Raw genomic sequence first — 82,097 nt, 5'->3', positions numbered from 1 at the left:
GGAACGACTTCTCACCGTCTACGGCATCGGATACAAGCTCGTATGAAAAGCCTCCTCGTCCGGTTCTTCCTGTTCTCCCTGGTGATCGCGGCCTGCTCGATCGCGGTCACGGCGTGGCTCGCGAGCCAGGCGACCACCGGCGCGATCCGGCAGGAGCAGGGAGACGCGCTGCGCACCGACGCGGAGATCTACGACAAGCTGCTCGGCATCGCTGCCACGCACAAGACCTGGGTCGAGGCCGAGTCCGATGTGGATGGTCTGGCGCGCGAGTACGGCCGTCGGCTCGCGCTGACCGACCGCGGGGGCAAGACGCTGATCGACACCGGCACTGCGGGCTCGCCGCCGTTGCCGCTCACCCCCAAGGTCTCGATCGACCCGCTCAACGTCGACGTGGTGCTCAAAGCGGGCGCCACGAGCAAGATCGACCCTCGCGCGGTCGGACCGTTCGTGCTCACCGACGAAGAGCACGACAAGCTGGACAACACCGCCCAGCGTGTTCTCGAGTGCGTGAAGCAGCAGAACGTGACCATCGTGGAAGCCCCCAACCGCAGGCCTCGAGTGTCGACCGACGAGCCGGGGCGAGAGGAGCGTTGGGACGAGAAGACCTGTCCGGCGGGCAACGCGCTCCGTCTGTTGACGAAGACGGAGCTGGACGCCTACGCCGAACTCCTGGAGCTGTGGAAGGGGTGCATTAGCCGCCTTCCGGGGCAGTGGCCGCTCGACTCGAAGGCGAGTCAGTTCACACTGGACTGGGAAGTCCTGATGACCAGGCACTCGGAACCACCGGTCGCCGAGTGCCTGGAAAGCGCGCGCAAGGAGCAGCTGCGGCCGTTCGTGGCCGAGTACGCGCACCTGTACATCACCGAACCGACCTCCGGCGCGCCTCAGGCGATCGACCTGTCGACGACCGGCACCCAGCAGATCACGTTGATGGCATTGGGGATTCTCGCGATTGCCGGCTTCGCGTCCTGGGTCACGGCGACGCAGCTCGTGCGGCCGATCCGCGCGCTCACCGCCGCCACCAAACGCACGGCCGAGGGCGATCGCACCGCACGGGTGGACGGCGGCGCGGGCGAAATCGGCGAGCTGGCCAAGTCGTTCAACGCCATGTCCGAGAAGCTCGCCGAGACCGAACGCCAGCGGCAGGCCATGGTCAGCGACGTCGCGCACGAGCTGCGCACGCCGTTGGGCAACATCACCGGCTGGCTGGAGGCGACGCAGGACGGGCTGGCCGAACCGGACCCGCACCTGATCGACATGCTGCTGGAGGAATCCCTTCTCCTGCAACGACTCGTGGACGACCTGCACGACCTCGCCCAGGCCGACGCCGGCACGCTCAGGCTCCACCCCGAACCGATCGCGCTCGACGACGTCGTGGACCAGGTCGTCAACGCGCAGCAGAACCGCGAGATCCTGCTGCGCGCGGAGACCACGCCGGTGCACCTCAGCGCGGATCCGGTGCGGCTGCGGCAGGCACTCGGCAACCTCGTCGCGAACGCCGTGCGCTACACACCGCCGGGTGGCGAGGTCGTCGTGAAGCTGTTCCAGTGGAAAGACAAGGCGATCCTGGAGGTCACGGACACCGGCACCGGCATCGCGCCCGAGGACCTGCCGCACGTGTTCGACAGGTTCTGGCGCGCGGACAAGTCCCGCAGCCGCCGCACGGGTGGCAGCGGGCTCGGGCTCGCGATCACGCGGCACCTGGTGGAGGCGCACGGCGGCACGGTGTCGGTGACGAGCACGCTCGGCGAGGGCTCGACGTTCCGGATCAGCCTGCCGGCATGAGGCCCAGCAGGTCCACGTTGATCATTGCGGCCGCCTGGGCTCCCTGCGCGGCAGCTACGATCACGATGGCCGTCGGGTCCGTGACGTTGCCCGCCGCGTAGACGCCGGGCACGCTCGTGCGGCCCTTGGCGTCCGTGCGCACGAACGGACCTGCCATTGTCTCTACGGTTTCGGCACCCAACGCGAGCAGGAACTCGTCGCGCGGTTTGACCGGTGCGGAGTACACGAGCGCGTCGGCCGGGATGCGGTCCGAGCCGGAGATCACCGCGACCAGCCGGTCGTCCTCGACCTCGATGCCGTCGGCACGTGGGTGACGTCGTCCGACCACTGCCGGACCAGCTTCACCTTCATCTCCTCGCCGAACACCGCGAGCTTCTGGTCGCGGACCTCGTAGCCGTGGCAGTACGGGCAGCCGAAGACGTCGCGGCCCCAGCGTTCGCGCAGGTCGTCCGGCACCTCGTCGACCATGCCGGTCGCGAACAGCAGACGCTGGGCGTGCACCGTGCGCTCGGCCAGTTCGACGGCGAACCCGTCGCCGGTCCTGGTCACGCCGCGCACGTTGTCGTTGACGATCTCTCCGCCGTAGCCCTCGACCTCGGCCCGTCCGTGCTTGAGCAGGTCCAACGGCGAGAGGCCGTCGCGAGAGCCTGGCGCCGCTGAAACGCTGGGCCGCCGCGAATCTACCGAGGAAATCCGCCGCGATCGCACCGCGCACACGCTTCGGCAGGCCTGTCGAGTGCCGCGAGTCGCTGTTACGAAAGCAGACTGGATCTGATCTGCGAGAGGCATGGCTGCCCGTGGTGGAGATGAAGCCGCCTGCGTTCACCGGCGGGATCGTCGTTCACCCGGAACGGTGATCCCTCCGACGTCATGTCCTGAGGTCGTGGAACCTGCCACGCTCGTGGGTTCCGCGGAGAAGTTGGCCCAGTTCGCGGGAACTTCAGCAGGTGTCCAAGGCGGCCATGCTGGACGACGATGTCGCTGGTCCTGCCGATCTCGCCGATCGTGAGGAGTGTGTTGGCGCGGAAGGGAATGTCACCGAACGCGGTCCCTCTCCAGGGCGTGGGGCGTTGTCGGCCGCACTGACGGCGCCGGTGAACGTGAGCGTCCCGTAGACAGAGGCAGCGGCAGCGAAGCACTCCACGGACGCTCATCCACACGACGGCAGCAACCGGCTCACAACGGGGAAGCCGATCGACGTCACGCGCACGGTGTGGGACTTCGTGACCGCGGCGGCAGCCGATTGGAGTTGGCGAGTCATCGTGATCTCTGAGCATGGACGACCAGAGGTTGAGCAGCAAAGCCCGTTCCATCAGGTGACCGCAGGCCACACCGAGCACCAGGCGGCCAACAGTGCCGTTGTCAGACCATCGACGCGTCTCCGTCCTGCTCTGATGCCGGCACTCGGGCGTTTCGAGGACACCGTGCTCGTGACCTTGCCCGATGTTCACCGATGACAACAACGGCGAGGGACGGTCGCCGTCATCTCAGGGCAGGTCTCCTGTCCCGCGACGGCGTTCGGGTGGGCCAGGTCTCCAAGCGACGCGGCCGGTTTCGAGGTATCGCCGGAGGAAGCCTGCCACCGGGCAGAACTGCGTCTTGAGCGAGCCAACTCCCAACGGGCGCCAGCGTCAGCGGCGTGTGGACGTTCCGGTCGAAGTTCACAGCCGATCTCAGGCAAGTGCCGATGCCCGTGGTCCGGTTCGACCACCAAAGAGGACAACCAACCGGGCGATGTCTCAGCTGGATGGCGCGGCGCGCAGGCTCAAGGCGAATCCGTTCAGGAACTTTACCGGGTCGCGGCGACGCAGCCGCGGATAAAGTTTTTCAATGGCACGCCGGACATGAATTAGCACACCTATGGACATTCATCCCAGGCGCAAGAAGCACTATACTGCCGAGACAGTATCCACCCTGACGAGAATGCCCGACAGATTAGAGGCCTCCTAAATGAAGGCAACCAGGTTGAAAAAAATCTCATCAATTACCTCGCTGGCCATACTGCTACTTTCAGTTGCATTTACGCCGACCGCTTCGGCCGCATCGTGCCGCGAAAAATTCTACACTCAATTTTACACAAAGATGTGCGGCACGAAAGAAGTGACAAATCACTACGGAGTCGCCGAGCATGCCGGCGCATGGAACGTTGTGGAGAGGTACTACATCGCGCCAAATAAAGAAATTTGGCACATCTGGGTGGAGGCATTTGGAAAAGAGATCGTCAAGAGTCGGAATCTTGAGATGCCAGGCGACGGCAGGGCCGACAACATCGTCGAGGCGTACGGCAGCCTCGAGGCTCGACGACTCGTTGTCAACGTCTACGGTAGTGGACATTGGTGCACGGAGTATCGCGCATACCAGAATACGGGATATTGGAACGGCTGGAGAAAGTGTTGAGAACTGAGTTCCCTTTCCTGCCGGCTGTAATGCCAGTTGGGCGCCAGTAGCAGGTCACATAATTGAGGCCTCGGGGTAGTTAAATCAACATCCCTACCGGCAATAGATAATCTTTCTCGGAATGTCGCAGGGCTTGCGCATGCCTTGACCTGCGACATTCCCGCCGGACATACCGCAATCCCGAAAGCGACATGGGCACCGCTGCTCCACTCCCGCTTACGTGAGTCACGGCCAGTGAATCCGCAGGTCGAATCCTCAAGCAAAGGCTCAAACACCATTCGCTTCTCGTGTTCCGATGTTCTATCGATTCAAGAAAGTGGTGTGGCTGACTGGTGGCAGTGTGCACGCGGTGTGCCATGCGATTCGTGTCGGCAACCTGCCGGTGGCGCGGTGGCGTGGTCGAGCATGGATTACGACTGGCGCGATTCGACACCTGGCATACGCCCGGTCCGGGCGTGTGATCCGACGAACGAGATCTTCGAGCGGGTTACCGCTGAACTCGACGAGTGCGCGGGATCGCCGGATGACTAGCTGATGCACCAGGTCCGCAACCACGGTCTGAGCGGGTAGTTGTCGACCAGCGGCGAGTATCCAGAGTGGACCGGAGAGTTCCGGGCCGCTCAGGAGTTGGCCGCGCGGGCCTGCGCGGAGTACCCGGTTCAGCGGGAGCGCCTGGAGTGGGATTTCCGCAATCGCAGTTACGAGCCTGAGAGTGCGTGAGGCCTGTTGCCCGAGTACGCGCGCCGTGCGGAGCTCGACGCGTCGGAGGAACGGCGCGACCGTGGCACGAGGTCGGGTGAGCGGCCATGACCGGGATCGAGTTGTCTCCGCCGCTCTTGCTGGCGGGGCTGGTCGCCGTGGTGGCGCCGTGGATCTGCTGGCGGTTGTCGGTGCGGCGGGCGAGTAAGGCGGCTGAGCCGGCCCGTGCTGGTGTGAGACTGCTGTCGCTGACGGGCCGGGTGCGTGTCGGCGCGGAGTTGATCGCTGATGTTCAGTGGCTGGTGCTGACTTACCCAGGCGCGTCGGGGTGGGGTCGTCTGGCGGCCTTGTTGGTGCCCGCGTTGCCGGCGTCTTGCGTGCTTGTCCGGGCGCTCACGGTGACGGCTACGAGTGATCATCTTCAGGGTCGAGGCCAGCGTGGATGACGATCTTGAAAGTTCAAGCATTGAACTCGCCCGAAAGTCCTAGATGGACAGTTTGTCGACGACGAAAAACCTGTTGTCCAGTAACGGAAAACTCATCCCGTGATTGCGGCCGCGGCGAGGTGTGTTCGAGGCCTTGAGGCGATGGTGCCCGGCGCGGTCGGTGATCGCGTCTCGGGTGCGTTCCGCCCCTGTGACACAGCCCGCTTGAGCTGGTTTCTGACCAGGGGTGTCGGGCGGTGGATCGCCAAGGGTTGGCGGTGGGTGTCGTACTTGGATCTGAAGGCCGACGCGCGTGCCCGGTGGGCCACGGCGGGGTCTTCCTCTGCAGGGCGCTTGTCGGCACGGCGTCCTGCACGGCGCTTCTGGTCCTCCTGGCAATCGTGGAGACCGTCCGGCTATGCCAGCGGTGGCTTACGGCCGCCTACGTCGTCAGGGACGCTTTGAGGGCCGCTGTGAGCGCGGCGTGGCCGTGGGTGCCTGCGCTGACTGCGGCGGGTTGGTCGGCGCGGCCGTGGTAGCGGCCTGACAGAACTGTAGTTGGTTGACACCACTGGCGGCCCCCCGAACTGGAGAACAACGCCGCACGGGACAGACGTTGCGAGTTCCGCTGGGGGTACAGCACCAGGAGTGCACGCCCGCAGTCACAAACATCGTCGTCGAGACGTCGTTTGACGACGGTGCGACGTGGCGGGAGATGACCGTGGCCGACGACATCGCCGAGGTCGTGCACCAGCCCAGCGCGCAACTCGCCTCGTTGCGGGTCAAGACCACCGATGCTGCCGGCAACACCAGCGAGGTGACGATCATTCGCGCCTACCGGGTCGCGAGCCGATCCGTGCATCCGCGGGTCGCGGCACCGCGACCCGCGGATGCACAACGCCTCGTGCCGATCGGCAGGTGTCGACCTCAGCTGCTGCGCAGGAAACGGTCTAGGACGCGCACGCCGAACTTCAGAGCGTCGACGGGCACGCGCTCGTCCACGCCGTGGAAGAGCCCGGAGAAGTCCAGGTCCGGTGGCAGCTTCAGCGGCGAGAAGCCGAAGTTGCGGATGCCGAGCTGCTGGAACGACTTCGCATCCGTGCCGCCGGAAAGCATGTACGGCAGGACACGCGCGCCGGAGTCCTCGGCGATGATCGACGCGGTCATGGCGTCCACCAGGGCGCCGTCGAACGTCGTCTCCACCGCTGGTGCGCCGAGCCATTCCCGCTCCACATCGGGCCCGAGCAGCTCGGCCAGCTCGCGGTCGAACGCTTCCTCGCGACCCGGCAGGATCCGGCAGTCCACAGTGGCCTCAGCGGTCGACGGGATGACGTTCGCCTTGTACCCGGCGGAGAGCATGGTCGGGTTCGCCGTGTCGCGCAGCGTCGCGCCGATCATCCGCGACAGCGCGCCGAGCTTGCCGATCGAGCCCTCGATGTCGTCGTCGGGGAACTCGAGGCCGGTGATCTCGCTTACACCGTCGAGGAACTCGCGCACCGACGGGCGGATGATCAACGGCCACTGGTGCTGGTCGAGCTTGGTGACGGCGGCGGCGAGCTTCGCGACCGCGTTGTCGCGGTGAATCATGCTGCCGTGCCCCGCGGTGCCCTTCACCCGCAGCTTGAGCCAGCGGATGCCCTTCTCGGCCGTCTCCACCAGGTACGCGCGGACGTCGTCCTTGAGCGTGATCGAGAAGCCGCCGACCTCGCTGATCGCCTCGGTGACACCCTCGAACAGCTCGGGCCGGTTCTCCACCAGCCACTGCGACCCGAACATGGCGCCGGCTTCCTCGTCGGCGAGGAACGCGAACACGATGTCGCGCGGCGGCACGACGTTGTCCCGCTTGAAGTGCCTGGCCACCGCGAGCGACATGCCGACCATGTCCTTCATGTCGACCGCGCCACGCCCCCACACGTACCCGTCCTGCACCGCACCGGAGAACGGGTGCACGGACCACTCCGACGCGTCCGCCGGCACCACGTCGAGGTGCCCGTGCACGAGCAACGCACCGCGACTTGGGTCAGCGCCCCGCAACCGCGCGACCACGTTGCCGCGACCCTTCGCACCCGACTCGACATAAGTGGTCTCGTAACCGACGTCTTCAAGCTTCTCCGCCACCCACTCCGCGGCCTCGCGCTCCCCCACCAGCGTCGCGGGATCACCGGTGTTGGTGGTGTCGATCCTGATCAGCTCGCTGACCAGCGTGACGACCTCGTCCTGCGCTCGCTCCAGCCCTGTGCTCACCGAGTTCCTCTTCACCGAAAGTGGGCGCGGATTCCATCCGAGTAGATGAATTCACACCGCGCCCATAGCCGAGATGTGACGCCGGATACGGCACCGTCGCCCCGACCACGAAGTATCGAGACAAGACAGACGATGCATCCAAATCTGAACCTGGGTCGTATACCGGCCCGAACATGGTTCTCCGGTGCCCGCCCTGCGACACCTTTGGGCACGTCGTTTCACTACGACTTGTCTGCGGAACTGGTGATTGGTGCACTAGCGCAAGAGAACGAAACTCGATGGAGGCGTTGTACGGCGTCACCGAAACCGGACGAGGTGACCACCCTGTGCTCCGCTACCAGTGGCCCCGGTCTGGTAAACGACCGCACATCAACCAGAGTTCAACTGGTCAGGCAGAACAGCGGGATGCAAATTCACCCCGCACATCCTGTGTTTGCCAATACCGAACCATCCCCAATCTACCTGTCAGCGGTCGCGCCCCTTCACCTTCACGTCGAGTGGATATGTCATACGGATCAGGGGTGCTTTCTGTCATTCCCGGGGTTCCGAAATACTTCTGGCATTTCGTCTTGACCTAGGGTTGACGCCAGGAGGATGGCCCGCCGGAAGTGACTGTCAGATTTGCCGACGTCGACAAATCCCCGATGTCGCAAGAAAAGGACATTCTGCATGAGCAAGATCTGGTTCATCACTGGCGCATCCCGCGGTCTTGGCCGCACGTGGGCCGTCGCCGCGTTGCAACGAGGTGACAAGGTAGCTGCCGCGGTGCGCAACCCTGCCGTGGTCAAGGATCTGGTCGACACCTACGGCGACGCGTTCCTGCCAGTTCGGTTGGATGTCACCGACCGGGTCGCCGCCTTCAACGCGGTCCAACAGGCGCATGCCCACTTCGGACGGCTTGACGTCGTGATGAACAACGCCGGCTATGCTCACTGGGGATTTCTCGAGGAAATCACAGAGTCTGAGGTGCGAGCCCAGTTCGACGTGAACCTGTTCGGCGCGCTCTGGGTCAGCCAGGCGGCGATCCCGCTGATGCGCCGGCAGGGCTCCGGCCACATCGTGCAGATCTCCAGTGTCGGCGGCGTGACGGCCTTTCCCACCCTTGGCGCCTACAACGCGTCGAAGTGGGCATTGGAGGGCTTTACCGAAGCTCTGGCTCAGGAGGTCGAGGCTTTCGGAATCAGGACCACGGTGATCGAACCTGGCGGCTATGCGACCGAGGGAAGCGTCACATCAGCCGTGCACTCCGAACATCTACCCGCCTACCAAACCATGCGCGACGACTGGGCAGCCGCTCTGGCCGAAGCGGGGCAGACAATGTCCGATCCGGCCGTCACCACGGCGGCGGTGTTCGCGGCGATCGACGCCGAGCAGCCGCCCCGGCGGCTACTGCTGTCCGGCAGCGCGTTCGACATCGTGCAGGGTGTGTACGCCGAGCGGTTGAAGACGTGGGCGGACTGGGAAACCGTGTCGCGCTCGGCCTGAAGCCGAGCAGCGCACGGGACCATCACGCCCGTCCTGTCGGCGAGCGTTGAAACCGGCGGTTTGGTCACCTACCCGCACCTGCTCGACCCCGCCTTCCACGCGCGTCCGAGCGCTTGTCCACCAGGTCGAACTCGCCGGACCACACTTCGTCCAGAGACGACACGAGACGGGTCGCCGCGGTGAAACAGGGCGTGGAAGGCCACCCCACCTGGAACGCGTCCGTGCCGGGCTTGACCTGGTAGAGCGAGATTTCAGCGAAGTGATGGCTGTCAGCGACACTCACCGGATGCACTAGTCTCAAGTGGACTGTGCGCGGGGCGGCGGCCGTCCGTGAGCATCGGCCCAACGAACGACCCCGAAGGCACGACCGCGAGGAGAGCCCATGGCCACCGGCAAGATCCTGACCATTGTGACGAACGCAGGCGAGTACGAGGCGGTCGGTTACCGCACCGGGCTGTGGCTCGGCGAGCTCACCCACTTCTTCGACTACGTCACAGGGCACGGATTCACGGTCGACATCGCCAGTCCTCAGGGCGGACACGTCCCGATCGACCCGGAAAGCCTCTCCCCCACCGTGCTCGCCGACCTGGGTACCGGCGAGCGCTATCGCGACCGCAAGTTCATGGACCTGCTGAAGAACACCGAGAAAGCGAGTGAGGCGGACGTAGAGGACTACGACGCGATCTACTTCACCGGCGGGCACGGGGTGATGTTCGACTTCCGTGCGGACGACCTCGGAGTGCTGACCGCGAAGTTCCACGAGAGCGGACGGATCGTGGCGTCGGTGTGCCACGGTGCCGCAGGCCTGCTCAACGTCCCCCTGAGCAACGGTGCTCCCCTGGTCGAGGGCAAGAACCTGACCGGCTTCTCATGGCGAGAGGAAGAGCTCGCCCAACGAGCCGACGCAGTTCCGTTCAGTCTGCAGGACGAGTTGAAGGCGCTCGGTGCCCACTACAGCACCGCCGACAAGCCGTTCACGACCTATGTCGTCGAAGACGGTCGCCTGATCACAGGCCAGAACCCCGGCAGCGCCCGCGCGGTGGCCGAAGCCGTCATCAGGGCTCTGCAGGCCCAATAGTGTGCCGATGATCGGCGGCCGCCGTATCGTTCCCGTCACCCGTCATGTTTGGACCTGAGCGCTGCGGACGCGCATAGTTCTGACAAGTGGTTGCTGGGACTGCGTTTCCGGCTGCGTCCACCAGTAATGGTCAGGTGGACGCGCCCTCTGCGTACAGAACGTCGCCCAGCGCGGTGACCGGCCGGAATGTGGTCGCGCAGAGGACCATCCTCACGCCGCGCGATCCAGTTGCGGGCGTCCAGCGTCGCGCGGCGGCGGGGTGATCGGGCAACGTGCGAGACCAGGCTGTGCACACGACCTCCGGCAGGGCGGCCTGGTCGAGCAGGTCGGTCTGTTCACCCGACAACGCCAGATCCGCCACTGCCACCGCGGCGTCTCACCAGCAGGGCTGCTGCGTTCCTCCACGACGTCTTCAGACCCGATCGGACGGAGTCGTGGCTTGCCGACAAGTCATTGCCCACCGGCGCCATGCTGCCGGGGCCGCGATCACGATCGCGGCCCCGGCAGCCCCGATCTCCTCTCAGATCTGCGCCGGAAGTGCTCGCGGCCTCCGAACGTGTCGAGGCGCTTCGGTGATCAAGCTTTCACATCTGTCCACTAAGGACTTCGCTGCCATCTCAGCTTGCTTCCGGCTGGAGTACGCTTCTATGAGCGGGCTGATGCAGACCGTCGGGACGACAGGATTCGAACTGGGATCGCCTTGGCCCAGTCACGGGTCACGACCAACCGGTCTGCGAAACACGTTTTTCAGCGTCACTCGGCTCCAGTGACACTCGTTCCAGCACCTTGACCACCTGGCAACTGCGTTGGCGCAAACGCCACGACTGAGCGTTCGCAGGCGGTCCGAACGTGGTCAGCGGTTCCTGATGTCGACCATGATCAGGACAGACGCTGCCGACGAACCACCGTTCAAAGACGTCGGCCGATCGTCGGCACCAGCTTCCGCAACTCGCGGCCGAAGTCGATCCACTGATCTTCCTCGCCTGGTTGCACGACGTCGTAGGAGCTGTCCAGAAATTCCGCTACGTCCTCGGCGCCGGCACTGAGGACGGCGAACCCGGTCGGCGCGTTCAGCTCGACCAGGACGCGACCGGCGACTTGCGCAGGATGCGTCATACGTGACGATGACAGCAGGGCCACGTGGAGGTGTGATGCCGTCGATCTTGTTGGATGGCATCACATCCGTATCCAGAATTCACCATCCGGCAGCGGAGCTCGCCGCAGCGCTCTGAAGTGAGCAGGAGAGCCCGACCAACCAGTTCACGGTCGAGTCCACTTTCTTGCCATTGATCTCGCCTTCCTCGTTCGCGCTGGACTCGATCGACGCGACGAAGCACAGGATCGAGCGCAGCCACGCGGTGACGTCCTCAGCGGAGTGGAGATGCACCACGGCGTCCGACGCCGGGAGAGTGGACGCCATGCGGCGCAAGGAGCTCCCAACTTCGCGGAGGCACTGTGACTCGCCCGCGGCAAGTACCCAGTCGGGCTCGTCACGGCCGAGTTCACCCTTCAGAACAGCCATGATCCTCGGGTCGTCGAGGAGTTCTGTGGGCACGCCCACCTCCTGGCCTGATCTCGTCGTGACCAAGTCGTACGACCTGCCGCGACGTTCGATCAGGTTCAGCAATCCCGCGACATAGCCGTTCAGCACTTCGACCTCGTACCTGCTGAAGACACCGACCTGACCAGACTCGCCGCACCGGTCCCAACAGATCATCAGGCGTCCCTCCAGCCCCGAACCAGGAGTCGTGCGACCAAGTAGACCCCGCCGGAGCAGCAATGGTCCTCGCGACAGCACCTGAGGACATAATTCGTTGCACTCGGATACATTTACAGAAACGCTGGACACCGCAGAACTGCGACAGCAGCGCATACGCCACACCGGTTTCTCGCCTCCTCCGGGGCAACCACTTGAACCAGAGCAGATTTCGCTCAGCAAATGTTCAATTTTCTACAATGCGCACACAAAGGACGCGTTCACGTCGGACTCAGTTCACCCCTCAAGCCGCTCACGCCACGGACCGTAATTACCACATTTCATCAGACACATTTTGAAGCCGCCAGGAAGAATTACGAAGAAGAGATGATTCCCGTGGCGCCCACATTCGCGACCACAGGAGAAGTTCATGACAGCGGTGTCGAGAACGTTCCGAGCTCGCCGATGGTCGCCCTCATCGTCTCTGGAGGACTGGCAGAAAGATGAGCTCGGCAACGAGCGCCCAGCCACACGACGGCAGCAGCTCGTCCACCGTTCACTCACCGATGAACGGCACGGCAAGGTGCGGTACCGCGACATCAGCCGAATGGAGCTGGTCGTTCGTTCAGGCGTCCGAGTAAGGACAGTTCGAAGTCGGACAGCACAAAGGGTTCCGTCAGATGACCGCCTGCCGGGCACAGGGGCAGACAGGCAGCAGCGCTGTATTCGGTCCATCAGTGCGCCACGATTCCAGCCCGCTGCCCACGCTTGCGCGCCGCGAGCACCTCTGGTACGACTTGGCGGAGTCGCACGGCTTGCGCGCATTGCCGACGATTGTGTTATACCGCGACGGTCGGCCGGCTCGCCGCTTCGCCGGCGCGATTTCTGCAGAGGATCTCGCGGAGGCGGCGGACGATCTCGCTGCGACCGACATGCAGGAGGAGTACGACGCCTGGATGGTGGAGACAAGCGAAGCTGGTTCACCACACATCGGCACGCACGGCTGAACCAGCCCTAAACTCTCCTCCTGGGTCGGAGTCACGGAGTCTGCCCGGCCGCTCCGCGAGAAGCGGCAGGCCCCGAGTGGGAACGATCAGCCTGCCGTGAAGGCGAGTACCGCGTCTGCGAACCGCTCTGGTTCCTCAAGGTGTCCGAAGTGGCCGCTTTCGGTGAGTTCAGCCAGCAACGCAACGGGCAGCTCGCTGCGCAGTTCGTCCACCCATCGTGGCGGGCTGATGAAGTCATGCCTGCCCGAGATGATCAGTGTGCGAGTGCCGATCTTGTGAAGTTCAGCCCGGACGTCCCAGTCGTAGTGCCGCCGATCCGGGTCGAACGTCAGATCGGCCCTCAGCGACCCCAGCTCCGCGACGGTGTGCCGGTAGTCGGCGAAGTAGAGCGGCAGCACATCGTTCAAGTACGCCGAAGCGGCCTCCTGATCAGGAAAGACGAGTCCGTGTGCCGCCTGTGCGCGAAAAACACGTGCCGCCTCCACCACTTCTTCCCGGTCGTGCCAGCGGGCAACCTTTGCCTCGACCTGGCGTCCCGACTCTTCGAAGAGCACCGAGCCGAACACGGGAGCCCCGCTGTACAGAATGAGGCCCTCGAGAACCTCGGGCGCGTCGAGCGCGAGCTGCAGGCCCACGCAACCACCATGAGAGTGCCCGAGGAAGAAGTACCGCTCCACACCAAGATGTTCGGCCAGCTTGCCGGAAAAGGCCGCGTAGCGCTCCATGCTGTACGCGCCACCTGGCAACAGACCGCTGCGTCCGGTGCCGATCGGATCGAGGTAGACCATCGTCAGTCGCTGCTCGAGCGGCGGGACCCTGAGATAGCCGGAACGGATACCAGGTCCGCCGGAGTGAGCGATGCAGATCGGTCCGGAGCCAGCGACTTCGAATGCCTGCGTCACACCGTCGATCACGATCGTGTGCTGCCCCTGCCTCAACGTCACGCTTCTTCCTTCCTCGCAACAATCCGCCCACCATCCCGCAGAACCCGGAGAAGCAGCCCGGTCTCCCGAGCTATTCGCCTGCAAGGGCCGTGATCACTGCCCCGCCGTCCGGATGTGCTCTGCGAACTCGACGTCAGCGCCGGGGATGGATATCTCCGGCACGGCCCGTCCGACGAGCTGCGAGGCCGTCCATGCTCACTACGGACTCGCGCTGAAGCCGTGCCCCCGAGGACAACGGTGATCACGTGCGCAACGACACCTGCGGACATCCGGACCACGACGAGCGCAGGACGGATGGCACCGATCCCGCAAGCGCGACAAGGACAGTCGCGCATTGCCCGACCCACCCTGGATCCGAGGTTCCAGCGGTGCGTGCGGATCAGACCGGTCTCGGGCTTCAAGGTCTGACGTGACAGCGTCATGGCAACACAGGAAACCGCGGAACAACGACGCAGACCAATCTTGGTCGTTGACTCCGCTACCAGAGGCTATGTCACGACCAGGGTGGGCACGCCGCGAGCGCGGCTACCTGCCAGGACCACAAACCATTACCTACCAACATATCCGGACCAGGACAGATAGATTCGATTTCCCGAGATCACCTACCGAAGGCACCAAAGGGTACAAGTTCGTGATAATCGGCACCTCTCCCCTGACACTCGTTGCACCTGGCCTTCCTCGAAAGCCAGCATCACAGATGCATTGCCATCGTTCCGAACAGCGCAGTGACAGGTCGGCCTCGCATCGACCGTTAGAGAAGAAGAAGTGTTCACATGCCAAGAATTCACGCACGTCGCACACTGACCGCGCTGGCCGTGCTGACCGGCGCCCTCACGACGACGCTCGTCCAGCCCGCTGCCGCGGCAGAGCCCTGGCAGGTCCGAGCCTGCTCTGGCGCGAACATCGACGTCTGGTACCAGGTGCAGAGCGGCGGCCCCGGGACCCTAGTCCCCAAGGGGAGCTGCCGGATCATTTACAAGACCAAGCCCTCGGGTTCCAACAGGAGCCGCATCGAGATCTGGGTCGCGAACGGCAACCTGATCGACACGGTTGCCGTCTACATCAACAGGGGAGTCGACATCAGGGTGTGGGGCAGCGGCAACGCCGAGGACGCCTCCTACAGCATCAGTTACGGCGAGGCGTAGTAACAACTCACGCCAGTTCCTTCCGCAGCCGCTTGCTGCGGCTGCGGAAGGAGAGTCCGACCAGCTGGATCCCGCACGACGAGAAGAAGGCCATGAGCGAGTTCATCGGCGGGGCCTGACAGCTGATTCACAGGCGACTTGAAGTGCCTGTCCGGCCCGCGTCTTCGATTCGGTCACTCGCGCAGGAGTCCAGTTCGGACAGAACCTCCGATGCCGTGATCGGGTCGGCCGAGGCGGTCGCGCAGCCGTTCCGCGGGAGTGACAGGATCCCTTGCCACTGGCGGGATAGCAGAATTCAGCGGCCTCAGAAAAGGTGTCGATGGCTCCAGCCACGACGCCGGGATCGAGGGAGGCGACGAGCGCACCACCGCAGGGAACAGACTGGTGCTCCAGAACTCCAGGCCGCAGTCCTGCGACTCTCCCGGACTCAACCTCCCTGTTGATGAGGCCGAGGACCTGTCCGCCGCACAGGGCAGCCACGGTACTTCTGTAGCCGGGCCAGGAGGCCTCGCCCGGCGCAAAGAGGTACACCAAGCGTTCCAGTTGCGGGGACGGCTGCAGGATCTCGAAGTCGGCAGACACCTCCTCCAGACATCGAGGCTGTCGTGGAGATCGACCGAGTGCGCCCGAGAAGCCGCCTGAAGCGCGCGTGGAGATGTGACAGCACATACTCAACACGAAACTCAGATGAAGTTGCCACGACGTCTCCGATGCCAGAGAACGGAGGAGGTGACAGTTTTCGCGAGGTGCCCGTGGTCACCCATCCGGCAATGCGATCAGCACTGGCCGAAGTGGACCGAGCAGCCGCCGGTGAGGCAGCCGTCGAATTCAGTATCGACAACGAAGAAAAAGCGAAACTGATGCGCAGAAATTAAATGATCGAGCAGGTTGGCATTTTGACCGCAAACCCGCTCGATCATCGAGAACTGAAAAGTCTCCCTCTAGTGGATTTCGCAGTACGGAGAGTTCGACTCGTCCAGCTTCACGAAGATCTTGGGACCGTCGCCTCCTCGCCTCACCTCACCACACAGGTGCTTGAAGGTGTTGTGACCCCAGAGGTCGAACTTGTAGTCCTGCGCCGAGATGGGCCTGCGGTTTCCCCAGAATCGGCAAGTGTTCACAGGCACCGACACGCTCCATCCCGTATCGGCCCGACCAACGATCATGTAGAGCGCGTCGACGTCGACTTTCGAGTTGTTGCAAACCGTCCAACGATCAATATCGGCTGACGCTGTTGCATTCGACGAGATTGCAGTCGAGGCCAGCAACACCCCTACAGCGCCAATGATTGCACTGGCACGCCTGATAGCCATCTTCACCTTCACCATGCAAGTTGTCTATTTTTCGAAGTCGGCGCTTGATCCGCATACTAACTTCCTGCGAACAGGTGGCGTTTTGCCGATATTCGGCGTTTCGTGCTCCGCCTGAGATCCGTACCGCACTCGCACTGCAGTCAAGCACCCTGGGTTCCACGCAGGCGAGTCCAGATTGCCGAGATCGCATCGCGACGCTTCAACTCACCATCATGGTCATTCTGCCACCCGCGTTGTCAACGAACTGTCGACATTGCGTCAACTGAACACGTGTCAGCACATCGGCCGGGATGGTTGTGCGCAGTCATGATCATGGACGACTAGGACCGGGCACCGCTGGAGCACAAGCAGCACGTGGGCGTTATAGAAGAACATCCGTGCGTTCGAAGCGCCCGACCAGATCGGCCGCTTCGAACGCGCCATTGGCCCGTCGCGAAGCCGCTGACCACAGCCGCTTACGCGACGACGGCTGACAGCCGACGGTCGGTCGCACCGTGCACGATCATATGGCCGCCTGCGTAGCTACTTCTCCATGTACAGATCTGTGAGCCGTCCATCTCAAGGGATGTCCTTGATGCCTCCGAGCCCGTAAGCCATCGTCACAGTCGCAGGTGGACCAGAACCTTCAGGCCGGTAGACCAGCCCGCCGGCGTGACGCCGCACTCGGCCGGGTTCTGCACATCAAAATTGATCATCGCCTGCCCCTTCCAGAGGTGATGTTGCGTCGAACTGTGCGGACCTCCACGTCGTCCGCGTGCAGCAGCCGACCGTCGCTCGCGCGCATCTGCAGCGGTGCGACGGTTTGCCGTCGCGGGCGTCGACGAGGCCGAGCCGCTCCTCTCCATCGCCGAAGAGCTGGTTCTCATCCAACTGGCGCAGCGCGACGAGAACCAGACGCAGTTCACAGCCTTTGTCCGTCGGTTCCTACTCCACCAATGTGGACAGGCGGGTGATCAGGATGTCCTTGGCACAGCCAAGACTCCCGTCAACTGTGAGACCAACACCGCAGAGCTGGCTCAAAGGCACAACCACAGTTCGCCGAAGTGGCGCCGGCAGGTCGCGCATGCGACAAACGTCGCGGCCGAGAGTCGTCATCCGACCCTCGCCAGTGGTTCCTCCGAACGGTCTACTTGAGTAGATACCTGCTGTAGGAGGCCCGGTGATCCGCGTGCTGATCGTCGACGACAACCCGCGGGTGCAGGACGCCATGCGGATGTTCCTGTCGGCGCATCAGGAGTTCGAGGTCGTCGGAGAGGCCGGGAACGCGGACACCGCCGTGCGGCTCGCCTCGGAGACCGCACCTGGTGTCGCGCTCGTCGACATCATGTTGCCCACCGAGACGGACGGGCTGTCGCTACTCCGCGTTCTGGCGGAGCAGCATGGCATCCCGGTCGTGGCCATGAGTCTCGACAGTGGTTGCGCTTCCAACGCGCTGCAGGCAGGCGCCTGCGCTTTCCTCCCCAAGGACGGCCGCTCGGAACGGCTGATCGACGCGTTGCTCGCCGCACCCGCGAAGGGTGGTCAATGATGTCACGTGAGCGAGGTCGGACCCGATCGGGACAGCTCACGGCGACGAACGTTTTCATGAGGCCTCAAGGCGCGATTTCCTCCCCCCGCAGGCCAGCGATACTCCCGGATTGACTCCCGGTGCCTGGTCTTACCGAGTCCGACCACGCCCTGCTCGACCTCACGAAGGCGGAACTCCGAGGATTCGCGAACGGCGCCGTTCGCGAACCTGAGCCGGAACGGCACCGCATCACGCTGCGATCCTCCAGAGAAGAGTGGAACGGTCCGCTAACCCGCGCTACAGGTGAACCAATCTCCAGCCTGCCGCTGCGGTACTTCGCAATAGCTGGTCAATGCGTACTTGAATCCGCCGCCCACCAGCGGATTATACCAGTTGATCTGAACCTTGCCTACCCACCAAAGCTCAGGCAGCACATTCCTGCAACCATGACCGACCTCGGCGTACGAGGACTGGACGTGCTGGCCCTTCTCGTTGTTACCGATGATGATGACGTGCCATAGCGAATTGGTGGGCTTGTCCAGCGAACACGCCGTCACGTGCTGGCCGTTCACACCCGCCGATGCGGTCACAACACCGGAAAACAAGAGTCCGAGAAGAATGGAAGCCACTGCGCTGATCGCTGCGAAATATCGAAGCACGATCCCACTCCAAATAGATGCGTTAAAGGGAACCCCCCAGAAGATCTCAAGGTTCAGCTCCTGAGCGACGGCGTCAAGCCCAGCAGCTCACCACTGATCACGGGTGCAGAAAAAGGGACATCTTTGAGCACATCCAAACCCAGCCAAAATCTCCTCAAGCTGAGTTTCCATCGCATCGATGCCGTGTTGACCGAGTAATGCCCTCTTCTTCTCAGGCGACTTCAGAGGAGGCGCCTCGGAATCGATCATCTGCGATGAAGTGGGCCGCGGTGTCGTCGGATCATGGCGCGCCGACCATCGGCGACACCGGATTCCACAGCCCAGCAGGGCGTTCCTTAATGTCCTTTTTCGAACCCGAAGATTTGAATCCCTGAGGGAGGATCAGTGCTCTCACCAGCCCGCGCTCGCCCACAGAAGTCCTGTGCACACGCCCTTGTCCTGTTCGAATTTCCGGAAGCGCAGAGAAGATGTGGCCGCAGTGCAGGCCTGGGGAGAGGTTGAGTAGTTTGAGAGATAGATCTGCGAGTGCGTTAGGTGTGACGACGCATCTGCCGAACACACCGGACGTGCCGGTGTATTCGCACCGACTTCTCCGACCAGGAGGCCTGGGAACGGGTGAAGGCCGGAATCAGTTGGGTGACCCCGGACGAGTACGAGGCCAGCGTGACCTACGTCGACGACCCGGCGTTCGCGGGTTTGACGGTCACCAGTCTGCTGGAGTCCGGTCCGGACCGCCCCAGGCACGCGCTGATGCTGGTTGTCGACGAGACCACGATTCAGTCTCCTGGGCACCCGATCCTCGTCGTGGATCTCGGTTCGGAGCCTGACCCAGCTAACGACTGGCCGGGCGAGCCCGCTGGCCGGTCGTTCCGCGCCGTCCCTCACACCATTCAGGAGATCGAAAACAACCTCTCGATCGCCGACATGGATTGGGAGGAGTTCGCCGATGGTGTCGACGACGACGGTGTACGCCGGGAAAGCTTTCTCTACGGCCGCGTCGAGGACCTGACTGTCGACCAGGCGACTGAATAGTCGCCTGCGCAGGCAGACTCGGCTCTGTCTCCTGACCTGCTCAGGCCGTCAAGACGGCGCGGCCACGTCTTGTGGTGCTGGCCAACCCAGGTGCCGTCAGGGGTGGTCGCGGACCAGATGAGGGCGACTTCGCTGTGCAGGAGCAGGCGTCCGTAGTCGTGGGTGCACTCGACGACCCAGCGGCGTGGCAGCAGGACGAAGCCGGTGGCGCCGGGCGGGCGGTCACGACGGTGATCCTCAATGTCGCGGAACGTCTTGGCCCAGCCGACGAGTTCGCCACTGCAGACCCGCCGACGTGAGTGCAAGTCAGGCGGAGCCAGAAGAGCAGCTCGCGGGCGAGGTCGCGGTCGGTCATGCTCGCCGGCACGATCATCATCCGCAGCGGCAGGCCGCCCAAGTCGACCAAGACCACGCGCTTGCGACCGTTGATCTTCTTGGCGGCGTCGAAGCCACGGCTGGCCCCCGCCACGGTCTCCGCGGCTTCGACCGACTGAGAGTCGATCACGACGGTGACCGCGCGAGCGGCATAGCCGCGGGCCGGGCGGATCCTGGCGCGCAACTCCTCGGTGATGCGGGCCAGCACATCGGCTGCGGCCCAGCGGCTGCAGAAGCCGTGCACGGTCTGCCGCGGTGGACAATCCTACGGCAAGGACCTCCCTTGGCTCCGTTGTCAACGGTGTAGTGGATGGCGTCCACGACTGGCCGCCGATCATGGGCCTCGGGGCATCCACCGCGGGCGGTGCGGTAGGAAGGGACCGGCTGCAGAGATTCAATCAGCGCCCTTTCGGCGTCGGCGGTGTCGGACGGGCAGCGGCGCCGGCAGCTGTGCACCGGTACGCGTGCCATCACGTGCTTTCTCTCCACTGCAACTGATCGAGCGCATACTGACGCGCGCGACAACGGCGTTAGCATCGCCGTGCCAGGAGCATTGTGTTGTGCGGCGCGATGGGACTAGCGGTGGCCGCGACTCGGTGACATGGTGCTCGCAGGATGGTCGCGAACAAAGACGGATCCAGTCGTCGTCAGGCATCCATGTGTAGTTCGGCTCGATGGTCGCGGTCATCAACCCACTGTTCTGGGTCAGGTTGCGCCGGAACTGGGCGCGCTCGTAGCCCACCAGTTCGTCAAGCTCAGGGCACAGCCCATAGCCCTCGCCTCGTGTCCAGATCAGCGATGTGCCGTGCTGCGCCGCCAGCAAGGCGCGCAGATAGATCAGCCCGCATTGGGCCTGGGGACAACGACATCTTCGTGGCGGAGGCCAGCTGTGCGGTACCCAGCGCGGATGGCCGAGCCCCCCATCAGCGCCATCCGCACCTGTTCCCCGCAGACGTGTTCGGGCAACCCGCAGCGCACGACGATCACTCGCCACGTAGCAGCTTGGCCGGGCCCTAATCCAGACTGGTATTGCCCGTGTCGACTGCGCTCTCCAGCCAGTCCACCGCCGCCTGCACCCGCGCCGCGCCCGGACGCACCGTAGTCGCCTCGTCCTCAGTGAACCGCTACCCGCGTGTGGCCGGCACCGCCCGGCCGTTCGTCGCGACGAACACACTGCACGCGCCGACGAGCTCTATGCTCCCGTGCGTGCTCGACGCGGCGCAGCTCCGGCGTGCGCTGTGCGTGGCCCGCCGGGAGCGGTCGATCAGGGCGCGGTTGACCGCATGCCGGGTGGTCGTGTCCCGTCATCGTCCGAGACCGACCTCCGGACGATGCAGGAGGTCGGTCGTGATCACCGCCCCAAACTCGTCGTCAGCGGCCAGATCGTGAATGGCTTCTACCTTCTCCTGAAGCGGCTTGGGGTGTCGACCTGCCAGCCCACCAGGAGCTTCGCGGCGTCGGAGGTCCACCTGCGTTGCCGGTCCGCTCGTCCGACGGTGAACGCTTGATCGTCGCCCACCGGTCCTTGCCCACCGCCACCGACGCGAGGATGCGATATACGCCGTAGGACACCCGCCACGCCGATGCTCCTCGGGCCACTGTGGAGCGACCCACCTGTGCTTCTCCACGGTCTGTGCCGCAGGCCGATGTCATCGGCGAACCGATCCAGTGACTCCCCGACGGTGAACAACTGCTCCTCCGATCCTGGATGGGCACCACCGGCCCGCCGCGTCGGTTCGATCTCCAACGCGACCTCACCGTCCGGAACTACGCCCGGCTGGCCACCCCTGCCAGATCACGAGCCGCCACCAGCTCGGCATAACACTGCACGCTGACATGTCCGATTGTGCGCGCCACTACCGGCACCTCCACTCACCCAGACGTCCGCGAAGCCACTGCACCAAGCGTTTGATCCGTTACGCGACGGCCAGTGTGCTCGCGGACGCCCACTCCTCGTCATCGGGTAACGGCTCGGCGAACGCTTTCCGCTCACGCCGCGACCGCGTCCAGCACCGAGAAGAACAGAAAACCGCGTCCGCACGGCGCTCCACCCCTGGCGACCAGGTCTGCCCGCACTGTGGACACGCTCGCCGCTCTGTGACCCCGGTACGCGGACAGCGGCCACCGCCAATGCCGCGCACGGCGCGCCAGCGAGCAATACACCGGGAGCGAGCGCACCCCCAGCCCCAACAACTTCCCGCACGTCGCACAACCCGCAGCTGAGCGCCATCCGAGCCCACGACGCGCAACGCCGTCCCACCCGACGTCGACCGCCGTCCCCGACGGGTACCACCACGCCGCCTACCAGCCACACCGCCACGCTAGAAGTGTCACCAGTCCCCGGTGACCACCACCAGGGCGACCCAGCACAACCACGTTCAGGAGAACCGTGTTCTCCAGCTCCTCAATCCACGACCTCTGAGCAGCATCAACTCTCAGAACACGTTGGCGAGCTATCACTTCCGTGGACGAGTCGCGCCATCGCCGTGATGGTTCTGCCACGCAGGGGACATGTCGTCCCGCAGGCACATGCGTCACATGACGTAGGGCGCATGGGCCGGGAGTCCCCGGCCACGGCTCCGGCAGAACCCGACACAGTCACGTTGCAACGCCGATGAACCACGACAGGTGAACAGGGATAGTTGTCACTACCAAGGCACACCGGAAAGCGGAGAACACAGATGACCAAGCACAGGTCTTCCCTCATCGAAGCTGACGCCTGCTCGAGCAGTGACGTCGTGCTCGACGGACATCGAGTCACCGTCACCCGGATCGACTCCGACCTCCTGCCGGGAGTCGAACCGCAGAGGATCCACGGTATCGGTGTGGTCGTGTTCGCCGGTGACGACGAGATGGTCGTCATGCAGATCGCCCGAGATGTCGAGGTCCCGGCCGAAACGGTCGGCGACACGATCCTGAACATGGAAGGCGCCGCGCGTTGTGAGGCATGGGAGCAGGACCGCCTCATCATGGGTGACCTCCACCTCGCCCAGCTCGTCCGGGTGGACTGGCGGGACCGCACGGCAGCCCCGGTCTACCTCCCGATCTACGCCGGTGTGGTCGACTCCGCCCACCCCTTCGAGGACAGCACGCTCTTCGTGACCTACCAGGAGTACGTCGATGTCGTCGGCTTCGGCACGAAGGCCAACCGTCAGCAGCTCATCACCGATGCGAAGGCCGCGATCGCCGAGACCGCTCAGCCCCAGTTCACCCGGTAGGGAAAAGGCGGTTCTCTCAACACGAGAACGCCACTCGGTTCACCGCGCTGTCGAGGTCGAGTCGATGACGAGGCCTTCCCTGACCGCCCACAGAGCCGCTTGAGTGCGTGAGACGAACCCGAGCTTGGAAAGCACGTTGCTGACGTGGGTACGGGCCGTGCGTTCGCTGATGACCAGAGTCGTCGCGATGTCGCGATTGGACTGTCCTCGAGCGACCAGAACCAGGATCTCACGCTCCCGAGGTGTGAGCGTGCTGCTCGTCCGCGCGGGACTGACCAGTGTTCGCGTGAGCGTTCTGGCGATGGCGGGATCCAGGTGGACCTGCCCTTTGTGTGCAGCGCGAACCGCGGCACAGACCTGGTCCGCATCTGTGTCCTTGAGCAGGTAGCCGGACGCACCGGCCTCCAGAGCGAGGTGAACCCGCTCGGCCTCGCTGAAGGACGTGAGAGCGACAACTTCCACCTGTGGGTACAGCTGCTTGATCACCCTCGTCGCGCCGATTCCGTCCAGCCGAGGCATCAGCAGATCCATCAACACCACCTCGGGCAGGTCGTCCTGCGCGGCGCGAACAGCGAGCTCGTCCACTGCGGCCTGGCCGTCAGCGGCCTCACCGACCACCTCGATGTCGTCGATCAGCTCGAAGAACGCCTGCATGCCGCGCCGAACCACGATGTGGTCGTCGACCAAGAAGACCCGGATCGCATCCATTGTCGTCACTCCTGACTGCCGTGGTCTGCCGGGACTGTCACTCGCACGGTGGTCGACCTGTCCGGGCTGCTGTCGACCTCCAGTTCGCCGCCGATGTGCTGAATGCGCTCAAGCATTCCAGTCAGCCCCATCCCGCCGCCGGCGCGCACTTCCCCCGGATCGAACCCGTTGCCGTCGTCCTCGATCTCGATCTGGACGTTGCCCGGCACTTCCCCGATGAGGATGCGGATCCGGCTGGGGTTCGCGTGTTTGATGCTGTTGTGCACCGCCTCCTGGACCACCCGGAACAGCTCCGCCTCGGTGCTCTCCCCCAGCGGCAGCCTGTACTCAGGAACCTCGACGTCGATCGCCACACCCTCACGTGAAGAGATCGCCGCCGACTGCTTGCGGATCGCCTCCGCCAGACCGTCCTCCCGCAGAGCGTGCGGACGCAGCTGGAACAACGACGCTCGCATCTCCAGAAGCGCCCCCTGTGTGAGGGAGCGGAGTTCCCTGACACCCTTGGCCACTCGCCCGGATTCGTCACAGCCTTCGCTCTTCAACGCGAGCTCCACCGCGCGGGTGTGCAGGGTCATCGAGAACAAGGCCTGCGACACGGAGTCATGCAGCTCACGTGCCAGCCTTGTGCGCTCCTCGAGGATCGCGACCTGGGAGGCTTCGTCGATCATCTCCATCACCGCCGCAACGCCGAGCTGCTCCTCGCCTGCCACGGCGGTCATCACCATCTGAGCGGACGCCGCCCCCACCGAACCCGCCAAGACCGCTTCGACGTGTCTCAGCAGAGCGGAGTTCGCGTCCTCAGCGGACTCCGGGTCGGCACCGACGGAGGCGAACGCGCTGTCCGCGATACCGACGCCGAGCGATCTGGCCACGACCTGGTGCAGCTCCCTGACGGAGACGACCCGTCGGCGCAACAACGTCAGCTCGGACGGCTCATCGAGCGCGTCGACGAACTGCACGGCCTGAGCCTCCTCACGCGGACTCTGCTTGTCCAGCAAGGAGACCACCACGAAACAACCGATGTTGACGAGCGCACTCCAGAACATCCCGTGGCTGATGTTGTCCATCCCGGTGATGCCGAGAAGGTGCTCCGGCCGCAGTGCCCGAATCCCGAACGGACCTTCGTCCAGCAGACCGCGCGGCAGCCAGCCCACCGCCGCGAAACTGGGTACCAGCAGCGTGTAGCCCCAGACAGCGAACCCACCGACGAGACCGGTCAGAACGCCTTTGCGAGTACCGCCTTTCCAGAACAGTCCTCCGAGGATCGCGGGTGCGAACTGGGCGACCGCGGCGAAGGAGATCAGACCCATCGTCGCGAGTGCCGCGCTACTGCCCGCCAACCGGAAGTAGGTGTAGCCGAGCAGCATGACCACCACGATCGCCGCACGCCGCGAGAACATGACGAGCTCCGCGAAGTCACCGCGATAGTTGCTCCTCAGCAGGGCCGGTACCAAAAGCGAGTTGGAGACCATGGTGGACAGCGCCACCGTCTCCACGATGATCATCCCGGTCGCCGCGCTCAGGCCGCCGATGAACACCAGCAGCGTCAACAGGTTCAGCCCGGCGGCCATCGGCACGGTCAGCACGTAGGTGTCGGCGTTGCTCTCCGGTCCGAACCGCAGCAGACCGGCCGCGGCGATCGGCAGCACGAACACACTGATGATCAGCATGTACAGCGGCGTCATCCACATGGCCTGCCTGACGTGCCGCACGTCGACGTTCTCGACGACGCCCACTTGCCACTGCCGCGGCAGCAGAATGATCGCGAACATCGACAACACGGTGAGCCAGATCCATGTACCCGAAGAGTCGCCCAATCCGAACAGCTGGTCCAGGCCGGCTTCCTCCGCTTTGGCGAAGAGGTCCCCGAACCCGCCGTAGAGGCCCCAGGTCACCGTCGCGCCGGCGGCTACGAAGGCGACCAGCTTCACGACCGATTCGAACGCGATCGCCGTCACCATGCCCTCATGACGTTCTGTCGCGTCCAGATGCCTGGTGCCGAACAGGATGGTGAACCCTGCCAGCAGCAAAGCCACGTACAGCGCGGTGTCGTGCAACAGCGGCACGGAGCTCACCGCTGCCTCCTGGGTCTCCTCCCGGCCGCGGCTGATGATCTCGAACGTCGTGGAGACAGCCTTGAGCTGCAGTGCGATGTACGGGATCACACCCACGACCGCGATCACGGCGACCAAACCGCCGAGCGCCACGCTCTTGCCGTAGCGAGCCGAGATGAAATCTGCCAGCGACGTTATGTGCTGGCGCTGACAGACGTGGATGATCCGGCGGAGTACCAGCCACCCGAGGGCGAGCATGATCGTCGGCCCGAGATAGATCGGCAGGAAGCCGATGCCGGTCTCAGCTGCCCGCCCCACACTGCCGTAGTACGTCCAGGACGTCGCATAGACCGAAAGCGACAACGCGTAGATGGTTCCCCTGCCTACGACGCTACGACCAGATCTCGCACGCCGGTCGCCATAGGACGCAATGGCGAACAGTGCTCCCAAATACGCCGCTGATACACCGATGACAACCCACGTGTTCAGCATCGTGGATCACTTGTACGCTCGGACGAGCAGCGCCACGACGACGATGATCGCGAGCCACGCGGTGAACACGAGGACCATCGCTACAGGCAGTCCGGCGAGGACGCCCTCCCTGTCGATCAGGTTCAACGCAGGTGGCAGCAGCAACAGGGAGCCGAGCACGGCCACCACCGTTGTCAGGCCTGTGAACCGAGCATCAGCACGCTGCATATGACACCACCTGGGGGCTCGTCCGCCGATCCCAGCCAGGTTAGGTCTGAGCGAGCCCGTGAACCGGCCCGCACCGGCTACTGCTCACGAAAAATCCTTCAAACGCGCACGACGGCACCTTGACACCGCGAACACCGGTCCGAGCGGCACCACGCTTGGACCGGTGTCCCACACGTCCTGCGGCCGCCGCCCGTCAGCGGCTGTCTGCCGCGGAATGCCGTCCCGCCGACCGGCAACCGAACCAGCCGCATCCCGTGTCGCCGAGGTCTCAGGCGTCAGACACGGGCGTATTATCCAAGCTCCACAGAATGGACGCTGAACATGGTCTCAAGCCCGCCGCTGCGCGCGCCGCACCACCTGTCTCAGCAACTGCGTGCAGAAGTGACCAGCTTCGTCGGAAGAAGATCCGAGCTGGCCGAGATTCGTATTCTCCTGGCGACGGCACGGTTGCTGACACTGGTCGGCCCCGCTGGCGTCGGCAAGACCAGAGTCGCCCTGAGGTCGGCTCACCAGACGTCACGTGCGTTCCCCGACGGTGCCTGCTTCGTGGAGCTGGACAGGGTACGTGACCCCGCCCTTCTCGGCATGACCGTAGGCGCCGATCTCGGCCTGCGAGATCTGCCGGTCGATCCCCAGAGCCAGATCCTCGACTTCCTGCGCGACAAATCGATGTTGCTGGTTCTCGACAACTGTGAACACATGGTCACGGCCTGCGCGGCGATGATCACGAACTTGCTCGTCCACGCGCCCGGTGTCCGCGTGATCGCCACGAGCAGACAGGTGCTCGGTGTTGCAGGTGAACACCTTCTGCACATCTCCCCGCTGCCGGTTCCACCCGACGGGACAGAGTTCGAAAGTGACGCGGTCACACTTCTGAACCATCGCATCTCCGCACTCGACGAGAAGATCGACCTCGGTCGTGCCGGAAGGCTCGCGCTGGCGGGCATCTGCCGCAGGCTCGACGGTGTACCGCTCGCGATCGAACTGGCCGCGACGTGGTTCCGCGTCCTGGCGCCTCAGGAGGTGCTCGAAAGCCTGGAGGAGCAGTTCCGGTTGCTCAACCTGGTGTCCCAGGCACGACCGCCGAGACAGCGAACGCTGTCAGCCGCCCTGGACTGGAGTTACGACCTCTGCAGTGCGGCCGAGAAGGCGACGTGGGCCAGGTTGTCGGTGTTCAGCGGCGGCCTGACTCTCGCGGGGGCCGACGAGGTCGGCGTGCCGGACGAGCTCTCCACCGAGCACGGTGCACTCGAACTGGTCGCCGGCTTGGTCGACAAATCGATCCTGGCCCGAGACGAGAACCGTTCGATCGCGCGGTACAGGATGCTGGAGACGGTGCGCGAGTACGGCTTGGCGAGGCTCGCGGAGTCCGGCGACGCGACAGACGCACACGTACGCCATCGCAACCACTTCCTCCGCCTCGCCGTCGAGCTTCACCCGCTCTGGGCGGGTTCGAGGCAGGTGGAGGCGGCCACCACCACGCGCCGCGAGCTCGCGAACTTCCGCGCAGCACTGTCATTCAGCCTGACCGACACCGAAGATCCACTGGCTGCCGCACGTCTCGCCGTGTCCTTGGGGCCGTTCTGGACGACCTCCGGTCACTTCGGTGAGGCCCGGCTCTGGATCGAACGCCTGCTCGAAAACCGTCCGCTTCCGGATGACGTGCGGTTGGAGGCGCTGTTCATCCTCACGTTCTCACTCGTCGCGCTCGGAGAGCACCAGACGGCCGCGGATCGGGCTGCCGAGGCTCTGGCCGTGTCGAGCAGCCTGCACGACGACTACCTCCAGGCGGTCGCCCTTCTGTGTGCGGGCGGCGCCGCGTTCGTCGGTGACGATCTTGCTCGCGCCGACCTGAGCTACACCACCGCCGAAGAGCTGCTGCACCGATCGGGCCGGACCGATCTCAAGATCCTCATGTGCTATGCGGCCCACTCCATGGCGGTGGCGTTCGCAGGAGACGCCGCCCGCGCGGCGCGGCTGGCACGGCGGTGCGTCGCGATCGCGGACGAGCTGGGCGAACAGTGGACCAAGAGCTACGCCCTGTACGGCTTGGCGGTGGCGGAGTGGCGAGAGGGACACGCCGCCGAAGCCACTCGCCTCACCCGTGAATGCGTAGAGATCAAGCACAGGTTCAACGACGTCATCGGACTCGCGATGCCCGTCGAACTCCTCGCCTGGATCTCCTCCTCGACGGGTGATGGTGAACGCGCCGCTCGTCTGCTGGGCGCGGCGAGCCAGATCTGGCGGTACGGCGGCGGCAAGCCGATGCTGAACTCGCAGAACTGGTCGGTCCCCCACGCCAGGTGCGTCGAGGAGACCAAACAGATCCTCGGCGTCCTGCGGTATCAAACGATCTTCACCGAAGGTCAGGACCTGAGCCCTGACGTGGACGCGGCGGTCGCGCTCGTGCTCGGTCGCGACCGAGACCCCTCATCTCTGGACGAGGAGGAGCCGTCCGCTCAGAGGGACGTGCTCACCAGACGCGAACTCGAGATCGCCGAACTGGTGGCCGACGGCGCGAGCAACAAGGCGATCGCCTCCCGGCTGGTGATCTCACCTCGGACCGTGTCGACGCACCTCCAGAACATCATGGGCAAGCTGGGGTTCAACTCCCGCACCCAGATCGCGACGTGGATCACCCACCTGCGAAACCAGTGAGTCCCACGAGATCGGGACCTGGGTTTCACCGGCGCGGCGCGGACGAGCAAGGCCGGCGGACCCCGGCCCCGAACACTTCACGAAGCCCAGGTCCGTACCTGTGGGACTACTCCGCCGGAGTCACGTTCCGGGCGAACGCGGCACCCACGAGCCTCATCGAGGCTGGTCCACCTGGGTTGAGCAGCACGTCGACGCCGCGTTCCACCAGCAGGTCGGCCAACTCCGTCGCGGTCACCTCGCGCCAGTGCTCGGTGCGCACCCGATCCTGGTGCAACGGCGCGGTCGTGACCAGCAGCGACGGCACGTCGTCGGGTGAGGGCGCCACGACCGGAGTCTCCTGCTCGTCCAGCGCGACCGAGAACAACGACTCCCTGATCACCGAGAACAGCCCGTCGCTGTCGATCTCACCACGCGCGACCAGGTGCAGTGTGGCGTCCACCGGATCGGTCGGCGAACCCGGCGTGAGCGGCTGGTAGTCCGGGTTCGGGTGAAAGCGGCTCAGCTCTCCGTCCGCAGCAGCCAACCAGCCGCCGACGATGGCCGTAACCGGCACCCCGTCGTCGGGGTTCTCCGGCGCCCAGCCCGGATCGACCAGAAACGCCCACCGGTCCTCCGTCTGTGCGTCAGGGGTGAATCCCTGAGCGGCCGGCTCTCGGACGCCGTCACGGTCTGGCGTGTTCATGTCGTACCCCTTACATCGTCATCGTCATCGTCGGGGAGCGCGTCGACCGTCCCTGCATGGAGTGTCCGCGTACGACCGCCATTCAGCGGTTCAGTACACAATGGATGGTCTCCCGCCGGCCTCGCGAGCGGAGCGCCGCCTGTTCTTCCTTGGTGGATCCAGGATCTCCTCACGTCGGGTCCCCTGGCGGAGAGGGCTGGTCGACATCCATGCGGGAGTTCGGCCGTCCGTCGTCCTGCGGCCCGGAATCGGCTGGGGCGGGCGGCGGCGCAACCTGAGCCCGGCGCCCGCCCCTGCGAGCTTCGCCGCCTCTGGTGATGGTGATCCGGGCCAGCCTCGCCAACACGTCCTCGCGCACCCCGTCCTCGACCTGGTTCTCGCCCACAAAAAGTCTCGTGTTCCTGACCCCCTCCCCGTCCAACACGAAATACAGGTACGGCGGCAACTCGGTCACCGATCGCCCGGTCCTCGCGGTCAGCTCGGCCAGCACCGCGTTGCGCAGCCAGTCCCGCACTGCCGGAGCGCGCCCATAGGCACCAGGTCCCGAGGTCGTCACCGTCACACGCCAGTCGACCGACTCGCCCTCCGTGTTCCGGTCGATCACATTCAGCATTGCCGACACGAGCGCCTGCATCTCGGTCCGGAACTCAACAGGTGCTACCAGCACCACACCCCGTTGCCAGCCAGCCGGCACCAGGACCTGCCAACCCGCACCCTGCCGTGCCACGAACATCGTCGCGGGCACGTCCGTCGCCACGGCCCACACCGATCTGGGTGCCTCCGCCCGCGCCTCGGTCACCGACAGTCGGACCATTCTGTCGAACCGCTCACGCGCTTCGCCGTCGCCACCGACCTCCGTCGTCAAGGCGGCCATCGACAGGTGCGGGGGCAACTCGCCGACCGGAGTGCCTCTCTCAGCCGCAAGCCCGACCAGCAGGGTGGTCCGCAGCCACGCGTACACGCGCGCCGCACGGCTCCGTCCGCCCGGGCCGAACGCGACGACACCGATCTGCCAGCGCCCGGCCCCGCTCGCACCCTCCTGAGCGGGCAAACCCATGACGAAGGCGACCAACTCGGCAACGACGGCTGCCTGCTCGCCGCCGACCTCCATGTCACCCGCTGTCCAGTCGCGGGGCAACCGCACATCCCATGTGGTCGGCGACGACCGCTCGATCCTCACTCCCGCGGGCTCGGCCGAAGGAAGGGACTGATCTCGGACGTCCCGCCGGCCCTCTGCGTCCCGCCGGCCCTCTGCGTCCTGCCGATCCTCTGCGTCCGCCGGTCGGACCGGTAGTGGCTGCGCCTCACGCTGCGCCGGCATCGGATCGGTCGGCAGCTGCTCTTCCTGGTTCGAACGCGAGTACCAGGTAGGCCGCGGTGGTCGAGCGGCCGTGGAGGGCAGTCCGATTTCGACACCCTCCACTGCTCCGGACAGCCGAATTCCCACCATCCGAGGAGACACCTCGTCGACGAGATCCCCAGCGAGTCCCTCACCGGACAACACATCGTCCCCCACATTGGCGGGTTCCTGGTGTACACGCACGACCAGATGCGGCGGCAACTCGCTGTCAGGCGCCAACACCTGCCGGAGCACGAACCTCGACCAGTCGGCCGCGTCGTCCGCCCGCTGCCAGCCGCCCGGCCCGTATCCCGTGAAGTGGACAGTCCAGACGATCGGCCTGCCGTCCGCAGTCAACGCGGGCAAAGTAGCGACATAACCGAGAAAGTGCTGAAACGTCTCGGCAAAGTCGGGGGTGAGGTCGGGCCGCCACAGCTCGGGACGGGCCTCTCGGGGCACCAGCAAGTACCACGTCCCCTCGGATGTCAGTCGCACCATCGTGACTCCGGCAGGCACGGGGTAGCCGGTCGGCTGCGGCGCAGGCCGGACGTCGCTGCCCACCGCGGGCGGATCAGCTGTCCGGTGGGCTGACATGACGACCGCCACCGCACCGGACGACACGTCGCCGCCGACGACCAGTTCCGCTGTGGCCTCGTCGGTCTCGTTTGCCAGCACGACGACGTGCTCCGGCAGGCCGGTCAGACCGCGAAGCGCCAACCAGTCTCGGACCAGCGTGGCGCGCACCTCACCACCCGCCCCGAAGCCGGTGACGACCACCTGCCAGTCCAGCGGACCGATCGCGTCCGCCGACGGCAGCGCGTGCGCGGTGGTGACCAGCTCCAGCAGGAGGTTCGCGCTGTCCGGGGACATGTCCCACTGTTCGTGGCCGGGGCTCGCCGGCATCTCCAGCAGCCAGCTGTTCTCCCTTGGCAGCCTCACCACCTCGAGCGAGTGGCTCGACCCGGCCGAGACCACGTCATCACGAGCAGCGAGCGTGTTCACCACCGGCGCCGAGGGATGCCTCTCAGCGACGGCGAGCACACGCTGCGCCGCGTCCAGGTCGCTGGTGAACAGCGTGCCGAAGTCGCCGAGGTGGGCAGCGACGGCGACTGCCTGCGCCCACTGCTCAGCTCCGATGTGGTCGCCTGCTGTGATGAACGCTGCGACGACGTCGGATTGCATGCTGACCAGGTCGTCGTGGGCCACGAACCCCGCGGTCGTACCGGTCTGGATCGCGTAGATCGCCTGGATGGCGCCCACCCTCAGGAGCACGCTGAACCCCGGATCGGCGATCGGCTGGGCAAAGGGGTCGAACAGGGGATCGCCGTTGTCGTCGAACAGAATCGCGGAATCCGGGTCGAACTCGCTCGCGAAAGCCGCAGCATCGCTGGCGACTTCCCGCCCAGGCAGGCTGAAGTCCTCGAACGTGCCCGGCCTGAACCCGTTGACGTCAACGTCACCAGGCCCGGCGTCCGGGACCGGAGGCCCCCACCCAAAACTGGCGGGATCGTCGGCGACGACAGGCTGGTCGCCCCACCAGAAGCCCGGCAGCGCCGCGAGTTCCTCATCCACGTCCATGTGCCCAGGCCAGACGTCGGGAACCGAAGGCACCCACCCAAAACTCGCAGGATCGTCGGCAACGACAGGTTGGTCACCCTGCGAGGGGCCCGGCAGGACCAAGGGTTCCTCATCCACGTCGTCTCGTCCGCCGAACAGACCCTCGAACCGGTCGTCGTCGGCCTCGAACTCCTCATCCACGTCACCATCGCCACCGAACAGACCCTCAAACCGGTCGTCGTCGGCCTCGAACTCCTCATCCACGTCGTCTCGTCCGCCGACAGCAGAGGGGCGCGATCCGAACTCGATGTCGAAGGCGTGCACCGGCGGGGGCAACGGCGGAGGACTCTCCATCGACATGTCGTCGTCCACGTCGGGAGCAGGTGACGGGGCCACGGGCACGGCATCGATCCGGACGCGGCCACGAATCCACCGCGACCCCCTGAAACCGATCGGTGGCACCTCGCGCACCAAAGGAGCCGGGTGGTCGCTCACGACCAGAACCACTCGGGCGGTCCACTCTCCTCCTGGCGACGCCTCCACCGAGTCCAACCGGTCTTGCAGCTGATCGGCGACGAACCGCGCGTTGACCGCGCCATCAGGCCCCACACCCTGCACACCGACATTCCAGCTCTGGGCGACGTCGGCACCCGACCGTCCGAGCACCTCCAAATCCGTGACCACGCGCGCTAGTTCGGCCTCGTCGTCCGGCGACAGGCCGGCCCGCGCGTCAGCACCGGGCAGCAGAACGTCCCAACGGCGGCGACCCTGGTCCGCGGCCAGGTCGGCGATGACCACGACGTCGGCAACCGACCTGCGGCTGAACCCGTACGCACCGATCACCTCGCTGACCAAGACGGTGTGCCCCGACGGGAACCCCGGCCCGAAGGACCTGCCCACCAACCCCTCGGCGATCCACTGCTCCGCACCGGCCGGCAGGTCCTCCCGGCCACGCAACGTGGCCGCCACCGCGTCCACCACGACCGCCCGGATCGACTCGACACTCGCCTCGGAGTTCCGCCCGATCCCCGAGACCCGCAGCCGGGAGGAAGCGGTGACGAGCCCGGACTCGTCGGCCACCAGCTGCGAGTGCAGCACCACCTCCGCCACGTAGCGCTCGATCTCGTTCCTGGCGGCACTGCCCTGGTGCAGCACCTCGGGATTCGTGAACAGGTCGATGCTGGTGCCCGGAAGGACGCCGTCGAGCGGTCGCACCGCGTCGCGGCCGTCCCTGCCCACGTCCACGATGGCGAGCTGTCGGCCCGCGACCATCGGGATCGTGACCCGGACCGTGCGTGCCACCGCCTTGTCGCGTGCGGTGTCATCAAGCGCCATACCGGCCAGCGCGTTCATCGGCGGGTGGTCGTCCAACCTGCGCACGACGTCCATCGCGATGTGCGATGGCAGCATGCTGATGGCCACACCGGTGACGGCGGACAGTTCGGCCACCACCGCGGACCGGAACCAAGCCCGGACGGCAAGCGCTCGCAGGCGGCCCCGTTCTCCCTGATACGTCATGGTGATGGTCCAGACGAGCCGTCTGCCCGCCTCGTCCACGGAGGGCAGAGCCGACGCCACTGACACGAGGCGCTGGAACTCACCCGGCCGCTCCGCGTCCGCGATCGACATCGGCCGCCCCGTCCTGACGACGCGGGGCGTCAACAGGTCCCAGTTCAGCGTGCCGGTCGAGTCGCCCGGCCTGGACACCACTGGCGTCGCCACCGGCCCGCTCGTCGACCGCACGTTTTCCGCGGTGCCGGGCCGGGGCATCGGGGACGACGCGATGGTGAACCGGACAAGCCTCGACCTGACCTCCGGGCCCGCGCCGCCGGTGACGCTGTGCTCGCCCACCAGTTTCGGCCCGCTGGATCGCCCGTCGTCGCTGATGGTGAACCTCAAGTTCGAGGGCACACCATGTGCTCCTGTCCCCTCCACCGCCCGTGACAGGGTTGCGCGCAGCCACCCCAGCACGGCGCTGCCGCGATCGCGCGTGCCGTCCCTGTACCCGGTGACAGTGATCATCCAGCTGATCGGCGCCCCGGAGTCGTCGCGGTCGGGAAGCGCCAACGCCGTCGTCACGAAACCGTCCACCACACCAGCGAACTCGGCGGCCACTTCGAGGTTGTCACCGACCTGCCAGCCTCGCGGCAGCAACATCTGCCACCTGCGCCCGGAGGCGTGGGGCGAGAGGTGTACTCCCGCAGGCACGTCGGAGGCGCTCGCCCACACCGGGCGCCGCGGTGGATCCTGCTCCCTCGGGGTGCGGGCAGGACGGGGATCCTTTGGTTGCTCGCCACCGGGGAGGAAGGAAGGGAGCCACTGCAGCTGAAGCTGGGGTGAGGGCAATGGTGGCACGGTGGCACCCGCGCTCGCGCGGGTGCCGTTGACAGCGATCCGCACCACGCGCGGCATGATCGCGCGTCGCACGGCTTCGTCGAGACCCTCCGGTGCCAGCACCGTCTCGGCGATGTCGAACGACCGCTGGTGTTCACGTGTCACGACATGCTGAGGCAGGCCGGGGTTCTCGGGCGCCAACGCCCAGCCGACCATGCGCCGCACCCAGTCCGCGACCGCTCGGCTGTTCGCGGCTCCCGCGTCCCCGTAACCGGTCACGTCGATCGTCCAACCGATGGGTGCGCCGTCCGCGTCCCACTCGGCCAGGGTCCGCACATGCGCGACCAGGTTGTTGAGCGTGGGCTCGACGTCGGGAGTGACCGCCCAACCGCCAGTGACCGACGGACCGGGGACCAGCACGACCCACGCGTCCGTCGCGGTGAGGCGGAACATCGCGAGCTGGTCAGGGACCACGGCCCCGCGGGTGGCACCGGTCTCCGGTGCCGGGAGAACCTCACGCGCGGGGCTCTGCCCGGTCGTGTGGACCAGCGGCACCGCGCGCGACGAGACCGTGACCAGCACCGCGGTCGCTGCGATGCTGGCGACAACTGACTCCTCGATCCCGAACCCGAGCAACAGACGCGGAGCCGTTTCTGGACCGAGTTCGTCCGTGGCGACCATGACGTGAGCGGGCAACTCCGACAAGCCCCACAAGCCAAGCCAGTCGCGCACGACCCCGCTCCGCGTCTCTCCGCCGAACCCGAAGCCCATGAGGTGCACCTGGTGCACGACCGCGCCACCGTTCAGGTCCGTGGTTGGCAGCGCGCGCACGGCGGCGACGAAGCTGGTCACGAACGCGGCCATGTCGTCGGACACCGTCCACGAACCCGTGCCGAGCGGCAGGTGGACGAGCCAGTTCCCATGAACACCTGCGGGCGCGGTGATCGCCGCCGGACGGCCCTGCTCACCATGGTCCGGCGCCGGATCCTGATCGGGTGCCTCGACGTCCTCGGTGTCGATCTCGATCAACACCGAGGTCTCGTGGTCGAGAGTCCGTGCCTTGTCACGACGACCGGCGGTCGAGGACACCGACTCGATCCGCGCGACGCCCGGTCCACCGAACGGCGCGAGCCTGCCGTGGAGCAGACCGGCCACATCGTCCCGGTACCAGGCCTGGTCGACACCGATCGCCCGCACCCGCACGACCCACCGGCGTCGCGGTGCTTCCTGCGGCGGTGTGACCAGTGCCTGGACGGTGCGCTCGAACTCGGCACCAGGATCGGCGAGGAACCTCGTCAACTGGGCACGGTGGAAGAACGCGATCGAGCCACCGCGCTGACGCCACACGTACTCCGCGGGCATCACGCGAACCTCTGCCACGTCGTGCAGTCGCTCGTCCACGAAGACATCGAGCAGGGAGTCCAACACGATCCGTGCGGAACCGGCGGCTGGCCCTGTGCGGTCGCCGACTTCCTCGTCGTACAGGTCGGAGATCCGTTCGAGCAGGAATTCCGCCACTGCTCGTGCCCGCTCGGCGGTGGACGCGGTCACCGCGTACTGCGTCCGCAGGTCGCCGTCGTCCAGATCACGCGGCAACCGCGCCACCACCTGGTTGGCGATCTCTTCGATCTGGTGCACGGCGGGCCCGCTGACCAGTGCGGTCCCAGCGGGCATCGGCAGGAAGAACTCGGCGCCCGGCTCGCCGTGCGCCTGACTCTGCGCGACGTGCGGATGTGCTTCGGGCTGCCGTGTCTGCGCGGAACGGGCACTGCCGGCCGCGCCGGAACCCGAAGCGAGCGACTGACCCTGCTGCCCGTTACCAGCCGGCTCGCCCCGTCGATCGCCGCCCTCGGCTGCCCCTGAGCCCAGCGGTGCCGACGTCCACGAGTCCCGCCCGGCGGTCAACTCGTTCACCAGCACGTCCACGTCTTCCTGGGCGCGCTCTCCGGTCTGGACGTCCAGCAGCGCGTGCGCCACCAGCCTGCGGTTCTCCTCGCGTTCGCGGATCCGGCTCGCCTGCTCGGGTGTGGACTCGGGGACAGGGAGAACCGGCTGCGCGCCAGCCCGGACCAGTCGGCCCTCGGCAGCCACCAGCAGCGCCTGCACGCCGACACCTGAGAGTTCCGCGATCGCCGCGTCCGCGGACGCCACCGCGTCCTGGCGGCGCTCCACGGCAGCCTCGGCGTTCGCATGGGCCACGAACCGCCCAGCCTCGATCGGGTCGTTGGCGAGCCTCCACAGCCCATCCGTGAGCCTGGCTAGAGCGGTCGTGCCGCCCGGCCTGCTGGCGTGGTGTGCGACGAGGCCCTCGCGGTGCAGGATGTCGATCGCTCCGACCAGGTGCGACACGACCGTGGCCACATCGCCATTCAGGGTCAGCACCTCCCCTGCCACCAGGTCGAGCACCTCATACAGCATCACGTCGGCGCCGTCGGGCAGCTCGCCGGAGCCGAGCAGCGTCATCGCCACGCCGTGGTTCCCGTAGAGGCGGGACAGCTGGTCCACGTGCCACCGCGCGACGTCGGGACCCAATCGGTCATAGGTCTGCCGGACCGCCGCGTTCAACCTCGCCACCCTCGCGGGCGCGCTCGAGTCCTCCGGGTTGGCGAGCACCGCGTCGACCAGGTCCGAGTGCACCAGGAGCGCGTGCGACTCGACCGCAGGTTGGGGCATGCCTGACGCCACCTCACGCACCAACGCCGCTATCAGGTTGCGCCAGTGCTCACGGACGTTCGGGTTCTCGTCGTAGTCGAACAGCAGCGACCCCGCCACACCTGCGGCGACCAGCAGGTCGAGCGACATCGAGAGCCGGGCGGTCAAGCGGAACGCCGACTCCACGCCGTGGTTCAGCGACTCTCTGACCGCGAGGTCCACCAGTTCTGCGAGCACCTCGCCGAGCACAGCCGAGTCCACGTCGAGCGCAGCCAGCCGCTGGGTGATGCCGTAGGTGTGGAACAGGTCCAGCACCCTCGCGCCGGCCTCGGCCGCCGTCGCGCCCATCGCGACACCGCCCTCGGCCTGCCACCGTTCGATCCTGCTCAGAACGGCCGCGCGTGCCGCGTCGTTGAAGGCGGCGTTCGGGCCGCCGGACAGGGTGCTGCCGAACTCGACGTACGCCGCGAAGTCGGCGGCGGACGGCGAGCTGGGCAACGGCGGTCGAGGAGCACGCCGGTCGTAGGTTCCCCAACTGCCCCCGGTCGGTAGTTGCACGACGCTCAGCACGACCGGCCGTTCGGCTGCGACTCCCCGCGACCGGCGTGAATTGTTGACATTGGTCGTCGTGGTCGCGTGCACCTGGCGCGGACCACCACCGAGCACCATACCGGTGACGAAGTCCCCGGCCAAGGTGCCTTCGCCGGGCAGGACGGCGTCGCTCTCGCAGACCACCATGGCCACAGAGCTGAACCCGTTGGCGACGAACGGGTGCGCCGCGAGGAACAGCCTCGCGAGCGGTTGACCGCTGACGGCCACTTCGCGACCGTCGACTAGCACGGCGGCACGGGCGGGCGAACCATGGACCACCAGGAAGAACGGCTTGCCCGGTCGTCCCATCCACGGCGACCACGAGGAGGTGTACTCGCCGCGGTCAATGGCGTCCGCCCAAGCCAGCGCGAACGCGTCCTCGTCGATCGCCTCGTCGGGAAGAGGGACGGTGGTGGTGAGCGTCAAGCCAGTGGGGTTGAGCCCCCAGTCGACCCGGGCCTCCACATCCTCCTCGACCATCGAGATGGCCCCGATGATCTCGCCGTTCGCATCGTGCATCGGAGTCCAGGCCACTTCGATCGGGCTGAACCAGACGACCTCGCCAGTGTCCTCGTCGACCCCCTGCTCGTCACGGTCCGCGTCCTCCGGTCGCCCCTGCCCCGTCAGATGCGTCAGCGCCACCAGCCCCGGCATACCCGGCCCAGTCAGTGTAGCCGCGTGCGGCAAGGAGTTGAAGTCACCGCGGACGAGCTCGAACGCCCTCTGGCTCGGGACCTCGTCCTCCTCTAGAGGCTGATCGGCCTCGCTCCCGCCGTCCTCGTGGACGAGGTTGGGCTGGGGCACGGGAGGACCGTCCTGAAGAAAACGACGGCTCCGGTTCGATGAGGCCGCGATGTCGTCTACCTCGACGTCGTACGTCTCAGTGTCGTCGTCCATCTCGACGTCGTCGCTGTCGGGTGCGAGGTAGGGAACGAACTGGAGAGCCGAACCGGTGGTGCTGTCCTCCAGCCACTCGGCCGACACCACCACGTCACCCTGCGACTCCACGACAGAGGCGCCTGCGGGGCGCACCACCGCCACGATCCCCGCCGGCAGGGCCAGCTGGTCCATCTCCCCGGTGTCCTCGTCCCGGTACCCGACGATCGCGGCCCGCACCGGCGGGAGATCGGGGGTGCGGCGCAGGTGCCTGAGGGCGGCCTCCCACACCAGGTTGGGGTCCGCCGTCCCGAGGTTCGTCTCCACCTCTCTCCACGCGTGGTAAAGGCTCAGGGTGCCCGACTCGCGCAGCTCGTCCACCAGCTCCTCAGAGAGGGCGTGTGCCTGCTCGACCGCCGAGAACAGCGGCAGTTCATGCGCGTAATGGGCCCGCAGGTCCTCGTCCTTGTCGGCCCAGTCCACCAACTGCTCGAGCACGTCGTCGACGCTCGGAGTCGTCGCGGGCGAGTCGGCGCCCAGCGAGATCCAGGACCCGCCTTCGAGCACGTACGGCATCCGCTTCCCGTCGACGACCTCCACGACCATTCCGCGGGTCGACGCGTTCACCACGATGTGCGGGAACGTCTTGCGGATCTCGTCGTAGAACTTGACGGCCACCCCGGCCACCCTGTCCTGCGCCACGTCGCACATCAGCATGTCTATCGTGCGCAGTTGACCGCGAGCCACGACCTCGTTGAACTCGGGCGACGCGAGAACCAGCCGGGCGAGCACCGTGCCGTCGACCGTCTCCTCCGACCACCTGCCCGGTCCAGGCCCGCGGTCGAGCACCGTCGTGGCCGTTCTGCCGTTGTCCCCACCGTGCGTGTCGACGAAGAACGTCTCTGCCGCCGCCCCAGCGGCCACGTGCGGTGTCCGGATCGTCAACGTGGCCCGCGCGGGGATCATCATGACGTCGCTGGCGTGTTCGTACGGGGCGAGAGTGAGCACGGAGTAGCCGGTCGTGGCGGCGGCCGCGAACGTCTGCGTGCACTCGAAGTCGTCCCGTCTGGAGATGAAGGACACACCGACCAGTTCGCCGGCGGAATCCCGCAACTGCCTGCGGTGCACCTGGCCGTCGGCGAAGTAGTGGGGCCTGCCCAGGGGGTCCGTGCTGAGGTGGACGACCTGGGTCGGTTCCTCGAACGTGTCGTCGCCTTCGACCAGCCCGAACGCCGCGCGCAGGTAGATCGCCATCTGGGTCGCGTTGCGCTCGGGGCGCGCGTACCCGTGGTCGAGCGACAGCTGGTAGGCGACCAGGTTCAGCAGGTCGAGGTGTTGCCGTGCCGCGGCGGTCGTCTCGTCGGAGAGGTCTGCCGAGCCGTGGTAGAGCTCGACGAGTTCGGCGGCACGCTCCTCGTGGTCGTCGACATCCGCGCCGATCCGCCGGACCTCCTCGATCACCGCGCGCCATTCCTCGGCGCTGCCGATGTCGGCGGGCCAGAACTCGGGGCGTGGCCGTGCGATCCGCGCGTTGCGCGAACCGGCCGACAAGTCCGGCGCCGCTGGTGCCGTCGTGCTGCGCCACGCCGAAACCCTGGCGCTCAAGTCGTCGGTCGAGTCGCCGGCCTCCGGGTCCGGATGCACGGCGATCGCCCGGGAGTTCGGCACGACGAACCCGTGTCCGCGCAGTTCCTCCGCGACGCGGTCGAACCGCCCGGCCGCCTCGTCTACCGTGAGCGCGGTGTCACCGTCCGACTCCGCCCGCAGCACCGTCACCGGCCCGGTCGCCCCATCGCGGCCCCGGCCCTTGACGACGACCGAAACCGCGTCGTGCGCGAGTCCGCGAGCTGCCCGGAGGTCGCCGTAGGCGGCGACGAAGGCGACCAGGGTCGCATCGGGCGAGTCGAGGCTCTCCTCGGACAGCGGCGCGACCCGCTCGATGACCAGCGTCTGTGTACGCGGTGGCTCCGTCACCGCGTCGGAGTCGTGCTCCCGCGCCTGGAATGCCGCGTCGACGGGGTCCGCGGACTCCGAGTGCCGCGATGACGATTCGGCACCACCCGGCGTCCGTGACCCGGCGAGCGGGGCCGGGGACGGGGCGTCCCCCCTGCGACGGCCCGAACCGCGTCGGTTCGACGGCTCGCCCGGCGTCACGAACGACCAAGCTTGCTGCTCGGCTGTCTGCGGACCGTACGACTCGTACGTGGCGCGCAATGTCGCCATGAGCCGGCTGGGAGCGCCGGGGTCGTTGGGGTTCGCGAAGGAGGCTGCGAGCGCGCCGGAGTGGATCGCGATGGCCAGCACCGCGGCACCTGCCGGCCCACGGCCGACAGCCATGTCCTCCTCGTCGGACTCCGTGGCCACGTCCCGCACCAGGTTCTGCAGTGCCTGCTGCCAGAACGCGTTCGCCCGCCGATCGGTCGTGTAGCCGCGCAGCAGCGTGTCGAGCACTCCGAGACCGTCCAAAAGGGAGAGCGCCGTCGCCATCCGGCTGGCCAGCCGGAACGCCGACTCGGCGCCACGGGTCGCCGACTCCCGGCTCACCACGCTCACGAGATCGGCGAGCACCATGCCACGCACATCCGCGGGCAGGTTCCTGGCCGTGATCCGGCGCGACAGGCCGAGCGAATCGAACAGATTCACCACGCGCGCGGTGGTCTCCGCATAGGAGGTCGCGGCACGCACTCCCTCCGACCGGTAAGTCGCGTCGATCCGCGACAGCAGGCTGTTGCGGACCACCAGACCTACATCCGGCGCGAACCGGCCCACCAGCGCGCGGTCCACCCCACCGCGGTCAGCCAGCTGCGACACCGACGGCCGCTCCTGAAACAACGGCGGCACGCCGTCGGAATCGAAAGTGACCCAGTTCGTCGCCACGGGCAGCACCACGACACCGAGCGCGATCGGGTTCTCGTTCTGCAGAGCCCCCGACGCCTGAACGCTCTGCGCGTTCTCCGCCGTGGTCGCATGCACCCGGCGGGGCCCGCCCAGCGCCCGGGAGACCCCGAGGAACCGGGACGCCACCGTGCTGCCGCGCGAGTCGGGTGCCGCCGAGAAACAGACCAGGAGCGTGAACGAGTCGAACCCTCGACGTGAATCGAGGAACGGCTGCGACGCCAGCACCAAACGGGCCAGCACGTCACCCGCGACCTGCACGCTCCGGTCACCCGTCAACCGAAGCTGCACACGCCCCGGCAGGCCATGCGCGACAACGTGGAACGTACCGTTGCGCTCGGTCACCCACGGCGACCAGGACGACGTGTACTCACCCGCCTCGATGGCTGCGCGTCCGGCCGCGTTCTCGTCGTCGTCCTCGTCCTTGGCCTCCTCGACCACCGTCGTGTGGGTGAACGTCACCGCGTTGGAGCTCTCCTGCGCGAAGTCCAGCGGCGAGTCGCGATCACCCTCGTCCATCGAGATGACCCCGATGACGTCACCGTTCGAGTCCAGCACCGGCAGCCACTCGACCTCCGCCGCCGTGAACCAGAGCAGGCTCCCGTCGTCGTCCGCGCCTCGTTCCAGCAGTTCGCTGCTCGCAGGCGCCCACGAAGGACCCGCTTCCGATTCGGCCGAGTCAGCCCGGCCACCGCGCCCGCTGTTGTACCGCCACGACGGGGTCGCGGACGTCCTCGACGTCTCGCGGTCCACCTCTTGCGTGTCAGAACGCTCTTCGCCGTCACCGTGCTGTCGGGGAGCGACCACGTCCAGCCCGAGTTGCTCCCTGAGTGCGGGCAGGCCGCCGGCGGCGACCGCGGGTGCGGCGCGGCGCCACAGGTCGGTCAACGCCGACTCGGGATCGGTGATGTCGGCACCGGCGCGGGACGCGAGTTCGAGCATGTCCTCCCTGTCAGCGCGAGTGGGGAACGGCGCGGGCCTCGCCAACCGGTCGAGCGCGTCCAGCACGGCGCGCTGGGACGAGTCCAGGTCCGGGATCCCGAACAGTCCCAGGGCGCGGTCCCGCTCGGCTGCCACCATGCCCTGCGGGGTGCCGATCTCCTGTCCCAGAACGACGGTGAAGTCGAACCCGTTGGTGGCGGCGAACTCGGACAGGTACGCCACCATCCCTTCGGCTTCCTCCAGCGTCGTGTTCCGCTGCTGCTTGCCGAAGAGGTCGCCCCAGTTCACCACCACGCGACGAACATCGGTCCAGGAGAGTCCACCGTGGACTTGGGCTTCGAAGTACCTGCCCACCGCGGCATGGCCGTCCTTCATGACCTCCGCGCGCAACTCCGGGTCGTAGCGGAACCCGGTGACATCGGCGAGCGCGAGCCGCACGTTCTCCTCATGGCCGTGCGCCAGCAGGCCGTAGAGGTGGTTGCCGCCGGTGTAGGACTCAACGCCGCCATCTCCGAACGCAGCGCTGTCCCGAGCGGTGTACGTCGTCCGAACGCGCACGTCCTCCTTGAGATGGATGACACTCGAGCCGTAGGCGTAGACACCGGCTTTCTGGAGGCCGGAGACGAGAGCCGCGTAGATGGGCAGCTCCCCGGGGGCAATGGGCGCGAAGTCGGCCGTCTGGTCCCGCCGGTTCGCCGGGTCGCCCGACCTGCGGCCGAGCACCGCACCGTAGCCGAGCTGTTCCTCCACCCAGCCACGGCCGGCGACGTGCGGAGTGCCCGTCGTGTACCCGCTTTCCCAGAAGTTCGGGAAATGAGTGGAACCGGTGAGCAGCTCCGCCCAGGTGGGCCTGTCCACCCCTGCCCCGCGCGGCACCCCGCCGGGGGTCCTGCCGAAGTCGATGTTGCGCACCAGCGGCATCGACCGCAGGTGGCTGTGCACCGCGTCGAGGATGCCCTCGATCTTCTCGGCGTCGTTCTCGGGGTAGGTGGTCTGGAACCTGTCGTTGAGCCGGCGAACGGTGTCGAGCGCGGCGGTCCTGTACTCCTCCTGACGTGATGCTCCGTTGTTCACCGCGGTGGCCAGGGCGTTGATCTGTGTGGGCGTGAGCTGCCTCCGGCCGCGTCCCACGCCCTCGAGCCCACCCGTGCGAACGGCGTCGACGTAGACCCGCGCGATGTCGTCGTGCCCACCGGTCAGCAGCATCCTCACCACGGAAACGGCGTCGTCGAACCGCGCCACGGCCGGCCTCCGCAGCGGGGGCGTCAGCAGGACGTCGAGAAGGCCGGTCTCCACGATGAAGCCGACGGCGGCGGCCGTGCCGTCCGCCAGTTGCCTGGCTCGTCCTCCCGCGACGAGCTCGCGTGCCACGTCGTCCACGACTCCGGAGACCAGGTGTTGCACGGCGCGGGGGTTGGTGACGCGATGCTCGACCAGGCTGATGACCGGGGCGAGCAGACCGTACGCCTCGTCCCTCTTCGAGGACACGTCGTCCGGAGAGTCACCGGGCTGGGATTCGGGCGACGTGTGCTCCGGCTCGTTCCCTCCAGGCGCCGGTGGCGGCAGCATCGGCCACAGCTGCGCGTGCGGACCGGGCGCCGATGTGCCGGTCGAGCCCGGAACCGCCGGTAGCCGCATGAACCCGTTCGTGGACGGGTCATCGTCGTCGATCGAGTCGGCCCAGAAGGGATCCAGTTCCTCACCGAGGTCCAGGTCCGACATGTCGAACGGAACGTCGAGCCCGTCGTCGAGCCCGTCGTCCTCGAACGTGAAGCCGTCCAGGCCGTCCACGAGGTCACCGTCGAGCAGGTCGCCGTCGAGCAGGTCGCCGTCGAGCAGGTCGCCGTCGAGCAGCGGTTCAGGATCGACGCCATTACCGCGGTAGGAGGTGGAAGCACGGTCGGGCACTGACTCGAGAGCGTCAGCGATTGCTTCGAGCGTGACCAGGTTGCGGGGCTTGAGGGACGCCCACTCGTACCTGAAGCCCGGGGTCATGATGCCGTCGTCGTCGTGAATGGCGCTCGACGAGGCGTTGGCCCTCAACGCCGAACGCTCGTCCCCGTACTCATCCTTGAGCCCGAGGAGGTGTCCGATCTCGTGGGCGAACGCCGCGTCGTCCTCGTGCAGCCACCAGGTCCCACAGTCGGACCTGGTGAACTCTTCTCCACCGACGACCTGCACGACGTGATGCGCCTGATCCCGCTCGGCGACGAACTGCACCGTGAGGTGGAACTGATCTCCCGACGGCAACCTGTAGCCCGGGTTGTAGAACCGGTCCACCCCGGCCAGCGCGCGCTGCCTCAGCTCGACGATCTGCTCCCTGCTCACGTCCGACGGCACGGCGAGATACAGGCGGACGGTGAAGTCCTGGACAGCCGCGTCCCCCACCTGAAACCGCCGGCGGTCGTAGCTGATGGTCGAGCGGTAGGCCGCGAGCTCGACACTCTCGTCACCAGATCGGGCCTCGGTGGTCCGGAAGACGTCGACCAAGGGGCCCGTGACGATCGACACCGGCGCATTCCGCCGGCCCGCACGGATCTCGTCCTCTCCAACCGGGTTCACGGGAACGAACCAGTCTGCGGTGGGCGCGGTACCGATCAGCCGAGAGTCGTCGACGTCTGTCGCCGGCACCACCTCGTCCCGGCGGGCCGCGGCCTCCGACCAGGCAACGAGTTCCCGAGACGCCTGCCTCACCTCGTCCAGCGCCTGCTGGTAGTCGTTCTCGGCATCGCCCAACCGGCGTGACAAGGCAGGGTCCTGCGCCAGCACCCAGTTCAGGTGACGAACCGCGGGCATGGGCGGCGGAGTGGCACCGGAGTGCCTGCGCCTCATCAGTTCCATGGCTCGCCGGTCGATCTCCGCGCGAACGGCGCGCATCTCCGCCCTGGCACTGACGACCTCGGCACGTGCGTCCGCGAGTGCGTGCTCGGCCACGACCAAATCCGGGTCCAGCGGGGTCAGCTCCCTGGGGTTCGACCGCGAGGCGACAGGCGGCGTGGAACCCGTGCCGGGCTCATCGACGTTCGTGACGTCCGAAGGTCGATCGGGGAGCGGCATTCGCGTGCTCCTCGCGTCTCCCCCCACCGCCTCGGCAGCGGCTTCCTCCGGGTGACCGGGTTGAGCAGTGGAAACCGGTGGTAGCCGCATGAACCCGTTCGTCGACGGGCCGTCGTCGATCGAGTCGGCCCAGAAGGGATTCGGTTCCTCACCGAGACCCGATTCCTCCCCGAGGTCCAGGTCCGACAGGTCGAACGGAACGTCGAGGCCGTCGTCGGGCCCGTCGTCCTCGAACGTGAAGCCGTCCAGACCGTCCACGAGGTCATCGGCGATCAGGTCACCGTCGAGCAGCGGTTCAGGATCGACGCCATGACCGCGGTAGTTGCTGGACTCGGGCTCGGGCAGCGACCCGAACGCGTTGGCGATCCTCTCGATCTTGAACAGGTTACGAGGCTTGACTGACGCCGAGTCCGATTTGTAGCCGGTCGTCATGATGCCGTCGTCGTCGTGGACAGCGGTCGACCCGGTCTTGGCCCGGAACGCCGAGACCGGGTCCACGTACTCGTCGTCGAGGCCGAGGAGGTGTCCGATCTCGTGGGCGAACGCCGCGTCGTCTTCCTGGAGCCACCAGGTCCCGCAGGTGGACCTGGTGAACTCGTCCCCACCGACGACCTGCACGACGTGGTGCGCCTGATCCCGCTCGGTGACGAACTGCACCGTGAGGTGGAACTGATCTCCCGACGGCAACCTGTAGCCCGGGTTGTAGAACCGGTCCACCCCGGCCAGCGCGCGCTGCCTCAGCTCGACGATCTGCTCCCTGCTCGCGTCCGACGGCACGGCGAGATACAGGCGGACGGTGAAGTCCTGGACAAACGTGTCCCCCACCTGGAACCGCCGGCGGTCGTAACTGACGGTAGCGTGGTAGGAGCCGAGCGGGCCATTTGCGCGGTCCTCCGCCCAGCGCTCCTCCCAGGCTCTGCTCACCCAGCGGTGCTCCGGCGGCAGCTGGTCGAACTCGTACTTGCGCCGCAGATCGTCCTGCTCCGCCTCGGTCAGAGGCGTGGTCCTGGCCTCCAGCTCCCGCTGGTAGGCGTCCGTCGGCACATCCGGCTGGTAGATCTCGTCACCAGGTCGATCCACGGCATCCCGGTAGACGTCGATCGTGGGGCCCGTGACGATCGACACCGGTGCGGTAACCCGGCCCGCACGGATCTCGTCCTCACCGACCGGATTCACGGGAACGAACCAGTCAGCGGTGGGCGCGGAGCTGGTCCACCACGAGTCGTCGGCGAGGACCGTCGCCGGTCGGGTCCGGTTCGAGTGCGATGCCCCCGATCGGGCTACGAGCTCCCGGGATGCATCCTTCACCTCGTCCAGCGCCTGCTGGTACCCGTTCTCGGCATCGACCATCCGTTGCCGCAGGGCAGGGTCCCGCTCCAGGACCCTGCCCCGGTGGACGGTCGTGGGCATGGGGGGCGGAGTCACGCCTTCATGCCGGGACGTCACCAGTTCCTGCGCGCGCCGGTCGATCTCGGCGCGAGCGGCGACCACCTCCGCCCTGGCGGCGGCTGCCTCGGTACGTGCATCCTCCAGCTTTCGCTCTGCAGCGACTACATCGGGGTCGAGCGGCGTCAGCTCCTCGGGGTTCGACTGGACCGGGTCCTGCGCCACCGCGGCCGAGGCGAAAGCCGCGGCAGGCTGGTCGACGGTCGTGGCGACCGGAACGCTGTCGGGAAGCCGCTTCCAGTTCCGCCTCGGGGCCTCACCTGCCTCCCGTGCCGGCCCCGTGTTCGCGGAAGCCGGAACCGGTGCCACGCGCCCGTGGTCGTTGAACGCCCTGATCCGTCGCTCCAGTTCGAGCTTCGCCTTCAACCACCGCGTTCGCGCCGCGTCGGCCTCGCCACGAGCAGCCTGGAGCTCCGCGTTCGCGACGTCACGCGGCTGGTCGAGTCTCGCCACCTCGGCAGCGGCCTCGTCGAAGTACTCCCGGTAAAGGGTGAGCACTCCCTCCGCCCTGACGAGATCCTCCCGTGCCGCGGCCAGGGCGGTGACCAGAGCCGCCTGCTCGCTCTTCACCTCCGCGAGCCAGGCTGCGAGCTCGTCGATGTCGGCTTGTGTCGACGCGTCACGCACGGCGGAATCCAGGTCGACGAGATTCGCGGCCAGCACGCCGAAACGGAACTCGATCTCGTTCTCCGTCTCCGCGAGTTCACGTTGCCTGACCTCGTGCGCCTGCACCGTCTCCCGCGCGGTGTCCCGGCGACTCACCGCACTCGCGACCTCCTCGTCCACGAGCCGCCGCATCTCCTTCGCCTTCGCGTGAGCGGCCGCACCCGCGTTGACCAGGTCGTCGAACGCCCGCTGTGCCTTCTCCGCCTCTCGCTCCCTGTCACGCCACGCCTTGCTCTGCTTCCTCACCTCCTCCTGCGCACTGTGCACTGCGGACGTGACGGGATGTCCGCCCAGCGCCTCCGCGAGATCGATCTGGGCGACCCGGATCTGACCGGAAGCGGCCTGGTGCACGTCGACCACGGCGGTCCTGCCGTCGACGGTGGCGACGATCCGGTACTCGACGTCGTAGGACACGACGCCGGTACGACCGCTGTCGCCCGAGCCCTCCTGCCGGGCGAAGCCGGCGTCGGCCCCGACCCCGTGGGACTGGACGTCCGTGACCTTGGCGTCGAAGTCGCCGAGCCTGACACCGGGATCGCGGACCGGCTCGGACTTGCCGTTGGTGGTGCCCAGCTCACCGTTGATCGCGAACACCGTGCCGACGGTCTCGCCCGCCGCGAACTCGCTCCCGATGCCGGGGATGAGCGCTCGTTGGCTGCTCATGGTGACGTCGTCACTCAGACCCACCAGCCTCGGCCTGAGCAGTCTGGAGTGGACGTGCAGCGTGGCGTGCTTACCGGACAGCAGAGCGGTCTCGTGCAACTCCGGCAGTACGAGGCCGTCGTGGGAGGCGTCGACCAGCATGGTGCGCAGCCTCTCGGACCCCAAGCCTGACAGGGCGGTGTTCGTCAGACCCTTCGCCGGGCCGAGCGCGTCCGTGCTCAGTCCGGCCTCGCGGAGCGCCAGGAGCGCGGCCGACCGCACCTTCCCGGTACCGACGGCGGTCTGCGGGTGAGCGGTCCAGGGCAGCTTGACGCCCTCACCCTTCCACTGCCTGAGCGCCTCGGCGGAGGCCTCGCTCTCGGCACGAAGACGCGTCTCCTCGTGCACGGGCGCGGAGGGAGACTCCGACATCTGGTCGTCCGCCAGCACGCGCATGGTCATCGTCGTGGACCGGGTGACCGCGGTAGTCGTCCCGCCGGGCCGGTGGATCTCCAGCGTCCAGTCGACCGGCACCGAGTACCGGGCCGTCGGGCCGTCCGCGTCGAGGACGTGCACGTCGAGCGCCGTGAACGCGGTCGTGTTCGACACCGTCGTCGACTGTCCGATCTCGGTCGCCGCCGCACCGGTCATGTTGCCGGTGCGCGCCGCGTCCTCCGCGTGCGGGACGAGACCGAAGAGAGCCCGGGTGCTCGTTCCCCACGACTTCGATCGAGACTTGGTCTCCGCGTCGCGGCCGAAGTAAACGAGGATGTTGTTCATCTTGACACCGTCGTTGACGACGTCGTGGAACCGCGGCGTGCCAGGCTTGGCCTTCAACACCACCTGGAACGAGTCACGCCCGAAGATCCGCGGGGCCTGCGCTATCAGCGGGACACCGCCATCCAGCGCACTGTCCATCATCGCCCTGACGGTTTCCTTGTCCACCAGTTCGAGCATGCGTTGCAGGTTGTTCATGGTGTCGTCGAGAACGGCGTCAGGAACCAGGTCGCTGCCGGTTCCTCCGAGCTCGGCACGCAACTCCGACACCATTGGTGTGAGATCGGGCAACTGTTCGTAGACACCGAAACCCAGCGAGCTGGGCTTGCCCGCACGCATCGTCGACGGCGGCGCCAGGGTGCCGCTCGCGGTCTGCTGTCCGCCCTGGACCTCGGGCAGCAGCCCGAGGCCGCGGGCCTGCTCCTCGCTCACCCGCAGGTACACGGCACCCGGCAGCACGACGTGGACGCCCTCACGTCCCTTGGACCAGTTCGTCCCCAGGTTGCGCGCACGGCTTTCCGCGACGATGTCCACGTTCGCGTCGACCTGGATCAGCACGGTACGGCTGTCGCCGGGCAGGTTGCGCTTGCGCTCGCCGAGACCGGTCATCTCCCGGACCTTCGACGCGGTGTCGCGCCACGACAGGACCTTGGCCGAGATCGCGGCGCCACCGCGTCCGATGGTCGGCCGGTCCGACCCGCTCCACGGCGACGCGATCAGCACGGCGCCCACGTTGAAGTCCCAGCCCTTGCTCCTGGACCTCGACGAGCCCGCTCTCGTGCCTCCGACGGACGAGTGCTCCGTCGCCGTGTTGTCCGAAATGGACACCAGCTTCGGGTTGCTCAGCACGAACTTCGTGCCGATCGCACCGAAACGGTCCGCGGTCCGGCGACCATACCTGAGCGCGCGCTCCTGCAGACCTGTGTTCACCGCGTGGTTCAGGTTCGCCTTCAGGTGCTCGGGCGCGAACATCTGGTCCACAGCCCGCCTGGACGCGGATCCCGGCAGAGTGAGCACGTCGTCGCCGCTCGCCGACCTGGTCAGCGCTTCGAGGGCGGCCTGCTCCAGGTGGTCCGCCCCGGTGAAGGCCTCGACGTGCAGCCACTCGGTGACCGCCGTGTGCCCGTCAGGCGCCTCGCGGGGCTTCAGCAGCAGTTCGGTGATCGACGGCGGCTGTTCCACGCGCTCGGGTTCGGTGGGCGCGCCGGGACTGAACACCGACGGATCCTGGGTGAGCACGGAACTGTCCGGGAGGAACAGCTTCACCTCGCCGGTGACCCGGGGCAGAGCGATCGTGTCCGGTTCCTGCGCGGTCTGTGCGACGCCGTCCCGCGGGGCGGTCTGCGCGATCGTCCTGACCTTCGGCGTGTGCCAGCCGGGCAAGCCCGGCCGGAGACGGCGCACCCATGCCCTCGGACGCGAGAACGTCTCGATGGTGACGTCGTACTCGATCTTGCCGGAGAACTGGTGGTTGATCGTGCTGCCCGCGTTCACCAGGAAGTTGACCGTCAGTGGGCCCGACGTGTTCTGGTGCGTCCTCGAGGAGTTGTACTTGATCGACGCGTTGGGCACCACGACGATCTGCGAGTTGTCCGAGGAGAACGGCAGAACCAGCCGTGCCTCAGGACCGACGGAGTACGAGAACTGCCAGTCACTGCTCGCGCTGACCTTCGTCTCGCGCGTGTCCGAACTGCGGACCACGTGGCCGTCGTCTTGGCCGTCGTGCTTGATGTCACGCAGGCTTGCCTTGACGGTGACACGCACGTAGTCGTTGGAGTAGAACCCGTGACGCTTGAACACGATCGGCAGGTTCTTGCCGAACAAACTGTCCATCTGGGACTTCGTGGCGCCCGGAGAGAGGTTCGTGTCGAGCATCCGCTGGTTGGTCATCATCTCGGCGAACCGGACGTAGTCGTCGCCGGAGGCGTTCCTGTCATCAGCCGTGCGGTGCTGCGGATCGAAGCCGGCGAGACCCTTCACGCTGGACAGCGCCGTCGCGATCTGCGCCCTCACCGCGGTGAGGTCGACGTGGTACCAGGGCTTGGTCTGCTCGCGCGGACCCCACGCCGGCAGGAAGTCCTCGAAGCCCTTGATCCTGGACAGGGTGTTCTCGATCTGCTCCTTGACCTTGTCCAGCTGGTCGAACCGGCCGATCTTCGCGTTGCCGGTGGCGAGGTGGTCGGCGAGGTAGGGCGGCAGGAAACGCTGTTTGCCGCCCGCGAACTGCCGCACACCCACACCGTCGTAGTTCTTGGGCACCGCGAAACCCTGCGGCTCGCCTTCCTCCTTCCCAGTCTCCCGCTGGGTGCTCTCCTGCTGGGTGCCCTCTTCCTTCACCTTCACGGGTCGCGCGGCCTCCGCGAGGCTGAGGCGGATGACGGCCTCGACCTCAACCTCGACGGGGGGCTTCCCGCTGGCCGCCGACTGGACGGTCACGACCGCCTTGACCGCGTAGGCGCCCGTACGGCCCTTCACATCGGCACCGATCTCGTGCTTGCCCTGCGCACCGGCCGGTGTGGACTCGCTGTTCGACACACCGATGCCGCCACCCAGCAGCAACGCGACGCCCGCGGCGTCAGCACCGGCGGTGCCACCGATGCTTCCGGAGACGCTGAAGCCCTTCCTCGACACCGGGGTGTTCGTGATCCCCCTGGTGGACGCGTCGTGGAGGGCGAGAGTGGTGTCGTCGTACTGGTCGAGGAGCTTGGCCTCCTTGATCACCGCCTTCATGCGCACGGCGGCGATGTGCTTGCCCTTTTGATCGAGCATGTCGGGCGAAGTGACCCAACTGTCGATCATGCTCGGGAGCTCGGCGCGGATGTTCGCCGCGCTGAGGAACGTCTTCAGCTTGGTACGGCCGGGCGCACCGACCTCGGTGATCGACGGGTGCATCAACCCGGCGACCGCGTCGAACCTGTCCTGCACGGAGGTGACGCACTCGCTGAGAACCGTGGTCAGCTGTGGCGTCACGCCGGCCGGAATCGGCCGCCACGAGGTGTCGGTGCCGTCGAGCAGGGAGTTCTTCTTGTCCGGCACACTCAGCGTCACCTCGTGCGACAAGGAGGCCGTGCCAACCGATTCCTGCCGCGCGGTGCGCACGAGGACCGACCACTTCACCAGCACGTCGACCTGGTGAGCGGTCTCCTTCGGGAACAGGCCGCGGAACGTCTGCACACTCGTCGAGTGCGACTGCGTCACCGCGGGGATCCCCAGCGGAACGCGTACACCGATCGAGCCGACCGGACCGATTCCCGACGTGAACGTGGCGGTCAGGCCGATGTCGCCGCCGGTGGCGACGGTGCTGTGCGCGGAGACCGACTTCGGGTCCAACCCGCTGAGGTCGGCCTTGTGCCTGGTGCTCACCTCGCGCTTGGACTCAGGGGCCTGCGGCACTTCGAGTCTCGCCGCGACCGTCGCCGTGAACCACCGTTCACCGACCTTGAACTGGAACTCGCGACCGTCGCCGAGGAACGACTCGAACTCGCTGTCGGAGTTCACCATCAACTCGATGGCCTCCAAGCCGTCGAACTCGCCCTCGAACGTGTCGTTCAGTGCGGTCCTGACGAGAGCAGCGACGTCCGCACCGACCTTCCGTGCATGGGTCGCCTTGACCAGCCCCAGCGCACGGCTCGCCCTGACGTGCGCTGGAACGTCGACCGGCGTCGACTCGTGCTGGGTCGCGATGGGGACATCGTCGTGGTTCTGACCCGAGTCCAGCGGATCTTCTTCCCGGATGCTAGGCAACGGATTCGCGGCGACCGATGACGCCGTGACGCCGCCACTGCTGCGCGTCTGCGTTAGCACACCGTCACTGGCCGGTCGGGCAGGCCCGGAGCCTGGCATGCTCGGCCGGGTGTCCGCGTCGACCAGGGCGAACGAATCACCCTCGACGCCGATGTGCCCGTCCCGGTGAAGATGGATCTTCCCACCGGCAGCGTAGACGCGGACCGGAGTGCCTGACGCCACCAGCTCACGGCTGACCTCGGTCGCCGCGCCCGCCAGCGCGTCACAGATGAGAAGCACCACGGGTGATCGCGGGTTGGCCCGCATGGCCTCGCGGAAGGAGTCCGTGCGCGCGACCAGCTTCGCGAACGTCTCCGGACTCATCGTGAAGGTGCCGCCGGTCTTCAACTGCACGTTCACGAACCCGCGGCTACCGTGTGCGTCGATGAACAGGAGCCGGGCGCGCTCATCACGCCAGGGGGCCTCCTCCGCCGGCCCCTGCTCCATCGAGAGCCCGCTGTCCACGGTGAACACCTGGGACTGGGTTTCCCCGCTCGCCCGCTCCGCGAACTCGGCCGCGAACGAGGCGTGTTCATCCGCCGTCCCGTTCACGGAGTCGGAGGGGAAGACCGCACCGATCGTCCGCCCATCCTTGCTCAGCGGCGCGACCTTCACGTCGTCGGCCGTGAAGTAGAAGGTCCTGCCGTCGACGTCGACACCGCGAAGCCTGGTACCACCCGCCATGGGCTTCAACGCGGTCGAGAACCAGCCCCTCCTCGTCTGCGACATCGAACGGGGCCGGTCGGCCTGGGCGGTGACAGGGCCGTCGCCCGCCTGCTCGGTGATGGCGACGGCGTCCACCCCGAACATCTGGCTGAAAATGGAGTTGAGCTCGTTGGTCACGTTCCGGCGCAACGAGCTGCCTTGTTCCCCACCCCCGCTCACGACAACGCGAGGATCGGCATCCGTGTTCGCCACGTCCCGGTAGAAGGAAACCAGCGTCGCCTTGTCCTCGACGTTCCCGTTCTCGTCGAAGACCACGACCGCGGGCGACGTGGAGGGATCGAGTTCGGGTCCGCTGTCCTGGAAGAAGCTCGGGATGACCGAGGGTGACGGCACGGGACGGGTCTGCCGCGGGTCGGTGCCCAGCTCGTCCGGTGCCCCGTGCGGGGAGGGGCCGGTCTCGGCGCTGGTGGATTCGTCGACCTCGGCCGGTAGTTCCCAGTCGGGGAGCTGGGTGGTGAGCAGCCACTTTTCGGTGTCCTTGTCGAGATCGAGCTCAGAGGTGCGCACCGAGACCGTGGTCCCGTCCACGACGACACGCACGCCCTTCGTCCGATGCTCGTCGTGCGAGCTGTTGGTGATCAGGAGACGCACGTCGTCCCGTGTGATCCGGGCGCTCGCTTCCACGTCCCACTGGCCCTGAGCCAGGTGGTGGTCGACCCTCACCCGGAACAAGGACTCGACGACGTTCCGGCGGTCGTTTCCGAACGCCGTCCCACCGCCCTCGATCACCACCTCAGGTGCGGCCAGCCCATTCCGGTGCCGGAAGACGATCGCGTCAGCGAGCAGTTCCGCCTGGTGCTCCAATGCCTCCACGACGTCGGCCGACACCTCGGTGGAGCCGTCGTCGAAGTCGTACGTCCTGAACGTCACCGAACCCGGTGCCTGCGGTGCGACCTCCGGCGCCGATTGGAGGCGAACCGGGTAGACGTTCTCCTGTTCCTGCAGTTCGGTCCACTCGAAGACGAAGAGGTCCGCCACGGCCGCAAGCGCTTGTCCGGTGTCGGACGGCAGTGCCATCGTGCGGACCCGGTCGGCACGTGCGGCGTCCGAGGCGATCTCGGACACGGCCGCCCTGAGCACGACATCGGGGTCCTCGTGCCGCTGGGCGAGCGTCGCCGCGACATCCAGAGGCAGCAGACCGTCCTCTTTGTCGATCCCGTTCCGCAACGTGTCGCGGATGTGCAGAGCCAGATCGAGCGTGGCCGTCTCGTCGGTCGAGGTGACCAGATCGACCGGCAGCGGACCGGCTTCGCGCGCACCCGCGTGCTGGAGCCTCACCGCGAGCACAGCGGCCGACCTGTGGCTCTCCGGCTCGAAGTCGATCTCCGACATCGGGATCGGGTCGGGGTAGAAGGTCGCGGCGACGGTCACACCGCGGTTCGTGATCTGCTTCTCCCCGGAGATGTGCAGCCACTGCTCGGCCTCCGCGGACATGCTCGGCAGGTCGGGAGCGAGGTCGGGAAGAGTGACCGTGCGGACCATGTCGCGCCACGTCTGCTCGCGGGCGATGGTGGCCACCGCCGCCTCCAGCACGAGCGGGCCGTCCGGGTGATCGCGCAGCGTCCTGTCCACGATGGCGAAGTCCAGATCACCGCGGGCACGCAGACCCTTGGCCAGGGTTTCCACGACGCCGCCGACCACATCGGCCAGTTCCGCCCGCGACGGTGTGCCGGCCTCGTCCTCCACCCGCCCGTGGAAGTCGGCGGCTTGAGCGATGACCGGAATGCCAGGGCCACCGAGGCTCCTGGCAGTTCTCATCGCGGAGCCGTTCGCCGTCCTCCTGGCTCCTGTGCGAGCTTCCTCGCTCAGTTGCTGTGCGTAGAAGGCGGCGAACCTGTGGCCGCGGGGGACGACGAGGAACGGTGGGGTTTTCGTGACAGGGGATTCGCCCAGCCCGAAGCCCGGCTCGTCGGTCACCGCCTTGACGAAAACGGACATGTCCTTCAGCGCGTACTCGGCAGGCACGACCGCGCCACCGAAGCGCCATGTCAGCTCCGCGCCCAGGAGTGCTCTGGCCAGATCGCGGTGTACGTCGGTGGTGTTGTCCGCCGCAGCGGAGAACAGGTCCTGGTCCACCATCGGCGACTCGGCGTTGAAGACCTCGTCAACGCTGACGACGAGATACCCGTGGGTCCTGGCCTGCTGTTCCATCCGGAGCACGTCGATCATGTCCGGATCACCCGCGCGGGCCGCGCCGAACATCTCGCGCGGCACGTCGGTCACGAGGACCGGAGTCCATCCCTCTCGTCGCGCGGTCCCGGCCGTGATCGCGAGCGACGTCCACACCGAGGCCTCGACCACCGGGCCACCCAGCACGGGGACGTGGACGATCTTCGGCAGATCCCTGCCGTTCGCACTGATCACCGAGCCGGCTCGCGATCGCGGCAGCACGTCGACCGGCGGGGGGCCCAGCAGGTCCAGTGCCTCAAAGAACTCGGTCTGCTGGTCGGGACGCAGCGTGTCCTGGGAGAAGCCCTCGAGGAATCCCGGCGCGGCGACCGGCCTGATCACACCGGCGACGGGCTGAACGTCCTGCATCTCGGCCAAAGCGAGTGCGGTGATCGGGGACCGGGCTTGCTCCTGCGCCAGCCGCAACTGCCTGTGGTACTCCTCCTTCGCCTTCCACCACGCGTCCTTGGCGTCCCGGATCGCGTCGTGATGGGCCTGGAGGTCGGCGTTCGCGTCGTTCGAACGAGCGCCGCCGAGTGCGTTGACGGCCTGGCGCCACTCGAAACTGGCAGTGGTGAGTTCCGCGACGGCCTCGGCGAGCGGCTTCGGCAGCTTGCCCAGCAGCTTCTCGGCCGCGGACTCCCGGATGCGGAGGAGGTAGGCGTTGTCGACGTCGATGCCTGCCACGCCGATCTTCGACGTCGAGTTCGATCGCCTCGCCACAACCTTGAACTCGACGTCCGCGAGCACCCCGCGGGAGTTCAGCACGGGATGAGTGGTGCGGTGGCTAGCTTTGGGATCACGGCTGGAGGTGCTCTCGGTGTGCACCCTGATGTCGACGACCATGTCCGGCCTGAGTGACGGCCCGGGCCTCTCCGCGACCCCGAGGGTCTGGACCGACCCGAAGTCCTGTTTCGGCGCGGTTCCGCCGGGGTGCTCGGTGCCGCCGCTGCCACGCAGGATGACCCCGGAGGAGTACTCGCTGGCTGAGATCTGCGCGAGGTTGTCACTGGCGTTTTCCTTGCGAGAGCTGTCCATCTCCACCCGGCCACTCGCCGACGCGAGCCGAGGTGCGGGCTTGAGGCGCACGTGGATCTCGACCTCGTGCGCACCTCCCACCGAGAACTTGAACAGACCGTCGCGCATGGCCGGCATGCCCGCCTTCACGGTGGCCGGCGTGATGGCGTTGCCCACGGCGTGCGAGATCAACGTGTCGATCTCGACCCCGGCGTTCACGAGCGCCACCTTGGCCGCGGAACGCAGGGTCTTGACCAGACCGAAGTAGTGCTCGACCTCGTAGTCACCGGAGCCGGGCAGGGCGAAGCTGCGCCCCGCTTCGGCGCGCCATCGGGTGAGCTCCTTTGGTTCCCCCTCGGTCGACGGCAACGTGACAACGTCACTCTCGGCACCGAGCGGCTTGACACTGCCGGGCGGAAGAAGGGTCTCCTCCGGCATCGTGAGAACCTTGACCGGCCGCGTGACGACGATCTTCGCTAGTGGACCGCGCGTGGTGTCTTCCTGCGTGCGGGCATCGAAACCGAGTTTCCGCTCGATCCGTGCCGTCAGTTCGACGGTGCCGTGGTGGACACCCACAGGACCGCGGATCGCCCCATAGGATTCGGCGGTCGTCGAGTAGGCGTACGACTCGGTATGAGTCCGCGCCATGGCGACGTACCCGACCTGTGCGCCCACGCCGAGGTTGCCGGAGGTCTGCGCGGTGCTCGATGAACCGGGATCCTGACCGGCGGGAGCTCCAGCTTCCTTGAAGATCCCGTGGCCGCGTGCGGTGGCGGCCATGTCGAGAACCTTCTGACCGAAGATCTCCTCCTCGGTCGCGTCCACCGAGACGGTGGTGCGGGCCGCGACCTTCTGGAAGATCTCGATCTCGCCGCCCGAAGGCGGCGAGATCCACCTGCCTTCGACGGTCAACACGTAGGTCTTGCCGGAAACGCGGGAGGTCTCGGTTCGCAGCAGTTCGCTCGCGCCACCGTTCATCACCAAAGCGAATGACTTGTCCACATTGGACAGAAGGTCCTCGGCCAAACGTGCGTTGTTCTGCGGATTGCCGAACGGGTGACTGGGCAGCAGCCGCTGGACCTCCTTTGCATCCAGCTCGGCATTCCCGGCGATCTGCTGACGCAGTTCCTTGAGCATCTCGCTGATGTCGATGTGTCCCTGCACACCGCCGATGCCGATCGACGTGACGCCGGCCAGCGCCAACGACTCCGGCGTGGGCAGGATCTCCCTTGCGGGTGTCGGCGTGTTCTCGGCCGCGATCACGTCCGTGCTGCCCGGGCCGGCTGCCGTGCGCTGCCGGTCCAGTCGTTCGAGCTCCGCCAGTTGTTCCTCGGTCACCCAGGCGAACACCATGTCGTTCAACACGAACTTCGTGCCCACGGAGTTGGGCGGACGCCTCGTCACGACCTCCGCGAAGTCGATGTTGCCGCGAACCTGCGTCTCCGCGACCACGGTCGCCTCGACATCGAACGACACGAGGATCCGGCTGCTGGGCAGCGTGCTGATGTGCTTCTTCTCGATGCCCTGGATCCGGCGCGCACGCGCACGGCCGAACCGCGCGGACCAGGGCGAGAACCGGAACAGGAACAGGCCCTCGGCAGCACCCGTCCCGCCGCCCGCGATCCCCTTGGAGTCGCCGCTCGCCACCGGCACGTTGGTCAGGTCGAAGTCCACTGTTGTCTGCGCGCCGTTGGACACCTCGACCGCGGTGCCGCCGAACACCGTGTGCTTGGTCCGCTGGTACTCCTTCGGATCATGCCGCTTCGGGTTGACGGGCTTCAGCACGACGCCGACCCTGCCCAGCACGTCGGCGCGGCTGCGTTCGTGACTGAGGCCCTCGACCACGTGCACCTTGCCGAAGAGCCGGGGGTTCTCGTAGAGCTTCTCCGGCGAGAGCTCTTCCTCGAGCAGTTCCGCGTTGGCCCCGGACCTCTCGCTGAGTGCCGGGTCGCCGGATGATGCGGCGAGCATCTGGTAGGCCATGTCGATGATCTGCCCGGTGCCGGCGACGGACAGCACGTCCGCCCCCTCGATCAGCTGGCTTCCCCTGTCGAGATCGTCGATCATCAAGCCGTTCAACTGCTGGACAGCGGTCGACTTGATCGCGATCTGGTCAGGGCGCCGGCCCGTCGTGGCCAGGTGATCGGGAAGCAACAGCTCCACCGGAACGGTTTGACCGCTCCTGTCCCCCGTCGACCGGTCGAGCTCACCGGCGAGCGGCACCTCGCGCACGTCCAGTCCGTGCCTGCCGAATCTGCCGAAGGGGAACTTGCGCAGCATCTTGTTCGCGCGCGTGTAGGAGTCGACCTGCGGTTCGAGCTTCAGCTCCGCCCGGAAGTGGCGCAACGGGGTCTCCCCGAGGGCGCCCGAACTGGCGAGACGGGTGCCGCCGTGCTTCTGCTCGGCCACCATGCCGGCATCGATGGCGAAGGAGGCCGCTGACGACCACCTCCGCCCCAGCCTCAACGTCGCGATGAACACGTTGGCACCGCGGCTGAGCCCCGCGGTGATTCTGCCCTGGATCCCGACGCCCACGCCGCTGGACTGCGCCGTGTCCACGACATTGGTCTGTTGCTCCTTGACCCGGGTCTCCGTGGTGGAGTCCGTCACGTCGATCTGGAGGTCACCGTCGGCGAGGCTCACCATCTTCGCCTTGATCCGGACCGTCACGACCGTGTCGGTGAACGGGCCCTGCTTCACCAGCGGGATCACCAGCCCGTCGCCCAGCATGCGGTTGATCATCTGCGCCAGCTGCTTGTCCGACATCCGCGACTTGGCCGTGCGCTGACGACGGATGATGTCGTTGACCATCGGCTTGAGCCCGGCCGCCAGTACGGGATCGTTGAAGTGCCTCACGAACTTCGACGAGCTGAAGTGGTACCAGTGGTGATTCGGCACGTCACGAAGGGCTTCCGCGATCGCCGAGTAGATGCGATCCCCTCCCCGGAAGGTATGGACCTTGGCGCCCATAAGGGAGAGTCCGGACTCCAGGTGTGCGGGTGCGAAGTGCGTGCGGGCGTCACCCGTGCGGTACAAGGGCTTGTGGTCATCGGGCCCGGTCGAGTCGACGATGCCGGAGGCCAACGCCCGCTCACGTGTCGCGAGCTGGATTCCGACGACATCGCCCTCGAGGAACACCGGGGGCTGGCCGATCACGCGGACCTGCAGCTGGTAGACCGTCCTGTAGCGGACGAACCTGCCGCCGTAGTCGTGCTCGAACCGGATACCTGTCACGGTCTTGAACCTGTTGCCCCAGGAACGGCTGTGGCTGAAGTCGAACAGGCCGCCGAGCGTGACCGCGAACTTACCCGCGTCGAAGATCGCGCCGGCGAGCACGCTCATCGCGCCGCGCCGCGTGCTTCTCCACGTGTCGGTGACGGTGGTCTTCCTGTTGTCCCAGTCGAGCAGCACCAACTTGTGCTTCTTCTCCGGTGTGTCCCTGATCTCCTCGATGATCTCGACCTGTCGTGCCACGGCCCGCATCTCGATCGAGGAGCCGTGCTGGAGGAGGTCGCGCGGGTTCGCTGACGGAGCCGGAACGAGCGGATCAGACCGCCGCCAGCCCGAGTCCGGGCTGCCGATCGGATCGGCCGTGACCATGCCCACCAGTTCGGCCTTGATGTTGGTCCGGTGCAGGAACTCCTGCAGAACATCGCGCCCAGGCGCACCGACGGCGGTGAGCTCCTTCGGCAGCATCTTGGCGACCTGGTCGAAGAGCGACGAGCCTTCCGGCGCGTCGATCAGCAACTCCTCGAGTCCGAAGTCCTTCGGCGGAGCCGTGGTGATCGGCTTCAGGCCCTCCCCGCCGTTGGAGCGCGGCGCCTTCGGGTGCCCCAGTCTGAAGCTGCCCCGAAGCCCTGGGTGCGCGGAGTGGTCGGTTTTGCCTACCAGCTGCTCGTTCGCGTCCAGCAGGACAAACTCGTAGTTCACGTGCACCTCGGTGACGCGCGGCTCCAGATCGACCTGCAACGACACGCGTTTGTGCTCCACTGAGCCATCGCGCCGCATCGACAGGACCGGGGTCGTGGTGCCGGACCCCGCAACCGTGACGAGCAACGGCGGTGTCGCCGTGGCGGTGGCCGCGAACGAGACCGACGGGTCGGTCGAAGAGCCGGAACCGAACTGCCGGAAGCGCCGGTACAGGGTCTCCGGTGGGTTGGTCCAACGAGGGAGGCCAGGCATCTCCCTGCTGGCCCGCCAGTCCAGCTTCGCCCTCACGACAAGCGCGTACGGCCTTCCGTCGACCTCGACGGTGAACTCACGACCGTCACCGAGCAAACTGGGCACCGAGTTCTTCATCGCCCGCTCGACGTGGTGCAAGCCCTTGATCTTCTGCCTGCGCCGGCCGTGCGGACGCGTGTCCGGGCGGGCCTTTCCGTCGACCGACTTCTTCACGAGCACGCGCGGCGGCCGTGGCAGCAGCGCACGGAACGCGCGCTCCGCGCCGACGCCCTGCACCTGCGTGTGCTGCACGCCCTCCCCGAAACCCTCGCCGTTGACGAGGTAGTCGGGCATGCCCTCGAGAACCCCGGCGGGCAGTCCGCTAGGCGCCGGTCGGAACGTGCTCTCGGCGTCAGGAGAATCCTCGTCCTCCTCGACGATCGGCTGCAGGCCGCCGGGTGTGCGGGGAACGCTCGCCGGCTCTGCAAGACCGAGGTCCTCGAGACCCTGGTCGTTCACGACGATGTCGACCGGCTCGTCCGGTGTGCCGGCCAGCGATCCGGACCAGACCTCGTCGACCGACCTCTCCCGGTAGGTCAACGCAACCTGCCATTTCGGCGTCGCCCGCACGTGGTGGTTCACGCCGTCACGGGTTTCCTCCGATCCGGACAGTCGCCGGTCCTGCAGGTCGAGTTTGATCACGACCTCGGTCAGCGGACCGGAGGGAAGGGAGATGACATATCCCTTCTCCGACATCGCCTCGCTGAGGTGGCCCCACAACGCGTCCGGAGTGGTGGCGTCGAGGATCTCCGCCCTGACCCTGGGAGGGAGGTGCGGACGCGAAACGGTCCGGCGAGGAGGAACGGCGGGGAAGAACACCTGGTTCAGCGTCCTGTTGAGTTCCACCGCCGGGGCGGGCTGGGGCGTCAGCACGGCTCCGGGGGACAGACCGATCTTCCCGGCGCGCGACTGATCCCCGCGGAGGGATCCGCGCTTCTCCCGAACCGGATCACCGTCGACCGGCTTGAGCGCGGGCAACGCCTCCGTTGCCACGATCGTAGAGACGACCGCGTCCGGCATGACCACCGTGCGGTTGAACTCGCCCGGGGCGACGTCCATGGTGATGCGCAAGTCGTGTGTGAAGCGGACGTTCTCCTGCGTCGGCACCTGAACGTCCGGCACGGTGTTGAGCGCGTTCGGTGTCACGTCCGGATCGATGTCGGCTCCGAGGGAGAGGACATCGGAAGACCCTGGCGCCGTGGTCGGCAGTCCGGGTCCGGCCTGCACGAAGCGGCCGGGGCCCAGGGTGGCTCGCACGACGACGTCCTGCGCCACCTGTCCCAGCGGGGTGTCGACCAGGACGCTCACCGGCAGGCCACCGTTGAGCATCTCCCTCAGCAGAGGGCTGACCGCTTGGCGCCCTTCCGGGCCGAACAGCTCCCTGATGGCCCGCTTGTTGAACTCCGTCGTGTCCACCTTCGCCGGACCCGGCCGGCGGGTCAGCACGCGAAGCATCCTGCCGAAGGCCGACTTCACCCTGTCCCGCAACGACTTGCGGGCGTGCAGCGTCCTCTTCCGGTCGTTGACCGCGGTCGTGACCGCGTCGATGACCCTCTCCGTCGTGGCGGACTCGTCGTGGAAGAACACGGTCCCGCGGTTCTGCCCGATGTCGTGCGGCGCCCGGTACTGCTGTGCCTCACTGTCGTGAGTGGAGGACTCGTCCACGTCGAACGCGAACGGACCATCCAGATCCACCGGCGAAGAACTCAGCTCGACGCTCTCTCCGGGCCTGTCCACCGTGTCGATCCCGAATGTCGACTGTTCAGCGGCCAAGCCGGGATCATCGCCGGGAATCGGCCCGTGCTCATCGAAGTCGTTCAGGCTGTCCAGCTCCGCCGGACTGTCCGCGAGGTCATCGGCCGCGGCGGCACGATCCGTCGCTTCGAATCGTGACGTGTCCAGACCGACGGTGACGTCCGGCTCTTCGTAGCGCTGATCGTCGTCTCCGTACTCGCTGCCGAGATCGGTGAAGTGGTCAGCGAACTCGCCATCGTCCACGAACTGGTCCGTGTCCTCGTCGAAGCCCGCAGAGGTCGAACCGGCCCGGTCGAACTCGGGCGACGGCGCCAGGCTTCGGGACGGCTGCTGCCACTGTGCGCCCCAGTCGAGCCCGTCATCCGACTCGACGCCGTTCACCGGACTCGTTGCGCCGCCATGGCTCGGCTCGAAGCCGCGCACGCCGATCTGGGGCTCAAGTCCGGTCTCCTGTGCTGGTTCCGGCGTGGAATCCGCCGCCACCGGTGCGTCGACCTCGATGCCGACGCCTGCGCGCGCCTTGCCCTTGCCGGACGCCTGCCGCTGGTCGGGCAGCAAGCTCTCGCGCCCGCGCAGGAAGGCGGCGGTCTCGCTCGCATCAGGTGCCGCGGGCATGCGGTCCCGCATCAACGCGCGGCCGTGGTCACCCGAAAACACCTCTGTGAGAGGTGTGCCCATGGTGATCACGAGTTCGTCGATCCCCACGATCGGTCCGCCGACCCGAGCCGTGCGGCTGTCGATCAGCACCACCGGCGTCTCGCCGGCAGGGGACACCGTCGTCGTGACGACCACACCGACCGGGAACTCCGGATCGCTCGGGTCGTATCCCGCGACGAACCGGATGTCCTCCCCGCCGTCGCCCCGTTGTCTCGTGGCCTCGTTCTTGGCAGCGCCGAGGTCCGCCGTGAACGGGATGAAGCTCGTGTCGTGCGAGGCGACATCCGGTTCGGGATTCCCGTCGAGCGGCGAAACCACGTTGTGGCGCACGTCGTGCCAGCTCGAGTGCCAGGCCGGCACACCCCTGTGCAACGTCAGGCCGCCGGTGAGGAACTGCCGCACCTGATCGGCCAGCGCCCGCCTCTCCTCGGTGCCGCGGTTCAGAACCGCGTCGACTCCGACGTACAGGTTCAGCTCGCCCAGACGGTAGACGTCGCCGACCCGCACCCCTCGCAACTGAACGTCGCCCAGGTCCACCACCACCGTGCTGTGGGAAGACTCACCCACCTTGCCCTCGACGCGCGTCACCGTCACGAAGTCGGCGACACCACCGACCTCGCGGGCGATCGTCCCCGACACGAACGCCTCCGCCAACTGCCGCCCGGCCCCCTGGGAGTCCTTGGACAGGGTCACCTGCTGCGCGGACAGATCAGCGAGCGTGCGGGAGAGATCGTCGGCGTTGACTTCGCCACCGGGCCAGCCCCATCGCCGGAGCTCCGAGTTCACCTTGCCGAGCAGGCCGTCGTGGGGGTTCGCCTCCTTGCCCGAAAACTTGTCGTCCACATCGGACTCGACGGCGGTGTCCGAGTCCGGGTCGTAGCCGAGGTCCATTGTGGACCGGTCGACGGTCGGCGCTGCGATGGCGGTGTCGGGCGCGATCGACGGCCCCGGGGTCTCGATGGAGACCGGCGCGGTGGCCGCGTCCTTGACGTCGGTCTTCGCCGTGTCTGACGACGGCGTGGTGTTCGACGCAGCCGCGTTCTGACCAGTCACGTTCTGACCAGTCACGCCCGGTACAGCCGCGTTTGGAGTCACCACACCCAGAACGCTCCCCTGCGACGCGGTCACCGGACCCTCCGACGCCAGCGGCAACGGCTCGCCCACCGACGAAACCGTGGCGTCCGGCAGCCGCGTGTCGGCCGAGGCAACCACCGACACCGACACCGGGGCCCCAGGCAACGCCGTGTCGGACAGCACACCCGTAGAAGCCGCATGCCCCTGGTCCTGCTTGCCCGGCGAGTTCGGCGTGGCCCCTGCCGCCGAAGCCTGCGACGCGGAAGCGTTCGCCGCCGGAACCGAACCCGGCCCGACCCCGCCAGCCGAAGCAGCCGAGACCGGCGAAGAAACGGACACACCGTGCTGCGGCCCCGGCACGCTCGTCACGACAGGCGGCGGCGCCGATCCCACGAGCGCGGCGTCCGTGCCGTCCGCGGCCGTAGACGGCCGCGTCCCAGACATCCCAACAGACGAAGAAGCAGAAGAAGCACTCGCCGTGTCCCCCTGCGCGGCGGCCACACCCCGCGGGCCTGCCGACGACACCCCGCCGCCCGACACCCCAGGCGCCATACCGCCCGCACCCACAGCCCCGGCAACCGCAGGTCCGGCCGTCTCGGTGTAGGCCGGCGACGGTACGCCCAGCCCGCCATCCCCCGCCGTATACGCAGGCAACCACTCACCGAACTCCCCGGCATCGTACCCAGGCTCGCCGTCATACCCAGACTTGCCGTCATACCCAGACTTGCCGTCATACCCAGACTTGCCGTCATACCCAGACTTGCCGTCATACCCAGACTTGCCGTCATACCCAGGCAGAGCACCATCCGAGCCCGGTGACGCGCCCCCGGTGACAGCATCCGCACCCGACGAAGAACCACCGTCACGGACATTGATCGCACCTGGACGATCACGACCGCCCGGCGTCTCCGGAGGATGCAACCAGTTCCTGAGCGCGGCCATGCCGCCACCGGTCACGACACCGTTGACCATCCCCTTCCAGATGTCACCGGGATCGCCACCGTCAGGAATCGTGATCGCGCCGACGAACAACTCGGTCGCGCCCTCGATACCACCCGCGGTCAGTGCGCTTCCAGACCAGCGGGGCTTGTAGAGGGCGATGCCACCACCGAGCAGACCCGCGAACGCACCCGCCGCGGCGCCGTACTTGAACGAGTCGAGCGTGTTCTGCCAGTCCCAGGCCTTGTCGCTCTCGATGTTCTGCCAGACCTGGACGATCCCGTCCTGGACGACCTCTTCGAAACCCTCGTCCAGCGCCTGCTTGGCCATCTGGTAAACGATGGAGGAGGTGTTGCTGACGACCGTCGGCACAGCGATGTCGTCGAGGTTGCGACCGATGAGCTTGGCAGCGGCGGACATGATCGCATCGCCCGCCTCCTTCATCCACTTCCGCAGAACTCGCAGGATGCCCGAAACGACTTCCTGCATGCTCGCGATGAATCCCGGAACCGCCGGAGCACTGAAGGGGTTGTACAACAGCAGAAAAAGCTCGATCGCCGTGTAGATCAGCATCAGGATGATCGAGATCTTCGCTCCCTGGACGTTCAGCGAGAAATCCCTCGCCATCACCGCCAGGTCACGGGCACCCTGCGCGTACGTCGCAGGCTGCTGCGCCAGCTTCTCCCCATAACGCCAGAACGCACGACCCACCGTGGAGTCGACATGGCCCATCACGTCCTGCAACGCCAATGCGAGATTGCCGACCGAACCATCGAGATCATCCGCGATCTCGAGCAAGGCCTCGTAGATGTTCCAGGCATCACCTTCCATGCCGGGCGGCCAGTCACTGCCCGCAAGGATGATGAATATCCAGTTGAGGTCAGGGGGAACGGTCATGTTGCCGTAAACAGCCACCGCCCACCCCCTTCACACACAAAGCGGAAACCCGACCGAGAAAACAGGTCTTCAACCGGGTTTCCGCCTCGTTCATCGAACTGATGCCCTTACTGGATGATCAATGCCTGCCGCCGGTGCCACCACCGGTGTTCCCGCTTCCGCCACCACCCGCGCCGGGCGGCGGTGTGAGCGACGGGATGTTGGGAACACCCGAACCGGTCCCGGTCCCGGTCCCACGAGTACCGGGCGTGGCACCATTGGCGATGTTCTGGTAGAGGTCGTCCGCCATGTTCGCGCTGTCCTTGTCCGCACGAGCAACGGCATCAGCCATGCCGTCGACACCCACGGCGGTGGCCACGACCCTGTCGGACACGTCCCGGACGCCGTCATACCAACGCCTCACGTACGGTTCCCACGCGGCGTAGAACTCCCTGCCGCCCTTGTCACCTCCGAAGGTCGCCGGATCGATGATCATGCCGCCGATCTTCTCGTGCAGGCTGGAGAGCAGGCTGCCGAGATTCCTGCCCTCCCTCTCGATCCGGATCGCCGCTGACCTCAAGCCTTCGACGCTGGCCCAGTTGACGTCGTCTGACGACATGTGACTCCCCTATCCCAGGTTGAAGCCACGGAAGAAGCCCCCGTCCTCCGGAGTTTCCGGGAACAACCTGTCCACATCGAACTTCCCAGGTTCCATACCGCGCATGGACGAACCCGCAGGCATCATCGACTCCACCAGTTCCGCCGTCTTCTCCCGCGCCATCGCCTGCGCCTTGCGCGCGGTGTCGCAGACGATGTTCGCGAGCTCGGTTGGCGTCATGTTCTTGAAGGCACCGGTCGGAAACCCGACGCCGGTGACCTGACCATGCGTGTCCACGGTCACCGACACGACATTGCGCGGCGCGGTCGCGGTCGACGACAACTCCGACATCCGCTCCTGCAACGCCTTCAAGCCAGCGCGCTGCTTCCGATACTCGGCGAGAGCCTCTTCCAGCTGGTCCTGCAAAGGGGACGACACGAGAACTCCTCACCGCGCAGATTCCTCGGAATTGGGACCAGTGAAGAACCGGGCCCGAACAACGGCAAGTGATCGCGATCACCGATGTACCGAGCGCCACCAACTGCGGCCTCTTTGAACACGACCGTGATCAACCGACCGAGGCCAGCCCTTGCCCGGCCTGCGCGGCACCGCCTGCGGCGAGTTGCAGGTCCGCCACCGCGAGAGTGCGGGACGCGGCCGTGCGAGCGAGCGTGCGGGCAAGCCGGTGCGCCGGATGAACGACCTCGCGGTGAACGCTGTCCTCGAGTCTCGCCGCAACAGCCTTACGCACGTCCTCGGGCACTTCATGGCCTCGACGGGTCAGTTCACGGACAGCGAGTGCGGCCAGTTCGTCCACCGAGTACGGGGCCATGTCCCAACCCTCGAGGAAGCAGTCGGCCAACGCCGGTACGTGCTGGAACAGCGGCACCAGCCGGGAGTGCTCGCCGAGCACGACGACGACCGGATCAGCGGCCTTGCGCAGCATCAGGGCGGCGACCGCCTCGACCGCCTCGGTGGCGCGGTCGGGTTCCACCTCCCCGTCGAGGTCGATGACCAGCACCCCGCCCGCTGCGTCCTCGAACGCGGTCCTCACCAGGCTTTCCGCCTGCCCTGGCCACTGGGAGCACAGGTCGCCGGCAAGGGACCTGCGGACCACGTGCCCGATCCGCACCAGCCGAAGTTCCGACAACGCCTGGGCGTACAGCCGGGCGATCTCACCTCGGCCACTCCCCCGCTTGCCCCCGATCACGACGTTGGCGGCCGCACCGAGCGGCTGGTTGCTCCGCCTCGCGGTGGCGAGACGCACCAAAACCGCTCCCGCCGACTCGCGGAGCGCCGTCTGCCCGATCATCGCGCGGAAACGCTTCCAACTGGCACTGGCCTGCACGGCCGCGCTGGGATCGAGTTCGCTGTGACGGTGGGCGGACTCGTTGCCCGCGGTCGCCTGCAACAGATCGAGCTCGGACTGGAGATCAGCGGCCGTCAGGCGGTTCATCTCCGAGTCCCTGGAGGGCGGTGCCACGGCCAGGCGGGAAGCCTGGTTGTTGACCATCGCCTCGAACAACTTGCGCGCGACACGACCGTTGCCGAAGGTCGCGTTCTTCGGTACGCGCTCGAAGTACTCGGTGAGTGCTTCGAGCGCGTCCTCGGTCAGCTCGTAGTAGTGCTTGTTGCACAGGTTGGTCGTGATCGTGACGAGCTCGTCGACGCTGTAGTTCGGGAACTCGACGGTGCGGGTGAACCTGGAGGCGAGACCTGGGTTCGACTCCAGGAAGTTCTCCATGAGTTCCGAGTAGCCCGCGACGATCACGACGATCGACTCGCGCTGGTCTTCCATGATCTTCATCAGCGCGTCGATGGCCTCCTGGCCGAAGTCCGGACCGGACCCGCCCGTCTGCGCCGACAAGGTGTACGCCTCGTCGATGAAGAGCACGCCGCCGATGGCCTTCGTGACGACCTCGGTGGTCTTGATCGCCGTGGAGCCGATGTACTGGCCGACGAGGTCGGCACGCGCGACCTCGACCATGTGCCCCTTCTCCAGCACCCCGAGTTCGGCCAGGACCGTGCCGTAGAGCCGGGCGACTGTGGTCTTACCGGTACCGGGGGGCCCGGCGAAGACGAGATGCCGCGACATCGGGGGCATCGGCAACCCCATCTGCTTGCGCGCCTGGGACATCTTGATGAGGTTGATCAGGCCGGCGACCTCGCGCTTCACCCCGCTCAACCCGACCAGGGTCTCCAGTTCCGCCAGTGGGCCCGACAGCGCCACGGCCTTATCGGAGCCTGCCGGGGAGACCGGGGCGGCGGAGGTCCCGCGGTAAGCACGCGCCCCCACCGTGGCGGCGACCGATGCCTGCCGCTGGGGCTCGGCCGCGGCCGTCGCGGGCTCTTCGATCCTCACCCGGTCCTCGCCGAAACGGCGGACGTCGGTGCCGCGGTTCTCCCGCACCACACAACGGCTGAGCAGCACGGGTTCCGCTGTGTCCAGGCTGATGCCGTCCTCAGCGCTTCCCACGACCTCGCACTCCGTCAGCGTGCCGCCCGCGCCGGCGGAGAAGCTCACACCCGTCCCCATCGAGGACATCACCCGGCACCGGATCATCGTCGACACGGCACCTGACCGCAGGTCGACGCCATGTCCGCCGGCGTCGACGATCTCGCTGTCCCGCATGGTGATCTTCGTGTCCGAAGCGAACAGTCCACCACCTCGCACCAGCAACGAAGTCAGGGTGGCCTGGACACCGCCGGCGAACAGGATCGCCGCTTCCGCGGTGGACACGATGCGCATGTCCGAGGCGTCCACCGTGGATCCTTCTGAGGCGTCCAGTGCCGCCTCATCCCCCACCTCGAGTTCGATGTCGGACAGCCGGACCACGCTCTTGCCCACTACCACGAGACCACGACCAGCACTGGATCCCAGACGCAGACCGGAGAACTCCGGCTTCGACTCCGTGCTCACGTGAACGGCGATCTGCGCGATTCCGTTCAGCCTGATGCCGTCGAACCGAGGCGAGCTGCTCTCGTCGACGGCGATGCCGATCGGTGACGCGCCGACCTCGCAGTCGGTGAACCTGGGCGACGACGCCCCGTTGACCTGGATGGCGGTGCGCCCGGCAGAGGTGAAGGCGCACCCCGTGAACACGGGTCGCGCCGCACCGGCGATGTGCGCGGACTGCACGGCGGCACCGTCGAACTTCGAGTCCGAGATCGACACTGTGCCGGTGCTCATCAGGTAGAGGTCGACGTTCTGACTTGCCGTCACCGTGAGCTGCGACAGCTTCAAGCTGCCCTGTTGTTCCGCCACGACCGCCGGCTTGGCCGCACCGGTGATCTCGCACTGGTCAGATTGGATGACGCCGGCGCCGTTGACGCACAAACCGTTGCCTTGCGGCCTGGCGATCGCACAACGACGCAGCGACACCGCCCCCTGCTCGGTCGCCACCACCGCGGACGAGGCGACGTCGACGATCCTGGTGTCCTCGATCGTGCTGAGTGACGGTGAGGTGGTCACGATCCCCGCGCCGGCCGCGCTGGTCACCTTGCACCCGCGCAACGCGACCGAACCCGTGCCACGCGCGTAGATCGTCGCCCACGACGAGCCACCGAGCTCACAACCGTCGAAGGCGGCTTCACCGCGGACGACATCGATGCCGGCGAGCTGCGCGTCCTCGCACTGCAGGGTCAACCCGTTGAGCTGTACGGCTTCCGCGCTCGCGACGAGCACACTGCCCTGCTTCGCGATGATCTCCACGGTACCGATGCCGTCCTCGGCGCTGAGCGTCACGAGCTTGTTGACGACGAGGTTCTCCTCGTACCGACCTGGTGCGATCGAGATCATCGCCCCGGGAAGCGCGCTACCGAGCGCGGCGCCGATGGACTTGAACGCGCCTGGCCTGTCGCTCGCGACCACGAGCAGCTGTCGGTTCATCGGTTCACCAATCCTCACGCCAGGCCGGGCAAGGCGCCGAAACGGTCAGTCGAAGCGGGGTCCACCCCGACCGGCGACGTGCCGCCGGCCCACTGTTCCATCTGCCTGCGCAACGAGTTCAGCGCGAGCTCGTCGAACGAGACGCGGTTCGGGTCGACCCGGCCGTCCTCGCCGATCTCGACAACCGTCAGTTCGCGCAGGAGAAGCCGGCCGCGAACACCGTCCGCCTGCGGCTCGATCATGTCCAGCACCTTGAAACTGGTGCCGGGCAGGAACAACACGCGCTCCTGCACACCGTTCGGGGCTTCGAGGAGCTTGGTCCGGCGAGCCGTCATCGACCACACGAGCACGTCGGTCTCGTTCTCCTCGGGGGCGGGCGGCGCGGTGAGAGCGTGCAGGAATCCCCACTCGGTGATGAGCTTGTGGCTGCGGTAGAGGTCCCACTGGCCGGGTGTGGGTGACGCGCCGAACACCACCGGGCCACGATGTGAGGGCAACCTGCTCAGACCCGCCACGACGCAGCGGGCGAACGGAACGTGCGGACCTACCTGCGCGGACCGCAGCGCCTCGTCGACGGCCTTGCCCCGGTCGGTCAGGTAGAGCTGCACGGCGACCGCGTCGGTGAGCACCTCGGCGGACGAACTCGAAAGAGCCCCCTGGAAGCCGGGGTGCTCGGACAGGATGCGGGCGACGGAGTTCGACAACACCCCGAACTCCGCGCCGAGCGTGCGGCGCAGCCAGGCGCGTTCGTCCTCGATGCCTCGCTTGGGGAGCAGCCCGGTCGCCTCCGGTGCGGGAACGGGTTGCAGCCGGGCGACGGCGGGTACGGCCGGAGGTTCCTTCACCGGTTCCGGTTCCGGTTCCGCGGGCTCCTCGACCGCATCACCGCCCGGAGTCTCCTCGACATCCGGGTGCTCCGGCGCGTCGCCGAGGTCGGGCAGGAACGGTCCAGACTGCCCGGAGGGATGCACGGCCGGCGGCTGGGTCGCCGGAACGACCGGGCTCACCTCGAGTCCCAGCGGTTGCACCGGGGCGTCGAACACGGCGGGAACGGGACCCGGCGCCGCTGGAGCAGCGAGCCTCTCGGCCAGCGACATGGCCGGTGGAGCACCGACCGGCGGACCCGCTACCGGCAGGGCACCGGTGTTGCCAGGCGGCGCGGTCCTCACCGGACGTGCCGGGTCCTGAGCGCCCTCCCGGTTCGCCGTGGGTGGCTCCGCCACGCGGCGGACCACCGTCATCTCGGTCGACGGCGGCAAAGCGGGGATCGGGGACGAGGCGGGGATCGGGGGCACGCGATCGGGCTGGAAGACGCCGGTGGTGGTCCCGGTGTCCGCGACACCTGCCGCGACATGGGAGAAGACCGGCTTCGCCAGTTCGCTCAGAAGGGAACGAGCGGAAAGCACGCGGCTCATCGGGCGCACCGAGTTGCCCAGCCGCTGGACGAGATCCCCCGCGAGGTACTCCATGCGGGCCAGATCGGTGTCGGTGTCGGCCTCGTACAGCAGGTGGTGGGTGTTCGGATCCGCGGGAATCTGCCTGATGGCGTCCACGTTCACGGTCGCGGCGGGAGGACGGACGAGCAGTCCGGACTGGACGACCTCCACCACGGCGTCGACCGAGTACCGGTACACACCGGGCGAGATCTCCGGCGCGCCGGGGACCGGCGCGCGATGCGTCACGACGGTGGGCACCTTGACCGGCTCGTTCCCCGAGAGCCGCGGCTGGTACTTCAACTCGCGCGCGTAGGCGTGCCAGCCGAGGGTGCCGTCGTGGCGCACGGTGAAGATCTCCGGAGCCATGGCAGGCCCGATCGGCATACCCGTGAGGAGCACGACCTCGTGACCGAGCGCGTCGGCGATCGCCTGGCCGAGCTGTCCCCTCGGCACTGACATGGGACCGTACTGGACGAAGCGCACCCGCTCACGCAGGTCGTAGGGCAACTCACGCCAGAGCAGACCGACGTCGTTCTGGCTGAGTGGCACGCCACCAGGGCTGCCGAGCACCACGCTCAGGTACTCGGGCTGGCACGGCATGGTCTCGATCAGGCGCTGCCGGTTGGCGCGCAGCTGCGGGTCGTCACCGATGGGCCGGATCCACATGCCGCTGGGCAGCGGCTCGGCGATACCACGTGCGCTCGTCGGGAAGTTCTCCGCCACCAGGTCCGCGTCCCACACAGGTTGCGGAAAACGCTTCGCCTCGAACTTCGGGGGCCTGCCAGGAGTGCAGCGCACCCATCCGCTGTTCGGTCCTGAGTGGACGAACAATGACCCGCCAGCGCCCTGCACCACCGTCCCGTCCGGGACGAACACCGTCCTCTTGAGACGTTCCGCGAGCCAGTGCCCGGCCAGCGCGGTGGCTTCCCGCGAGCGGCCACCGATGACCAGGCGCACACCGCGCCTGCGCTTGGGCAGCGCCTGCGCGACCGACTCCCACCAGGAGATCGGGGAGCTCACCGGGAGGTCGACCACGACGAGGTCGTTCTCCGTGTCCGCCGCGACGTTGAGCGCGAGGTGCTGAGCCGCCTTGGTCATGTTGCCCGTCAGGTAGACGACGAGTGCGTTACCGATGGTGTGTTTCGTCAGTCCGAACCCACCGCCGCCAGGCTCCCGGTCTCGGGTCATGATCGCCATTGCTCTCAACCTCCCTCTTCGATGATCACGGCATCGCGGGTGAGGGACGGGCCCACCGGAATCGTGGACAGCACCTCGCTGCGCATCGGGACAGGCTGCACGCCGCCCAGACCGAGGGCCTGGACGGCGTTGTCATCGGGAACCAGGTAGCGCCTTCCGCGTTCGGTGATCAGGAAGCGGTTCGGCTCCTTCTGGCCGTTCGGAATCGGAAGTTCCGCGGCAAGGACCCCGCGGCCAGGCGGGATCCAGGCTCCACCTCCCTGCCACCTGTCCGCGTCCCGCACGGCCACCGGGTAGGAGACGACGTCACCACTCGAGCCTTCCTGGCGCAGGCACGGGCTGCCGGTCGTCTCGTCCAGTGGCTTCTTGCCGACCAGATCGGGCAGGCGCGTGAGCATTGACTGGTCCGGGGAGAACGGCGCGGTCAGGATCTCCTGAGCGCCGATCTCCACCGAGGACTTGCCGGGCAGGGCCTTCAGCAGCGCGAACTCGGTCGCGGAAAGGGGCGCGAGTCCCTTGTCCAGCAGGACATAGCGCTGTTCGATGCCGTTGCCGGGGTCGTGGGTGAACAGGTCACCGATCCGGCGCTTGCTGCCGGCGACCGTTTGACCAGGAGCGCCCGCGGACGGAATGGCCGCCGGTGAGAGCACTGGGCCGTCCGGGACGAGGTCGAGCCACACGGCGGGTACGCGCGGCGCCTTCGTCGCGGCGAGTCCGAACACGACGAGGGCCTTGTCGTCCGGCACCTGGTACTTCTTGTTCTTCCAAACCAGGTAGAGCTCGCCGTCGACGGACTGGACCGGCGCGTACCGGTCATCCGGTATCCACTCGTACTTCTGGTCCGGTACGAAGTTGGTGACAAGACCGAGCTTCTGACCATCGGCCGGTGCGGTCGGGCACACCAGCCAGGACGGCGGCAGGAGGTCCTGTGGTCGCGGCACGCTGTCGGGTGCGCCGGGAATTCCCATGCGCGGTCCACGAGGCAGTCCCTCCAGTGACTTCCGCGAGATGAGGGCGACGTGGTTGTCCTTTCCCTGGATCAGCATCGCGGATGCGAGATTCGACGTGCCCATGAGCATGTTGTTGACGAAGACGTACCGGGTGCCGGTCTCCTCCTCGACGAGAATGGCGCCCTTCTGCTTCCACGCCGTGCTGCCACCGGGCACGATCAGGCCGTAGACACCGAAGCCGATCACGAGCAGCACCGCGATGAACGAACCGGTGAGCAGTCCCGAACGACCGCGTCTGGTCGGAGGATCCATGTTGCTCGGGTCACCGACCGTCAGAGCGGTCGTCATCCGCTGCATCAGGAACTGATAGGCGTGGACGTGGTCCTTCTGCGTCTGCATCGGATCACCCGGCCAGTCCGCGCGCCCAGGCGTAGACGCCCAGGATCTGCAACAGCACTGGAACAGTGGCAGCCGCCACGATCGACTCGATCCACTGCGCACGCTGCACCCAGATCGGTACGAGCCGCCTGGTGGGTGGACGCAACACGGCCAGCACGAGAGCGATCAGGACCACCAGTACGGCCGACAGCACGACCACGCGCCATGCGAAGGTGAGCGACTCACCGAAGGTGAGCAGGAGTTCGACACAGCCCACGACACCGGCCACGACCAGGGCGATGCGCTGCCAGGCGTTGAGGAAACCACCTGACCGCACGAGCGCGGAAACGGTGATCAGTACCCCGAGCGTCGTCGGGGCCCAGCCTGGTGCTTCGAACAACACCGGGTAGCAGGACATGAACACCAGTGCCGCGGTGACCATGAAGGCGGTCATGTACCGATCGGCGTTCTTGGTGCGCTCGATGATCTGCTCGGCGTCGAGCGGGTCGATGTCGGCCTGCAGTTCCTCCGCCGTACGTGGCAACTGCGGCCCTCGCAGCCGCGCCATCCTGATCACCAGCTTCGGCACGCCGACCAGAACGGCCAGCGCGATCACGGCACAGATTCCCGCGGCGCTCTCCGGTTGCAAGTGCATGTCGAGGTGGAGGCGCATGCCGAGGAAGGCCGCCAGCCCCGTGCCCAGGAGCGCCGCCAGGGGTACCACGGGCAGCCGAGGGGCCCACAGCATCGCCGCTCCCAGCAGGACACCCGACGTGGCCAGCAAGGCGAGGCCGCCCAGCGCGACGGAACCGGGACGGAGGTCGAACGCCGCCGCGGCTCCGTCCGCCGAGATGGCGCCCGCGAGTGCGAGGTGCGCGAGTCCTGGGACGGCGAACACCAGAGCCAGCGGCTGGTCGCCGATCTTGCGGGACACCGGGATCGAGGAACCTGCCAGCAGGACACCGATGACAGCCGACATGAGCGCGGCACTGAGCGTCGAACCCGCCTCTACGGCCAGCATGGCCAGCACAGCCGTCGTGATGACGCCCAGCGTGAGGAACAACCGCCGGCTGAACTCGGGCTTCCAGCGGTCCTTCTGCCGGCTCAGCGCGGTCGCCATTCCGTCCGAGACGTCGTCGAAAGCCAGCTCGGGCAACGGGTTCTCAGCTGGGCGCAGGTAGAAGGTGTCTCCCTCCAACCATTCCAGGCTCTCCGGAGTGCCCTCGGGGTCGAAGGCGGGTTCCCCCAGCCGCTGCAGCACCCACGACCGCTCACCGGTGATCTCGACACCTCCGACGACGTGTTCGCCCGGGTCGGTGGTGTGCTTGAGCAGCACAGGAAGAAGACCGGCCACCGAGATCGAGACGGGTACGGCGAGGTCGGCCCGACCGGCAGGGCCGAACACGGTGATGCGGCAGAGCTCGGCCTGCAGACTCGTCATGACAGCTTCCTCTTGGTGTTCTCCGACTCGATCACGACTGCCACCCGGCCCCACTGGGCGACGGGACCTGCACGGGCACGAATCCTGTCTGCACCAGCCTGATGCCCTTGCGGTTCACCAGCTGCGCCCGTCCCGGAACCAGCTTGCGTGGCATCGCCTCACCCAGGAACTTGCCTTCCTCCTTCGGGTAGGAGAAGACGACGCCCGGCGTACCGAGCTCCCACATGCGCCGGATCACCGGGTCGCTGAGTGCCCTCATGGCGCCGGAGGTGCTGCGCGCGATGATCACGTGCAGTCCGATGTAGACACCCTGGGCGAGCATGGGAAGCAGTGCGTCGAGCGGGGATCCCATGCCCATGCCGAACAGCTCGTAGTCGTCGATCACGAGAAAGAACTGCGGTCCGTCCCACCAGTCACGCCTGCGCAGGCGGTCCGCGCTGACGTCCTCGCCGGGAACCCGGCGGGACATGGAGACCGCGGCCTTGCCGACCAGGTCCCTCAACGTGTCACCGGTGATGGCGTAGCCGACCCGGTACGCCTCCGGCACGGCGATGTCGAGCTGCCGGTTGGGGTCGCCCAGGAGGATCTTCGCCTGATCGGGGCGGTAGCGCGACATGATCGACTGCAGGACCAGGCGCAGCGCGTTGGTCTTGCCGGTCTCGCTGTCCCCGAACACCAGCAGGTGTGCGTTCTGCTCGAAGTCGTGCCAGACCGGTTCGAGCCGCTGTTCGTCCAGTCCGATGGCGATCCGGACGTCGCCCTGCGGCGTCGGCAGGTCGGTGCCGGGCAGCAGCGGGGGCAGCATCCGCACGGGCGGAGCAGGCTTGCCCGGCCAGAACGTCGCGACCTCCTCCGCGAGCGCCTTCGTGGCAGCCGCGAGGGACTCCGTGTCCGAGCTGCCGTCCATCCTGGGCAGAGCGGACAGGAAGTGCATGCCGGTCGGTGTGAGACCACGACCGGGCTGAGAGGGAACGGTCTGCGCTTTGCGGGACCCGACCTCGGACTCCATCGGATCGCCGAGCCTCAGCTCGAACTTGCTGCCGATCACGTCGCGCAGAGCGGGCCGGATCTCGGACCAGCGGGTGGCACCGATCATCACGTGGATGCCGAAGGAGAGACCGCGCACCGCGAGCTCGTTGATCCGCGGCTCCAGGTCGGTGTAGTCCTGCTTGATCGTGTACCAGCCGTCGACGATCAGGAACACGTCGCCGTACGGATCGTCGATCTCACCAGTGCGACGCAGTTCGCGGTACGCCGCCATCGACTCGAGACCGCGGGTGGTGAACGTGCTCTCCCTGGTCTCGATCAGCAACAGCAACTCGGCGATGGTGCGGACCACCCGGTCGTGTTCCAGGCGGGTCGCGATCGAGCCGACGTGCGGCAGTCCTGCGATCGACATGATGCCGCCGCCACCGAAGTCGAGGCCGTAGAACTGGACTTCCGACGGCGTGTGCGTCATCGCCAGGGACAACACCAACGTGCGCAACAGGGTCGACTTGCCCGACTGCGGAGCGCCGACCACGGCCACGTGGCCGTCCGCCCCGGACAGGTCGGCGACCATCAGCTCCCGCAGCTGCTCGTACGGGCGGTCGATCATGCCGAGAGGAGCACGCAGACGGCCCTGCATCGTGCGGTCCTCGACGTTCATGCCGCGGAAGGGATCGGGGAGCACACTGGGCAACAGTGAGTCGAGGCTCGGTGAATCCGCGAGCGGCGGCAGCCACACCTGGCGAGCGGCGGGCCCCGCACCCTGCAGCCGGCCGATGAACGCGTCCGCGAGGCTGATCGTCCCGGCCGGGGCGGTCACCACGGCCCCGGTCTCCTCGGCCGGTTCCTCCTCGTCCTCGACGATGAGCTGCCGCAGTGGCCGGGCGTGCGCGATAAAGGGAACCACCTCCTGGGCGGCCTTCTCCTCGATGGCTGCCTCCGTCGTCGGCAGCGGCGCCGGACCGGAGACGTAGGCGCCCTTGAACCGGACGAGGTTCGTCTGGTCGATCTTGAGATAGCCGTTGCCCGGCTCCGAAGGCAATTCATAGGCGTTGGCGACGCCGATGACACTGCGGGACTCCATCGACGAGAACGTGCGCAATGCGATTCGGTACGACAGGTGGCCCTCGACCCGATGGATCCTGCCTTCGTCGAGCCGCTGAGAGGCGAGCAGGAGGTGCACGCCGAGGGATCGGCCCAGCCGCCCCACGGACACGAACAGATCCATGAACTCCGGCTTGCTCGCGAGCAGCTCGGAGAACTCGTCCACGACGAGCAGCAGGGTGGGGAAGGGCGCCAGCGGTTCGCCCGCCGCCCTCGCCTTCTCGTACTCGAACAACGACGGGTAGCCGCTCACCCGCAGCAGTTCCTGACGGCGGATCATCTCGCCGTTCAGCGAGTCCTGCATGCGGTCGACCAGGGGCAGCTCGTCCGCCAGGTTGGTGATCACCGCGGAGGTGTGCGGCAGCTTGTCCATCCCGAGGAAGGTCGCGCCACCCTTGAAGTCGACCAGGACCAGGTTGAGGATCTCCGACGAGTGCGTCGCCGCGAGCCCGAGCACCAGGGTCCGCAGCAACTCGCTCTTGCCGGAACCGGTCGCACCGATCACCAGGCCGTGCGGGCCCATACCGCCCTGCGCGGACTCCTTGAGGTCGAGTTCGACGACTTCGCCTTCCTCCGTGACGCCGATCGGCACGGACATGCGTGCCCGCTGTGCGTTGCGCGGTCGCCATTGGAGAGGGATGTCGAAGGTGTTCACGTCTCGGATGCCGAGCAGGGTGGTCAGCTCGAAGTCGGACTCGAGCGAGCGTTCGACCAGTTCCACCGCCCCACTGGTGCGCTTCGGGGCGAGAGCCCTCGCGAGCACCTCGCACTCCACGATGCTCAGCTCGTCACGTGACGCGACGCCGGTTCCACCACCGGAAGGGAACTCCACCCGGTCCTCGGTGGAGGTCAGCCGGATCACCTTCTCGCCGCCGGGCAGCATGCCGGTGATGTCGAGCAGCACCACGTTGCGCAGCCCGACGTCGAACATCCGGGAGGACTCCGGGATGACCGCGAGGTGGGCGACCACCACGAGGAAGGGTTCCGCGCCGCTCGGCACCGCGGTCTTGTCGTGCGGGCTGCGGTCGGTGATCTCGCTGCCGAGCAGGTCCATCAGTTCGTCGTGGTCGCACGCGAGCATCCGCACAGGACCCGCTCCATCGCGTGCCGTGGGATGGGCGTTGTGCGGCAACCACTTGACCCAGTCCCACTCGCACCGGGTCTCCTCGGAGGTGAGCACGGCGATGCGTAGTTCCTCGGGGCCGTGGAACGTGACCAGCTGCGCGATCATGGCCCGGGTCAGTCCCAGCGCCTTGCTCATCTGTCCCGCGAACTCGACGCTGGTGAAGCTGCGCAGACCCACCGCGATCGGCGTGCCGGCCACCGTCCGGTAGGCCTCGCTGAACCGCCGCAGCGAGATGGCCGACAGGGGTTCGAGGTCCTCGATCGGCTTGGTGGTCGGTGGCACCAGTTCGAGGGCGGACTGCTGGGTACCCAGGCCGATCCGGACCCTGGCGAAGTCCTCGTGGCTCGACCGCCGTTCCCACAACCGCGAACCACCCGCGATGTACCAGAGCCAGCCCGGTGTGGGGTTGTTCCACAGCACCGCGGTCCTCTGCTCGTCCGCGGTGGCACGGGTGCGGCTCCGCATCTGACCGATGTAGCGGAGGTAGTCACGCCTTTCCGCAGCCATCTTCTTCTTGCGGTCCCCCGCGGCGCGTCCCAGCTGCCCGAGGCCCATGGTGATCATCGCGACGCCCATGCCGCCACCCATCACGTACATCATGGGCGAGTGACCACCAGCACCGGAGAACGCCAGGATCATGACCATCGCGCCGATTCCCATCGGCAGGAACATCAGCATCGACGCGAAGTCCCGCGCGGCGGGTTCAGCGAGCACAGGGGGTTCCTGCAGCTCGATCTGACCCTTCGGCATCTCGGGGCCGGCGGCCCTGAGCGCCCGCTTGACCGTCACGGTCGCCATCAGACGAGCTCCATCCGGTGATTCACAGCTTCAGCCATCATTCGAGGACACCCGCCGGCTTCGACGCACTCGTACCGCTCCACGCCGAATCGTTGGCGTTGAGCAGATCCGCGGCGGAGCGCTCCTCCTCGGCGTCGTCGTCCCCTTCCTCGTCCTCCTGGTCCAGCTCGTCCGACTCCGCTCCGGCAGCGAAGTACGCCTCCCGCTGGTCTTCCGGGAACGAGTGCTCGTCACCGCACGACAGCAGGACCTCCGAGGTGCCGGCGATCGCGGCACCCTCACCGGCCTTCCTGCGCCGGTAGGTCGTCAGCGCAACGGCCGACTCCGGTTCCCACGGCTCGGACGAGTCAGCGATGCCGTTGACGGGCTGGTCCTCCGGATTCCGGCGCGACCTGCCGGAACCACCGGCGGCCAGAGCCATCAGCGCTCCGGGCAGGAGGAAGTCGAGACCTCCCCTGTCCCAGGCGCTGGTGTCCAGCACGGAGTCGTCCGGCCGGACGACGGCCACGGTGTCGGGCGCGGGCAGGAGGTCTGCTCCCCCTCGGGGTGCGGACGCTCCGATCGGCCGTTCGTCGTCCCGGTCTTCGGCGACCTCGCCGTCGGCGACGCGCGGGCCCGCCGGGACGTCGAGTCCGGCCGGGCCGGTCCCGGACGTGTTCGTGCCCGGCGTCGTGGAGCCGGAAGCAGGCACCGGAGCTTGCGGGGCCGTGGGTCCGGAGGCGGGAGGTTGCGCTCCCAGCACTGGCGGCACTCCTCCGAAACTGGCCCAACCGGCCGGCGCGGCAGGCGGGGCGAGTACGACGTCCTCACCTTCCGCAGGCACGTCCTCCGCGACAACCTCCTCGGGCTTCCCCGCCGAGTCGGCCACCTCCGCGTCCGGTGAGATCTCGTTCTCGACCGGAAGTCCGTCCGCGGCCACCGTCATGACAACGGGCGCCGTTTCCGAGACCGCCCAGGACTCCGGAGCGAACGAACGCGGGGTCGCGGCCGGGGCATCACTGATGTCTCGGACGTTCTCCTGCACGGTCCACGGCTTGTCGAGCCCTCCGAGCAGGCCGGCCGAGTCCGGCCGCTCCGCGGCGGTGTTCTGTTGCCCACCCGTCCCCGGCGGCATCATCGGAGGCATGCCCCCGCCGGGCATCGACTGTGCCGGTGCAGCCGGCAAGGACGCACCCGCCGGACTCGCCGGACTCGCCGGACCGGCCGCGGGCTGAGCTGTCTCGGTGAGACCACCGGCAGGCAGGCCTGCCTGCACCTCGGCGCCGGCCGGCGCCGCCTCTCCGCCGCCCGCCGCCCACCTCTCCGGCTCGACCGATGGCAACGCGGACGCCTCGCTGAGTTCGAGCGCGAGGGGCACCGCTCCCTCCCACGGTTCCTTCTCACCACCGAGCA

The 82,097-nt window shown here is 67.0% G+C and carries 33 protein-coding genes and 3 pseudogenes; 11 read left to right on the top strand and 25 right to left on the bottom strand.

Features of this window, described 5'->3' with window-relative positions:
• Positions 1-42: 42 nt before the first annotated feature.
• Positions 43-1,785 (top strand): ATP-binding protein, encoded by a 1,743-nt coding sequence (locus tag ACH413_RS33550; RefSeq protein ID WP_360047746.1) that lies wholly within the window; start codon positions 43-45, stop codon positions 1,783-1,785.
• Here ACH413_RS33550 and ACH413_RS33545 read toward each other — a convergent pair.
• Complete coding sequence (locus ACH413_RS33545; protein WP_360047744.1) at positions 1,769-2,113, bottom strand: FAD-dependent oxidoreductase; 345 nt, start codon at positions 2,111-2,113, stop codon at positions 1,769-1,771. The genes ACH413_RS33550 and ACH413_RS33545 overlap by 17 nt on opposite strands.
• Positions 2,047-2,409, bottom strand: a complete 363-nt coding sequence (locus tag ACH413_RS33540) for a hypothetical protein (RefSeq protein ID WP_360047743.1) — start codon at positions 2,407-2,409, stop codon at positions 2,047-2,049. The genes ACH413_RS33545 and ACH413_RS33540 overlap by 67 nt, the downstream gene beginning before the upstream one ends.
• Before the next feature lie 1,326 nt (positions 2,410-3,735).
• On the opposite strand from ACH413_RS33540, the gene ACH413_RS33535 reads away from it, so the two are divergent.
• Positions 3,736-4,182, top strand: a complete 447-nt coding sequence (locus ACH413_RS33535; protein ID WP_360047741.1) for a hypothetical protein — start codon at positions 3,736-3,738, stop codon at positions 4,180-4,182.
• A 2,051-nt stretch (positions 4,183-6,233) separates the two neighbouring features.
• On the opposite strand, the gene ACH413_RS33530 is transcribed toward ACH413_RS33535, so the two are convergent.
• Positions 6,234-7,550 carry a M20/M25/M40 family metallo-hydrolase gene (locus tag ACH413_RS33530; RefSeq protein ID WP_360047739.1) on the bottom strand — a complete coding sequence of 439 codons (1,317 nt, stop codon included), beginning with the start codon at positions 7,548-7,550 and terminating at the stop codon, positions 6,234-6,236.
• A gap of 669 nt (positions 7,551-8,219) precedes the next feature.
• On the opposite strand from ACH413_RS33530, the gene ACH413_RS33525 reads away from it, so the two are divergent.
• Positions 8,220-9,035, top strand: coding sequence for an SDR family NAD(P)-dependent oxidoreductase (locus ACH413_RS33525; protein ID WP_360047737.1), 816 nt, complete (start codon positions 8,220-8,222; stop codon positions 9,033-9,035).
• A 382-nt stretch (positions 9,036-9,417) separates the two neighbouring features.
• Positions 9,418-10,113 carry a type 1 glutamine amidotransferase domain-containing protein gene (locus ACH413_RS33520; RefSeq protein WP_360047735.1) on the top strand — a complete coding sequence of 232 codons (696 nt, stop codon included), beginning with the start codon at positions 9,418-9,420 and terminating at the stop codon, positions 10,111-10,113.
• A 130-nt stretch (positions 10,114-10,243) separates the two neighbouring features.
• Here ACH413_RS33520 and ACH413_RS33515 read toward each other — a convergent pair whose 3' ends face one another.
• The 3 genes from ACH413_RS33515 to ACH413_RS33505 form a co-directional block, all read right to left on the bottom strand.
• Positions 10,244-10,480, bottom strand: coding sequence for a hypothetical protein (locus tag ACH413_RS33515; RefSeq protein ID WP_360047734.1), 237 nt, complete (start codon positions 10,478-10,480; stop codon positions 10,244-10,246).
• 542 nt (positions 10,481-11,022) lie between these two features.
• A complete protein-coding gene (locus ACH413_RS33510) occupies positions 11,023-11,229 on the bottom strand; it encodes an SsgA family sporulation/cell division regulator (RefSeq protein WP_360047733.1) in 207 nt (68 codons plus the stop codon).
• Positions 11,230-11,308: 79 nt separating this feature from the next.
• The gene (locus ACH413_RS33505; RefSeq protein ID WP_360047731.1) at positions 11,309-11,830 is read right to left on the bottom strand and encodes a hypothetical protein; all 522 of its coding nucleotides are present in this window, start codon (positions 11,828-11,830) and stop codon (positions 11,309-11,311) included.
• A gap of 716 nt (positions 11,831-12,546) precedes the next feature.
• Between ACH413_RS33505 and ACH413_RS33500 the strand changes: the two genes are divergently transcribed.
• Positions 12,547-12,816 (top strand): thioredoxin family protein, encoded by a 270-nt coding sequence (locus ACH413_RS33500; protein ID WP_360047729.1) that lies wholly within the window; start codon positions 12,547-12,549, stop codon positions 12,814-12,816.
• A gap of 86 nt (positions 12,817-12,902) precedes the next feature.
• On the opposite strand, the gene ACH413_RS33495 is transcribed toward ACH413_RS33500, so the two are convergent.
• On the bottom strand, positions 12,903-13,760 hold the full coding sequence (locus ACH413_RS33495) for an alpha/beta hydrolase (RefSeq protein ID WP_360047727.1): 858 nt from the start codon (positions 13,758-13,760) through the stop codon (positions 12,903-12,905).
• Positions 13,761-14,533: 773 nt separating this feature from the next.
• On the opposite strand from ACH413_RS33495, the gene ACH413_RS33490 reads away from it, so the two are divergent.
• Complete coding sequence (locus ACH413_RS33490) at positions 14,534-14,905, top strand: hypothetical protein (RefSeq protein ID WP_360047725.1); 372 nt, start codon at positions 14,534-14,536, stop codon at positions 14,903-14,905.
• A 776-nt stretch (positions 14,906-15,681) separates the two neighbouring features.
• Here ACH413_RS33490 and ACH413_RS33485 read toward each other — a convergent pair.
• On the bottom strand, positions 15,682-15,825 hold the full coding sequence (locus ACH413_RS33485; protein ID WP_360047723.1) for a hypothetical protein: 144 nt from the start codon (positions 15,823-15,825) through the stop codon (positions 15,682-15,684).
• 21 nt (positions 15,826-15,846) lie between these two features.
• Complete coding sequence (locus ACH413_RS33480; RefSeq protein ID WP_360047721.1) at positions 15,847-16,233, bottom strand: hypothetical protein; 387 nt, start codon at positions 16,231-16,233, stop codon at positions 15,847-15,849.
• Between the two features lie 1,144 nt (positions 16,234-17,377).
• Here ACH413_RS33480 and ACH413_RS33475 point away from each other — a divergent pair.
• Positions 17,378-17,746, top strand: a complete 369-nt coding sequence (locus tag ACH413_RS33475) for a response regulator transcription factor (RefSeq protein WP_360047720.1) — start codon at positions 17,378-17,380, stop codon at positions 17,744-17,746.
• A gap of 266 nt (positions 17,747-18,012) precedes the next feature.
• Here ACH413_RS33475 and ACH413_RS33470 read toward each other — a convergent pair whose 3' ends face one another.
• A complete protein-coding gene (locus ACH413_RS33470) occupies positions 18,013-18,384 on the bottom strand; it encodes a hypothetical protein (protein ID WP_360047718.1) in 372 nt (123 codons plus the stop codon).
• A 546-nt stretch (positions 18,385-18,930) separates the two neighbouring features.
• On the opposite strand from ACH413_RS33470, the gene ACH413_RS33465 reads away from it, so the two are divergent.
• Together ACH413_RS33465 and ACH413_RS33460 are read left to right on the top strand one after the other, a co-directional pair.
• Positions 18,931-19,416 carry a DUF6924 domain-containing protein gene (locus ACH413_RS33465; protein ID WP_396425397.1) on the top strand — a complete coding sequence of 162 codons (486 nt, stop codon included), beginning with the start codon at positions 18,931-18,933 and terminating at the stop codon, positions 19,414-19,416.
• Positions 19,417-19,574: 158 nt separating this feature from the next.
• Complete coding sequence (locus tag ACH413_RS33460; protein WP_360047753.1) at positions 19,575-19,715, top strand: hypothetical protein; 141 nt, start codon at positions 19,575-19,577, stop codon at positions 19,713-19,715.
• A gap of 17 nt (positions 19,716-19,732) precedes the next feature.
• On the opposite strand, the pseudogene ACH413_RS33455 reads toward ACH413_RS33460, so the two are convergent.
• Together ACH413_RS33455 and ACH413_RS33450 are read right to left on the bottom strand one after the other, a co-directional pair.
• Positions 19,733-19,921 (bottom strand): annotated as a pseudogene (locus tag ACH413_RS33455) (transposase); the annotation flags it as partial.
• An 883-nt stretch (positions 19,922-20,804) separates the two neighbouring features.
• Positions 20,805-21,260, bottom strand: a pseudogene (locus tag ACH413_RS33450) (DUF6192 family protein).
• Between the two features lie 1,212 nt (positions 21,261-22,472).
• Here ACH413_RS33450 and ACH413_RS33445 point away from each other — a divergent pair.
• Positions 22,473-23,009 (top strand): hypothetical protein, encoded by a 537-nt coding sequence (locus tag ACH413_RS33445; protein ID WP_360047714.1) that lies wholly within the window; start codon positions 22,473-22,475, stop codon positions 23,007-23,009.
• 39 nt (positions 23,010-23,048) lie between these two features.
• On the opposite strand, the gene ACH413_RS33440 is transcribed toward ACH413_RS33445, so the two are convergent.
• The 3 genes from ACH413_RS33440 to ACH413_RS33430 all read right to left on the bottom strand — a co-directional run bounded on the left by ACH413_RS33440 (position 23,049) and on the right by ACH413_RS33430 (position 26,470).
• Entirely contained in the window at positions 23,049-23,717 is a 669-nt protein-coding gene (locus ACH413_RS33440; protein WP_360047712.1) for a response regulator transcription factor, read from the bottom strand.
• A 5-nt stretch (positions 23,718-23,722) separates the two neighbouring features.
• Positions 23,723-26,134 carry an ATP-binding protein gene (locus ACH413_RS33435; RefSeq protein ID WP_360047710.1) on the bottom strand — a complete coding sequence of 804 codons (2,412 nt, stop codon included), beginning with the start codon at positions 26,132-26,134 and terminating at the stop codon, positions 23,723-23,725.
• Between the two features lie 135 nt (positions 26,135-26,269).
• Positions 26,270-26,470, bottom strand: coding sequence for a hypothetical protein (locus ACH413_RS33430; RefSeq protein ID WP_360047708.1), 201 nt, complete (start codon positions 26,468-26,470; stop codon positions 26,270-26,272).
• Between the two features lie 585 nt (positions 26,471-27,055).
• On the opposite strand from ACH413_RS33430, the gene ACH413_RS33425 reads away from it, so the two are divergent.
• The gene (locus tag ACH413_RS33425; protein ID WP_360047707.1) at positions 27,056-29,128 is read left to right on the top strand and encodes a LuxR C-terminal-related transcriptional regulator; all 2,073 of its coding nucleotides are present in this window, start codon (positions 27,056-27,058) and stop codon (positions 29,126-29,128) included.
• 106 nt (positions 29,129-29,234) lie between these two features.
• Here the strand turns inward: ACH413_RS33425 and ACH413_RS33420 are convergent, their stop codons facing one another.
• From ACH413_RS33420 to ACH413_RS33375, 10 genes and pseudogenes are all read right to left on the bottom strand, one after another.
• Positions 29,235-29,810, bottom strand: a complete 576-nt coding sequence (locus ACH413_RS33420; protein ID WP_360047705.1) for a type VII secretion system-associated protein — start codon at positions 29,808-29,810, stop codon at positions 29,235-29,237.
• A gap of 169 nt (positions 29,811-29,979) precedes the next feature.
• The gene (locus ACH413_RS33415; RefSeq protein WP_360047703.1) at positions 29,980-66,840 is read right to left on the bottom strand and encodes a hypothetical protein; all 36,861 of its coding nucleotides are present in this window, start codon (positions 66,838-66,840) and stop codon (positions 29,980-29,982) included.
• A gap of 100 nt (positions 66,841-66,940) precedes the next feature.
• Positions 66,941-67,420 carry a hypothetical protein gene (locus tag ACH413_RS33410; RefSeq protein WP_360047701.1) on the bottom strand — a complete coding sequence of 160 codons (480 nt, stop codon included), beginning with the start codon at positions 67,418-67,420 and terminating at the stop codon, positions 66,941-66,943.
• 9 nt (positions 67,421-67,429) lie between these two features.
• Positions 67,430-67,837: a YbaB/EbfC family nucleoid-associated protein gene (locus ACH413_RS33405; protein ID WP_360047700.1), complete on the bottom strand. Its 408-nt coding sequence runs from the start codon at positions 67,835-67,837 to the stop codon at positions 67,430-67,432.
• A gap of 130 nt (positions 67,838-67,967) precedes the next feature.
• Entirely contained in the window at positions 67,968-71,288 is a 3,321-nt protein-coding gene (locus ACH413_RS33400) for a right-handed parallel beta-helix repeat-containing protein (protein ID WP_360047698.1), read from the bottom strand.
• A 14-nt stretch (positions 71,289-71,302) separates the two neighbouring features.
• The gene (locus ACH413_RS33395; protein WP_360047697.1) at positions 71,303-73,921 is read right to left on the bottom strand and encodes a hypothetical protein; all 2,619 of its coding nucleotides are present in this window, start codon (positions 73,919-73,921) and stop codon (positions 71,303-71,305) included.
• A gap of 5 nt (positions 73,922-73,926) precedes the next feature.
• Positions 73,927-75,270 carry a type VII secretion protein EccB gene (eccB, locus tag ACH413_RS33390; RefSeq protein WP_360047696.1) on the bottom strand — a complete coding sequence of 448 codons (1,344 nt, stop codon included), beginning with the start codon at positions 75,268-75,270 and terminating at the stop codon, positions 73,927-73,929.
• A gap of 4 nt (positions 75,271-75,274) precedes the next feature.
• Positions 75,275-76,690: a type VII secretion integral membrane protein EccD gene (gene eccD / locus ACH413_RS33385; protein WP_360047695.1), complete on the bottom strand. Its 1,416-nt coding sequence runs from the start codon at positions 76,688-76,690 to the stop codon at positions 75,275-75,277.
• 31 nt (positions 76,691-76,721) lie between these two features.
• Positions 76,722-80,705, bottom strand: a complete 3,984-nt coding sequence (gene eccCa, locus ACH413_RS33380) for a type VII secretion protein EccCa (protein WP_360047693.1) — start codon at positions 80,703-80,705, stop codon at positions 76,722-76,724.
• A 37-nt stretch (positions 80,706-80,742) separates the two neighbouring features.
• Positions 80,743-82,097 (bottom strand): annotated as a pseudogene (locus ACH413_RS33375) (hypothetical protein); the annotation flags it as partial.

The sequence above is a fragment of the Lentzea sp. NPDC020367 genome, from assembly GCF_044387305.1.
In the GTDB taxonomy this organism is placed as follows: domain Bacteria; phylum Actinomycetota; class Actinomycetes; order Mycobacteriales; family Pseudonocardiaceae; genus Lentzea.
The sequence above is the reverse complement of the archived record's forward strand: the minus strand, read 5'-3'. Positions and strand labels throughout refer to the sequence as shown.

What these genes read in the sequence shown, in the direction of transcription:
- ACH413_RS33410 (WP_360047701.1), bottom strand. Translation starts at nt 67,420, where the DNA reads ATGTCGTCAGACGACGTCAACTGGGCCAGCGTCGAAGGCTTGAGGTCA.
- ACH413_RS33430 (WP_360047708.1), bottom strand. Translation starts at nt 26,470, where the DNA reads ATGCAGCGTGCTGATGCTCGGTTCACAGGCCTGACAACGGTGGTGGCC.
- eccCa (WP_360047693.1), bottom strand. Translation starts at nt 80,705, where the DNA reads ATGGCGACCGTGACGGTCAAGCGGGCGCTCAGGGCCGCCGGCCCCGAG.
- ACH413_RS33535 (WP_360047741.1), top strand. Translation starts at nt 3,736, where the DNA reads ATGAAGGCAACCAGGTTGAAAAAAATCTCATCAATTACCTCGCTGGCC.
- ACH413_RS33525 (WP_360047737.1), top strand. Translation starts at nt 8,220, where the DNA reads ATGAGCAAGATCTGGTTCATCACTGGCGCATCCCGCGGTCTTGGCCGC.
- ACH413_RS33520 (WP_360047735.1), top strand. Translation starts at nt 9,418, where the DNA reads ATGGCCACCGGCAAGATCCTGACCATTGTGACGAACGCAGGCGAGTAC.
- ACH413_RS33420 (WP_360047705.1), bottom strand. Translation starts at nt 29,810, where the DNA reads ATGAACACGCCAGACCGTGACGGCGTCCGAGAGCCGGCCGCTCAGGGA.
- ACH413_RS33490 (WP_360047725.1), top strand. Translation starts at nt 14,534, where the DNA reads ATGCCAAGAATTCACGCACGTCGCACACTGACCGCGCTGGCCGTGCTG.
- ACH413_RS33480 (WP_360047721.1), bottom strand. Translation starts at nt 16,233, where the DNA reads ATGGTGAAGGTGAAGATGGCTATCAGGCGTGCCAGTGCAATCATTGGC.
- ACH413_RS33445 (WP_360047714.1), top strand. Translation starts at nt 22,473, where the DNA reads ATGACCAAGCACAGGTCTTCCCTCATCGAAGCTGACGCCTGCTCGAGC.
- ACH413_RS33440 (WP_360047712.1), bottom strand. Translation starts at nt 23,717, where the DNA reads ATGGATGCGATCCGGGTCTTCTTGGTCGACGACCACATCGTGGTTCGG.
- ACH413_RS33510 (WP_360047733.1), bottom strand. Translation starts at nt 11,229, where the DNA reads ATGACGCATCCTGCGCAAGTCGCCGGTCGCGTCCTGGTCGAGCTGAAC.
- ACH413_RS33485 (WP_360047723.1), bottom strand. Translation starts at nt 15,825, where the DNA reads ATGATCGAGCGGGTTTGCGGTCAAAATGCCAACCTGCTCGATCATTTA.
- ACH413_RS33505 (WP_360047731.1), bottom strand. Translation starts at nt 11,830, where the DNA reads ATGATCTGTTGGGACCGGTGCGGCGAGTCTGGTCAGGTCGGTGTCTTC.
- eccB (WP_360047696.1), bottom strand. Translation starts at nt 75,270, where the DNA reads ATGCAGACGCAGAAGGACCACGTCCACGCCTATCAGTTCCTGATGCAG.
- ACH413_RS33395 (WP_360047697.1), bottom strand. Translation starts at nt 73,921, where the DNA reads ATGGCGATCATGACCCGAGACCGGGAGCCTGGCGGCGGTGGGTTCGGA.
- ACH413_RS33425 (WP_360047707.1), top strand. Translation starts at nt 27,056, where the DNA reads ATGACCGTAGGCGCCGATCTCGGCCTGCGAGATCTGCCGGTCGATCCC.
- eccD (WP_360047695.1), bottom strand. Translation starts at nt 76,690, where the DNA reads ATGACGAGTCTGCAGGCCGAGCTCTGCCGCATCACCGTGTTCGGCCCT.
- ACH413_RS33400 (WP_360047698.1), bottom strand. Translation starts at nt 71,288, where the DNA reads ATGAACCGACAGCTGCTCGTGGTCGCGAGCGACAGGCCAGGCGCGTTC.
- ACH413_RS33550 (WP_360047746.1), top strand. Translation starts at nt 43, where the DNA reads ATGAAAAGCCTCCTCGTCCGGTTCTTCCTGTTCTCCCTGGTGATCGCG.